The sequence below is a fragment of the Rubinisphaera margarita genome, assembly GCF_022267515.1.
Classification (GTDB): domain Bacteria; phylum Planctomycetota; class Planctomycetia; order Planctomycetales; family Planctomycetaceae; genus Rubinisphaera; species Rubinisphaera margarita.
Map to the genome: position 1 here is coordinate 1 of NZ_JAKFGB010000015.1, position 115,343 is coordinate 115,343.

91 protein-coding genes, 1 other RNA gene and 1 pseudogene (1 of these 93 running past the window's edge) are annotated in these 115,343 nt (G+C 58.2%); 44 read left to right on the forward strand and 49 right to left on the reverse strand.

Annotation, left to right across the window (positions count from 1 at the left end; translation table 11 throughout):
- Nucleotides 1–462: 462 nt before the first annotated feature.
- The 5 genes from L1A08_RS16315 to L1A08_RS16335 all read right to left on the reverse strand — a co-directional run bounded on the left by L1A08_RS16315 (nucleotide 463) and on the right by L1A08_RS16335 (nucleotide 4,633).
- Complete coding sequence (locus tag L1A08_RS16315) at nucleotides 463–606, reverse strand: hypothetical protein (RefSeq protein ID WP_238757520.1); 144 nt, start codon at nucleotides 604–606, stop codon at nucleotides 463–465.
- A 159-nt stretch (nucleotides 607–765) separates the two neighbouring features.
- A complete protein-coding gene (locus tag L1A08_RS16320) occupies nucleotides 766–1,344 on the reverse strand; it encodes an REP-associated tyrosine transposase (RefSeq protein ID WP_238757521.1) in 579 nt (192 codons plus the stop codon).
- Between the two features lie 580 nt (nucleotides 1,345–1,924).
- Nucleotides 1,925–2,743, reverse strand: a complete 819-nt coding sequence (locus tag L1A08_RS16325; RefSeq protein ID WP_238757522.1) for a 3-keto-disaccharide hydrolase — start codon at nucleotides 2,741–2,743, stop codon at nucleotides 1,925–1,927.
- A gap of 331 nt (nucleotides 2,744–3,074) precedes the next feature.
- Nucleotides 3,075–3,509, reverse strand: a complete 435-nt coding sequence (locus tag L1A08_RS16330) for a hypothetical protein (RefSeq protein WP_238757523.1) — start codon at nucleotides 3,507–3,509, stop codon at nucleotides 3,075–3,077.
- A gap of 125 nt (nucleotides 3,510–3,634) precedes the next feature.
- Nucleotides 3,635–4,633: a DUF1559 family PulG-like putative transporter gene (locus L1A08_RS16335; RefSeq protein WP_315860598.1), complete on the reverse strand. Its 999-nt coding sequence runs from the start codon at nucleotides 4,631–4,633 to the stop codon at nucleotides 3,635–3,637.
- 345 nt (nucleotides 4,634–4,978) lie between these two features.
- Between L1A08_RS16335 and L1A08_RS16345 the strand changes: the two genes are divergently transcribed.
- Nucleotides 4,979–6,304, forward strand: a complete 1,326-nt coding sequence (locus tag L1A08_RS16345) for a hypothetical protein (protein WP_238757524.1) — start codon at nucleotides 4,979–4,981, stop codon at nucleotides 6,302–6,304.
- On the opposite strand, the gene L1A08_RS16350 is transcribed toward L1A08_RS16345, so the two are convergent.
- Nucleotides 6,305–7,252, reverse strand: coding sequence for a DUF1559 domain-containing protein (locus L1A08_RS16350; protein ID WP_238757525.1), 948 nt, complete (start codon nucleotides 7,250–7,252; stop codon nucleotides 6,305–6,307). It abuts the gene before it with no gap.
- 243 nt (nucleotides 7,253–7,495) lie between these two features.
- Between L1A08_RS16350 and L1A08_RS16355 the strand changes: the two genes are divergently transcribed.
- The gene (locus tag L1A08_RS16355; protein WP_238757526.1) at nucleotides 7,496–8,095 is read left to right on the forward strand and encodes a hypothetical protein; all 600 of its coding nucleotides are present in this window, start codon (nucleotides 7,496–7,498) and stop codon (nucleotides 8,093–8,095) included.
- 18 nt (nucleotides 8,096–8,113) lie between these two features.
- Here the strand turns inward: L1A08_RS16355 and L1A08_RS16360 are convergent, their stop codons facing one another.
- Nucleotides 8,114–8,575, reverse strand: coding sequence for a hypothetical protein (locus tag L1A08_RS16360; RefSeq protein WP_238757527.1), 462 nt, complete (start codon nucleotides 8,573–8,575; stop codon nucleotides 8,114–8,116).
- Nucleotides 8,576–8,831: 256 nt separating this feature from the next.
- Between L1A08_RS16360 and L1A08_RS16365 the strand changes: the two genes are divergently transcribed.
- Complete coding sequence (locus L1A08_RS16365) at nucleotides 8,832–9,692, forward strand: hypothetical protein (protein ID WP_238757528.1); 861 nt, start codon at nucleotides 8,832–8,834, stop codon at nucleotides 9,690–9,692.
- Here the strand turns inward: L1A08_RS16365 and L1A08_RS16370 are convergent.
- Both L1A08_RS16370 and L1A08_RS16375 read right to left on the reverse strand, forming a co-directional pair.
- Nucleotides 9,661–10,293 (reverse strand): ATP-dependent Clp protease proteolytic subunit, encoded by a 633-nt coding sequence (locus L1A08_RS16370; protein WP_238757529.1) that lies wholly within the window; start codon nucleotides 10,291–10,293, stop codon nucleotides 9,661–9,663. The genes L1A08_RS16365 and L1A08_RS16370 overlap by 32 nt on opposite strands.
- The gene (locus tag L1A08_RS16375; protein WP_238757530.1) at nucleotides 10,290–10,937 is read right to left on the reverse strand and encodes a hypothetical protein; all 648 of its coding nucleotides are present in this window, start codon (nucleotides 10,935–10,937) and stop codon (nucleotides 10,290–10,292) included. Before L1A08_RS16375 ends, L1A08_RS16370 begins: the two co-directional genes overlap by 4 nt.
- A gap of 152 nt (nucleotides 10,938–11,089) precedes the next feature.
- Between L1A08_RS16375 and L1A08_RS16380 the strand changes: the two genes are divergently transcribed.
- Entirely contained in the window at nucleotides 11,090–12,106 is a 1,017-nt protein-coding gene (locus tag L1A08_RS16380) for a DHH family phosphoesterase (protein ID WP_238757531.1), read from the forward strand.
- 35 nt (nucleotides 12,107–12,141) lie between these two features.
- On the opposite strand, the gene L1A08_RS16385 is transcribed toward L1A08_RS16380, so the two are convergent.
- Entirely contained in the window at nucleotides 12,142–12,459 is a 318-nt protein-coding gene (locus L1A08_RS16385; RefSeq protein ID WP_238757533.1) for a hypothetical protein, read from the reverse strand.
- A gap of 222 nt (nucleotides 12,460–12,681) precedes the next feature.
- Between L1A08_RS16385 and L1A08_RS16390 the strand changes: the two genes are divergently transcribed.
- The 4 genes from L1A08_RS16390 to L1A08_RS16405 all read left to right on the forward strand — a co-directional run bounded on the left by L1A08_RS16390 (nucleotide 12,682) and on the right by L1A08_RS16405 (nucleotide 17,591).
- Nucleotides 12,682–14,262: a glycosyl hydrolase gene (locus tag L1A08_RS16390; RefSeq protein ID WP_238757534.1), complete on the forward strand. Its 1,581-nt coding sequence runs from the start codon at nucleotides 12,682–12,684 to the stop codon at nucleotides 14,260–14,262.
- 291 nt (nucleotides 14,263–14,553) lie between these two features.
- A non-coding RNA gene (gene ssrS, locus L1A08_RS16395) (6S RNA) lies at nucleotides 14,554–14,737 on the forward strand.
- A gap of 136 nt (nucleotides 14,738–14,873) precedes the next feature.
- Nucleotides 14,874–16,205, forward strand: coding sequence for a replication-associated recombination protein A (locus tag L1A08_RS16400; protein ID WP_238757535.1), 1,332 nt, complete (start codon nucleotides 14,874–14,876; stop codon nucleotides 16,203–16,205).
- 66 nt (nucleotides 16,206–16,271) lie between these two features.
- Nucleotides 16,272–17,591, forward strand: a complete 1,320-nt coding sequence (locus L1A08_RS16405; protein ID WP_238757537.1) for a hypothetical protein — start codon at nucleotides 16,272–16,274, stop codon at nucleotides 17,589–17,591.
- 622 nt (nucleotides 17,592–18,213) lie between these two features.
- Here L1A08_RS16405 and L1A08_RS16410 read toward each other — a convergent pair.
- The 3 genes from L1A08_RS16410 to L1A08_RS16420 all read right to left on the reverse strand — a co-directional run bounded on the left by L1A08_RS16410 (nucleotide 18,214) and on the right by L1A08_RS16420 (nucleotide 23,608).
- The gene (locus L1A08_RS16410) at nucleotides 18,214–20,502 is read right to left on the reverse strand and encodes an NfeD family protein (RefSeq protein WP_238757538.1); all 2,289 of its coding nucleotides are present in this window, start codon (nucleotides 20,500–20,502) and stop codon (nucleotides 18,214–18,216) included.
- A gap of 255 nt (nucleotides 20,503–20,757) precedes the next feature.
- Nucleotides 20,758–21,780, reverse strand: a complete 1,023-nt coding sequence (locus L1A08_RS16415) for a hypothetical protein (protein ID WP_238757539.1) — start codon at nucleotides 21,778–21,780, stop codon at nucleotides 20,758–20,760.
- A gap of 58 nt (nucleotides 21,781–21,838) precedes the next feature.
- Nucleotides 21,839–23,608, reverse strand: a complete 1,770-nt coding sequence (locus tag L1A08_RS16420; RefSeq protein ID WP_238757540.1) for an SLBB domain-containing protein — start codon at nucleotides 23,606–23,608, stop codon at nucleotides 21,839–21,841.
- Between the two features lie 252 nt (nucleotides 23,609–23,860).
- Here L1A08_RS16420 and L1A08_RS16425 point away from each other — a divergent pair, with 252 nt between their 5' ends.
- Nucleotides 23,861–24,154 carry a hypothetical protein gene (locus L1A08_RS16425; RefSeq protein ID WP_238757541.1) on the forward strand — a complete coding sequence of 98 codons (294 nt, stop codon included), beginning with the start codon at nucleotides 23,861–23,863 and terminating at the stop codon, nucleotides 24,152–24,154.
- A gap of 89 nt (nucleotides 24,155–24,243) precedes the next feature.
- Here the strand turns inward: L1A08_RS16425 and glgB are convergent, their stop codons facing one another.
- The gene (glgB, locus tag L1A08_RS16430; RefSeq protein WP_261362929.1) at nucleotides 24,244–26,202 is read right to left on the reverse strand and encodes a 1,4-alpha-glucan branching protein GlgB; all 1,959 of its coding nucleotides are present in this window, start codon (nucleotides 26,200–26,202) and stop codon (nucleotides 24,244–24,246) included.
- Nucleotides 26,203–26,284: 82 nt separating this feature from the next.
- Between glgB and L1A08_RS16435 the strand changes: the two genes are divergently transcribed.
- From L1A08_RS16435 to L1A08_RS16455, 6 genes are all read left to right on the forward strand, one after another.
- Nucleotides 26,285–26,650 carry a hypothetical protein gene (locus tag L1A08_RS16435; RefSeq protein ID WP_238757543.1) on the forward strand — a complete coding sequence of 122 codons (366 nt, stop codon included), beginning with the start codon at nucleotides 26,285–26,287 and terminating at the stop codon, nucleotides 26,648–26,650.
- Nucleotides 26,651–26,665: 15 nt separating this feature from the next.
- Nucleotides 26,666–28,711, forward strand: coding sequence for a sodium-translocating pyrophosphatase (locus L1A08_RS16440; RefSeq protein ID WP_238757545.1), 2,046 nt, complete (start codon nucleotides 26,666–26,668; stop codon nucleotides 28,709–28,711).
- Nucleotides 28,712–28,894: 183 nt separating this feature from the next.
- On the forward strand, nucleotides 28,895–29,077 hold the full coding sequence (locus L1A08_RS16445) for a hypothetical protein (protein WP_238757546.1): 183 nt from the start codon (nucleotides 28,895–28,897) through the stop codon (nucleotides 29,075–29,077).
- 209 nt (nucleotides 29,078–29,286) lie between these two features.
- The gene (locus L1A08_RS23020) at nucleotides 29,287–29,598 is read left to right on the forward strand and encodes a CPCC family cysteine-rich protein (RefSeq protein WP_390896909.1); all 312 of its coding nucleotides are present in this window, start codon (nucleotides 29,287–29,289) and stop codon (nucleotides 29,596–29,598) included.
- A gap of 256 nt (nucleotides 29,599–29,854) precedes the next feature.
- Nucleotides 29,855–30,112, forward strand: coding sequence for a hypothetical protein (locus tag L1A08_RS16450; RefSeq protein WP_238757547.1), 258 nt, complete (start codon nucleotides 29,855–29,857; stop codon nucleotides 30,110–30,112).
- Between the two features lie 3 nt (nucleotides 30,113–30,115).
- Nucleotides 30,116–30,529 carry an Imm70 family immunity protein gene (locus tag L1A08_RS16455; protein WP_238757548.1) on the forward strand — a complete coding sequence of 138 codons (414 nt, stop codon included), beginning with the start codon at nucleotides 30,116–30,118 and terminating at the stop codon, nucleotides 30,527–30,529.
- A gap of 13 nt (nucleotides 30,530–30,542) precedes the next feature.
- On the opposite strand, the gene L1A08_RS16460 is transcribed toward L1A08_RS16455, so the two are convergent.
- A complete protein-coding gene (locus tag L1A08_RS16460) occupies nucleotides 30,543–30,755 on the reverse strand; it encodes a hypothetical protein (RefSeq protein WP_238757549.1) in 213 nt (70 codons plus the stop codon).
- Between the two features lie 505 nt (nucleotides 30,756–31,260).
- On the opposite strand from L1A08_RS16460, the pseudogene L1A08_RS16465 reads away from it, so the two are divergent.
- From L1A08_RS16465 to L1A08_RS16480, 4 genes and pseudogenes are all read left to right on the forward strand, one after another.
- Nucleotides 31,261–31,422: pseudogene (locus L1A08_RS16465) on the forward strand (tyrosine-type recombinase/integrase); the annotation flags it as partial.
- Nucleotides 31,423–31,634: 212 nt separating this feature from the next.
- Complete coding sequence (locus L1A08_RS16470; RefSeq protein WP_238757550.1) at nucleotides 31,635–32,147, forward strand: hypothetical protein; 513 nt, start codon at nucleotides 31,635–31,637, stop codon at nucleotides 32,145–32,147.
- Nucleotides 32,148–33,197: 1,050 nt separating this feature from the next.
- Nucleotides 33,198–33,395, forward strand: a complete 198-nt coding sequence (locus tag L1A08_RS16475) for a hypothetical protein (RefSeq protein WP_238757551.1) — start codon at nucleotides 33,198–33,200, stop codon at nucleotides 33,393–33,395.
- A 362-nt stretch (nucleotides 33,396–33,757) separates the two neighbouring features.
- The gene (locus L1A08_RS16480; protein WP_238757553.1) at nucleotides 33,758–34,069 is read left to right on the forward strand and encodes a DUF7660 family protein; all 312 of its coding nucleotides are present in this window, start codon (nucleotides 33,758–33,760) and stop codon (nucleotides 34,067–34,069) included.
- Between the two features lie 164 nt (nucleotides 34,070–34,233).
- Here the strand turns inward: L1A08_RS16480 and L1A08_RS16485 are convergent, their stop codons facing one another.
- Nucleotides 34,234–34,470, reverse strand: coding sequence for a hypothetical protein (locus tag L1A08_RS16485; protein WP_238757555.1), 237 nt, complete (start codon nucleotides 34,468–34,470; stop codon nucleotides 34,234–34,236).
- 379 nt (nucleotides 34,471–34,849) lie between these two features.
- The gene (gene secA / locus L1A08_RS16490) at nucleotides 34,850–38,407 is read right to left on the reverse strand and encodes a preprotein translocase subunit SecA (RefSeq protein ID WP_238757556.1); all 3,558 of its coding nucleotides are present in this window, start codon (nucleotides 38,405–38,407) and stop codon (nucleotides 34,850–34,852) included.
- A 391-nt stretch (nucleotides 38,408–38,798) separates the two neighbouring features.
- Here secA and L1A08_RS16495 point away from each other — a divergent pair, with 391 nt between their 5' ends.
- Complete coding sequence (locus L1A08_RS16495; RefSeq protein WP_238757558.1) at nucleotides 38,799–40,355, forward strand: DUF1570 domain-containing protein; 1,557 nt, start codon at nucleotides 38,799–38,801, stop codon at nucleotides 40,353–40,355.
- A gap of 41 nt (nucleotides 40,356–40,396) precedes the next feature.
- Here L1A08_RS16495 and L1A08_RS16500 read toward each other — a convergent pair whose 3' ends face one another.
- The 5 genes from L1A08_RS16500 to L1A08_RS16520 form a co-directional block, all read right to left on the reverse strand.
- A complete protein-coding gene (locus L1A08_RS16500) occupies nucleotides 40,397–42,379 on the reverse strand; it encodes an AAA family ATPase (RefSeq protein WP_238757559.1) in 1,983 nt (660 codons plus the stop codon).
- 587 nt (nucleotides 42,380–42,966) lie between these two features.
- Nucleotides 42,967–43,467 carry a hypothetical protein gene (locus L1A08_RS16505; protein ID WP_238757560.1) on the reverse strand — a complete coding sequence of 167 codons (501 nt, stop codon included), beginning with the start codon at nucleotides 43,465–43,467 and terminating at the stop codon, nucleotides 42,967–42,969.
- Between the two features lie 51 nt (nucleotides 43,468–43,518).
- On the reverse strand, nucleotides 43,519–45,042 hold the full coding sequence (locus tag L1A08_RS16510; RefSeq protein WP_238757561.1) for a SpoVR family protein: 1,524 nt from the start codon (nucleotides 45,040–45,042) through the stop codon (nucleotides 43,519–43,521).
- A gap of 285 nt (nucleotides 45,043–45,327) precedes the next feature.
- Nucleotides 45,328–46,431 (reverse strand): DUF444 family protein, encoded by a 1,104-nt coding sequence (locus tag L1A08_RS16515; protein WP_238757562.1) that lies wholly within the window; start codon nucleotides 46,429–46,431, stop codon nucleotides 45,328–45,330.
- Nucleotides 46,432–46,742: 311 nt separating this feature from the next.
- Nucleotides 46,743–48,788, reverse strand: coding sequence for a PrkA family serine protein kinase (locus L1A08_RS16520; protein ID WP_238757563.1), 2,046 nt, complete (start codon nucleotides 48,786–48,788; stop codon nucleotides 46,743–46,745).
- A 758-nt stretch (nucleotides 48,789–49,546) separates the two neighbouring features.
- Here L1A08_RS16520 and aroB point away from each other — a divergent pair.
- Nucleotides 49,547–50,698 carry a 3-dehydroquinate synthase gene (gene aroB / locus L1A08_RS16525; RefSeq protein ID WP_238757565.1) on the forward strand — a complete coding sequence of 384 codons (1,152 nt, stop codon included), beginning with the start codon at nucleotides 49,547–49,549 and terminating at the stop codon, nucleotides 50,696–50,698.
- Between the two features lie 69 nt (nucleotides 50,699–50,767).
- Complete coding sequence (locus L1A08_RS16530) at nucleotides 50,768–52,360, forward strand: leucine-rich repeat domain-containing protein (protein ID WP_238757566.1); 1,593 nt, start codon at nucleotides 50,768–50,770, stop codon at nucleotides 52,358–52,360.
- Nucleotides 52,361–52,365: 5 nt separating this feature from the next.
- On the opposite strand, the gene L1A08_RS16535 is transcribed toward L1A08_RS16530, so the two are convergent.
- Nucleotides 52,366–53,514 carry an ATP-grasp domain-containing protein gene (locus L1A08_RS16535; protein WP_238757568.1) on the reverse strand — a complete coding sequence of 383 codons (1,149 nt, stop codon included), beginning with the start codon at nucleotides 53,512–53,514 and terminating at the stop codon, nucleotides 52,366–52,368.
- A gap of 276 nt (nucleotides 53,515–53,790) precedes the next feature.
- Here L1A08_RS16535 and fae point away from each other — a divergent pair, with 276 nt between their 5' ends.
- The 3 genes from fae to L1A08_RS16550 all read left to right on the forward strand — a co-directional run bounded on the left by fae (nucleotide 53,791) and on the right by L1A08_RS16550 (nucleotide 58,866).
- Nucleotides 53,791–54,288, forward strand: a complete 498-nt coding sequence (fae, locus tag L1A08_RS16540) for a formaldehyde-activating enzyme (protein WP_238757569.1) — start codon at nucleotides 53,791–53,793, stop codon at nucleotides 54,286–54,288.
- 165 nt (nucleotides 54,289–54,453) lie between these two features.
- Nucleotides 54,454–55,308, forward strand: a complete 855-nt coding sequence (locus L1A08_RS16545; RefSeq protein ID WP_238757570.1) for an NAD(P)-dependent methylenetetrahydromethanopterin dehydrogenase — start codon at nucleotides 54,454–54,456, stop codon at nucleotides 55,306–55,308.
- 264 nt (nucleotides 55,309–55,572) lie between these two features.
- Nucleotides 55,573–58,866, forward strand: a complete 3,294-nt coding sequence (locus L1A08_RS16550; protein WP_238757571.1) for a BamA/OMP85 family outer membrane protein — start codon at nucleotides 55,573–55,575, stop codon at nucleotides 58,864–58,866.
- 335 nt (nucleotides 58,867–59,201) lie between these two features.
- On the opposite strand, the gene L1A08_RS16555 is transcribed toward L1A08_RS16550, so the two are convergent.
- Together L1A08_RS16555 and ilvD are read right to left on the reverse strand one after the other, a co-directional pair.
- The gene (locus L1A08_RS16555) at nucleotides 59,202–60,248 is read right to left on the reverse strand and encodes a nucleoside hydrolase (protein ID WP_238757572.1); all 1,047 of its coding nucleotides are present in this window, start codon (nucleotides 60,246–60,248) and stop codon (nucleotides 59,202–59,204) included.
- Nucleotides 60,238–61,944 (reverse strand): dihydroxy-acid dehydratase, encoded by a 1,707-nt coding sequence (gene ilvD, locus L1A08_RS16560; protein WP_238757573.1) that lies wholly within the window; start codon nucleotides 61,942–61,944, stop codon nucleotides 60,238–60,240. The genes L1A08_RS16555 and ilvD overlap by 11 nt, the downstream gene beginning before the upstream one ends.
- Before the next feature lie 333 nt (nucleotides 61,945–62,277).
- Between ilvD and L1A08_RS16565 the strand changes: the two genes are divergently transcribed.
- Complete coding sequence (locus L1A08_RS16565; protein WP_238757574.1) at nucleotides 62,278–63,912, forward strand: SpoIIE family protein phosphatase; 1,635 nt, start codon at nucleotides 62,278–62,280, stop codon at nucleotides 63,910–63,912.
- A gap of 67 nt (nucleotides 63,913–63,979) precedes the next feature.
- On the opposite strand, the gene L1A08_RS16570 is transcribed toward L1A08_RS16565, so the two are convergent.
- The 4 genes from L1A08_RS16570 to mtaB form a co-directional block, all read right to left on the reverse strand.
- On the reverse strand, nucleotides 63,980–64,735 hold the full coding sequence (locus L1A08_RS16570) for a phosphatase PAP2 family protein (protein WP_238757576.1): 756 nt from the start codon (nucleotides 64,733–64,735) through the stop codon (nucleotides 63,980–63,982).
- 97 nt (nucleotides 64,736–64,832) lie between these two features.
- Nucleotides 64,833–65,528 carry a dTMP kinase gene (gene tmk / locus L1A08_RS16575; protein ID WP_238757577.1) on the reverse strand — a complete coding sequence of 232 codons (696 nt, stop codon included), beginning with the start codon at nucleotides 65,526–65,528 and terminating at the stop codon, nucleotides 64,833–64,835.
- A 299-nt stretch (nucleotides 65,529–65,827) separates the two neighbouring features.
- The gene (locus L1A08_RS16580) at nucleotides 65,828–66,211 is read right to left on the reverse strand and encodes an STAS domain-containing protein (RefSeq protein WP_238757579.1); all 384 of its coding nucleotides are present in this window, start codon (nucleotides 66,209–66,211) and stop codon (nucleotides 65,828–65,830) included.
- Nucleotides 66,204–67,592 carry a tRNA (N(6)-L-threonylcarbamoyladenosine(37)-C(2))-methylthiotransferase MtaB gene (gene mtaB, locus L1A08_RS16585; RefSeq protein WP_238757581.1) on the reverse strand — a complete coding sequence of 463 codons (1,389 nt, stop codon included), beginning with the start codon at nucleotides 67,590–67,592 and terminating at the stop codon, nucleotides 66,204–66,206. Before mtaB ends, L1A08_RS16580 begins: the two co-directional genes overlap by 8 nt.
- A gap of 302 nt (nucleotides 67,593–67,894) precedes the next feature.
- On the opposite strand from mtaB, the gene L1A08_RS16590 reads away from it, so the two are divergent.
- Nucleotides 67,895–69,802, forward strand: coding sequence for a GTPase (locus L1A08_RS16590; protein ID WP_238757582.1), 1,908 nt, complete (start codon nucleotides 67,895–67,897; stop codon nucleotides 69,800–69,802).
- Nucleotides 69,803–70,018: 216 nt separating this feature from the next.
- Here the strand turns inward: L1A08_RS16590 and L1A08_RS16595 are convergent, their stop codons facing one another.
- From L1A08_RS16595 to def, 5 genes are all read right to left on the reverse strand, one after another.
- The gene (locus tag L1A08_RS16595) at nucleotides 70,019–72,517 is read right to left on the reverse strand and encodes a DNA gyrase subunit B (protein WP_238757583.1); all 2,499 of its coding nucleotides are present in this window, start codon (nucleotides 72,515–72,517) and stop codon (nucleotides 70,019–70,021) included.
- Nucleotides 72,518–72,768: 251 nt separating this feature from the next.
- Nucleotides 72,769–73,173 (reverse strand): DUF721 domain-containing protein, encoded by a 405-nt coding sequence (locus tag L1A08_RS16600; protein WP_238757584.1) that lies wholly within the window; start codon nucleotides 73,171–73,173, stop codon nucleotides 72,769–72,771.
- A 61-nt stretch (nucleotides 73,174–73,234) separates the two neighbouring features.
- Complete coding sequence (dnaN, locus tag L1A08_RS16605) at nucleotides 73,235–74,344, reverse strand: DNA polymerase III subunit beta (protein ID WP_238757586.1); 1,110 nt, start codon at nucleotides 74,342–74,344, stop codon at nucleotides 73,235–73,237.
- 751 nt (nucleotides 74,345–75,095) lie between these two features.
- Nucleotides 75,096–76,052 (reverse strand): methionyl-tRNA formyltransferase, encoded by a 957-nt coding sequence (fmt, locus tag L1A08_RS16610; protein WP_238757588.1) that lies wholly within the window; start codon nucleotides 76,050–76,052, stop codon nucleotides 75,096–75,098.
- A gap of 293 nt (nucleotides 76,053–76,345) precedes the next feature.
- Entirely contained in the window at nucleotides 76,346–76,927 is a 582-nt protein-coding gene (gene def / locus L1A08_RS16615) for a peptide deformylase (RefSeq protein ID WP_238757589.1), read from the reverse strand.
- 215 nt (nucleotides 76,928–77,142) lie between these two features.
- Between def and L1A08_RS16620 the strand changes: the two genes are divergently transcribed.
- Both L1A08_RS16620 and L1A08_RS16625 read left to right on the forward strand, forming a co-directional pair.
- On the forward strand, nucleotides 77,143–78,804 hold the full coding sequence (locus L1A08_RS16620) for a glycine--tRNA ligase (protein ID WP_238757591.1): 1,662 nt from the start codon (nucleotides 77,143–77,145) through the stop codon (nucleotides 78,802–78,804).
- Nucleotides 78,805–79,105: 301 nt separating this feature from the next.
- Entirely contained in the window at nucleotides 79,106–80,053 is a 948-nt protein-coding gene (locus L1A08_RS16625; protein ID WP_261362930.1) for a DUF1559 domain-containing protein, read from the forward strand.
- A 76-nt stretch (nucleotides 80,054–80,129) separates the two neighbouring features.
- Here the strand turns inward: L1A08_RS16625 and L1A08_RS16630 are convergent, their stop codons facing one another.
- From L1A08_RS16630 to L1A08_RS16650, 5 genes are all read right to left on the reverse strand, one after another.
- Nucleotides 80,130–80,639 (reverse strand): shikimate kinase, encoded by a 510-nt coding sequence (locus tag L1A08_RS16630; protein WP_238757596.1) that lies wholly within the window; start codon nucleotides 80,637–80,639, stop codon nucleotides 80,130–80,132.
- Nucleotides 80,640–80,648: 9 nt separating this feature from the next.
- Complete coding sequence (locus L1A08_RS16635) at nucleotides 80,649–80,858, reverse strand: dodecin (protein ID WP_238757597.1); 210 nt, start codon at nucleotides 80,856–80,858, stop codon at nucleotides 80,649–80,651.
- 108 nt (nucleotides 80,859–80,966) lie between these two features.
- Entirely contained in the window at nucleotides 80,967–81,398 is a 432-nt protein-coding gene (locus L1A08_RS16640; RefSeq protein ID WP_238757598.1) for a protein-tyrosine phosphatase family protein, read from the reverse strand.
- Nucleotides 81,398–81,622 (reverse strand): helix-turn-helix transcriptional regulator, encoded by a 225-nt coding sequence (locus L1A08_RS16645; RefSeq protein ID WP_238757600.1) that lies wholly within the window; start codon nucleotides 81,620–81,622, stop codon nucleotides 81,398–81,400. Before L1A08_RS16645 ends, L1A08_RS16640 begins: the two co-directional genes overlap by 1 nt.
- Nucleotides 81,612–82,010 carry a hypothetical protein gene (locus L1A08_RS16650; protein WP_238757601.1) on the reverse strand — a complete coding sequence of 133 codons (399 nt, stop codon included), beginning with the start codon at nucleotides 82,008–82,010 and terminating at the stop codon, nucleotides 81,612–81,614. Before L1A08_RS16650 ends, L1A08_RS16645 begins: the two co-directional genes overlap by 11 nt.
- A 173-nt stretch (nucleotides 82,011–82,183) precedes the next feature.
- On the opposite strand from L1A08_RS16650, the gene L1A08_RS16655 reads away from it, so the two are divergent.
- From L1A08_RS16655 to L1A08_RS16675, 5 genes are all read left to right on the forward strand, one after another.
- Nucleotides 82,184–82,705: a DUF421 domain-containing protein gene (locus tag L1A08_RS16655; RefSeq protein ID WP_238757602.1), complete on the forward strand. Its 522-nt coding sequence runs from the start codon at nucleotides 82,184–82,186 to the stop codon at nucleotides 82,703–82,705.
- A 480-nt stretch (nucleotides 82,706–83,185) separates the two neighbouring features.
- Nucleotides 83,186–85,156, forward strand: coding sequence for a sulfatase (locus L1A08_RS16660; RefSeq protein ID WP_238757604.1), 1,971 nt, complete (start codon nucleotides 83,186–83,188; stop codon nucleotides 85,154–85,156).
- Nucleotides 85,157–85,238: 82 nt separating this feature from the next.
- The gene (locus tag L1A08_RS16665) at nucleotides 85,239–86,723 is read left to right on the forward strand and encodes an arylsulfatase (protein WP_238757606.1); all 1,485 of its coding nucleotides are present in this window, start codon (nucleotides 85,239–85,241) and stop codon (nucleotides 86,721–86,723) included.
- 54 nt (nucleotides 86,724–86,777) lie between these two features.
- Nucleotides 86,778–87,380 carry a hypothetical protein gene (locus L1A08_RS16670; RefSeq protein ID WP_238757607.1) on the forward strand — a complete coding sequence of 201 codons (603 nt, stop codon included), beginning with the start codon at nucleotides 86,778–86,780 and terminating at the stop codon, nucleotides 87,378–87,380.
- Nucleotides 87,381–87,431: 51 nt separating this feature from the next.
- Complete coding sequence (locus L1A08_RS16675; RefSeq protein ID WP_238757608.1) at nucleotides 87,432–88,472, forward strand: DUF1559 domain-containing protein; 1,041 nt, start codon at nucleotides 87,432–87,434, stop codon at nucleotides 88,470–88,472.
- 67 nt (nucleotides 88,473–88,539) lie between these two features.
- Here the strand turns inward: L1A08_RS16675 and L1A08_RS16680 are convergent, their stop codons facing one another.
- Together L1A08_RS16680 and L1A08_RS16685 are read right to left on the reverse strand one after the other, a co-directional pair.
- Nucleotides 88,540–88,941 (reverse strand): STAS domain-containing protein, encoded by a 402-nt coding sequence (locus L1A08_RS16680; protein WP_238757609.1) that lies wholly within the window; start codon nucleotides 88,939–88,941, stop codon nucleotides 88,540–88,542.
- Between the two features lie 367 nt (nucleotides 88,942–89,308).
- A complete protein-coding gene (locus L1A08_RS16685; protein WP_238757610.1) occupies nucleotides 89,309–90,490 on the reverse strand; it encodes a M28 family metallopeptidase in 1,182 nt (393 codons plus the stop codon).
- A 166-nt stretch (nucleotides 90,491–90,656) separates the two neighbouring features.
- On the opposite strand from L1A08_RS16685, the gene L1A08_RS16690 reads away from it, so the two are divergent.
- Nucleotides 90,657–92,660 (forward strand): prolyl oligopeptidase family serine peptidase, encoded by a 2,004-nt coding sequence (locus L1A08_RS16690; RefSeq protein WP_238757611.1) that lies wholly within the window; start codon nucleotides 90,657–90,659, stop codon nucleotides 92,658–92,660.
- A 163-nt stretch (nucleotides 92,661–92,823) separates the two neighbouring features.
- On the opposite strand, the gene L1A08_RS16695 is transcribed toward L1A08_RS16690, so the two are convergent.
- A complete protein-coding gene (locus tag L1A08_RS16695; protein WP_238757613.1) occupies nucleotides 92,824–95,478 on the reverse strand; it encodes a TolC family protein in 2,655 nt (884 codons plus the stop codon).
- A 548-nt stretch (nucleotides 95,479–96,026) separates the two neighbouring features.
- Between L1A08_RS16695 and L1A08_RS23025 the strand changes: the two genes are divergently transcribed.
- Nucleotides 96,027–96,128 carry a 50S ribosomal protein bL37 gene (locus tag L1A08_RS23025; protein ID WP_390896903.1) on the forward strand — a complete coding sequence of 34 codons (102 nt, stop codon included), beginning with the start codon at nucleotides 96,027–96,029 and terminating at the stop codon, nucleotides 96,126–96,128.
- A 243-nt stretch (nucleotides 96,129–96,371) separates the two neighbouring features.
- Nucleotides 96,372–97,703 (forward strand): hypothetical protein, encoded by a 1,332-nt coding sequence (locus tag L1A08_RS16700; RefSeq protein WP_238757614.1) that lies wholly within the window; start codon nucleotides 96,372–96,374, stop codon nucleotides 97,701–97,703.
- A gap of 15 nt (nucleotides 97,704–97,718) precedes the next feature.
- Here L1A08_RS16700 and L1A08_RS16705 read toward each other — a convergent pair whose 3' ends face one another.
- A complete protein-coding gene (locus L1A08_RS16705; protein WP_238757616.1) occupies nucleotides 97,719–97,997 on the reverse strand; it encodes a GlsB/YeaQ/YmgE family stress response membrane protein in 279 nt (92 codons plus the stop codon).
- 235 nt (nucleotides 97,998–98,232) lie between these two features.
- Here L1A08_RS16705 and L1A08_RS16710 point away from each other — a divergent pair, with 235 nt between their 5' ends.
- The gene (locus L1A08_RS16710; protein ID WP_238757617.1) at nucleotides 98,233–99,531 is read left to right on the forward strand and encodes an APC family permease; all 1,299 of its coding nucleotides are present in this window, start codon (nucleotides 98,233–98,235) and stop codon (nucleotides 99,529–99,531) included.
- Nucleotides 99,532–99,540: 9 nt separating this feature from the next.
- Here L1A08_RS16710 and L1A08_RS16715 read toward each other — a convergent pair whose 3' ends face one another.
- Together L1A08_RS16715 and L1A08_RS16720 are read right to left on the reverse strand one after the other, a co-directional pair.
- On the reverse strand, nucleotides 99,541–100,347 hold the full coding sequence (locus L1A08_RS16715) for an SDR family NAD(P)-dependent oxidoreductase (RefSeq protein WP_238757618.1): 807 nt from the start codon (nucleotides 100,345–100,347) through the stop codon (nucleotides 99,541–99,543).
- Between the two features lie 88 nt (nucleotides 100,348–100,435).
- Nucleotides 100,436–103,276 (reverse strand): PAS domain-containing sensor histidine kinase, encoded by a 2,841-nt coding sequence (locus tag L1A08_RS16720; RefSeq protein ID WP_238757619.1) that lies wholly within the window; start codon nucleotides 103,274–103,276, stop codon nucleotides 100,436–100,438.
- 168 nt (nucleotides 103,277–103,444) lie between these two features.
- Here L1A08_RS16720 and L1A08_RS16725 point away from each other — a divergent pair, with 168 nt between their 5' ends.
- Nucleotides 103,445–104,260, forward strand: coding sequence for a Nif3-like dinuclear metal center hexameric protein (locus tag L1A08_RS16725; protein ID WP_238757623.1), 816 nt, complete (start codon nucleotides 103,445–103,447; stop codon nucleotides 104,258–104,260).
- Between the two features lie 148 nt (nucleotides 104,261–104,408).
- On the opposite strand, the gene L1A08_RS16730 is transcribed toward L1A08_RS16725, so the two are convergent.
- Nucleotides 104,409–105,731 carry a hypothetical protein gene (locus L1A08_RS16730; protein ID WP_238757624.1) on the reverse strand — a complete coding sequence of 441 codons (1,323 nt, stop codon included), beginning with the start codon at nucleotides 105,729–105,731 and terminating at the stop codon, nucleotides 104,409–104,411.
- Nucleotides 105,732–105,853: 122 nt separating this feature from the next.
- On the reverse strand, nucleotides 105,854–106,621 hold the full coding sequence (locus L1A08_RS16735) for an ABC transporter permease (RefSeq protein ID WP_238757625.1): 768 nt from the start codon (nucleotides 106,619–106,621) through the stop codon (nucleotides 105,854–105,856).
- A gap of 197 nt (nucleotides 106,622–106,818) precedes the next feature.
- Between L1A08_RS16735 and L1A08_RS16740 the strand changes: the two genes are divergently transcribed.
- From L1A08_RS16740 to L1A08_RS16760, 5 genes are all read left to right on the forward strand, one after another.
- Nucleotides 106,819–109,578 carry a PSD1 and planctomycete cytochrome C domain-containing protein gene (locus L1A08_RS16740; protein WP_238757626.1) on the forward strand — a complete coding sequence of 920 codons (2,760 nt, stop codon included), beginning with the start codon at nucleotides 106,819–106,821 and terminating at the stop codon, nucleotides 109,576–109,578.
- A 77-nt stretch (nucleotides 109,579–109,655) separates the two neighbouring features.
- A complete protein-coding gene (locus tag L1A08_RS16745) occupies nucleotides 109,656–111,068 on the forward strand; it encodes a DUF1501 domain-containing protein (protein ID WP_238757628.1) in 1,413 nt (470 codons plus the stop codon).
- A gap of 289 nt (nucleotides 111,069–111,357) precedes the next feature.
- On the forward strand, nucleotides 111,358–112,353 hold the full coding sequence (locus L1A08_RS16750) for an endonuclease/exonuclease/phosphatase family protein (RefSeq protein WP_238757630.1): 996 nt from the start codon (nucleotides 111,358–111,360) through the stop codon (nucleotides 112,351–112,353).
- Nucleotides 112,354–112,423: 70 nt separating this feature from the next.
- Entirely contained in the window at nucleotides 112,424–113,218 is a 795-nt protein-coding gene (locus tag L1A08_RS16755; protein ID WP_238757631.1) for a Swt1 family HEPN domain-containing protein, read from the forward strand.
- Nucleotides 113,215–113,577 carry a cupin domain-containing protein gene (locus tag L1A08_RS16760; protein WP_238757632.1) on the forward strand — a complete coding sequence of 121 codons (363 nt, stop codon included), beginning with the start codon at nucleotides 113,215–113,217 and terminating at the stop codon, nucleotides 113,575–113,577. The genes L1A08_RS16755 and L1A08_RS16760 overlap by 4 nt, the downstream gene beginning before the upstream one ends.
- A 31-nt stretch (nucleotides 113,578–113,608) precedes the next feature.
- On the opposite strand, the gene L1A08_RS16765 is transcribed toward L1A08_RS16760, so the two are convergent.
- Both L1A08_RS16765 and L1A08_RS16770 read right to left on the reverse strand, forming a co-directional pair.
- Entirely contained in the window at nucleotides 113,609–114,682 is a 1,074-nt protein-coding gene (locus tag L1A08_RS16765; protein ID WP_238757634.1) for a bifunctional lysylphosphatidylglycerol flippase/synthetase MprF, read from the reverse strand.
- Nucleotides 114,683–114,850: 168 nt separating this feature from the next.
- Nucleotides 114,851–115,343, reverse strand: partial view of a GNAT family N-acetyltransferase gene (locus L1A08_RS16770; protein WP_238757636.1) — the 3' portion only. Its footprint extends 572 nt past the window's final position; only the last 493 of its 1,065 coding nucleotides appear in the window; the start codon falls outside the window, past its right edge — the gene reads right to left on this strand; the stop codon is at nucleotides 114,851–114,853.

The following is a 115,343-nucleotide window of genomic DNA, read 5'->3' on the forward strand; positions in this document are numbered from 1 at the left end:
GACTTGCCACACGATTAAGAGCCTCTAGGGTGAAAACCTTGGAGGCTCTTTTTTTGTTGCTTAAAAGGTTTTCTGAGACGACATGTTGCAAACTACCGTAATAGATGGTGCTGGAAGCTCAGCGAGAAATGTTCACTGTGTTGAACTATTCCATTGCATACGGTCATATGACCAGGGAAAATAAGTATATATCCCTGTAGTAGTTTGGAAGGTTAAGCCTCCGCAATAAGCCCGGATAGGATTCTTGAAATGCCTGCGATAACGGAATTTAATCTTTCAATTAAGAATTTTAAGTCAATTCGCGATGCATCGATTCGCCGGGTGCCACTGGCGTTTCGCCAGTGCTTTTATGTCACGATTGTGTGCCGCTGACAGCCCGGCGCCACTGGCAGAGCCAGTGGCACACCAGGGGTGCGTTTGGCGGGGCTTCGGGGTGGCACTGGCTCTGCCAGTGCGCGTGGATCAATCGAAGGCTCCGATGGGGAAGCCGTGGACGTGGGGCAGGTCGTTGTGTTGCTGATAAAGTGGAGTCGCTTCGTGATAGCTAGCTGAGGACCACTTCCAGTCGATGGCCCGTTCACACAATCCCCGTTTGACCGGGTTCATGTGAATATAATTCAGTGACGCCTCCAATGCGTCCCCGGAAAAGATGTTTCGCCATGTGCCGCTGATCGTCCCCCGTCCACTGGCAGAGCCAGTGGCACACGAGGGGTGGCGTTTGGTGAGGCTTTTGGGGGTGGCACTGGCTCTGCCAGTGCTCGCTGGTTAATCGAAGGCTCCGATGGGAAAGCCGTGGATGTGGGGCAGGTCGTCGTGTTGCCGATGGAACGGTGCTTCTTCGTGGTAGCGAGCTGAGGACCACTTCCAGTCGATGGCCCGTTCGCACAGACCTCGTTTGACTGGGTTCATGTGCAGGTAGTTGAGTGACGCTTCCAGGGCTTCCCGGGAAAAGATATTTCGGTCGAAGCCGGCTCCTTCCTGCCAGAACCGAAAGCAGGTTTTGCCCGGTCGCTCCTGCACGGTGAGCCGCTCCAGCAGCTCGGGGTTGTGCTGTTCAAGTTCGACTCTAATCTGCCGGGAGAAGGGCTGCTTAATGCGAGCCAGATAAAGTCCCAGATTCGGCTGCTCGTCGAGGGGGTACGTCAGAAGGTGAACGTGTTCCGGCATGAAGACAAAGGCCACGAGCTGAACGTTCATTTCGGCATTCGCTGCATCGACGCATTGGGCTAGCCGCAACATCCAGTCTTCCCGGGTCAACAGAGGTTGACGTTGATAGCACGAGAACGTGAACTCGTGAAGATGCCCCGGCTCATGAAAATGCTTCAACTTCTTTCGGTGGCTCATCACTTCCCCCTGTGAACTTAACGCCAGTAATGAAAGTATCGTCGATTTCCACTGGCAGAGCCAGTGGCACACTTGGGATGGCGATGGGTGATGCATCAGGGTTGGCACTGGCTCTGCCAGTGCTCGTGGATCAATCACAGGATGGTAGGAGGATTTCTCTCCCGGTTATGGAGCAACAAGCATGCGGCCCGTTCGAGAGTCTTTCCGACGGAACTTCAAGTGGAACCTTCGCAGCTTCCAGGTCGGCCGTCTACGGGCGGCGGCTGGTGACTTCGTTCCCCGGAAGTGAACTTCCGGGTCATCCCGCGGAGTGTTCGTTCAGAATTCTCGAGCCAACACTCCACTCACGCGTGGGGCTCTTCCCAGACCCCTGTTCCGGTCTCGGCGAAACCGCAGGCTTGCGGTTCCACCCCGGCAACGTATGCCTGATCAGTGCGGTACGAGTCACGCAACCGCGGTCGTGTTCATCACACGCGGTCCCAGGATGGAACACGCGTCAGTGAGCGGTGGCACGACCGCTCCATCGATCCTTGAGTTGCAATCGACACGATGATCGGCTGCGTTCGAGTCGGGTGCGGTCTCAGCGGGCAGGAGGTTCCTGCGCGACGTCGCTCGTGAATCGATGCGCGTGGTCATCAAGCGGACGAATCCAAACATTGCGAAAGCGAACGGGGTGGCCATGATCTTGAAGGAACAACGGTCCTGTTGTCGTCGCGATCTGCTTTTTCCAGATCCCTTTCAGGTAGTCGGTCGTCCCCGATCGGTAAGGATGATAGACGCTTCGCGGTTCGCCGAATTCGAAATTGTCTTGAACCTTCTCTCCGTTCAACCAGGCCGTAATGCTTCCCTTCTCGGTGATTTCGCCGTTTGAATCGCGGCGTGGTGCCCGGTATCGGATATCGTAGACTTGCCAGACGCCGCGATCTCGCCCGGCATTGACCAGCGGTTTGTTAAATCCATAAATCGCTCCCATGTCGGATTGGCCAAGTCTTTTCATGTCCAACGAGTGGAGGATCTGCATTTCGTAATTGCCATGGATATACAACCCGGAGTTGCCTGTTCCCGTTTCCGGAAGCAGGAACTCTGCGTGGATGTCCGCGTCACGAAAATGCCATGTGGAGACGATATGATTTGCCTTCTGACCTCCAGCACTTTCCAGTGTTCCGTCCACCAGGGGCCAGTCAATGGGTTCACCAAGTTTGCTGACAAACTCAACTGTGGCGCCCCCATCGAACAGTACAATCGCATCGGCTGGGGGTTTGACTGGTAACTGAGTCTGATCCGGTTTGAACTCCGTTACGTTCGATGGCTCGTCAGCAGTTGCTGTCTCGAAACCAAATTCAGTCGACACAAGAGCAATCAACAATAGTGGTAGTAATGATTTCATGGGTGGCAACACTGAGGACAGAGGTTTTCAGCAGGATCGACACGCTCGATCATAACATGTAGGGCAGGTCGCCACAGTGCTAATGGATTAGGGTCGCTTCGTAGTAGCAAGCTGAGGGCCACTTCCAGTCGATAGCCCGTTCGCACCTGCACGGTGAGCCGCTCCAGCTGCCCGGGGCAATCCTGAGTGAGACCGTCGCCGATCACTGTCATTCGAACGTCAACGCCCGACTGCTTGTGACTTCGTCACCCGGAAGTTTGAGCGGCTCAATGAAAAAAGGTCCGCCGGGGTGGCCGGGGACCTTTGGGGTTGGACGAATTTGTTGAGTCGTGTTTGGCGAGGGCTATTCGTCGTCGGTCAGGTCGAAGACGAAGTGGTTTTCGCCGTCGGCGGTGACGGTGGCGGTCAGGGTGGTGTCGTTGCCGCGGTATCGGGCCGGGATGGTTTCGGGTTCCATGCCGGCGACGCCGCCGAATTCGTCCTGGATTTCGCGTCGGGTGGAGATTTCCACGGTGTGCTCGCCGAGGGGCGCTCCCATGCAGGAGGCGTAGGCGAGCTCGAATTCGCCAGCTTCATTGGTTTGCCCGGAGGCGCCCCGCATGCCGCTGGTCGGCGAAAAGGCGACGCTGGCTTTGGGAACCGGTTTGCGGTCGAGTGTGACGACGCCGGTCACTTCGGCCAGCTCCGGACGATCATCCGGAGCACTGCTGCAACCGGCGACGAGCAATGCAGCCGTGGCCAGCAGAGCCAGACCGCAGCAGGGTCTCAGTCGGGACATGGTGTCAGAACTCCTGAAGACAATGTCGCGGCTCGAAACGTCCGCGACGCAAGGTCGAGTGAAAGAAAACGGGAGCCGCGACGAGCGAACCCCCGCTCCTGGTGAGTCAACGGCCGTGGATCGGCCTAGTATTCGCCGACGACCCGGCCGTCGTTTTCGTTCAGCAGGAAATCGTAGAGCGAGTCGCTGACGCGGCTGCGGTTGTGCTGAATGTTCTCGCTGAGGAAGCGAACCGAGCCATCGGCCAGCAGGAACTGAGCGCCCCCCTGGTGTCGGGACGAGGTGCCCATGGAGTTCTCCCAGCCATCGGTGCCGTTGATGTACTGACGGCCGCAGAAGGCGACATCGGCAATCCCGGCCCAGTTCACCGTGTAATGCGGGCCGCTCGACTGAGCGTAGCCATCGCCCTGGGTGAACCAGACGAGACCGGCTCGGCCGTATTCGTCGGCTCCGTCGCCGAGGGCCCCATTCGGGTCGTCGTAGATTCGCTCGCCGACGAGAATGGTGTTGGTGGTGCCGTCGGTGAAGTCGCGGAGCTTCGAATTGCTGTTCTGCCAGAACGGCCCCTGGATCTGCTGCCAGGGGTTGGAGCCGACATCGCGCGGATAGAACCAGTTGGAGCCATGGTTGACCACGTAATTAGCGAGAGCCGTCGCCCGAGCGGTGCCGCCGGCATCGACGGGACGTTTCCGCTCATTGAGTTCCGGCGCGGTATCCGACGGGCAGCGCCACATGGACATCGGCGTCTGAGCGGCAGCGAGCCCTTCGGGCGTTGAGAGAGCATCATCCCCGCGCAGCCGTCCGACCTGGAGAGCATCGTAGACGGTCGAGATCTCAAGGTAAGGGGCGATCATGGCTCCCCAGGACCAGTTGGCGTTCCGACGTCCGTTGGCATCGAGGTTCTGTGCAACCAGCCCGGGGGGAAAGCTGCGATGCGTGTCGTGATAGTTGTGCAGCGCCAGTCCGACCTGCTTCAGGTTGTTTTTGCAGCTCGAGCGTCGAGCCGCCTCGCGAGCCTGCTGGACGGCTGGCAGCAGCAGAGCCACCAGAATTGCGATGATCGCAATCACGACCAACAGTTCGATAAGCGTAAAGCCGGCTTTGCCAGCACTTTCCCGTTTCATGATTCGGACCTCCAACAGAATGTTGAAATGTGAGAATAAAAGGAATCCGACGCGGGGGCGTTGCTGAAGATCGACAGTGAAGTAAGACTGGAAACATCCCCGCGGAAAACCGCATTGGTCAGAAGCGCGATGAAAGAGTCGTCATCGATTCGTCGCTTCGACAGCCGACCCGTAGAACAACAGATCGACACTCATTGATTAGAATTATGTCTGATGTCAACGCAAACCGAATGGCTTTTGTTGACATTTGCATGTCGATATTTAACCTGACTGATATGTTCTGCGTCCACCTTGCGGAACATGTGTTATCTGCGGCGGCCTGCTGGACTCCCGAAAGGACCCCGAATGAGATGCTCTCCGTTCCGCCTGATCATTGGACTGATGCTCGTTTGTCTCTTGGTGTCGGACCGAATCCAGGCCGGGGACGGTTCGACGGGCGATTCAGCAGACTGGCGGGCCCGATCGGTGGACTATGCCCGGATCATGTCGCGGCTGAAATGGACACCGGTCACGGACGGTATGCCTCATCGAAAGGGGCACTTTTTGCCCGGGACTGAGTACACGGGTGTGCCGTACTCCAGCGTGAAGCACGTCGGCCGCGATATCGGCTACGACATCTTTCTGAAGACGTTTCTGGCCGCTGTCGAGAACCCCGAGAGTGTGCTTTATTCCGAGAGCCTTGAAGGCCGCGTTCCCAATGCCGAGTGTTACTACGGCAAGGTGTGCTCTTCGTATACGAGCTATGCTCTGCAGTGTGGCTTCTACTATGTGAGCAAGTTGCACGGCCCGGAGTTTCGAGAGGGGGTCAGTCTGGTGACGCCGGCGGTGGCAGAAGCGGCCATGCCGGGTGATGTCATTTACACGCCTCCGCGGACCAAAAACGGCGGTTCCCATGTGGAGCTGGTCACCGATGTTGTTCGTGATCGAAACGGACAGGTGACTCACGTCCGCGTCGAAGAGAGTCGGCCGCAAACGACGAGCAATACGCTGCGAAGCGCGGAAGACTTCAACGCGCATCTCGCGGCACGAAATCGCGAGCTTTATCGCATCCGTGATCTGGATGCCTGGCGGGGGGAGAACGCAGCCGAATCGTTTTTATTCCCGAACTACGCCGAAGACTCCGCCACGCCTCGCATCAATCGGGTGCTGCTCCTCGATCTGGGCGACTGGGTGCCGTATGACAAGGGACAGCCGGTGAAGATCAACCTGATGGATCGCGACCACCAGGGGATCGAGACACTGGTGATCAAGCGGGGCGATGTTGAGATCGAACGCGTTTCGCAGCCGGGGCTCGGCGTGTTTGAGCGAACATTCAACACCTGTGGCGACTACACCGCCTTCTGCGAAATGCAGGATGGCTCGCTCAGCCCGGCCTGTGAATTCTCGGTCAGCGAGATTGATTTCCGACTCCAGTCCGATCGTATTCAGCGGGGGACGCCCTGGTCGATCGATCTGGTCTCGGACAACATGAAGCCGATCATTGTTTACTTCAAGAATTCGGCCAGCGGTTACGACGAACACTACGTCTTTATCACCGAAGAAGACCGTGAGAAGGGGGCCGTGGAGATTCCGGCTCATATCACGCAGAAGGCGAACAAGCTGCAGGTGTGGCTCATCGGCGAGAACCGGTATGGGCGCCTGAAGAAGCGGCGGGATGTCCGCGTTGATTGATCAGAACTCGCCGATTGTTTCGTAGCCGTAGCGGGTGCAGAGGTTGCGATAGACGTCGGTGTCGATGGTTTTGCTGACTTTGCGAGTCGAGCCGTCGGCCATGCTGAAGTGAATGATGTTGCCGTGCCAGCTGCCGAAGCCGAACATGACTGCGGGGATGGCTTGAGTCTGTTCCCCTCTCCAGAAGGCGTCGAAATTCGGTTTGTCATCACGAACGCGGGCACAGCAGCTGTAGCCGTCCGGCCAGAGGCCGAGGAGTGATTCGCCGACAAGAAAGGTGGTCGAAGAGCCGTCGACGATGTCCCGCATTCGGATCGCCGAGTTTCCGTAGAAGATGCCGTTGTTCGGCGGCAGCGAAGTCGCGGTCGGGACTTCGGGCCACCATCCCATGTTGCCGCGATACTGAGTCATTCCCTGCGGCAGGCAACCGGTGTTAATCGGCGCCGAGGGACAGATGTAAGGTTTGACCGCCACTTTCCCGGCTTCGAAGTTGACGAGGCTGAAGCGGGCCAGATCGAAATCGATATGGATCGTCAGCTGTTCCATTTGCCGCAGCAGCAGAGCATGCCAGCTCCAGGCGCGTGCCATGCAGGCCCATTCATGCACAGCCTGAGCGATTGCGGGGATGGCGATGTCGCAGGAGAGACCTTCGGCCATGTCGTCGGAGTCGTTCGCGGGGATCATGTTTGGCGGCAAGGTGTTGTCGTAGCCTCGCGAGGCGAGCACATAGCCGCTGGGGAAGGAGGAGAAGGTGTCGTGATAGTTGTGCATCGCGATGGCAATCTGATGCAGATTGTTGCTGCAACTGATCCGTCGGGCGGACTCGCGTGCCTGCTGAACCGCGGGAAGAAGAAGAGCGATCAGAATCGCAATGATCGCGATCGACACGAGCAGTTCAATGAGAGTGAATCCCGGCGGGGACTTCTGCTGCGAACTCCGACTCAACATCGCGGCATCTCCTTACAGTCTTACTTCACTTTACGGCCCGCGAGGTCTCCCCTGCCACAGTTGGCGGGATGAAGCCGACTTCTCGACGTTTCCACGCGAACCACTCTCTGGCTCTTCTGAAGCGAAACGGTGTACAGTGTGATAATCTACACTGTTGTCCGATTTTCGTAGTAACGGCTTCGTAATCGCGTTGCGTGCTTCGCCGGACTTCGGGTGAGGAGACGAGAAGGAACCGGAACTGTGATGTCCGATGTATTAGCTGAGTGTGTTGCGAAGCTGGGGGACCCACCGCGGCGAGTCGCATTGTGGAGACGGCCTTATCTGCATGTCTCGAAGCCGGCCTGGCTCCGACAGAATCCCGGCGACAAACTGACGACCCTTTTCGATCACTTGCCGCAAGTCTATTCCGAGGGGCTGATCGTCTGGGGGCACATCATTCAGGCCAACGTATTGATGTTCAAACCTGGGGCTGACAACTGCCCGGGGGAACTCGTGTATTGCCTGGATCGAACGAGGCACGTGCAGCCGAAGTATCTGCAGGAGCTGGCTCACAGTCTGTTTCGCCTGAAAGGTACTCGGCCGGAGGATGCGGAACTGGCTCCAATCGCCGACTATCTGACCGACGAGTATATTCGCGTCTTCGGACTGAAAGTGCCGCGATCGATCAGCCACTCGGTTCCGTGCCGAATTTCGACGACATACTTCGTCCGCAAACACCTGCCTCAACGGCGTCTGTGTAAACCGCTGATGCCAATCGTGGTCCTTCCGGAGAAGCCTCACGTCGCGATGCCGCTCCCGGCCCGGTATTGGCCAAAGGAGCTGGTGACGTGGTGGAGCGAGTGAAACAGGGGCGGGGTTCACCTAACCCAACCCACACTGTTCTTTCAGCCGCTCGGTCAATGTGGTGAACTGAGCCAGAGCCGGGAGACGGGTGCGGTGGCAGTTTTCGTCCTCGAGCTGGATCTGTTTGCCGGTGTTCTCGGCGATCACGGCTTCGATGGACTGGGTGTCTCTGCGTTCTGCCGGGAGCGGAATCGAGACGAAGCCTTCGTGCATTTCCGGCTGCTGCGTGCCGGAGTATTCGTCGGGCGGCAGGTAGATGGCTCCCGAGTAGATGTCGACCGCGAAAGCGATGACACCGGGAATGAAAAACAGTAGCAGGCCAATGCCGTCGAGAGCGACGACCTTCCAGTCGATGCGACCGCCCTGTTGCCCGCGACGTTCCGGATAGAGAAACGTACCGCAACCCGACAGGCCTACCGAGAGGGCGGAGAGAGTCAGTGTCGACAGAAACGAACGGCGGGAACGCAAAGGAATCATCATTCGGCTTTCGATCGCGAAACAAACGCGCAGAAGAACGACACAGCAGGCCCGCCAGCGGAGAACCGTCGAGACGATCTCCGGAAGCCGCGTTTGTTACTACGGATCTGCCAATGATGTCAACGGCAGAGCATGGTCTGTAAGAATGACAATCGCACTCAGGGTCGATGGCGTCGGAAAACACATGAAGTGACCGCACACGGTCACTCATTCCGGAGGAGCTACCCGATTCTGACTCGGTTCTCTATGATCAAACGTGATGAATGTGCCACCTCCGCTTTCCCGCTTTCTGCTGCTGCTCAATGCGTTGAGTCTCGATGCGCCGCTGGCAGCCATCGCATGGCAGGATCTGGCGGCTCGGCACTTTGGCGTACACGTGCTGTGGACGGAGCGTCTGCTGCTGTTGCTGGGAACCTGGCTGGTCTACTGTGGTGATCGATTGCTTGATACGGTCTTCACAGACCAGAACCACGCCCTGATTGGACGGCACCTGTTCGTGCGACAAAAACGGGGACCGCTGCTCGTCGTCTGGTTGATTCTCGCTCTCGTTGCAGGCGTGTTGATTGAAGAGACCGTCAACGGAAATGACCTGCGGGCAGGGATTGCGCTCGTGTTTACGCTTGCCGCTTACTTTCTGATCTGTCTTCGCTGGCCTCAGTTCCGGTTCTATCTCCCTCGGGAACTGGTAGTGAGCGTGTACTTTCTGGCCGCGATCGTTTTCTTTCCAGCGATTCATGCCACGGGAGACTGGTTCGGCATCATTGCGACGCCGTTTTGCGGCGTCTGTCTCGTCCTGGCTTTTCTGAACTGCCTGGGCATCTCGTGCTGGGAAGCGATTGAGGACGGGCAGGCAGGCGAGTGGACGATGGCGACGCGCAATCCGTGGATCGTGGAGAAGTACCGTTATCTCGCTCTGTTCGCGGCCGGTGTGCTGGGAGGGATGCTGTTAGGCGGGCCGTTGCCGGCGGAGTTTGAAGCGGGGGCGATGCTGGCCGCTCTGCTGCTCGCGGCTCTGGATGTAGTGCCGGTTTCGAGAGAACTGAAACCGGTGCTGGCAGATCTCATCCTGATCGTGCCGTGGCTGATCGTCAGTGCGGTGTCGGCAGCCGGACTTGCGTGAGATCGCTTCCCGGTTCGATCAGCTCGGCAACACCGGCTCCAGCGAGTTCTGAGCCGGAGACGAAGCGTCCGGGGATTGACCAGGAAGTCAGCAGTTTCCGGTCGAGCGGGAACATCTCAGCCATGAGCCGCTCGCACGTTTCCTGTACGTCTTTGAAATGCCGCGTCCACTCAGCCGCTTCCTCAAGACGCACGTTCTCTTCGCTCTCCCATTTCATGGGATGGAACAGATGGGTCGAGAAGGGCATCACATACCGCCTGCGGCAGGCGGCGAATGGAAGCAGGGCTGCCGACGAGCATTCACCAAGCACGACTCCTGTCGCTTTCAGATTGCGAAGCTGAATGAGCGATAGCAGCGACAACGCCGTATAGACGCTGCCTCCATTGGAGTCGAAGTAGATGGTGCCGGAACTGTTGAGAGGCAATTCGACGATGGCTTCGAGGAGTTCGACGTGCCGATCGTTGAAGTCACCGGCGATCAGCAGTTCCCACGGTCCGCTGGTCTCTTTTCGAGAAGACTGGGCGGCCGGCGCGGGAGCAGAACGAAAGGTGGGGCGAAACGCCGGGGCGTCGGCGCGGGGGCGAGAATTCTTCCGACTCATTTGCTGAGCGTTGCCAGTACGTTTCGAGGAATTTCTTCGAGGTGTTTCCACAGGTGCTTCGTTTCGCCATCCAAGTCAACGAGATGCAGTTCGGATTTGGAGAGCTTTGCCACGATCTGCCGCTGCTCCGAGCCCCACATCTTCTTCACGTATTCCAGACTTTTCGCCGGCCCACCCCCGACGATCTTGAAGACGACATGCTGCCGGGCAGGTTCGTAAGACCAGTTGTATTCGATCTTCAGCTTCGAGCCAACGAACATGCTGGCGAATGCGTTGGCGTGAAAGTAGATCGTCGCCGTCCCGTCATCGCGAACAGTGAGATACCGGTCGCCGTAGTATTCCGACTTCCAGGCACCGACCACAATCTTCTCGATCTGTTCGGTGCTGAGTTCGTCCGGCGGCACGGCGGAATCGGGCAGGGTGAGCGACGTGGAATCGGTCGAGGTCTGATCCGGCGGCGGAAGCGGTGCATCCAGCGGATCCTGAGCGGGCACGCCTCGATCGGGCGGCAACTCTTCGACCGCTTCCTGTCGCATGGCGTTCCAGAAAATGAACCCCAGCATCGCCAGGATAACGAGGGGGATGCCCACGGTTCTAAGTTTTCGCCAGCGGGCGAGCGGCGGAGATGATTCGTTATCCGTCACAGATCACTTCCTCCAAATTGACGAGAACCCCGGATGGGGCGATTCTGGTAACCAGTCCAAAATTGTAGACTAATCCGGTGCGGGTGTCACTCCGGCTCCCCGAAGCGTCGCAGGGATCGCCCTGTATTGAGCTGAGTAAGAGAAGCGGCATTATGAGCATTGACTGGGCATCCTTAGAAGATCTCCTGAGAAATAATGAGTCCTTTGTCCTGACGAGCCATGTGCGACCCGACGCCGATGCGCTCGGTTCCGAACTGGCTCTGGCCGGGATGCTGGAGTCCTGGGGGAAACAGGTTCATATCATCAACCCCGGCGCAACGCCGGCTCATCTCCAGTTTCTGGATCCGGAGAGCAAGGTCTCCGCGCTACATACTCATCCTGACCGTGCAGAACTCATCCGCAAATGCGATGCCCATATCGTGCTCGATACCAGTGCCTGGATTCAGTTGGGCGAAGTCGGCAAGGTGATGAGTCGCAGCGATTCGACGAAAATCGTGATCGACCATCACGTCAGCTCCGACGATCTGCAGGCGGTCGAATTCAAGGATACCACCTCGCCGGCGACCGGATGTCTGGTCTACGAGCTGATGACATTCTGCGAGTATACTCCCACGATGCAGGAGGCCAGCAGTCTGTACTGTGCGATCGCAACCGATACGGGCTGGTTCCGCTTCCCGGCCACGAACCCGGTCACGATGCGTATCGGCGGGGAATTGATCGCAGCCGGGGCGAATCCGGCTCAGCTGTATAACAGGCTCTACGAACAGGGTTCCGTGGAACGTCTGAAGCTTTCCGGCCTGGCTTTACAGCGAGTCAGCCTCGCCTGCGACGACCTGCTGGTTTACACCTACGTGACCCAGGCAGACTTCGCAGCGACGAAAGCTCACCCGGCGGATACCGAGAATCTGGTCAACGAATGCATGCGGATCAAAGGGACCCAGGCCGCGTTTATTCTGGTTGAACAGCCGAACCGACAGCTGAAGGCCAGCCTGCGCAGCCGGGAGAGCGTCGATGTGACGCCGGTTGCTGAGCATTTCGGAGGCGGAGGACATCGTCAGGCCTCCGGAGCAATGCTGCCTGGCCCAATTGACCAGGCGATTGAGAAGCTGGTGGAGCTGTTTGCTGTTCAGCTGAAACTCGCGGGCGTGGAACCAACCGTCCAGAAATGAGCGATCGAAGCGCAATTTGACCGCTCGGAAAGCGGTCAGGCGCCGACCTTATCGCGGTAATCAGGCTGAGCCTGCAGCTCGGGGAAACGATCCCGGTACATCCAGCGATGCCACCAAGTCGCCTTTTTGAGACTCGGGTCATCCTCTAGAATCTCGCGAGTCTTGCCTCGGCGAGTCTGCACCACCAGCGTGCCATCATCGCGAATCTCGCGGATTACCCAGAACTTCTCGACGACGTAGTTGTACTGATCTCCATGGGCACTCGGGCTCACCTTCGTTGCGCGCAACGTCGGGTGGGATGACTGTTTGGTCATCAGATAAATCACGTGATCGCCCACCTGGAACTGATTCATCGCGGTATTTTCACCTCGCCGTTTTATTTCAAGAGACAGAAATCAGCAATCAGTCATTCTAGATGTCTTTCCCGGCCTTGAAAAGATGATGTTTGCCTCGATTATACGAAATTCCTGCGGAATACAGGATAAACATGAACTTAGCCATGGGTAAATCTACCCGTTTTACGCGGTCGCATCTCTCCCCTCCCTTTCTGAACTCTCTTCTTCGAGTCGACGGTCATGTACAACAGCTTCGTTAGTCACTTCAAAACCATGGGGGATGTCGACGTCCTCTGGCACGACGGCGTCTACCATTTGTTCCACCTCGTTTTGCCCAACCACGATTTCATTGCGCATGCAACCAGCAAAGACGGGCTGAACTGGAAGCGAATTGAAAACGCGCTGTTCATCGGCGACCCGGGAAACTGGGACGACTACATGCTCTGGACAATGCATGTCTCCCCCGATCCCCATGAGCGGGGCTGGTGGCGGATGTTTTACACCGGGTTGTCCCTGGATGATCAGGGTTCGCTGCAGCGCATCGGAATCGCCCGCAGTCGCGATCTGATTCACTGGGAGAAGTTCAAGGACTCCTCGAACAAGAGCTCGGCCGGCGTCCCCTGCGATGCAAACTATGTCCCTCTCTGTTCCAAACTCCCCTACTACGAGCAGAAGCCGGCGGCTGATCATGCCTGGGTCAGTTTCCGCGATCCCTACTATTTTCAGCACGAAGGCCAGGGCTACCTGGCCATGGCCGCCCGGGTTCCGTTCGGTCCCAGCATTCGACGAGGCTGTGTCGGCCTGGCCAGGGAGACCTCGCCGCATTGCTTCGAACTCGTGGAACCGCTGCATCACCCGGGCCAGTACGATGATATTGAGGTCCCGAATCTGCTGAAGTTCGACGGTCGGTATTACCTCATCGGCAGCATCCGCGAAGATGCCAAGATCCGCTACTGGTACTCGAACAGCCTGGACGGACCCTGGAGCAACTATTACGACAACGTTCTGCTCGCAGCCGGGAACTACGCGGGCCGTGTGAGCTGGGATGATCGCGGGCCACTGCTCTGGAATTTCTATACGCCGGATGCCGAAGTCCGAAATCGTAAGAATCTGATGCCGCCCCCGAAACGGATCGTCCAACTCGACGATGGTCGCCTCGCGGTTCGCTCCATCGAAGCCTTTGACGACATCGTGGAAAGCACGTTCACGCACCGGGAGCTCAACCCGATCGCGGCTCTTTACAGCAAGTTCGACAGCCAGGTCGCCTTCGATGATGGTTCCGAAAGCTACGAGGTCAACTGCAATGGAGGGTTCCAGGGCTTCCTGTTCTCCCCGATCTTCAAAGGCTTTCGGCTGAAGACGCGGTTGCGGCTTTCCGGGCTGGGCAAATGCGGGCTTCTGTTTCGTGTCGATCCGGAATCGAGCGACGGCTACCACCTGTCTCTCGATCTCATTAAAGGGGTCGCGCAGCTGCGGGCCTGGGGGCATCGGAACGAACCCGATTCCGAGCAGGCTTTCCAGTATCAGCGACTGCAGGCCGCCTACTGGCGGAATACGGACAAGCTGGAATTCGACATTACGCTATTGTGTCTGAACACCTACATCGAATTCGCGATCGATGACAACGTGCTGCTCAGTCTATCGGATGAAACGTTTAGCGAAGGGCATCTGGGCGTGTATGTCGAATCGGCGACCGTCGTGCTCGAGAATCCGACCGTCGAAATCCTGCACACGCCGGAACATCCTACGGACGATCTCCCGATGGGTTCGAAGGACGCGGCCCCGATCCCCCGTCCGAATGACCCGACGTCCGGGCAATGAGATAGCGGATCCCCAGAAACGCTCCGCCGGCAAACCCGAAAAAGCCTAAAATCCGAGTGTCGAAGTACTGGTCAAGAGCGTAGCCGATGCCGCCGCAGAGCAGCATGATGCAGACAGACGTCGTCACGTGAGAGACCGTTCGCATCGCTTCGCGGATGGAAGAAGCCATGCTGTCATCCCTCCGAGTCCGCGGCAGGGAATCGTGTTTGTTGTCAGTCATCAGACGGCATCCCATTTTGCGAGCGGGGACTTGTTTCGCGGTCTCCCGATTGTAACATGATGAGAGAGAACAAGTCTCTGCCCTGTTCGACACCGGACCTTAATTTGTTGGCCCTACAAGTTCTCCCGCGGGAACTTTTGTGTTCAGGCAATCGTGTCACCATCTGCGTGAACCACGGGACCCTGAGCCGGGATTCCCACCTTTTGAATGCGGGTTCAGAACAAATTTCGTCTGAACGGCAGCGGCGGAGACTTTCTTCTTTTTTACTCGAGAGCGAAGCGACGGAAGTCCGAAGCTCGCGGGTGAAAGCATCGGCTCAAACCGCCGTCACATCCGTTTTCCTGCCTGCAGATTTCCGGTCCGCCCGGTCCGCGAAACGACACCGTGAACTATGGCCGGACTGTTCGACAAGGCGGAGCAGAAACATCGCGATCAGGCTCGTCCCCTCGCGGCCCGCATGCGTCCGCAATCGCTCGACGAATTCGTCGGCCAGAAGCACATCCTCGGCGAAGGACGACTGCTCCGCCGACTGCTTCACGCCAACCGCATCAGCTCGCTGATCTTCTACGGCCCGCCCGGCACCGGAAAGACTACGCTCGCTCAGCTGGTCGCCAATCACACACAATCCCGCTGGTACTCGCTCAATGCCGCCTCGTGTGGGGTGAAGGACGTTCGAGCCGTGCTCGAAGAAGCCGGCGATGAACTGGCCGCGACCGGCCGCCGGACCATTCTCTTCGTCGATGAACTGCACCACTTCAGCAAGACGCAGCAGGATGTGCTTCTGCCGGATCTCGAACGGGGCACGGTGATTTTCATCGGAGCGACGACGGACAATCCGTACTTCGCGCTCGTATCGCCATTGCTGAGCAGAAGCCAGATCTTCGAGTTCGAACAGATCACCGCCGCCGACATCATCAGTCTGCTCCAACGCGCCCTCGTTGATCGGGAACGAGGACTGGGAACTTCCAACGTCGGCGCGACCGATGAAGCGCTGGAGTTCCTCGCCCAGGGAGCCGATGGCGATGCCCGACGGGCGTTGAATGCACTTGAAGTCGCCGTCCTGTCCGTCGCGGAGATGGAAGGGCAGGACCGGCTCGTGACGCTGGATGTCGCCGAAGAGTCGATGCAGCGAAAAGCGATTCGCTACGACGGCACGGGCGACGAGCACTACGATGTCGCCAGCGCGTTCATCAAGAGTATTCGCGGCTCCGATCCAGACGCCGCCATCTACTGGATGGCCCGCATGCTCGAAGCCGGAGAGCCGCCACGGTTTATCGCCCGACGATTGATGATCGCCGCCTCCGAAGACATCGGCAACGCCGATCCCCAGGGGCTGGTGATCGCCACGGCTGCGGCGCAGGCGACGGAAATGGTCGGCATGCCCGAGTGCCGGATCATCCTCGCGCAGGCCGCCACGTATCTCGCCTGTGCTCCCAAATCGAATGCCTCCTACGCGGCGGTTAACGCGGCGATCTCCGATGTTCAACATCGTGAGATTCTGCCCGTGCCGATGCAGCTCAAAGATCGTCACTATCAGGGGGCAAAACAGTTGGGACATGGCGAAGGATATCGGTATCCTCATGATGCCCCCTCCGGCTGGGTCGATCAGGATTATCTGGGGGCAGACCGGACGTACTACGAACCGGTCGATCGCGGCTACGAACGGCGAATTCGCCAGAGGATGCAGGAATTACGGGAGCACGGAGGTGAGCACCATGAGTAATTCAGAGATGTTTGGCCGAAGGTCACGGCCGGAACGGCAGTACGCTCTCCTCACGTCGAGACGAGCATGAATCAGCAGATCCTGGGCATTGAACTGGCTCTCCGGGATCTGTTGCCGAGCGTTGAGACCGTTTCGCGGCAGTTGTCGGAACGCGATTTTCGCAGACGCTACGCCATCCCCTATTATCACGGGCAGACCGCAGGCCGCTTTCACAGCGATCATCTCCTGCTGCTCTGGCTCCGTTACGGCGACCTTGTCTTCGTCATCGAAGCCCGGCGGGATACGCTGCCGTTCTCCCATGCCGAGCAGAAGCTTCTTCGCGGCTTCGAACGGGTCGTCGCCTCGCTGTATGTCACGCATCAGGCCCGTGTCACCCGCAGCGCGTTACGAATCGCAAGCTTCCATTCCTTCACCGAACTGATGGTTGCGCTCTACGTCTGGAACCGAAAAGCGCACACGTTCTGGACGCCAGTGCTGCTGATCAACCAGCTGCAGGAACTTGCGCTCGAACGGTATGAAGGGGCGCGGTGTACGTCGGGCTTCGTCTTCGTGGGCGACATCAATCCGTTCCTCGAAGACCTGGATGAGGATCTCTATGTCTTCGAGCGGTTCAATCAGAACGTGTTGCTTCGGACGCGGTACTTCTCCAAGCCGGGTTCCTACCGGTACGTCGATGGCCGCAATGCGTTTTATGTGGTCGACAACCAGCAGGTCGTCCATGGCGTGGTTCGCTGCATGCAGCCGCGGCATTACGATATGGCGGCTCGGGTGTCGAACAATCATCTTTCCGGGATGCTGAATAATACACGGACTCGAACCTGGGTCGGCTACGTCGGCAATAACGACGACGTGAATATCGCGTTACCGAACGGGAAACAGCTTCGCTGCCACAAACGGGCGTGGCATTTCATTGACCGGGATCTGCTGGTCAACGTGCTGCGAGAGCACGGGGCTTGTGAAGAACTGCTTCAAAGTCTGATTCCGACCCTGTTCGCCGTGTCCGACATGCGGAAAGGGACAGTCGTTCTGATTCCCGATGACGATGCCGCTCTCCCGCCCGAAGCCGGTCGGATCGACGACTCGCCACTGGGCCAGCAGCTCGCCGACAACGTCAATCAGACGAACTTCACAATTCTGGCCCGTCGCAATGCCGCCATCGGTTTGCTGACGTCAGACGGATTGACCGTCGTTTCGCGCGAAGGGAAAGTCCTTCGCTGCGGGTCCATCATTGCGATGGATGCCTACGAAGTCTCGTTCCTTTCCGGCGGCGGCCGCACCCACGCCGCCCGAGCCGCCTCCCGGTACGGATACGTGATCAAAGTGTCCGAAGACGGCCCGGTCTCCCTGTACCGCAACGGCGAGTGCCTGCTGACGTACCGCTTCTGAGCGATGATCAACAGTAGTAGACTCCGCTTGGCGGCGGCATCGTGCGAATAATAGGCCAGGGTGAAGGAGAAATGCATGTGGAGCGCTTCGCAGGCCGTTGCTTCCAATGCGACACCCCGTGTTGGCAACTGTCGACCTCCCCGCTCGCAGAGTCGACCTCTTAACCCGAAACGTCAGTGAGGGACGTCCGCCAAACGCCTTCGCTCACGCGTCGGGTTAGGACGCCCACGGACGCAGCGGATGGGGCAATGAAATCGCGACGCGGCATTCCGGGGGGAGCGTCTAATTGCTGGGGAACGGTTGCAATGATGAAGAGTTCACGGGTGGTTCGTCCGCCTTTGGCGGGCGGGTCGCGGAAGCGACAAGAGGCCGCGCCATCCGCGTTTTTTACGGGAATCGTTCGGTCCTCGTAGAGATCTCGCCCATGGCGCAGCCTCTTGTGACTTCGTCACCCGCCCGGGACGGACGGGCCACCCGTCGACGTTCTAACTCCTACTGGAAGCGTCGGCCTTAGAAGCATGCCACACGCATTTCCCCCTCACGCTAACCCTCTCCCCCAGGGGCGAGGGGACTTGCCTGCATCGAGCGTCTAATTGCTGGGAACGGTTGCGACGAGTTCGGGCTATGCGGTGGTGTCACTGGAGAGCTCACGGACGACAACGCGGGAGCCGCGCATTTCGATGATCTCGATCGGCGAGTTCTGCTGGATGTAGGGGCCCTGCGTCACGACATCGACAATCTCGTCGGCGAAGCGGGCCTTGCCGGACGGGCGGAGGATTGTGGTCGCTTTTCCTTTCTGGCCGACGTGCAGTCCCTGTTGCGGGTTTGCCAGGTCGGGCCTCAACTGCAGGGACTCGGTATCCCCGGCGTGCTTACGGACGGGGGGAATCAGGACCACGTGCCGCAGAAACGGGATTTGGGGCAGGTACTTACTGATGACCATCGACGTGGCTATCACCGCGACGATCGGCACGGTGAGCATCGTGACCACCTGCACGAATTTCTGCGAGTCGACTTCGGGTTCAATGTTGTTGAACGTCTCACTCGCGAGCACTAACGAAAGGACCATCATCAGTCCGCCGGAGACACCGAAGACGCCGAAGCCCGGCACGATGAAGATCTCCATCAGAATACAGGCTATACCCATTACGAACAGCACGATTTCAAGTCCGGTCGCCGTGCCGCCCAGGTACCGACTCCAGAAGAAGATTCCGAAGCAGAGCGCCGAGCAGATGCCGAAGATTCCGACCATGAAATGCAGTTCGATATAGATGCAGATGATCGCGACGAACAGCAGGAAACCGGTCACGAACGGGTCGTTTAGAATGTAAACCAGCGTGTCGACCCACGTGCGACCCACGGCGTCGAGTTTCACATCGGCCGGGATGTTGAGTCGGTCTTTGAGCTCATCGAGATCCTGCACGACGCCGGCCGCAATCTTCAGTTCAACCGCTCGATCGTCCTGTACTGTCAGCAGCTGATCCTTGGCCGACTCCGGAACGAGCGGCCCTTTGACCCATTCTCCGTTGGAGTCGTTGATCTCCGCTTCGCTCATGTACCAGACGCGTCCGGTATCGCGATGCGTCACCTGAAAGACTTCGAGATCCTTGAACGACATCGCTTCGAGTAGAGCCGAGGGCCGGTTCTTGCGCTCGGCGAGTGACTTCAGCGTCTGCCGAAGCGGGCTGAGCAGCTTCTCGGGAACGCGTTTGAACGCTCCGTCGAACTCCTGCTGAATCACGCCGGCATCGCCGATCTGACCATCCGGACCCATGTAGATTTCATCGCACCCCAGTGCGGTGATGGCAGCCGAGCTGATGGCATGATCGGGGACGTAAGCGATCGTCCGCACATCCTTGTCTTCGAGATCGGCAATCAGGTTCGCCAGATTGGTCCCGGACATCAGATACCCGCCGGGCGACTCAATCCGGAAGATCAGCACTTCGGCGTCTTCCACCAGGGCCCGTTCGATCTGCCGCTGGATGAAGGCTTCGAGCACGGGGTCGATGATGTCGGTCACTTCAATCAGTTTGACGACCGTCGATTCCCCCTGGCCGCGATGCTCCCGCAGGTTCTGCGGGTCGATGCCGTACAGGTCGGCCAGTTCGGCTCGGGTATTCAGCGTCTGCGAAACGAGGATTCCGAGCTCGCGAGCCGCTTGCCCGGAGAAAATCCCCCGCTGGCCTTTGTCCTTGATCACTTCGACGTCGGTGATGGCCAGTTCGTTGTCTCTAAGCACCTTGGCCTGCTGTTCGGTCACGACCCGCTTCTCGGAGACGCCATCGCGTTCAATCGTGGCGACGAGCAGAGTGACCTGTGGATTGAGCATCCCCTGAACCAGATCACCATTGAGCCGCAGATTGTGACGCTTATCAACCAGCGAGAGCACGAGCTGTTCTTCATCGGGCTCGACCGCTTTCCCACGGCCGACATCGCCCAACTCGGCGTCTGGCTGCATGACAATATCCTGGCAGCCGAGCGCGATAACGACGTTGTTACCGGTGACCGTTTCCGGCACCCAGGCAATGGTTTTCACGCGATCGATTTTGGACGACGTGAGGAACTTCGCCAAGCCGTGAACCTGATAGAACTCGCTTTGTCCTGGCTTGATTTCGAGGATGAGAAAGGCGGGCCGGTTCTCGGTGCGGGCCAGTTCCTGTAATTTCAGCGCGGTGTTGCGGACGGTTCGGAAGACACTGTCGTCGACCGGACTGTCGACGACAACGTAGCGAGCGACCGGCGTCTTTGCCGGGCCGGCGGCCTTTTCTTCAACTTTATCGACCACCGGCTCCAGGTCGGCTTCATCGGCATGCAGACTCGGCGAGGCGAGTGCGGCCCACAGGCAAACCGCAAAGGAGCAGAGCCAGAAAGGAATCAGGCTGCTCGGCCGGGGTCGTTCGTAACTGCGCATGTTCACGTATCTCCGATTCAGGTCGCAAGACGGACGCCGTCTCTCGAGCGACGCACCCCCGATCCCATTCTCACCGCTCAAGGTGCGAAAATCCAGTATCGCTGCCCGAACGACGGGTAACGATTGCACCACGGCAGGATCAACCGGCGCGACCACGTCCCAGTACAACGAGACCGGGAGCGTTTCGGATCAATGAAGCTCCCTCAATTCAGCGGAAGGCCCGGCTGAAGAGGGACAAGTCGCTATTACGCGGCGTCAGGCCGCGGCGAGCGTGGAACTTTGAGAGAGTTCGCTGAGCAGCAAGCCGCCCCGGAGGGACGCGAAGCGGAAATCTGTGACGCGATGCAACATCGAGATCTGCAACGGCAGTTCCACGTTGAGCAACGTCTGCGAGAAAATATGCTCCAGACCGGCCGGCTTGGCCAGCGGACCACCAAGGATCAATGGCAGTCGTCGCGGCAACTGATTCAGTAACCGTGGGGTCAGTTCCTGCTGCACACGGTACAGGATCAGATGAGCCAGTTCCCGATACTGATTTCGCAACGCCAGGGTTCGCGGATCGACGATGCGGTTGAGCGTCAACACACCTTCCCGCCATTCCTGAAGCGGGCGGGCATCGAGAGCTTCGCGGCCGTCCTGCAGTCGAACGTAGTTCTTCTCCGACAGGGCGATCTCACGATCCATCCGGGCTCCGCCGAACGGCAGCGTGAAAGCGGCCACCTGACGGGTCTGAAACACGATGGAAACATCGATCGAGCTGTGGTCGAGATGAATGGCGATTCCAGAATAGCCGAAGTCGGATCCCTCGCCGAAGATCAGCCCCAGGCTCGGCGAGATCGTTTCCGGAGCATAGCCCCGCAGCTTGACCAGATGGTTGAGGAAGTGAAGATCGTGCTCTTCAACGGCCGAGTCATCGCTCAGAGCCGCAATCACCAGACCGCGTGATCCAGCCGGAGGAGACGGTGGAAGCAGCCCTTCCACCAGGGCTCCGAGGAGCTGACGCGACACGGGATCGTTCTGGCGAAGCCGCCCGCCATCGAGCACCGACTGCAGCGGAATGGACAACAGCTCGGCCAGTTCCCGGGCCGCCATGCCATAGACAAGGAGTCCTTCATCGCAGACCGCGACACCTTCGCCGTGTCGCTCCAGCAGGCGACGCTGAGCTTCGAGAGAACTGACGACCACATATTCTGTGGGGACGCGACGGGCCAGCAGGCGGCCTCCCTCCCGTCGCAGCGACCGAAACTCGCCGCCACCGAACTCAATTGCGATCTGCATGGTCAATCCACTTCCTGCCTGGATGAGTCGTTACCGCCTGAAGAACTCTCAGGGCCGTCTAGGAGTTCGAACTGGTCGACTGCTGGAACAGGGAATACTCGGACTCGCAGAGGCCGGTCTGGCCCTGCCACTGGACGTCGTCTTTGGTAACCGAACGACGGAAATGAGGTCCGGCGGAGCGACTTTCGCGCTCGGCCCGGGCTCCGGTCGAAATATGAGGCCGGGGAACTTCGTGAGCCGCGTCGATCCGGAATTCATACTGCAGGTGCGGCTTGCCGAAGAACTTCATCTCACGCGGCAACAGCACCCGCTCTTCAATCACGGGCGTACGTTCATCCACCCCGGTTGACTGCTCCGTCGCGGCGACAGCTTCCTGAACTGGAGCGGCTCGTCGCACGGGCTTCTCGCGAACCGGTTGCGGAATCTCTTCGGAAAGTCCTCGCTGATTCAGATGCGCTCGAATGGAGGCAAAGATCACCGTCACGACGCCGATGACAACAATCGCGCCGGCGACAAAGCCAATCAGCGACGCCGTCGAGGAAGCGGGCGGTTCGAGCGGATTGGGCACGACTTCGCCGGCAGCAGCCATGTGAATCTCGCCCCGTTCAGAAGGCACGCCGTCATTGCGGGTCACCGTGTAGGAATCGGGGGCGGCCGACTGGAATTCTTCGAACAGGTCGCGTCCGCTGGCGTCGGTCACGGTGTCTTCCGTCCCCGGGATCATCAGAGCGGCTACGCGGGGATTGGACTCCTCCTCACGGTGGGTCATATCGGCTGCGGGAGCCGGTTCGGCTGTTGGATTCGGCAGTGCGGAGGGAACCGAAAGCCCCGGGACGCTCGACTCGGTCGCTGACGACGCGGTGACTGACGACTGGAAGAACGACCGCTGAGGTTTAGCTTCGACCGCAGCCGCAGGTGTTGCTGTTTCATTCATAGACTGCAGCGGCGGCACCGGCGCCAGATCCGAAGAGACATCACGGGGCGTTTGCTCCGCAGAGGACTCCTGCGACCAGCCTGGCACCGAATTAAACGGAGTTGTCGGACGCTTCAGCGGTTCATTGGTAACGGCCGGCGGAGTCGATTCCGCTGTAGCAAAGTCGAGAACCGAAGGAAGCCGTGGAAGGTCGTCCGTGCTGACCAGGCGGGGGGGAACCGAAAGAACCATCCCGCTGGAAAGCAGACCCGGTTCCGTACGGGATCGATCTCCCGCCACAACGACCGTGCCCGCCGCGACGCGAGCGGGCTGCTTGAGCCAGTAGGTCAGCAGACTGTCGACGGTGAGTCCAGATTCCCAGAGCGGCATCACGACCGGATGCGGCTGCAGACCGATGAGCACGACATGGCCCTGGTGCGCATCGGCATTCGCGGTCTTTTGTTGCTGGCTGCGAACAACGGACACTGAATCGCTCTTCGTGGAGTTGCTGAACGAAACCGTTCGAGCCCGCCCTGGAGCGGACTGTTCGATGATGACGACATCGCCCGGCCGAAGTTTGTAGTCAATCTCTGGCGTATAAAGCAGCACCACGCCGGCCCGACCGCCACGAACAATCTGAATTTTCCGGCCGGCGGAATCGAGGAGACCACCTGCCCGGGCGATGAGATCCTTCAAAGGAATCGACTCGGAGGTGAATTTGTACGTTCCCGGCGATTCGACCGCTCCCACCAGAGCGACAGCCGGAGCTTTCGCAGCCGCGTCCTTGGGGGACTCGAACTGAATCACCTTGGGAGCCAGCGCAAAGCACTGATGAGCAGGCGCGAGGACGATGACGGCCAGTCCCAGCCAGGCCATCCAGCGAACTCCCGAACGGGCGTGTTCTTTCGCGTTCATTCTGCTCTCCCGGCCCCGTCGTCCTGTCAAGTCTCGAAAGGGAATGGTTACGTGTGGTCGCGGTTCCTCGCCGTCCGATCGGCCTGAGTGAGCCGGTTCGATGCGGTAATGCCTGAGTCGTCAGGACCAGATGAGTGACGCTCGCCTCAGAGGCGCGAGAAACAATCCGCACGCGCAGGACGACCGTCGGGTGGGAAACCCGCTATAATCCTGATAATCGGCAAAACTGGTCGCGGACATTCACGCATTTCTATGCTCACGACCTCAGCAGCCAAACGAATCTGCAAAGCGGGTAATCTGGGAACTCAAGGCGAACTCCTCATGTGGCTCGGCGGCACTTTCTGGTGGGTGATCATCTTCGGGCCGATCGTCTTCGGACTCATTGTCCTGATGCTGATTTTCTTTTTGATGGGCGGCGGGACGACCTTTCTCGACTTCCTTTCCGTGCTCTTCAATACCGGCGCCAAGCTGACCTGCTGGCACTGCGGTCAGGAGACCCTGGCCGAACGCAAGCACTGCCGCCATTGCGGCAAAGAGTTGCAGTAAGAGTCTGTCAGGGATCGCGCATGAAAAAAGCCACACCGAAGTGTGGCTTGAATCACTTTGCTGGATCGCGATCCCAAAAACAGAACGCTCTAGCTGTCGTGACGCAGGACGAGCATGCCGAGCGGCGGGAGCACGACTTCGACACTGTTTTTCCGACCGTGCATCGGCGTGTTCGTTGATACCACCTTACCGGCATTGCCGACATCCGTGCCGCCGTAACGATGGGCGTCGCTGTTGAGAATTTCCTGATACGTTCCGGGCAACGGCACGCCAACACGGTATTTCTCACGGGGAACCGGCGTGAAGTTGAAGATGCAGACCAGCGTTTCGGTCACGTTCTTCGACATCCGGCAGAACGCGTAGGTACTGTTCTCGGCGTCGTCGGCATGAATCCAGGAGAAGCCCGCTTCACTGAAGTCGACTTCGTGCAGAGCCGGGTGCTCCCGCATTACGCGGTTCAGATCGCCAATAAAATTGCGGATGCCATCGTGCTGTGTGTTCCCGATGAGAGCCCAGTCGAGCTCGGCATCGTGATTCCACTCATGCCACTGAGCCATTTCGCAGCCCATGAACAGCAGTTTCTTACCCGGCATGCAGTACTGGTAACCATAGAGCAGCCGCAGGTTGGCGAACTGCTGCCAGTAATCGCCCGGCATCTGCGAGATGAGCGCTTTCTTCCCATGCACGACTTCGTCGTGCGAGAGGGGCAGGACAAAGTTCTCGGTGAAGGCGTAGATCATCCGGAACGACAGCTCGTTCTGGTGATGCTTGCGGTGCACGGGGTTGTGGCGGATGTAATGCAGCGTGTCATTCATCCAGCCCATGTCCCACTTCATGGTGAAGCCGAGTCCACCCTCGTAGACCGGACGGGAAACACCGCCCCAGGCGGTCGATTCTTCCGCCAGCGACAGCACGCCCGGGAACTCTCCATGCAGCATGACGTTCAGATCTTTGAGGAACTGAATTGCTTCCAGATTCTCGCGACCGCCGTGACGGTTCGGAATCCACTCGCCGTCCTTCCGGGAGTAATCGAGGTACAGCATCGAAGCGACCGCATCGACGCGGATACCGTCGATGTGATACTTGTCGAGCCAGAAGCGGGCACTCGACAGCAGGAAGTCGCGGACTTCGTTGCGGCCGAAGTTAAAGATGAACGTGTTCCAGTCCGGGTGGAAGCCCTGACGGGGATCGGCGTGTTCGTAGAGAGCCGTGCCGTCGAAGTTGCCGATCGAATGTCCGTCGGTCGGGAAGTGAGCCGGAACCCAGTCGATGATCACGCCAATGCCGGCCTGATGGAACTGGTCGATGAAGTACTTGAAGTCTTCTGGACTTCCGAAACGCGAGGTCGGGGCAAAGTAGCCGGTCGTCTGATAGCCCCAGGACCCATCGAACGGGTGTTCGGTGATCGGCATCAGCTCGATGTGCGTGTAGCCCATTTCCTGGACGTAGTTGAGCATTTCGTCAGCAAGTTCGCGGTACGTGAAATACTGGCGGCCATCTTTGGGACGCTTCCAGGAACCGAGATGGACCTCATAGATGGAGATCGGCTGCGACATCCATTCGGTCTTGCGGCGGTAATCCATCCACCCGCCGTCCTGCCACTGGTAGTCGTCCTGATAGACGATAGACGCCGTCTTCGGCGGCTGTTCGCTGTAGAATGCGTAGGGATCCGACTTCTCGAGGATCTGGCCGGTCGGGGATTCAATGGCGAACTTGTAGGTGTCGCCGACTTTGACGCCGGGAATGAATCCCGACCAGATTCCCGAATCACTGCCGAAGAGTTCGTTCTCACCGGGCGTCCAGGAATTGCGGTCGCAAATGACAGAAACGCGGCGTGCATTGGGGGCCCAGACCGCGAAGCGGGTACCAGAAACACCTTCGTGTTCGCCAGGGTGTGCTCCAAGATAGTCGTACATTTTGCAGTGCATTCCTCTCGCTAGGGCAACCAGATCGGCTGGGGACCAGACGATGCGACCCGTGGGGGCAGCGGCAGGACGTCGGTCCGGTTTGGACGTACGAAGTTGGGTCTGGGGAGATGTTGAACTCATGGTAATCGGTATCCATGCCGGTTACTAATCAGACTTCCCGGCGAAGACAGGCCCGGGAACCCGACAGCAACGGACTCCTGAGATGTCGGTCGCTTCCGAAGACTTCAAGGGGTCGACCGACAGCGTGAAGGTGGGACGAGCGGCAATGCTCAGGCCGACAGCAATTCAGCAGTTCTCGTACCACTCTTTTTCAACTCTAACAGCTGATTATCACGCTCACAAGACCGCTCTGCTACTGGAGTTGATGCTATCTTACGATTCCGATGTGTCCAGATTGAACCGAACTGGTCTCACCACTTCTCGTCCAAATCAGCCCCCCTTGCCAGAAGATTTGCACACTTCCCTTTCCGCCTCGGAGGGAATGAGTACACTCAGGCTTACATCAGCGCATGTTGACGCGTTCTCGTTTCTCGACGCTGATGACCTTTCCGACATCCTGATTGAATGACAGTAGACGAACACCATGGACGAAGAACTGTCTGTCTGGCTGAGTGGAGCCGCTGGTTGCCTGGCTCTTGGATTTGGGATCTATAAAGCTCGCTGGGTGATGAAATGCGATCCCGGCGATGCGCACTTGAAGGAGATCGGAGCAGCGGTCCGGGAAGGTGCTCATGCCTTCCTCTACCGCGAATACCGGGTACTCGCGATCTTCGTCATCGTGGTCGCGGTCATACTCAGTCTGACTTATCAGGCCGAGCAGCGTCTGGTCGCCTTATCGTTTGCTGTCGGGGCCATGTGTTCGGCGATCGCCGGCTACGTCGGGATGATCATCGCCACCGCGGCAAACATGCGAACCACTCAGGCGGCTCGCACGAGTCTGAATGAAGCCCTGCTGGTCGCCTTCTCCGGCGGCACCGTAATGGGAATGTCGGTGGTCGGGCTCGGACTGGTTGGCCTTTCCGGCCTGCTGCTGGCCTACACCGGTCAATTCGGATTCGACATCCCCGCTCTGACCGAAACCGTGCTCCCCGTGTTGAGCGGGTTTGCCATGGGGGCCAGCTCGATCGCACTGTTCGCTCGCGTTGGCGGCGGAATTTTCACCAAAGCCGCCGATGTGGGAGCCGACCTGGTCGGGAAAGTCGAAGCCGGCATTCCCGAAGACTCTCCGCGCAACCCGGCCACGATCGCCGATAACGTCGGGGATAATGTCGGGGATGTCGCTGGCATGGGCGCCGATCTGTTCGAGTCTTACGTGGGGTCTATCATCGGGGCGATGGTGCTCGGAGCAGCGGCCGGTTCGGTGGAACTGGTTCTCTTCCCACTGATTCTCGCAGGCACCGGGATTCTCTTCTCCATCATGGGGACCTTTCTGGTAAAGACGCGTGAAGGAGGCAACCCGCAGACGGCTCTGAATGCGGGAACGCTGGGAGCCGCCTTCGTGATGATTCTTTGCACGCTGCCTCTCGTGATGTTCCTCATTCCCGAGTCATTCACACTCGACGACACAAGCTATCAGCGATTCGGCGTCTTCGGGGCAGTTGTGGTTGGACTCGTCGCGGGCGTCTTCATTGGCCTGCTTACCGAATACTACACAGCGGAGAGCCGGGGACCCGCTCGGCGGATCGCCCAGCAGAGCCAGACAGGAGCCGCCACGAATATCATCGCTGGTCTCGGGGTCGGGATGGTGTCGACCTGCCTGCCGGTGGTCTGTCTGATCGGAGCCGTTCTGGCCGCATATCATTTCGCCGGACTTTATGGAATTGCCATCGCCGCGCTCGGCATGCTGGCCACAACCGGAATCCAACTGGCGGTCGACGCCTATGGGCCGATTGCTGACAACGCCGGCGGACTGGCCGAGATGTGCGAACTTCCCCCCGAAGTTCGCGGCCGAACCGACAAACTCGATTCCGTCGGCAACACCACGGCGGCCATCGGCAAGGGGTTCGCCATTGGCTCGGCTGCGTTGACGGCGCTGGCGCTGTTCGCCGCCTTCCGACAACAGACGAACCTGACCGGGATCGATGTCACGAAACCCTCGGTCACGGCCGGACTGTTTCTGGGCGCGATGTTGCCCTACCTGTTCTCCGCGTTCGCCATGGGAGCCGTGGGGCGAGCCGCGTTCAAGATGATCGAAGAAGTCCGCCGCCAGTTCCGTGAGATTCCCGGCATTCTCGAAGGGACCGGAAGACCCGACTATGCCCGCTGCGTCGACATCGCGACCAAAGCCGCGATCCGCGAAATGGCCGTGCCCGCTCTGCTCGGAATCCTCACGCCCATCGCCATTGGCCTGCTCGGAGGAGCGGAGATGCTGGGCGGTCTGCTGGTCGGCACGACGGCTTCCGGAGTGATGCTGGCTCTGTTCATGTCAAACGCCGGCGGCGCCTGGGACAATGCCAAGAAGCATATCGAAGCCGACAACTATGGCGGCAAGAACTCCGAAGCTCACAAAGCTGCCGTCATCGGCGACACCGTCGGCGACCCCTTCAAAGACACCGCCGGCCCCAGCCTGAACATCCTCATCAAACTGATGAGCGTCGTCGCCCTGGTCATCGCCCCATTGCTGGTCTGATTGAAGCATCCGCGATGCTCCCCCGGGTGCACCGAAAGATCGTGCCTGTTTGGCGGGGGCCGTTTTGCTCTCGGCGGCGAGGAATTTCGTTGGCATATTGAACGCTCCAGGGTAAAGAGCGTTTATGGCGGAACGCAAACGGACCTATGATGAATTCGCCGCGCTCGTTGAGCAGCAGACGGAGTGATCGAAAAACTGCGGCGGCGGACCACCGATCTCGTGCAGTTGATCGAAGAGATCCCGCCGCCGCGACCGATCTGCGTCAAACTCACGACCTGGACCGGCGTCTGCGAGGAATGCGGCCGGGAAGTGGAGAGCACTCATCCGCTGCAGACATCCACGGCTTGCGGTGTTGGCTTTCTTTGACCCGGCACACATGACGGCGGCGGCTTGGGCTTTTTGCTCAAGCTCGATCTCACACAGTGTGCTTCTCATTGAGACTGGACGCCTCATGGACCGAAGTCCGACAATGGGCAACTGCCTGTTGCTCCGCAACCCGGAGATAAGGATCTCGATTCATTTAAAGAGGCAATGCGTGAACGCTGGGAAGTCTTATGGAATATGAGCAACCTGCCATGAAACAAACATGCCCAATTTGTGGTTACAAGACCTTGGACGCCCGTTGTGGCTGGGATATTTGCCCGGTCTGTTTTTGGGAGGATGATGTGTTAATCATCGATACCGACAAGTCGAGCCCTGCTAACGGTGGATTAAAAGTGTCCGAAGCGCAAGCGAATTATATTGTCTTCCGCTGTTGTTCTAGAAAGCATGTGACAGATGTCCGAGAGCCACGGCCTGACGAAGAACGTGACCCGGTATGGCAACCATTGTCTGAAGCATTTTCCCTAGCAGAATCTTTGCGTTCGGATGGCAATTCCCGACATTGATCGACTGTGCCCGCTTGAAGGTTTGCAGCCTGGCCGGTCGAGCAGGTTTCCACGGCTTGCGGTGTTGGCTTCCTTTGGCGCGGCACGCCTGACGGCGGCGGCATTGGCTTTTTGCTCAAACGCGATTGCCCACAGTTTGCTTCGAATTGAGATTGGATGCATCATGGACGGAAGCTCGTCAATGGGCGACTGCCTGTTGCTCCGCAACCCGGAGATAAACCTCCGGGCTATCCCGCGTGAAGATCGAAAGGATTAAATGACCGTGGAGTATCGGTATACAAAACATCAAGTCGCACGAGGCACGAGAGCCGATGCCGAACGGAACGATGCGTTCTTCCTCTTGAAGAACGTGACTTCATTGCGGCTGACCTATCAGATTCGGCTGCTGACGTTTCGGGCAAAGGATACTGGACGCAAGTTGGTGATCCGCATTCCGTCGGTTTGCAAGCTCCATCCGGAGCTTCGAGCGTTTCAGAAGGAGCATTCCAAGACAATCCGCATTGAGAAGGTGTAGCCGATGGGACTTTACTTATGTGTGTTTAACGAAGACGAAGAGCTGGAAGGCGTTGAGGTTGGCAGCTATTCCGACTTCGAGTTCTTCCGAAGCAGCGTGACGGAGCTTTTAGAAGAGGGATCAGCAGGAAGCAGATTTCCTACCCTCATTAACCATGCTGATTCGGATGGTGAATGGTCGCCTGCCGAGTGCGAAACGCTCAAAGCTGAACTGCTGGCAATTTCAGAAGGGTTTCACCAGCTACCGGGAGTTCAGTTTCGGGCTGAATGGCAACAGGAGGTTGGCGACTCCCTTGGACTGAAACCATCGTCTCTCGACGAATCTTTCATCGATGTTGACGGTGAGCCACTTCTGGACCGGCTTGTTCACCTTTGTGATGTCGCAATTGATCGGCATTGCCCAATCCTCTTTCAATAGCAAGACATGAAGATCACGCCCCCGGCATTCGCCTCAACGCCTTGGCAGCTGGCTTCGCTTTGAGCATCATCACCGGCGATACCGTGGGCTTGGGCTTCTGTTTCACCTTCGACTGATCCAACGGGTTGACGTTGCTCATGCCGGGCTGAGCCCGCTTGTCATTGCCCAGCGACAAGCCTTCCCGCACTGCCCGTTGCTCCGCCAGCCATTTGTGAAACGTCTTCATGCTGGTATCTACGCCGCTGCGGTGTTCTTTCTACCGCTCTCAGCCTTGATCCTCCCTGATCGGTCGGCGGCTTCGGTTGCTTCCCGTGCGTGCGTGACGATTCGCCGTGCGATAAAGAACAGCACCGCACGGAGCTGCTGCAACAACGAGAGCGAGCACCTTGGCTGTCAGAATCAGGTGGCGAAGAATATTTGCACCCCGGACGTCAGCCAGTGCGCGACGAGTTTAGTGAGTGGAGCAGGGGACTGGGAGCGGGGGGTCTGCCATGCCAATTTGCGCTCTCAAAAATACGCGCGTCATTCGGAGAGTCTCGAAGATTCGCGTCTCGCTCGTTTTCAGGCGAGGAGCGTTCGTGGTTCCGTCCTGAACAGGAGAGACGGCAGGCACGGAGACCGGTAAGACGCAGCTTGTTTCTCACTGAGATTGGATGCATCATGGACGGAAGCTCGTCAATGGGCTACTGCTTGTTGCTGCGCAACCCGGAGATAAACCTCCGGGCCATCCCGCCACACACCTGCTGGCAGATGGTTACGACATTCGTACCGTCCAGGAACTCCTGGGTCACAAGGACGTTCGCACGACGATGATCTACACGCACGTCTTGAACCGAGGCGGACGCGGTGTCCGCAGCCCGGCTGACGGTCTGACTCGCGATCCAGGTGCGTGATATGATGAAACATCCTATCACGCAGCGAAAGTGTTGAAAAAGAAGCAACCAAAGAGTATCATTTGGCTTACGACAATTGGCGTCCTGCGCGTTAGGCTGACAAAGATGCAGCCTACAGGTGATACGTTGATCAATCTATAAACAAGTTCGCATCAATAGAAGCAATGGTAGTTCCAGCTCGATTTCGCGTCACAAAGCCTACCAAGAAATTGGTGCTCGAGATGACGGAGCTATGTAACTCTATCGAACGAGCATCGAGCGGTTCTACGGAACAGCATGAACTCATCGTAAAGTGGAATCAAAAGACGACACGTCCTTACGAACTCCATGAATTTGAAAACTACTGGCGCGCGGTCGATCAAAAGGTGTTCGTAAAGGAAGCTCTGTGTCCTTCTGCCAAATACGTCGCGGATCTCACTTACCCTGAAGCTCGTGCTATCCTCGAAGAGATCTGTACCGCCGCGTTGCCCGAGCATCTGATCTCGTATTACATTGACTTTCTCGACCGCCAATTCCCAAACTGCAGAGCGAGTGACTTGATATACTGGCCAGATTGTTGGTTCGATGACCCGTCCATGATCCGCGACGTCAATGGAGCATTCAAGTCGGAAGCCAACCTCACAACTGACCAAATTCTTCACTACTTAATGACAAAATCGGATCGCCGTCTTCCGGAAGCATTTGACGACGTCCAACTTCCATTTCCTATGCCAACGAAATGGTGATGCGAACAAGAAAATGCACCCGAGTTGCCGGTCGGGCGTTTCCTCAAATCAAAGTCACTTGGCGGCAACCGGGTGATTTTTGTCGTTCGCCCTCAACGTGACCATGCCGTCGAATTCCCCTGATTCACCGAGTGACCCCGCCTTGCTCGGGTCCTGGCGTGTAATGTCTACGGACATGATCGTGGGCAAGACCGTATCATTGATCGGAGGACTTCCGGGAGAGTACGTCGAATTTACACCTGACGGACGCTATCGAGTGGACCTATTGGATCGCAGGCCCAGCGAGAGTCGATATTCGACTGTCGTCGCGGAACCCAACAACTCGCTCGATGTGTGGTCTGACGGCCTTGAATCATTAGTTGCGCAATGCATCTATCAAATAGATCGTGATGAGCTGACCGTGTGTGTTGCAGGCAACCATCGCCAGCGGCCTACGGAAATTCGGCGGGACGATGACAAACTCTGGTGCGTCATCACATTTACACGTGCTGAACCGCCAAAGAGACGTAAGCGGGCAAAGTCCGAACCTCTGCTGAAGAATGGGTCGCTCATTCCTGCAGCTTTCATGAAAGACCCCAACGAAGAATCGAAGTGAACGAATCGAGGGCGAACAAGGCGGTCAACCCGAGCGGCGGATCGGGCGTTTTCTGAAATCAAAGGTTCTTGGCCGCCGCCGGGTTACCTTGGTCGTTCTGTCGCTTGAAGCATGGACTCGACGTGTCGAAAAATCCTCAAAGTCCCGTTCGACGCGCTGGTCAGCGTTTGCTGTCAATTGTGATTACAGTACCTGTTGCGGTGCTTGCCGGGCTGGCTGCCGTTTTCCTGCTTGACGCGGTACTTCCCCACGGCAAGGGTTGGCAGTTGCCTACCATATTCCTGGGTGGATTCATATCGGCAAGTGTGGCCGGTGTTGCTTGCTTGCGTGCCGTCGGAACAGGCCGCGTCTCGGTCCAGGAAATGGATGACGAACACCCGCTCGACAAGACTTGAAACTCGGCACTTTTACTCGAACCTGTGGCCGCGCGCTCGACGTAATGATAGACTGTATCTATGACGCTCCAAGAACTTGAAAACTCGATTTCCAAATTGCCACCTGAAGACCTCGCGAAGTTCCGCGAATGGTTTTGGAGATTTGACGCGAAAAACTGGGATACCCAGTTCGAGGCAGATGTTTCCGGCGGGAGGCTGGATAGCTTGGCGAACGCAGCAATTCGCGAACATCGAGCGGGCGAATCGACCGAACTATGAATCATTTTGCGAGCCCTGGGTTCTGGCACTGCTACAAGGCTTTGCCCGCCGAGGTCCGATCGCTTGCGGACAAGAACTTCCGACTATTACGTGAAGACCCTAGCCATCCGTCATTGCACTTCAAAAAGGTAGGGCGATATCGTTCCGCACGTGTTGGTCTCCAATACAGAGCATTGGCCGTCGAAGTCGAAGATGGGCTACTCTGGTTCTGGATTGGAAACCATTCCGAATACGATCGGCTGATCAGCTCGTAGCTCATCGGCGATCGCGAAAGAACAAAGCGTTGGACGCGGAGCCGCGGGTCGCGTCTTTTCTGGAGTCAACGTTGGTTGGCCGCGGCCCGGTCAACTCAATCGTCAGGCATGAAATCAAAGCTACATGATCTAGCTGCGAGTGTAGAAGACGAGGAGTCATTCATTCTGTTCGTGAAAGCACTGGTCGAGGATCGTGAGATCGCAGTAAAAAAGGAATCGATTTCACCCTCTCCTGGCACCGGACCAGAAACTGGTGGTTGGGAAAATGGGACCATCGAAGATTATTTAAAAGGCGCACTGGCTTGGGCAGAGGATTCTGAGTTTGGTCGCAGCATGGCATTCCCAGAGTTTGAAATGAAAGATGTTTCAGATTGGAAAAGATTCGCATCCTTCTTAATGGCTGGAAAGGTGCATGAGTGAAATGCCTTATAATACAAACTTCGTTACCAGGTCGAACGCTGCTTCGCCTGGATGACACACTTCCGCCGCCTTAACGTTCGCTGGGAGTACCACTGGCACCTCTTCGAAGGCTTCTGGCAACTCGCCTGCATGTTCACTATCCTCAAGCGGTTATGAAACTGGTTCTAGCGTTTCTTCACCTTTCGTGTGGGGTTCGGCTTGATACAGACTTTCGCTCTGAGCTGCTTGCCCCGTTGACGAATCGCATCCGAATCATAGGCCGCATGCGCCACATTCATCGCCACTTTGCCACGTTCAAATGTGCTCCGCAGGAACTCCCCTTGGGCAGCATCGCCCCGTTGACCAGCGGGGAGGATCAATCGACCGCTTTGACCCGTCACCGCGTGAATCTTTGTCGTCAAATCACCTCGGCTCCGGCAGGGAAGCTCCTTTGACAGTGCGTGCTGAGTTTATCGAGTGGAGCAGGGGACCGGGATCGGGGTTCCCGCCAGGCCGTAGCGAAACAGGTACGAAAGATCCTTTCGGGGCGGGGCCGCTGTGAGGAGAGGGGATTTGACTCTTGAGTTGCGTACGCTCGCAAGCACGTCGAGTTGAAAATCTTCCGGACCGTTCAACGACGGTCCGTCTGCATCTTCCCACGGCTGCACCGCCCTGCTAGCCGAGCGATCTGGCCCACCCGCTGAGAGAGTGTCTGTTGCCGAGCAACCCACGACCCTCCACCCCAGTGGCCCCGGAATCTCCCAAGGCCCTGCCGCCCAGCGCCTAAAACCCGGCACCTATCTACTCATTCGTTCCGCAGCATTTCTTGTACTTCTTCCCGCTGCCGCAGGGGCAGGGGTCGTTGCGGCCGACTTTGTCGCCGAAGTTGCGAATTGGATCGACAGTCTGTGGCGTGGAGCCCGGTTCGGCACCGGGAGACATCTCCGGAGGAGCCGAGCCATTGCTGGCAGTCTGCTCAACAGGAGTGGCATCCGGCACGGCGTGCGTGGCGGAGGAAATGTTCCACAGCGAGCCGACGAAGTCCGGGCTCTCGGTTTCGACGCGGAAGATGGCCGCAGTGACCTGTTCGCCCACACGTTGCCACATCTGGTCGAAGGCTTTCATCCCCTCGCGCTTGTACTCGACCTTGGGGTCTTTCTGAGCGTAGCTGACCAGGCCGATGCCGGACCGGAGATGGTCCATAAAGTACAGGTGCTCTTTCCAGGCGTGGTCAAGCACTTCAAGGAGGATCATCCGCTCGGCCTGCGAGAACTCCGGTCGATAGTGGCTGTCGTACTCGCGGAGCAACAGATTCGTGGCGACCTCGCGATCCGCGTTGGAGAACTCATCCTGCTTCAGGCTGGCCTGGAACTCCTGATTCGCCCAGGAAATGATCTCCTGCAGGGAACTCGGACTCGGCCGTTCCTGATCGCTGTCATCGTGACCGTTGTAGACACTGGCGACCTTGTTCTCGACTTCGTCAAAGACATCTTCACCCTTGAAGAACGACCGGCTGCGTTCCCGCAGCATCTCTTCGAGATCGTTCCGGGAGGTATTTTCGATGGCATCCGGATCGAGTTGTGTGCGGAAACGCGATTCGGCCCAGCGTGCCAGTCCCTGCCGATCGTACTGATCGCCACTGCGGGAACGACTCATGAAGCGAGCCATGCCAACTGAAACCGGGAATCCGATCTCGCGGTTCCGGTACTCGCTGAAGACACGCTCACGGATCATCGATTCAACGTCCGGCGGATCAAGATCTTTGAACTCGATCGGATCGATGAGAATGCCGTACTGCTGATGCACCCACCCGCTGGTCGTCCGGGCTCCCAGATCTTCGGCGAGCAGATGATCGACGTCCGAGAAGTCGAGCTTCTCAAGCATCGTGGTCGCTTTGTCGGTGATGAGAATCCGAGCGCCATCCCGATCAGCCGCGCGGAGTTCCTTATCGTTAGTATTCAGATTGAAGCGGTTGTTCGCCCACCGGGACAGACCCAGCCAGTTCCACTCTCGTTGAGTCTCGTCTTCTTCCGGCAGAAACTCCTCGACCTGTTCGGCGATTTCGTCTTCGGCCTGACGGACGGCCATCTCGTGCAGATACTTCTTGAGCTGATCGGCTTCCATCCCCCGGACGTCCGAAGGGTCCACGTCGATCATGAATCGCTGGTTCGCCCAGGCGGCGATCGTTTCCCAGCGGTAGTTCGGCGACATGAAGTGCTCAACGGCTCGTTCGACCTGACGTTCGATCATGCCGATGATCAGCTGGCGACAGTTGGCTCCGTCGAGAATCCGCTGCCGGTAGGTGTAAACGCGCTTCCGCTGCTCGTCCATCACTTCGTCGTATTCGAGCAGGTTCTTTCGCTGTTCGAAGTGGAACTCTTCGCGACGCTTCTGAGCTTTCTCGATCTGCCGCGTGACCATCGGGCTTTCGATCGCTTCGCCGTCTTTCATGCCCAGCGAGCCGAGCAGGTTGCGGACGAAGTCGCCGGCGAAGATTCGCATCAGATCGTCTTCGAGCGAGATGAAGAACCGGCTCGAACCGGGGTCCCCCTGACGGCCGGCTCGACCTCGCAGCTGCAGGTCGATGCGGCGGGCATCGTGACGCTCGGTACCGATCACATACAGACCGCCGATGTCCTTGATCTCTTTGCCTTCTTCCTTCATCCCGCCTTTCTCAGCGATCCGGGCGGAAGTGTCATCCCATTCCGATTTGGGAACATCGAGGCGAGAGCCATATCTTTCTTTGAGTTCTTCCCATGCCAGGTGCTCGGGGTTACCGCCAAGGATAATGTCGGTACCACGACCGGCCATGTTCGTCGAGATGGTGACCGCGCCTTTGCGACCGGCCTGCGAAATAATCTCGGCTTCACGCTCGTGATACTTGGCGTTCAGCACTTCGTGTTTGACGCCAAAACGGTTCAGTTTTTTGCTGAGCAGTTCGGAGTTCTCGATCGACGCGGTTCCGACGAGCACCGGGCGACCGGTCTTGGAAACGTCGCGGATCTCTTCGACGACCGCGTTCCACTTCTCGTTGGCGGTCTGGAAGATGACGTCCGGGAAGTTCTTTCGCTGCGACGGACGGTTGGTCGGAATGGCGATGACGTCGAGCTTGTAGATCTTGTAGAACTCGCTCGCTTCGGTCATGGCGGTACCGGTCATCCCGCCGAGCTTGTTGTAGAGTTTGAAGAAGTTCTGCAGCGTAATTGTGGCCAGAGTCTGCGTCGTTTCCTTGATTTTGACGCCTTCTTTGGCTTCGACCGCCTGATGCAGACCATCGCTCCACTGCCGCCCGTACATTTTGCGGCCGGTATGCTCATCAACAATCACGACCTCGCCATTTTCGACGACGTAGGTCACGTCCTTCTTGAACAGATGGATGGCGCGCAGCGAGTTATCGATCAGGTGCGGCCACTCCATGTTGCCAGCCGTGTAGAAGCTGTCGACGCCGGCCAGTTCCTCGGCGCGACGAATCCCTTCGTCAGTCAGGTGACAGGTGTGTTCCTTCTCTTTGACTTCGAAGTGCTCGTCTTTCACCAGCTGCATCGCGATGCGATGCGCCTTCGGATACTTGGTGATATCGTCGTGAGCAGGTCCGGAGATGATGAGCGGCGTACGCGCTTCATCGATCAGAATGTTGTCGATTTCGTCGACAATCGCGAAGTCGAGCGGCCCCTGCACCTGCATGTCGCGACGCGGCTTCATGTTGTCCCGCAGGTAGTCGAAGCCGAGTTCGTTGTTCGTTCCGTACGTGATATCGCAGGCATAGGCGGCCTGGCGTTCCAGATACGACATCTGCGATTGAATCGCCCCGACGGACAGTCCGAGTCCGATGTGCAGGGCTCCCATCCATTCCATATCGCGTTTGGCGAGATAGTCGTTCACTGTCACGACATGCACTTTGCCAGCGAGAGCGTTGAGATAGGCCGGCAGCGTCGAAACGAGCGTCTTACCTTCCCCGGTCACCATTTCGGCGATGTTGCCCTTGTGAAGGACGTAGCCCCCGACCATCTGCACGTCGTAATGACGCATCTTGAGGAATCGTTTGCCCGCTTCGCGGGTCGCGGCGAAGGCGTCGGGGAGAATATCGTCCAGGGTTTCGCCATCGGCGAGGCGTTTGCGGAATCTCGGCGTCAGCTCTTTGAGTTCGGTTTCCGTGAGCCGCTCGTACTCCGGTTCGAGCTGCTTGATGCGATCGAGCAGGCTGCCGGGAACAATGCTGTCGGTGCCATCCTTGTCGCGCACGAAACCGATCTTGCGAATCATGCGCTCGTTGTCGGAGCCGAAAAACCGCTTGACGAACGAGTCGACCCAGGCGGTCAATCCGGTAAACCAGTCTCCCAGACGTTCCAGAAATTCCATGACGTTCCGATCCTCAGAGGACTCCAGCTCGACGAACGAATCCTGTTCGTGCGGCGTCCATCTGGTCTATGCGTGCAAAGAGATATGAGGCAGAATAAGAGCGGATGCCAAACTGACAGCGGCTCACCCTGATTTTCGAGGCATTACGTCCTCAGGCAAACATCGCGCCGGACCGCCTGCGAAAAACAGCATGCGCCTCGTTCTGTGCCCTAAGTAATCACAATGCAAAATGTTATTGCGATTGTAAAATGGGGTCAATGGCGGGTTGCGTGGAAAAGAACACCGACTTTTCGTGCCCTTGGCAGATGGGAAGGGCCGGCCCGCCCCGGAACGTCCGAAAGGCGTGCCCCGCAAGCTAACGACGTCGTAAGAGGTTATTGTGAAGACAGTTATGCGAACCCTGCCTTTGTCCGCGCCCCGGGCCTTCTTTCTCGCTCTCTTCGCCGTTCTGCTGTCCGCGAGCTGGTCCCTGCCCAATCCTCTTTTTGCACAAACTCAGCACCTGCTGGAGAAAGCGTACGCGGATTATCAGCAGGAAACGGCGGAATTCGTGGAGAAACTGGAGGGCCTTCAGCACCAGGCCGCCCGTCTGGGAGACCGCGAGCTGGAGCAGAAGATCAGTGATCGACTGGAAATTCTGGCCAGCGACAGCGAGGCCATGAAGCCGCTCCCCCGCAAACTGCAGCCGGCCATTCCGTACGACATGCCGGCGGAACTTCGATCGGCGCATGTACAGTTTCGACAAGCCTGTCAGGACTACGCCGGCCAGCTCTACCTGCTCGCGCGCCGCAGTCAGCGACTGGCGCCGACCTTCGCGTTTGAGCTGATCAATCTCCTGCTGCAGTTCGATCCCGATCACGGCCAGGCCAGGCCCATGCGTGGCTACGTTCGCCAGGGGGACGAATGGATGACCGCCTTCGAGCGGGACAAACTTCGCAGTCGGGAAATCGATCACCCCCGCTTCGGCTGGATCCGCGAAGACGATCAGGCCCGATATGAAGCCGGCGAGCGACCGTATCACAACACATGGATCTCAGCGGAGAAAGAACAACTGCTGCGGCAGAACTTCACGCAGGGCTGGGATATCGAAACTGAACACTTTCAGATCAGAACCAACGTCGGGCTGGAGGAAGGGGTCGAACTCGGCCGCAAACTCGAAACGTTCTACGACTATTTCATCAGCACGTTCGCTCCGTTCTACAATTCGCCGGAACAGATTCGACAGCTGTTCGATTCGACCACCGGTCGGACCAAGAGCCGCAGCCAGCGGTACGAAGTCCACTTTCTTCGCAGCAAACAGGAATACGTCGATCGACTCATCCGTCGCATTCCCCAGATCGCGATGACGAACGGACTGTATCAGCTCGAAGACCGAGTTTCGTATTTCTACCACGACCCGGAAGCCAACAACGACGCCACGATTTTCCACGAAGCGACGCATCAGCTGATGTATGAAAGCCACCTCGCCCAACGGGAGGTCGGCCGGGGCGGACACTTCTGGATCGTCGAGGGGATCGCCTGTTACATGGAGTCGTTTCAGGTCACCGAGACTCCGGACGGGTTTGATTACTCGGTCGGCGACCCCCGGTTCATTCGCTTCTACTGGGCTCGCCATCGACTGCTGGAGGAAGACTACTATGTTCCGCTGCAGGTCTTTTCTCAGCTCGGAATGATTCCCTATCAGCAGGGCGATCAGAAAACCCTTCAACAGCGATACAGTCAGGCGTCCGGACTCGCCCACTTCTTTATGCACTACCAGAACGGCGTCTACCGCACGGCCCTGATGCAGCATCTGGCGCAGATTTATCACTCGAATCCGTCGATTCAGAGGAACGTCCACGGGCTCGACAAACTGACGGGAGTCTCCTACGGCACCCTCGATCGTCAGTACCGCGAGTACATCCAGGATCAGCAGACCATGGTCGGCGACCAGGTCCCGATTCAGTAGCGAGACAACATCCCCAGGCGCGTTCTCACCCGAAGCCCTCTTCAGACCGGCTTCTCTTCCTCGATGACGACAACGCTCCGCAATCGGCCGCTGCCTTGAGGCGGAGGCATGATGCGGAGTGAGACCGGGTACCAGACTTCCCGGGGCAGCCGTTTTTCACGCAGTTCGGGCAGACAGGGAACTTTGAGGATCTGCCCAATCTTGAGATACGCCTTGGCATCGATCGGGTTGAGGAAGATCCGTTTATTGTTGACGTAGCGGGCGATCGCTTCAGCGAGTTCGTGGTTGAGTCCCTGCCAGATATGGATGTTGGTGTCCGACTCCAAAGCGATCGCGCTCTGGCCGGTGACCGGCATATGCTTCTGAAACTCTTCGAGCAGTTTGGGGAACAGAATATTGTCGACCGCGCGGACGTACTCGAGCACCGCGCGGGAAAGATCTCCCGCCTTCAATGGAGCCATCCAGGGATCCGGGAAGTCATAATCTTCGTGCGTCAGTTCCCCCTTGCGGTGTTCGTCTTCGATCATCCGGAAGACTCGGCTGTCTGGAGTCGCTGGCCGACAACGTTCGCGAGCCCACTCGCGCAAATTGAAGATTTTCTCTTCCATGGTGATCGACAACGGCACGATCGCGTCGGCTGCGTCGAGAATATCTTTCTGAGTCGGCAATCGATCGCGGGTGAAGGCTTCGATGACCGCCGAATTGATGATCTGTTCGATCTCGGCTCCCGAGTAGCCTTCCGTTTTGTCGGAGATTTCCTCGAGGTTGTACTGCTCCGGATTGCAGCCCCGTTTGGCGAGGTGAATCCGGTAGATGTGATTCCGTTCGTGGAAGTTCGGCAGATCAATAAAAAACAGCTCATCGAAACGGCCACGCCGCAGCAGTTCCGGCGGCAGGCTCTCAATATTGTTCGCGGTCGCCACCACGAAGATCGGCGACTTGTGTTCCTGCATCCAGGTGAGGAACAGACCGAACATTCGCGAGACCGCGGCGTCGCCCTGTTCGTCGCCGCCGCCATCGAGACCGGAAAAGCCTTTGTCCAATTCCTCGATCCAGAGCACAGCCGGTGCGATCGAATCCATCATGCGGAGGACTTCCCGCAGATTCTGTTCGGAGGTGCCGCGTTCGCTCTGCAGCAGATTTCCGAAATCGAGCCGAATGAGAGGGAAACTGAGCTGACGCGCGATCACGCGAGCCGAAAGACTCTTCCCGCAACCCTGCACGCCGAGCAGCAGCACACCCTTCGGCTGGCCGACCTGTTTCTTCTGCGCTTCCGGACTGAAGGCCCGGGACCGGCGGGTGATCCAGTCCTTCAGCCCATCGAGGCCTCCGATGTCGTCGGCGGTTTCATCGAGGTCGTGAAACTCAAGCAGATCCGATCCCTGCAACAACTGCTTCTTTTCAGAGACGAGCTGCGTCATCACCTCTTCCCCCAGATCATTCCGTCCGGCGACAACCCGGTTGAAGGCCCGCCGGGCCTGAGCCAGCGACAGGCCAATCACGGCTTTGACCATTCGCTCTTTGAATTCCGGCGAAACGTCGAGCGACGGAGCACGTTCTTTCAGCGACTGTTCCAGACAGCCGGCGGTTTCCTCGAAGTCGGGCAGCGGCAGCCGGAGCAGGGTGGTTGCTTTCCGTAGACTGGTCGGCAGATCGAACTCCGGTCCCAGAGCCAGCACGGCTGCGGCGACGGTCTTCTGGGCCTGATCGAGCAGCAGCCGAATGCAGGTCGGATCATCCAGGAAGTAGGACAGGTCCTTGGCGATCACCAGTGCGTTCTCCGGCAGAGCGGCCAGCTGACTGAGAAATGCGACCGGTTGCCGGGACTCGGGCTGCTTCACGCCATCTGCGGAGATCAACCCCGTGCTCAGTGACCAGACGTAAAGAGGGCGATCATTCTCTTCGGCGAATGTCTGCAGCACATCGAGCCAGCGGGGTTCGTCATCGGTCTGGAGAAACATCAGCGTTTCTCCCGCCTGCAAACGATCTTCGATATCCGACAGCGTATTCTTCAGCAGTGACATCGCGATGAAACCTGGCAGCGTCCGCAGAACCACGGACAGGAGATTGGATGGCCCGGTCTGCCCGTTCACGAACAGCCGCTTCTGATGATAACGGAGCCGAAGGGGAGATTCATCGCGAGAGAAGGAAGAAACGACATGGACCGAGAGAAGGATGGCTCAGACGCGTGCGTCTGAGTGGCAGAGCCACAAGAGGTGGCTGACCGGGGTTCTCTGGCTTGATGGAGAGGAGGATCGGTTCTCACTCGCTTCCTGTGACTTCGTCACCCAGACGTGCACGTCTGGGCCATCCGTCAGGGGTGAGGCAGCAGGCTTGTTCAGATCGACGCCGAAGACAAGCCTCTTGTTGCATTGCAATGTCGAGCCACTCACGGTGAGCATTCAACACAGACATGAATCTCTGTGCCATCACGTCGCGCGAAACACTGATCGTGGAGTGAAGGATGGCTCAGACGCGTGCGTCTGAGTGGCGGAGCCACAAGAGGTCGCTGACCGGGGTTCTCTGACTTGATGGGGAGGGGAGCGGTTATCACCCGCTTCCTGTGACTTCGTCACCCAGACGTGCACGTCTGGGCCATTCCGGGGCGCGGTCAGGGGGTACCCGGGCTGGTGGCGATGAGGTCGTTGACGAGTTTCACGAGGACTTCGTGCGTCAGCTGCATGGCGACCTGGCTCCGGCCGGGGGTGCCTTTGACGGCCTGGAAGCGATTGAGCGTGACCGTGCTGCTGCCGGTCGCCTGGAGGATCAACTCGTAATAGACCGTTCCATCGGGAAGCTGTGTCGGCTGGGCGGAGCGGATGACGGCTGAAGAACTGACACTGTCGAACTCGAGCGGCGCGACCTGTTCGAGCAGATACGTGATGCGCGTCGAGATCGCTTCGGCCCATTTTTTGATGTCGTCGAACGAGCAGTTCTGCAGCCTGGCGAGCTGCAGTTGGAGTTCGAGCAGGGCGCAGCTCATCGAATCGAGTGCCTGCAGTTCGAGATCGAGTTGATCGGATCCCGAGGTCATGCTGAGAGAGCAGTGTCCCTGAGGACCGGCCGCAGCCGTGCTCTTCAGCTTCAGTTCAAGTTGACTGGTCAGACTCATGGTCATCACCTCAATGGAACCTCGTCTCGATGGAGATCGGAGCCGAAGCGGTCAGTTCTTGATCAGCGGAGCTCGCTGATGTTCGTGACCGTCGAACGTCAGCAGGCATTGAATGTCATCGACAACGGTTTCGAGATACACGCAGCGTCCCCAGATCTTCTGAATGTTCGACAGCGTGTCTTCGGCGTAATCAATCTTCAGCTCGTTACCTTCGTACTGATGCTGCAGGTACAGGTCACCCCGGTTGAGGTAGTTGCCGTCCATCACACGAATAACCGGCCGGCCGAAGTTGGTCAGGTTCTTCAGCAGATGTTTCTTCACCTCTTCGAACTCGCGCGATTCGATCTCGTACGTCTTGTTCTCATCGTTGTAAGCGAACGAGAACAGTTTGTGTCTCCGGCAGAAGTCTTCCGTGAGAAACGTATCGATGAACGTGATGTCGTTGTGGATGCGACGGACCTCGAAGATCTTCTCCCGCCCTAAACCGAGTTGTTTGTCCCAGCGTTCCCGTTCGTGGGCATCGTCGCAGGCGTCCCATTCCGGGCCGAACTGTCCTTTGTTCCAGCGTTCTTCAATGTCGCGGAACAGTTCAATGCCGAGCTTGTACGGATTGAGCCGCGTCGGGCTGGTCGCCATCGTGCCGGAGTGATGATCGGCGTAATCAATCACCTCAGCGTCGGTCAGGCCGTGGCCCGTCATAATGGTCGAGTGCCAGTAGCTGGCCCAGCCCTCGTTCATGATTTTGGTCTGCCCCTGCGGAGCGAAGTAGTAGGCTTCATCCCGAATGATCGAGAGGACGTCCCGCTGCCATTCGCGGAGCTGGGCATGATTGATGAGAAACTGAAGCACGTCGCGTTCGGGGCGATTGGGGAAGGAGCGGTTGACCTGCTGGCGTTCCAACAACTGCTGGTGTGCATGCTGTTCCTTTGCGATGACCTCAGGCGGATTGATGTAGGAATCCATGTACTCCTTGGCCTGAAACTTCCGTTCAGGCGCCTGAAGCGTCTCATCACCACGGATGGCCGATGTCCGTTCCTTCGCTTCGGCTCGTACGATATGCGGGGCATACGGGTCGATCAGGTCGTCGATCGACAGGCAGGCGTCGATGAATTCCTCGACGGTCTCGTGGCCGTACTTATCGATGTAACGATTAATGCGAGCCGCATGATTGGCCATCTGATCAAGCATGCGACGGTTCGTCGGCGCGAACCAGGCATTGTTCTTGAAGAAGTCGCAGTGCCCGTAAACGTGCGCGATGACGAGCTTCTGATCGGTGATCGAGTTGCAGCTGAGCAGATAGGCGTAACACGGATCGGTGTTGATGACCATTTCGTAGATCTTCTGCAGACCGTACGAATAGCCTTTCATCAGCTCATCGAACTCGGCTCCAAACCGCCAGTGCGGATACCGGATCGGGAAGCCGCCGTAAGCCGCGAACATGCTCAGCTCTTCGTAGTCGAGCATCTCGAAGATGGTCTCGTAGAAGTCGAGCCCGTAGCTGGCCGCGATGGCTTCCATCTCATCCTGAATCGCCCGAATCTCAGCGGGCAGCGGTCGATAGGTACTGATCGTCATTCTTCATTGCCTTCTGCAACAGAGGCATCGAGTCATCGGATGACACAGACAGGAATGCCTGCGTCACCCCGCCGGACCAAGGAGTTCCCCAAGGGTGGCCGTGATCGCTGTGCTATCAGGGCGGCGCAGCCGTGGGAGGATGCCGTTGGACGTCCGTTCTTCTTTCATGTTCGTTGTAAATTCGCAGCGGGCTTCAAGACCCGTTTCATCAAATCCCGTTCTCCGACTGCTGCGCCGCCCCGAAAAAATCTTTCGGGGCCACCCCTCGTGGTTCACGTTATTGGGTTACTTGCCGGTCCCGAGGAAATCTTTGATGCAGCCGTAGATGCCGTTCTTGTCTTCGATGAGCGAGGTCGTCACGTTGTCGAAAATCTCGGCAATGTGGCGGACTTCGCGGAGGTATTCCCCGGAGCCGTACGGGCTTTCGACCTGTCCGTAACAGAACAGATTGCTGACGGGGAGAATGTGATTCTTCAGGATCGACAGGCAGGCGTTGTTGTCATCGCCCCAGTTGTCGCCGTCGGAGAACTGGAAGACGTAGATGTTCCAGTCGGCGACCGGGTACCGTGATTCGATGATGTGGCTGATCTTCTCATAAGCCGACGAGATCCGTGTGCCGCCACTTTCGCGAATGCGAAAGAACGTATCCTCATCGACTTCATGAGCAGCCGCGTCGTGAACGACGTAACGCTTCTGCAGACCGCGATACTGCGACGACAGCCAGGTATCGATCCAGAAGGCCGCCGTGCGGACGATCTCTTTCTGCTCGTCGCCCATCGAGCCGGACACGTCCATCACATAGATGATGACCGCGTTCGCCCGTGGCTCGCTGACGGTCGTCCAGCTCTTGTAAACAGTGTCATCACGTGTCGGGATGACGATCGGGCGATCGGGATTGTACTGTCCGGTCGCGATCTGTCGTTTCAGGGCCTGCTTGTAGGTGCGCTTGAAGTGACGCAGGGAATCGGGACCGACCTGGGAAACCGAGTTGTATCGGTCTTTCACGGCATCCAGCGTTTCTGCGCCCTTGGGCACAATATTGGGAAGCTCGAGCTCTTCACCGAGCATCATGGCGAGTTCTTCGAGAGAGACTTCGACTTCCCGAACGTGACGTCCCGGCTCGCTGCCGGCTTCCCCTGTTCCCGGTTCCGGTTCGCCGGGTCCGAGTGACTGTCCGACTTCGCCTTCCCCCTGGCCGGCTCCGCCGGAGCCTTTTTTACCATGCCGGAAGTGAGGGATATCGATATTCGGCACCGGAATGCTGACGACCTCACGCCCTTTGCGGCCGAGCATTTCGCCGTGGGTGACGTACTTCCGGAGATTGCCACGGACCTTCCCCTTGACGATGTGCTTGAATCGCTGCAGATCCCGGTCAATGTTCTGGGTCATGGTCCCGCCTTACTCGTTACGCATAGCCTTGATAGCCGCTCTCAATTGATCAACGGGTGCCATGCCCACGCTTGCGTGGGCATGCTGTCTTTGACGGACTTCGCCTCGACGCTCTGGAAACTCGGAGCAGGGGCGTCCCCTTCTTCTTGGCTCGCAGGCCGGAATAGCCGAAGGCGTGTCCCAGCGCTTTGGACGTTCGATGCCAGGGTACGGCGTTGCCTGTCCCAGCCTGTTTTCAGTTCTGCGTTTTTGAGCGCATGCCCACGCGAGCGTGGGCATGGCACCCGGTACTGGTGGAGTCGGTGGGACTCTTACGATTCGTTTTTGGCGTCTCCTCGGGCGAAGATGCTGGCGACGTACTGGAGGACGTCGGTGGCAGATTCTTCGTCGTAGCCGTAGTTGCGGATGAGCCGGGATTTGACGATGTCGATCTTCTCCTGCGTCTCGGCATCGACAACGTTCGAGACCAGCGAGGTGAGCTTGATCGTGTCCTTTTGGTCTTCAAACAGTTTCATTTCGAGCGCCTTCTGCAGCCGCTCGTTGGTGCGGTAGTTGAAGGTCTTGCCGTCGAGTGCCAGGGCTCCGATGTAGTTCATGATCTCGCGGCGGAAATCGTCCTTCCGGGATTCCGGAATGTCGATCCGCTCTTCGATCGAACGCATCAGTCGTTCGTCCGGTTCTTCGTCCTGTCCGGTGAACTTGTTCTTCACCTTTTCCTTCTGCGTGTAGGCCTTCACATTGTCGATGTAATTCGAGCAGAGGCGAGTGAGGGCTTCTTCATCGGCTGCGATGGCCCGCTGGACTTCGTTCTTCACCAGATCGGTGTACTCCTCTTTGACCATCGAGATGAGATGCCTGTAGTACTCCCGCACTTCCTCGCTCGGGATGAGGGAGTGATGCTTGAGCCCTTCTTCCATTTCGTTCAGGACCATGAACGGGTTCAGGTTCGTGGATTGGGAATTCACGACCAGAGCGTTCGAGATTTTGTCCTGCACGAAGCGGGGCGAGATGCCGTGCATCCCTTCGCCTTTCGCATCGCGACGGAGTTGCTTCACGTTGTCAGCCGTGAAACCGGGCAGGGACTTACCGTTGTAGAGCTTGAGTTTCTGCAGCACGGTCAGCCCGTGATGCTTCGGTTCTTCCAGTCGGGTCAGCACAGCCCACATGGCCGCCGTTTCCAGCGTGTGCGGTGCAATGTGTTTGCCCCGCACGCGACGCTGGTTGTAATCCTTTTCGTAGATCCGAATTTCCTCGGACAGTTTGGTAACGTACGGGACATCGATTTTAATCGTGCGGTCCCGGAGCGCTTCCATGAACTCGTTCGACTGAAGTTTCCGGAACTCCGGCTCATTCGTGTGCCCGATGATCACGGTGTCGATATCGGTCTGAGCGAACTTCTTCGGCTTAATCTTGTGTTCCTGAGAAGCTCCCAGGAGATCGTACAGGAAGGCCACATCGAGCTTGAGGACTTCGATGAACTCGATCAGCCCGCGATTGGCGACGTTGAACTCCCCATCGAAGTTAAACGCGCGGGGATCGCTTTCGCTGCCGTATTCGGCGATCTTGCGGTAGTTGATGTCTCCCGTCAGCTCGGTGCTGTCCTGGTTCTTCTCGTCCTTCGGCTGGAACGTGCCGATGCCGACGCGATCCTGCTCGGAAAGGACGACGCGCCGAATGACGACGCTTTCGAGAACCTTGGTCCAGTCGCCGTTGTGCTCGCGCATTCGTTCCTGGAAGTAGAAGCGGCTGAGTGGGCAGATGTCGCCGACAATCTCGATTTCGTAATCGGGATCGCTGTGGGCGGCGTTCAGCTCTTCGCAGAGACCAGCGCGATGAGGGCCGGGAATCAATTGCAGGGGATCACCGTTCATCGGATCCCAGGTGACGGAGCCATCGGCCTCTTTCCAGCCGAAGCTGTACATGGCACCTTCCTCGGTGCGGCTGTAGCGTTCGAGGCCACGTTTGAGCAGGCGGGCGATTGTGCTCTTGGACGATCCGACAGGGCCATGCAGCAGGAGGACCCGGCGTTCTGCTCCGTATTTCAGAGCAGCAGACATGAAAACGTTGACAAGTTCCATCAGGGTGCGGGTCAGGCCGAAGATGGCATCCTGCCCGCCGTTGTGCGGATCATCGAAGAAGCGATAGCGAATCTGCTTCTCGCGAGTCCCCTCCAACTCGTAGGTCCCTTCCTGCATGATCATGTCGTAAAGACGCTGCCATGCGGAGCGGGTGACCTTGGGCGACGTTCGCACGATGTCGAGGTAATCGGCGAATGAGCCCTCCCAATGCTCCTGTCGGTATGAATCGTTCTCCGTTCGCGAGGCCAGTTTTTGCAGTAGTTGTTGTCCGCTCGTCACGGTTTTCCCCTTCCAGAAAGAGAACGCGTCGGCCGGAGCCGGCGCTACCCGCGCGTCGTGAGTGGCAATCGTCCCGTTGTCAGTTCAATAGACGCGTCTTTCAAATGAGTGCAGGAATCATCCCTGAGCGCAGCACTTTTTCGTTGTAAGTGGTCGACAGAGGACCGTTTCCCGCAGCCGTCCACGTGGATAACTCACCCGTCTCCGCCTCAGAAATTCTGAAAGCGCAGCATAAAAACCACGCGTTCAAACCCGTGTCATCAATGAACGAGTCTGGCGTGGTTGTTGGCGCGACCGTCCATGGTCTTAATCCAATTGTAAAATATGGAGATGTCGGGAACCGTTTGAAGCGTTCGCGGCCGTTGCCACTCTGCTTCGTTCCTGGAATGATGCGCCGGACCTTTGCGAACCGACGATCATGACCTCGGGGTGCTGTAGTCATCTCACAGGCGAGTCGCTACTATTATCAATTCGACTCAAGGGAGAGGCAAGAGCAATCTTTTTAATCTCATCGTCGCTAATTCCCGTCACGATCGAGCGAGCTGGTAAGTCCTCACGGTTCGGGTGATGTCGCGAAACGGAGCCGCGGGACGAACCGGATCCTTCCGAAACGGTCCTTGCTCGTGCGGCCGCTCTCCTGTTTCGAAGCCCCTGAGTTTTCCGCAGGTGACATCTCGTTCACAGCCGTCCTATCGGTCGGAGCGACGTCCGCCCGCTGCAATCCGAGCCCCGATGAACACCGTATTTCAGGTACTCTGATGGTCGATCAGATCCCGTCCTCTCCCGATCTCACTCGACAGTTGGTACATGTGAATCTGGCCGAACGGTCATACGACATCGTTGTCGATGCCGATGAGGTGTCCGCTCTCCCGCCGCTGATTCAGGACTGGCTCCGCAGCATCTCCTATCTGAAGTCCGACCAGCCAGCCGCGCTGGTGATTACAGATACCAACGTCGCCGACCTGTTCGGAAAGAAGCTGCACGAAGCGCTTCAGGAGCAGGGATGGAATGCCGAGCTGACGATCGTTCCGGCCGGTGAGAACTCCAAGTCCCAGGCGACGGCCGGACTGATCTACGATCAGCTCGTCTCCATGCGGGCCGATCGCAAGACCGTGGTCATCGCGGTCGGCGGCGGTGTGATTGGCGACCTGGGCGGGTTTGTCGCCGCGACGTACAACCGGGGTCTGCCGTTCGTTCAGGTGCCGACGACTCTTCTGGCGGATGTCGACAGCTCGGTGGGCGGCAAGGTCGGGATCAACCACGCGAAGGGCAAGAACCTGATCGGGGCCTTCCATCAGCCGCTCGGCGTCTGGATCAATACCCGGGCCCTGCAAACGCTGCCGGAACGTGATTACCGTTCGGGGCTGGCCGAAGTTGTGAAGTACGGCGTGATCCTCGATGAGGAGTTCTTCGCCTTTCTCGAAAACAATGTCGAAGCCCTCAACAGTCGCGATGCCGAAACGCTGGTTAAAGTCATTACCCGCAGCTGCAGGCTCAAAGCCGATGTCGTGGAACAGGATGAATACGAGCGGTCCGGCCTGAGAGCGATTCTCAATTACGGTCATACTTTCGCCCACGCCTACGAAGCCCTTTGCGGCTATGGCGAACTGATGCATGGCGAAGCCGTCAGCATCGGCATGATCGACGCCTCTCGACTGGCCGTGAAGCTCGGCCGGATTGACGAGAGCGTGACGCAGCGGCAACTCGAGCTGCTCTCTCAGCTCGGTTTGCCCACGAAACTTCCGACGCCGGTTTCATTCTCGGCTGATGAAGTCCTCGATCGCATGAAGATCGACAAGAAAACGGAAGCGGGCAAACTGCGGTTTGTTCTTCCGAGTCGTTTGGGCCACGTGGAGGTGGTCACGGGAGTTCCGGAATCGGATGTCCGCGATGTGTTACGTCTGAGCTAGCCAGTCCCCTCAGCTGCTCAGGACTGATCTCTCCGAATCAACTCAAGTGCCGACCGACGGGAACCTCTGGTGACAAATACATCTTCCTCTTCGAACATTGAACAATGGCTGTCTCTGGGCGCACACTGCAAACAGACCGACGAAGGCATTCAGATCGACCTCGCCCGATTCGACTGGAATCGTGGCGACGTGTCTCTGCTGCCGCTGCCGGCGGAGGTTTTTTCCTGGAAGCTCGAAGGAGCCAACAGTGAGAAAGCCGAAACGCTGCTCACCCGACTCAAAGGGAACGAGCAGATTCAGATTCTGGCTCTTCGGGATATGCATCTCTCGCCATCGCTCTGTCAGCGGTTTCTCGATTTTCCGAAGATTGTCGAGTTCGATTTTTCGGGCACCAATTTCTCGGATCAGGATCTCGATCGAGTGACTCAGCTCGAACATCTGAGTTCCTTAAGCCTCGCGGAAACCGGAGTGACCGATCAGGGACTGATGGCCCTCAAGAAGCTCCGCGGTCTGAAAACACTCAACCTGAACAAGGTCGGCGTGACCGAAGCGGGTCTGCATCATCTCGAAGGACTGGTCTCGCTGCGTGAATTGAGCCTGGGTGGCTCGCCGCTGACTGGCGGAGCCCTCAAATGGCTGCAGCGGCTCGTCCTGCTCGAAAAGCTCGATCTCCGGCATACGCATCTGACGCATCATGGCTTGAACGCTCTGACATTCTTTCGCCGCCTGCAAACCCTGAAACTGGGCGGCAATCGCATCGAAGACGACGGAGTCCTTCCGCTACTCCAGTTCGCCCGGCTCGAATCGCTGGAGCTGGGCGGGACCCCGATTACGGATCGAGCCGTCGAAGTGATCTCCCGGCTGCCACGACTGCGGCGGCTCTACGTGGCCGGCACGGCTGTCGGCGATCAAGGGTTGAAGCTGCTCTCCCGTGTCAGTTCGCTGGTCGCGCTGGATGTCCGCAAGTCAGCCGTCTCGGCGAAGGGGATCGAACACTTTCAGGATGTCCGACCGCACGTCAACCTGAAGACCGATGCCGGTCAGCAACCGGAAAGCACTGTGGTTCGCAATATCGATCGACTTGAGTTGAGCGGCATTCAGGTCAAGAAGAATCAGGTCGGCGAGGCGATCGCCCTGAAAGCGGACGAGACAACCGCGCCCGCCGTGCACTGGTTCGATGCTCTGGTCACGCTGCGGACGCTCAAAAATGTCGAACTTCAGGATCTCCATCTGGACGCCGATCAGTTCCGCAATATTCGCAACCTGCACTCCCTGCAGGCGCTGGCGATTAAACGTTGCAGCCTGCCGGAAGAATCGCTTTCCGCTCTTACGGTTCTTCGCAATCTTGCCTGGCTCGATCTGCGGGATACGTCGGTTACGGATGCCGGCGTGAAATCGCTCGTACGGATTCCCTCGTTGACCAACCTCTGTCTCTCACGAACAGCCGTGACCGATGGCTGCCTGGGACACCTGAAGAACGCGCTGCTGCTGAAGGATCTTGTGCTCAAGCAGTGTGAGAACATCACCGATGCCGGTCTCGAAACGCTGTCCCAGCTCGATCAGCTCAAGCACATCGATCTGCGGGGCACGAGCATCACCGCAGCCGGCGCGGCTCAACTGGCCGAAAAGCTGCCGGGCTGCAAAGTCCGCGGCGATGACTGAGAGCGTCATTGGAGAAGAGCTCGCAGCAGTTCGCTCCGTCGGTTCGCCAGTGCGATGAGACACTGCTCAACGGAATCAGCCGTCTGCCAGACCGTACAGACTGGATCGCCTGCGCTGAATTGCGTTCCCGGCCGAGCCAGATCGGAACAGGAAGGCACTTCCCAGCAGTCATACGGGACGACTCCGACGTCGGACCAGTCCCAGTCGGGCAGAAGTTGAAAGGGGAGGGGAGCGTAAACGGTTGCTTTCCCCACGATGCCTTCGAGCGGCCGGACGACGTTCTTCTTCTGGAAGTCGCTGCATGTCTGGAGAATGGATTTGCCAGTGGCCAGTTCGAGGACTTCCATCGCCGCGGTGTAACGAGGGTTAAGTTCGAGAACATAAAGACCGCTCGCATTCCGGCAGAAATCGATTCCCCACGGGCCGACCAGCGAGAACGCTTTTCCCAGCAGGTCGCCGATGCTTTGAATCCGTTGCTCTACGGCTGCGGACTCTTCACGCGAACAGCTGACGTTCCCGACGTACGCGAACGGACGAGCCGGCAGTTCCGGCGATCCGACCAGGATACGGGTGATCCCCAGAAGTTTGTGTACCGATCCCGTGCTGAAAAACTGAGCCGAGAGAAGCGGCCCTTCCACGTACTGCTGATCGAATTCGTTCGTTCCCGGCACCAATGGAGCACAGCTGTGCACTCGATGCACTGCCATTCCTCCGGTGGAACGTTGATCCTTCCGGATCCATTCTCGAGGGAGTTCCTTTCCCGGTGGAACCCACAGGGCGTCCCGAGTCCGGATAGCCAGAGCATCGAATCCGGCTCGGCCCAGACGCTGCTGCAGCGGAAGCGGATCGCGGGCCTGTTGCATGGCGGCGGGCGAAGGACTCCACAACGGTCGAATCGTCGCCAGTTGACTCAGCTCATCCAGCCGGTTTTCCCATCCGCCTGTGGGGAGAAAAGGAATGTCCTCGGAAAAAGCCCCGAGTGTCGCCGCGGGAGGTGGGCTGGAACCGGCCGGAAGATCGAGATCCTGACATTCGTCGATGACGATTGGCTCGAATCCGGCGCGTACCACCGACCAGGCGGCCGCTCGGCCCGAATATCCGGAGATCAGAACCTGCATCGCTGCAGAGGACTCGGTATCGGCCGTGGATTCCATCGATATTTCACCGAGACCGAAGGTTCGTTGGGAAACCGGGGGCGCGCCGGCGAACTGGCAATACAAACGGAAACCTGATATTCAACATATAAGCGTGCCGGAATCTTATCGGTGCGGTCGACTTCCGTTATGATCTCGGCATCCATGCGATCAGCAATTGGTCGACATCAGCGAGTCCACTGCAGTGGCACCAGGTGCCAGTTTCAGCGAACTCGCCCGATTTCACTCTAATCATTACGAACTCAGTACAGCAAGCACCAGCGAAGGAGATGAGAGATGGGAATGCGTATAGGCGAAGCACTTGTCGGAGATGGCAATGAGATTGCTCACATTGACCTGATTATCGGCGAAAAAGACGGCCCCGCAGGCGTTGCTTTCGCCAACGCCCTGGCTCAGCAGTCGGCCGGTCACAGCAATCTGCTGGCCGTGCTTGAACCAAACCTGGCCGTCAAACCTTCGACGGTCATGATCACCAAGGTCACCATCAAAGGGGCCAAGCAGGCTGTCCAGATGTTCGGTCCGGCTCAGTACGCTGTCGCCAAAGCCGTCGCTGATTGCGTCGAAGCAGGCACGATTCCCAAGGATCAGGCCGAAAACCTCGTCATCGTCTGCGGTGTCTTCATCCACTGGGATGCCGCCGATGACAAGAAAATCTACGAATACAACTACGAAGCGACCAAGCTGTCCATCGAACGCGCGATGAAGAACGAGCCTTCGGCCGACGAAATGGTCGCGAAGAAGGACTCGGCGAAGCATCCGTTCTCCGGCGTCTAAGTCATTCGGACAAAGCCAAGGAACTCCGCCTAGGCATATTTCCGTAAAGTCAGAAACAACTCTTCAGATTCCGGTTTGAAGAGTTGTTTTCTCATTAGGGGCTTCAATAATCTGGGTTCGCAACCTCTCTGTTGACTCCTGTTGACTTCACTGAAAAGCGGCCTGATGAAGCGCATTCTTCTCCACCTCGATACCGATCCTCAGCCGAGCAGCTTTGACGCGATCTCTGCGATTGACGGAGGAGTCGAACAACTGCTTTCTTACGGCAACGTGACCCCGGTCAACGTCGTGTCGCTGGTTCAGGGAGCGATCTTCACTCGTTCCCCCAACGACCTGCAGAACACCGCCATCTTCATCGGGGGCAGCGATATCGATGCCGCTCAGACCCTGCTGGAACGTGTCCGCGAGACATTCTTCGGTCCGATGCGGGTTTCGGTGATGATGGATGCCAGCGGCTGCAATACGACCGCCTCCGCAGCTGTCGTGTGCGCCGGTCGCCATCTGAAACTGTCCGAGAGTTCGGCAGCCGTGTTTGGTGGAACTGGTCCGGTTGGCCGCCGTGTCGCCCGAATTCTGATGTCATCGGGTTGCCGAGTGAAAGTTGTCTCCCGTTCGCTGGATCGGGCTCGGGCAGCCTGTGCCGCCATCGACAGCGGCAGCAAGCTTCTCCAACCGGTGGCGATGAGTTCCCCGGAAGATCTCCACACAGTGGCCGAGGGAGTCGACGTCGTCGTGGCCGCCGGGGCTGCTGGAGTGAAGTTCTGTTCGCTCAAGGCTCTGCAGGCGTCTTCCAGTGTCAAAGTCGCCATCGACCTGAACGCCGTTCCACCTTTGGGGATCGAAGGGATCGAATCTGGCGACAAAGCCCGCGAAGTTGGGAGAATTGTCTGCTACGGTGCTCTGGGTGTGGGCGGTCTCAAGATGCGATTACACCATCATGTCATCGATCAGCTCTTTGAAACCAACGAGCAGGTCTTCGATGCCGAGACCACATTCGCCGCTGCTGGAAACTTGCGGTAAATAGAGACCCTGGGTATTCGCTGCGGCTCTTGAAAAAATCTGGTCGAATGCAAACTTTGCTTCAAGTCGGCCAAAAACAGCCGCTCTAAAGCCAGAAACAAACTCGCCTTGCCTCTTTTCAGGCCTATCGGGTAATTCTACCCGCTATTCACTTCGTAAAGCCTCACCTCTCCAGTTTCCGGCCGGCGTTGTGACCAGTCTCAACATCCATTCCACCTCCACCGGTTCGGCATCTCTCAACGTGTATCAGCGTCAGGTCTTCTCATGATCATACCCAGCTGGTCTTCGAAAGATCTCGGTCACCAGGGACGCCCCTCGTCTCTGGTCAGCGGACTCCTTTCCCGCCTGCAGTCCGCGCTCGCGACCTTGAATCATTCGACCCACAATCATTTCCGCCCCCTGGGCCTTCTGTTTCTGGCTGGTCTCGCACTGGTCGGGAGCGGCTGCGCGTCGCCCTGGGCGATTCCTGTCGCCGTTTCCGACGAGCCGATCCAGATTCGAGGTCAGTCTCCGGACGACGTGGATCCGGCCTTCGGCGGCGCATACTCCTCGAGGCCGCAGGCTCCGGACGATAATCCGTTCCAGCCGGTCTCCACCGGGTCCGAACCGAAACTCGAAGTCCCCGAAACCGATGACAACGGCTACCTGAAGGAAATCCTTCAGACGTCAGCATTGCCATCGAGCGTGATGTCGGAGACACCGAACCCAGTCAAACCGCAGAATGGCGAAGAAGTCGTCGACGTTCAGATCGAAGGAACGACCACGATTCCCGTCGCCGCGCTGGCTGGATACATCAAATCTCGACCCGGTCGACCGATTACCGAAGACCAGGTCCGTGAAGACGTCCGCTCTCTGTACAACACCAAATGGTTCTTCAGCATCACTCCGGTGTACCGTCGCACGGAAGCCGGACTCGTGCTCGTCTACAAAGTTTCGGAACGTCCGATTCTGCGAAGCGTGACCTATGTCGGGAATGAAAAGCTCAAAGAGAAAGAACTCGCCGGAATCACCGGCCTGAAGCCCCTTCATGCGTTCTCAGTCGCCACGAACCGCGAGGCGGCACGGCGAATTCATGAACACTATAAGCAGAAGGGCTATCTCTTCGCGGAAGTCGAACTTCAGGAAGGGGGCGAACCCAACGATCGCGCCGTCATTTTCGCGATCAAGGAAGGTCCAAAAGTCCGCGTCGCTACTGTTCAGTTCACCGGCAACGAAGATGTCAGCTCGGAAGTTCTCAAACTCCGATTGACCACCAAAAAACGCATCCTCTGGACGTTCGGCGGGCAATACGACCCCACGACGATTTCCGACGATGTGATGCTGCTCAAGAAGTACTACCACAACATTGGCTACTTCGATGTCCAGATCGAAAGCGACGTGCAGTTCTCTGAAGACCAGTCGACTGTTACGGTCACCTATAACGTGAATGAAGGTCCGCGATACCGGATTCGAAATCTCTCGATCGAAGGCAACGAGATCTACAGCAACGAAGAGCTGTTGAAAGATTTCGACGTCGCCACCGGACAGTATTTCAGTGCCCGCGATCTCGCCGAAGATGTCTCCGAGGTCCAGGACAAATACGGCGAACTCGGTCGACTCTTCGCCAAAGTCAACACGCAGACGGTTTTCACCAAGGAACCAGGCGTCGTCGATTTGAAGCTGAGCATCGATGAAGACCGCGTTTACCGAATCGGCATGATTCACGTCCACCTGCGTGGACAACATACGCATACCAAGGAAACCGTCGCTCTCAACCAGATGCTCGTCGCCCCCGGCGAGCTGGCGAATCCCGAAAAGATCCGTCGTTCACGGGCCCGCTTCGCTGGAGCCGCCATCTGGGAAGGCGGCGGACCGGTGGCCCCGGAAATCAACATCCGTCCGATCTCCGATCCGAGCTACCTCAGCAAGATCGAAACGAAACCGGAAAATGTCTATCGCGGCTCCGACGATTACTTCGGCCAGTCGCCGCTTGCAACAATGAATGCACTTCCGGAAACCTCCCGGACATTGCATTCCGCGACCAATCCCGCGCAAACGGTCTCGGCGACTCCCCAGGTGCCGCCCAATTACACGGAGTTTCTGCCGACCAGCTATCACGCCGAACAGGCCGAACCGGGTCGGGTTCAGATTGATCGCATGGTCCCGGGTTCGGGACACACGCTCGAGACGGAGACCATTCCCGAAGTTCCCTCGAATCGTTACCTGCGAGAGCAGCGGATCGAACGCGAGACCTCCATGGTGCCGGCTCTGTACGTGCCGATGGATCTGGAACGGGAAACCGTCTTCTTTGAACCGGGCGAACCGTTTCTGGCTCCCATGACCACAGCCGGAACGACCGGCAAAGAAACTCCGGTTGTTCGTGGACAGAACTACGACAACTACCACGATCCCCCGAATCTGATCTACAGCCAGACGCCTCAAGGTGACCTGCTCGGACCTCAATTCCAGAATCCTCAGCTGCCGCCGGGATATGTCGATCTCGATGTGTATCTCTCGGAAGCCCGCACCGGTCGTTTCATGGTCGGAGCCGGGGTGAACTCGGACTCCGGGGTGGTCGGTAATATCGTGCTCGAAGAACAGAACTTCGATATCACCCGCTTCCCAACCAGCTGGCGCGACGTGACTGATGGCTACGCCTTCCGCGGCGGCGGACAGCAGTTCCGACTCGAAGCCACTCCCGGTAGCCAGGTCAGCCGTTATCTGGCGAGCTGGACCGACCCGTACTTCCTGAACACCGACTACAGCCTCGGTGTGAGCGGCTTCTATTACGAACGCTTCTTCCGCGACTACGACGAAACCCGTCTCGGCGGTCGTGTGAATGTCGGGAAACTGCTCACTCGAGAACTGTCGGTCAACGCGGCTCTGCGAATGGAACAAGTCGATATTGGGGATCCCCGTCTCGCTCCGGGCATGGCTCCGTCGATCGATGAGATCCTCGGCTCCAACTTCCTGGGAACCGGCCGCTTCACCATGGCATACGATACCCGAGATTCGTCCTACATGGCGACCGAGGGCTTCAATGTGTCCTCAAGCGTCGAACAGGCCTTTGCTGACTTCGACTTCACGAAACTCGATCTCAACGCCAGTGAGTACTTCACGGTTTATCAGCGCCCAGACGGAGCCGGTAAGCATGTGGTCTCGCTGCGAGGAAACGTCGGCTGGACCACGGAAGACACACCAGCCTTCGAACGGTTCTATGCCGGGGGTTTCCAGACGTTCCGCGGTTTCGAGTTCCGTTCGGTCACGCCACTGGAGCCGGATAACATCGGCACCAACGGAGCCGCCGTCGGGGGCTTCTTCCAGACACTCGGCACGGTGGAGTACATGATGCCGGTGACCGCCAACGAAGCCGTCCGCGTCGTCGCCTTCTCCGACTTCGGTACTGTCGACCGAGCGGTCTCGTTCGAAGAATTCCGCGTGTCGGTCGGTGCCGGTCTGCGAATCACCGTGCCTCAAATGGGTCCGGTTCCGATCGCTCTCGACTGGGCCTTCCCGGTTGTGAAGCAGGAAACCGATATCCGCCAGATCTTCTCGTTCTACATCGGCCTGACTCGTTAGAGCGGACTACTTAATTGTGTAGCCGTTCCGTCCGTATAAGTTGCCGCGTTTCAGGCGAAAACTCGATTCTATGCGGACATACGGTAGAGCGATCCGCTTTAGTCACCCCGCGTAGAGTCTACCATCCGGTGCCATGCCCACGCCTGTCGTGGGCATGCTTCGTTTCACAGTGACACGTCGCAATCGCATCCATCGAGAAGATGCCGCGTCTCCATGGCCCAGTGGGCAGAGGCCGGGGATGCAGAGCTTCATCCTCACCCGAAGCGCGAGCGGGAGCTAGTTAGCGATGCCTCCCTTCTCGCTGATGATTCGGGTTGCGATTAAAGGTGGTGTCCTTAGGGTTCGTCGCCGTTTTCGAGGGCGCTCCAGAGGACTCCGGTGATGTAGTCGAAGGCGGCTGCGCGGTCGATTTCGGTCAGGACTTCGACGTTCGCGTTCTTCTGGCGGAGGCTGCGCCGGTCGACGACGGTCATGCCACGGGTCAGTTCTCCGGTCGTTTCGACATCGACCGCCATCAACTTGCGGGTAAACAGCTGCGGACGAGCCACGGCTGTGAGCGCGGCCAGTGCCGGCAGGGAGACGCCTTCCTGTCCCAGATGCCGCCGTGCCGATCGCAGCGCAAAGGGCAGCAGCAGATTGATGAACTCGGTAATGTGCGACTTCCCATCCTGAGGCAACCGGTTCAGTTCGCCAAAGGTCAACCGCAGTTGATGAGAAACATCGAGCGGGACGAGGATCTTGTTGCAGTCCGTTTGCAGAACGTATCGAGCCGAATCGGGATCGGCGTAGATATTTCCTTCCGCAGCTGCGGTGGTGTCGCCCCCTTCGTTGATCGATCCCCCCAGACAGACAAGCGTCTTCACTTCCTGCAGGAAGTCGGGGTGAATCTCACAGGCGAGCACGATGTTCGTCAACGGGCCGAGCGTGAGGATCGTCACTTCGTGCGGATTCGTCCGAACCAGTTCCGCCATTACCTTGGCCGAGACATGAGGACTGGCGAGGCTGACGGCGCTGGTGGGACAGTCGCCCAGTCCGGTTTCGCCGAGCAGCAGTGGGCAGGGGACTTCCCGGATCGCCGAGATCGAAGCAGGCAGTTGTTCGTCGCAGCAGCCGAGGCGGGGATATTTCTGCGGATCGATCCGGTTCACGATCGTCTGCAAATTATGGTTGGCCTGGGAGCCTGTCACCATACCGGCGGTCGCCGTGAGAGCGAGCACGTCCATCTGAGGGTCGAGAATGGCGACGAGAATCGCCAGGGCGTCGCCGATCCCGGGATCGGCATCGATGACAACTTTGGTCTTGCGGTTCGGCGTGCTCGAGCTGGTCACCTGGGATTGAGTGAGTGGCTCCAGTTCCTCTTCGAACATTTCCTCAGGACTCATCGGTGACACATCCTTCCGAAGCCGATTTGACCGTCATGATATATCGATGCAGGACACCCCGCTCGGCTTTATAGGGCGGCATGGTCCAGGTCGCCTGTCGCACGGCCAGTTCTTCCGGGGTCACATCGAACGAGATCTCGTTTGACTCTGCATCGATCGTAATCAGGTCCCCATCTTTGACCAGTGCAATCGGTCCCCCATCCTGGGCTTCGGGGCAGATATGTCCCACGATGAACCCGTGAGACGCTCCGGAGAAGCGTCCGTCGGTGATCAGAGCCACGTCCTTGCCCATGCCCGTTCCCATCAGAGCAGCGGTGGGAGAGAGCATTTCCGGCATGCCCGGTCCGCCCTTGGGACCTTCATAACGAATGACGACGACATCGCCTTTCTGAATCTGCCGCTCTTCCACGGCGAGAATCATGTCTTCTTCGCAGTCGAACACCCGAGCAGGTCCGGAAAAGCGAACGCCTTCCTTCCCTGTAATTTTCGCAACGGCTCCGTCCGGGGCAAGATTGCCGCGAAGGATCCGCAGATGTCCGGTCGGTTTGATGGCGTGGGGAATGTCGTGCACGACGTCCTGCCCGGCGACCAGATCCGGGATCTCGGCCAGGTTTTCCGCCAGCGTCTTCCCGGTCACGGTGATGCAGTCTCCTTTGAGATAGCCTTCGGCCAGCATGTACTTCATCACGGCTGGTGTTCCGCCCGCTTTGTGCAGGTCCACCATGGAGTACTTGCCGCTGGGACGCATGTTGGCCAGCAACGGTGTCTTATCGCTGATCCGCTGGAAGTCTTCGATCGACAACGGCACATCGACCGATCGGGCGACGGCCAGGAGATGCAGGACTCCGTTGGTAGACCCGCCCAGAGCGACGATCATCGTGATGGCGTTCTCGAAGGCTTCGCGCGTCATGATGTCGCGGGGCTTCAGGTCCATTTCCAGAAGCGTGCGGACGATCTTTCCGATCGAGCGACACTCTTCAATCTTCCGGTCATCGACGGCGGGAATGGACGAGCTGTAAGGCACGGTCATGCCCATCGCTTCCATCGCGACCGACATCGTATTGGCCGTGAACATGCCTCCGCAGGCACCCGCTCCGGGGCAGCTGTTACGAACGACGTTATGCCGTTCTTCATCGGTAATGCGGCCGGCCAGATACTCGCCGTAGACTTCGTTCGCCGAGCCGACATCGATCATCTTGTCGTTCCAGCAACCAGGCTGAATGGTACCGCCATAAATCATGACCGCCGGTCGATTGAGTCGACCTGCGGCGATCAGGCAACCCGGCATGTTCTTATCACAACCGGGGAGAGCAACCAGAGCATCGTACCAGAAGGCGGACATCACCGTTTCGATCGAGTCGGCAATCAGATCGCGCGACTGCAGCGAGAACGACATCCCTTCGGTCCCCATCGAGATGCCGTCACTGACGCCAATCGTATTGAATCGCATGCCGATGAGCGCTTCCTGCTGCACGCTTTCACGGACCGCGGTGGCCAGCTTGTCGAGGTGCATGTTGCAGGGATTGCCGTCATACCAGAGGCTGGCGATGCCGACCTGCGGCTTGTTCATGTCCTCTTCGGTCATACCCGTCGCATAGAGCATCGACTGAGAGACACCCTGCTTGCGCGGCTGCGTGATGCGGGAGCTGTAGCGGTTCAAACCTGAGGAAGAAACGGGGCTGTCGAACTGGCTCATCAATGATTCCAAAACTACCGGAGAGGCTGGCTGCAAGAATTCGCGACCGGGCGGCGCGACGATGCGTCTGAAAGCTTCGAGTATACTGGAAAGAACCGACGATCCCCAGCGATCCCGCCAACGAGAGCCGGTGTCCATACCGGTACAAGTCTTGCGTGGATGTTTTTTCAGATCAGAAATCGTTTGTCGAAAAACCCGTAGCGATTCGACGTAGTAGTGTTAGGATGTAGCATAGGGTAATTTACCAGCCACGGAGTTGTGGAGATCCCGAGCTGTGTCACCCCCGTTTGCACAACACGCTTTCCACGCGAGTTGTAGGAGGAGTCACGGGCCATGGCGAGACTGGAGGTCATTTCAGGTCCCCATTCCGGGACGACGTACTCACTCCGATCTAACGGAGTGACCGCCGTCGGTCGAGACGGCACATCGGACATTGTTCTTCCGGTGCGAAGCATTTCCCGCCATCACGCGCAGATCTTCTGCGATGGCGATCATTATTTCATCGAAGATCTCGGGAGTGTTAACGGAACCTGCGTCGACGGGAAACGAATCAAGAGTCGACAACAACTGCATGAAGGCAGCCGGATCAACTTTTACGAGATCCATCTGGTTTTCCATAAAAACGAATCGTCCGGCGAAATACCGACGTTTACCCCCGAGCCGTTCGACAGGGCTCAAGAGCAAGCCGTGAACAATCACACGGTCAGCGTCCCCGCAGAGAATAACGTCTGGGGGACGAAGCGGTTCCAGTACCTGCTCGATATCAACTCGAAGCTCGCCGGCTCGTTGAATCTGGATGAGATTCTTCCCAAAGTCCTCGACATTCTCTTCGAGATCTTTCCTCAATCGACCAATGGGCGAATCCTCCTGGTCGAGGAAGACGGCGAGCTGGTCCCTTACGCCTGCAAAGCCGGCCGCGACGACAACAGCAGCATCCTGACCCAGGTTCCGCTCGGAAGCGAACTGGCTTCGACGGTGCTCGAATCCGGCAAGGACATGCTCTCGAACTCCGACGCCTTCAGTGAGTCGGTGCTCGATGAAGACGTCTGCTCGACGATGTGCGTCAGACTGCTCAATCCCGATCGCGCTCCGCTGGGGGTGATCGAAGTCGAAACGACCGACGACCAGTCGATGTTTCACGATGATGACCTGCATGTCCTTCGCAGTGTCGCCGACATGACCGGGCTGGCGATCGCCTATGCGCGAGCCCACGCCCAGCAGATGGCTCGAGCCCGGCATCAGCAGCAGTTGGAAATGGCTCACGAGGTTCAGATGCGGATGTTGCCCCGCGACCGGCCAGAAGTGACCGGTTACACCTTCAGCGACTTCTACGCCGCGGCCGGGCAGGTTGGAGGAGACTTCTTCTACTATCGCTGGTTGAAAGCTAATCAGCTGGTCGTCGCGATCGGAGATATCTGCGGGAAAGGGATGCCGGCCGCTTTGAAAATGGCTCACATGAATACGCACCTGCATCACGTCATGGGAACGGCCCGGAGCTTGAAGGTCGCCATGCACCGCCTGAACCAGGGAGCCTTCAATGACCCGACCGATATCTCCCTGATCACATTCGTGCTCTGCATCTTCAATGTCCAGAAGCACGAGCTGACCATTGCCAACGCGGGGCATATTCCTCCGCTCCGTCGACGGGCCGGATCAACCGCAGTGGAGTACATGCAGCACGAAAAAGATGGATTGCCTCTAGGGGTAGAGAAAGATTTTGAGTATCACCCGATGACATACAAGTTCGATCCGGGCGACCTGGTCGTGCTCTGCACGGACGGGATTACCGAAGCGATGGATGGGCAGTCGAACCTGTTCGGCATGGATGGTCTGGAGAACTCCATCCTTAAATCTCGACCAAACGCCGACCAAGCTGTGTCTACTCTGGTTGAGGATGTCCGGATACACACCCGCGGCAAGCGGCAACAGGACGATATGTGCATCGTGAGCGTGAGTCGCGATCTGTGAACGCCTTCGGGGAGACACTCTCGGAGACGCCGCACTGATTTCACAGTTGCCGGACCGGGGGGGAAGGTCAGGTCTTCGCCGCCGCAGAGGCGTCGTCCGGGTTTTCCATTTCCGAGTTATGCCGCTGGAGCCAGCGAAAGACGAGCCAGCAGCCAGCAGCCCAGGTGGCGCCCATGGTCCAGCCAGCCAGCACGTCCGTGGGCCAGTGCACTCCGAGATACACGCGACTGATGCCGATCAGTATCGTCAGAAAGAAGGCCAGGAGCAGAAAGTAAGCCTTGATACGGTGTCGCGTTTGCACGCGAGCCAGCAACGCTCCCAGTGTCAGGTAAACCACGGCTGAGATTGCGGAATGTCCACTCGGGAAACTGCGGGTGTAGACATATTGTCCGTGAGGGACGAGGTCGGGACGGGGCCGGTCGAAGAAATACTTCAGACCCGTACTCAGCAGCATCCCACTGACGACGGCCAGGACAAGGAAGAGAGCTTCGGTTCGTTTTCCCTGCAGGAACAGGAAGCCGGCGACGCCGATCGTCAGAAAGGTCACAATCACCGTTCCTCCGAGGGCAGTCACATCCCGGGCGGTTTCTTCCACCCAGTGCGGCCCGAGCGGATCGGTCACGTCGTCCGCCTGTCGCATGCTGAGCAGTACGGTGCGGTCGAACTTCTCGCTCTCGCCCTCGCGAACTTCATCGGCCAGTTCCACGAAGCCCCACGTTCCCGCCGCGACCAGCCCCACGAGGACTAACGTCGCAAGCTCATGGCTGCCCAGCCACGTCATGAACTTCTGAATGGGATGAGGAATCTTCCGCAAGAACTGCATAAGTCGCGATCCAGAACTGCCGGGCGCCCAGGAAACGTTTCGTTTCAGTCTATGACGGATCCGGCGGGCGACAACATGGATTTGAGCGATTCAGCGTTCAGTTTGCGGCGTCCGTCGTCAGATCGAACTGAGCCGTGATCAGGCTGCGAAGTTCGTTCTGAATTTCCTCGATCGAACGCCCTTCGCCAGATTCTGTCAGGCAGTTCACGACATGCCAGTGTTCGTTCTCTCTGCACAACTGCAGATAGACGTCTCTCACGCCGATGAGGTAATCGCAGTCGGACTCGTGCAGATCCGTTACCTGACGGGTGTAATCGCGGGCATTCTTTCGAGCCACCCGTTCGGCAGAGACTTCTGCGGGCAGATCGAGAACGATCACCAGATCGGGACGAGGCACCTTGAAGATCCCGTATTCGACCTGCTCGATCCACTGCAGAAATTCCTGCCGCTCAGCGCCCAGCAATCGGGCTCCCTGATGAGCGAAGTTCGAGCCGACGTAACGATCGGCGATGAGCAGATCGTGGTCGTCGAGTTTCTGGCAGATGACATCCCGCGATTCAAACCGCTCAGTGGCATACATCAGCGAGATCGGAATGGGATGCAGATTCTCGAGCGTGCCGAACTGACCATCGAGAAAGCGGCCGATCTGTTTGCCGGTCAGCGTTTCGCTGTAACGGGGAAAGGTGATCGTGCCGGTGCTCAACCCGGACGTCTGAAAGAAGTCGACCAGAGCCGCGGTCTGCGTCCCTTTGCCGGACCCATCGATTCCTTCGATCGCAACGAAATAAGACAAACCAGTTCCTTCACGCCACACGGCGACTCAAGCGGCCGGGCAACTTCGTGTTGTGTTGGACAAAGACCGTTCTTTTTCAAGAGCGGTTCCCTCGCCCCCCGGGGGGAAAGGGTTAGGGTGAGAGGGAAATGCAGGGTCCATGTTTATTGGGCCGTAGTCTCGCAACTGTGAGGAGCGCCGCTGGTTGATCGCCCCCTCCTCGTCCTTCGGGCTTTCCGCATATGGCGGAGAAAGTAAGCCGCTCCCCGTGAAGGGGGCGAAGGAACATCCGAAGGCGATGCCCTCGAATCCGGCGGCTGTTACACCTGCGTCTGGAACTGCTGCACAGCGGTGTCCACGTCAGGATGGACGAGAAAATAGGTATGCAGCCGACTTGTTTCCATCACTTCCTGCACGGCCGGAGCCAAGTCGCAGATTGCCATCTCGCCTTCCAGACGACGGAGATGGCGGTGCAGATGAATGAGCTTGCCGAGAATGGACGAGGTCACCCAGTCGACTCCCTTCAGGGAGAGGACGACCCGATTGTAGCCGAGCTGATCGACAATTTGCATCAACTCGAAGCCGAGTTGCTCGACATTGTCTTCTTCGGACAACGTCGATTTGCGGATCCGGATTACAGCTACTTCACCGGTCCGTTCCAGCGTGAAAAACGACGGCTGGAAGTCGTGGGAATCGCTAGTCATGGTGTTGCCCGCTTTGAATCGCTGAAAGATGATCTCGAAAGGCTTCGACGCCTTCTGCCTGAAGGAACGATCCGATGTCCGATTTCTTCCCCGGCAACTCAACCGGGACGTACCGTTCGTCCGTTCCCTGTAGCCAGCCTGGTCGCCGCTGCGATTCCCGCTCGACCAGAACCTGACTGGCTTGGCCGATTCGCTCGCGATAAAACTCCATGGCCAGTTCACGTTCCAGCTCTCCGAGCCGGGCGACCCGTTCCTTGATCACCGGCGGCGGAAGCTGATTGGCGAACTCGGCCGCTTTCGTCCCTTTACGCACACTGTACGGAAAGACGTGGACCTTCATGAATCGGGCGTCGCGGCAGGATTGCAGCGTCTCCTCGAATTCTTCGTCGGTCTCCCCGGGGAATCCCACAATCACATCCGTCGTAAAGGCCGGATGTTCGAGCCTTTCTCGCATCTTCTCAAGTTTTTCGAGGAATCTCGCCATGCTGTAGCGGCGACGCATCCGCCGCAACACCGTTTCCGAGCCGCTCTGCAGGGCCGGATGAAACTGCGGGCAGAGATGTTCACAATTCGCGGCTGCCGAGATGAAATCGTCGTTCACTTCAACCGCTTCAATACTGGAGAGCCGCATTCGCCAGTTGCCCGGAATCTTGTCGAGCTTCTCGAACAGATGCCACAACCGGAACGGGGGCTTGCCCGACTTCCCGCGGGTCGTGTCGACGCCGTAATGTCCGACGTGGACACCAGTAATGACGATTTCCAGATACCCGTTGTCGATCAGCCGGCGGACTTCGTCTTCAATATCCTGCGGCGAGCGGCTCTGCAGCCCCGGTCGTACCTGCGGGATGATGCAGTAGGTACATTTCAGGATGCAGCCGTCCTGGACCTTCACATACGCCCGGCGACGCCCTTCGAACTGACTGATGCCGTTCGGCATGTCGTGGATGCCGTGTCGCTGCAGGATGTCCGGCAGTTCCCGTTTGTCGGTCACAACCTCGAACACCCCCGGAAGCTCCGCCAGTTCCTGCGGATCGCGGGTCGCGTAGCAGCCCATCACCAGCGTACGCGTGCCGGGATTCTTCCGGGCCAGCTGGCGAATCACCTGTCGCGACTTGGAATCGCCGGTATGTGTGACCGTACAAGTATTTACGACGCAAAGATCGGCGGTTTCGCCATCCCCGGCTTCCCGAAAACCGTTCTTCTGCAGCGTTTCGTAGACGAGCTGGGTTTCGTACTGATTGACCTTACAGCCCAGAGTCACCAGCCGGCAGGTCTTGTCGATTCCTTCAAACTGTTGCGACAGACCGGTCGCGAAGGGAACGATCTCAGTCGATTCGTTCTCGTTGAGGATCGGCAACGACAGGGAAGAAGTTGAACTCATGGCAGGCACGGAAAAAACGTGAAATCTCTCAATCGACGCGGGAAGCAGCGAGCAATAGTATAAACCTCGGTAGACTACCCCACAAACCGCCATTTGGATTTCTGGGGAAATCGGCGTGAGGGAATGGCCGTCAGGCGTCAGAGTCGAAGCAAAACACGGAGCGGCGGCCCCCTGCCGCCGAATGCAGACTGCCCGACTCATGGACTCCTGGTGCCATTTTCAGCCTCAATAGACGTCTCGAATTCCGATTTGGGGAATCAGGTCATCTTCCTCATGATCGCGGCGGCAAAACGTCGGCGTTCATGGATATCGAGACCTTCGACACTTTTTCGACGCAGAAAGTTCCCGTGCAATCGCTGCAGGAAGTTGGAAACGCGATCATTTCGCTCAGGGAGCGAGTCGATGCTCTTTCCGGGGCCGCCGCTCCGCTCGATATTGCCCCGGTGACCTCCACCGAGTGGTATCAGCTCATCACACAGAAGCTGCTGCCGCAGCTCTCTGACAGTACTTACCTTGTCGTGGCGGTCGTTGGCGGGACGAATATCGGCAAGAGTGTGATTTTTAACCATCTTTGCGGCAGCAAGGTTTCCGCGACCAGCCCTCTGGCTTCGGGAACGAAGCATCCGACCTGCCTCACGCCGACGCGGCTCGCTTCTGATGAACTTCTGACCCCCGTTTTCAGCGAATTCGAGCTCCGCCATTCCGATGACGCCGAAGATGCCCTCCAGGGTTCGGACGACGACTTCCTCTTCTGGCGGGAGTCGCCCGAGGCACCCGAGAATCTGCTGCTGCTCGATACGCCCGACATCGACAGCGACGCCCAGGTGAACTGGAGCCGGGCCGACAAAGTCCGCCGAGCCGCCGATGTGCTCATCGCCGTGCTCACGCAGCAGAAGTACAACGACGCGGCTGTGAAGAAGTTTTTCCGAGCCGCAGCCGAGGAAGACAAATCGATTCTCGTCGTCTTCAACCAGCTGCTTCTTCCGGAAGACGAAGAATACTGGCCGATCTGGCTGCAGACCTTCTGCGAGGAGACGGGGATTTCGCCGGAGTACGTGTATCTCGCCCCGCACGATCGCCGGGCTGCCGAGCAGAATCAGCTGCCGTTCTACAACAGAGACTGGCCGCAAACCGACGAGTCGACGAGCAACGAACAGCCGCGAAACCTGATGGAGGATCTGTCTCAGCTGCGGTTTGAAGAGATCAAACTCAAATCGCTGGCCGGGGCTCTCGATACGCTGTGCGATAAGACCTTCGGCGTGCCGACCTATCTGGACGAGATCCGTCGCCGCAGCGGAATTCATGGCGATGCCTGGAAGCGACTCACCGAACGGATGCAGGAGATCTCGGTCACCTGGCCGGTGGTGCCGAATCGCGTCGTCATTCAGGAAGTGCGCAACTGGTGGGGAGAACAGAGGACCGGCTGGGAAGCCAATGTGCACGGCTTCTACGACGCGATCGGCCGAGGTCTGATGTGGCCGGTCCGTCAGTTCCAGGGACGTTCCGCCGATGACGAGCCGCAATGGATCAAGACGTATCGCCAGGAAGAATGGCGGACGATCCAGGTGCAGCTGGTTGGCATCTACGATCGCCTCGAATCGTTGAGCGAGCATGGTCATCCCGTGTTGCGAACGCGGCTCGAACAACTGATGGCCGGCCAGTCCCGCGAGGAAACGCTGGCCAAACTCAAGCAGCTGCACAAGGAGTCGCCATTTGAGGAAGAGCTGCAGGCGCTCGTTAAAGTGCAGATGCAGAAGTTCCGCGACGATCAGAAAGACTGGTTCAAGATGTTCAAGCGGCTCGACACAGCCGCCGCCGCTGCCCGGCCAGCCGTAACCGTCGCGCTCTTCGCGACCGGCGTCGGACCAGTAGGCAATGCAATGATGCCGATGGTGACCGACACGGCTCTTCAGGCAGCTTTGCATGTCGCCGGAGATGTGACCGCGGGAACCGTCACCGCAGCGGTGGGCGACACGGCAATTTCCTCAGGCACCTCGACGGGAGTCCGATACCTCGAAGCCTGGTTCCATCAGTTCCATCAGAACTTCGTGCAGATCCGCAAACTCTGGCTGCTCAAGCAACTGCAGGAGCACCTCTGGGGCACCCTGCTCGACGACCTCCAGACAGCATCAGACCTCCCCCGCTCCGAAGAGTTCCGAGCCGTCGAACAGGAACTCACCACCCTCCGCAAACTCGATTTGCGAACGTGAACGGCAGCGCCCATGCAGTGGCGATGCTGAGTCTTCAACGGACGTTGAGTGTGGACCGATTGCGAACAGACTCCTTGCACCTTCTTCGAGGCACGTCGCTTCGGCGGCAGGATGCTCCAGTACGGTTGGGTGCTTCCGAGTGAGAAACCGAACGACTGGTGAGTGCGGTGTGCGAACGGCTCGAGGGTCTCGTCCGCACACCAGCTTCACTTCGTCTTAAACGTCCAGTTCTCTCACGTCCAGCGCGTGCTTCTCGATGAACTCTCGACGTGGTTCGACATGGTCGCCCATCAGGACGCGAAAGATTTCATCGGCGGCAGCCGCGTCTTCCATCGTCACCTGCAACAGGTTGCGGGTTTCCGGGTCCATCGTCGTGAGCCACAGTTCCTCGGCATCCATTTCACCCAGTCCTTTGAAGCGGGTGATACGGCCCTGGATCAGGTCTTCGCCGAGTTTGCGGAGATCCTGAAGCAGATCGCGAAGGCTGGGGAGCGGGATCGTTTTCTTCTCGGTTTCGAGTCGATACGGGAAGAAGACTTCGCCATCCTTCAAGCCAGCCGGGATAAGATCCTGGAGCTGAATGCCGTAATCCTTGAGCTGCGGCAGGAGCACGTTAATCTTGCGGACTTCGTGCATGTCGATCATGTACAACTGACTGCGAAGATCTTCGCTTTCTTCCTCTTCGGAATCATCAGACGACTTGCTGTCAGCAGTCTGGGTGTCGTCGGCCGCCACTTCGAACTCGGTGCCGCGACGCTCCGTTTCTTCCTGCAGAAAGGTCTCCATTTCGCTCTTGTCGTAGAACCAGTGGACCTCTTTGCCAATGAAGACCTGGTAGCGAGGCAGTTTGCCATCTTTGTAGAGATCATTCTGCTGCATGAATCGCAGCGTGATGCCGCGACGTTCGAGCGTTTCGAGCGGTTCGGACAGTTCCCGCATCAGGTCGATCAGCTTGCGGAAATGGTCGCCCTCGAAGACGGCTCCATCGACTTTGCAGATCAGCTGAGAATTCGACAACGCCAGGTCGATCAGCTCCCGCATCATCGTTTCGTGCGTCTGAATGTAACGGACATCCTTGTTGCTCTTCGGCGTCACCTTGTAGAGCGGCGGCTGAGCAATGTAGACGCAGCCTTCCTGGACAAGCAGACGCATGTGACGGAACAGGAAGGTCAACAGCAGTGTGCGAATGTGGCTACCGTCGACGTCGGCATCGGTCATCAGAATGATCTTGCCGTAACGTCGTTTGCTCACATCTTCCAGCTCGGCTCCCGGCGGGACACCGATCGCCTTGAACATGTTGGAAATTTCGGCGTTGTCGAGCACCTTGACGAGCTGAGCTTTCTCGACGTTCAGAATCTTACCGCGAAGCGGCAGAATCGCCTGCGTGTTCGAGTCACGTCCGGTATCAGCCGATCCGCCGGCCGAGTCCCCTTCGACGAGGTACACTTCGGTGATGTCGAGTTCACGGCTGCGACAGTCGCGGAGTTTTTCCGGCAGGCCCCCCGTTGTCAGGGCTCCCTTGCGACGCACCATTTCCCGCTGCTTGCGAGCCGCCTCACGGGCTTCTGCTGCCAGGATTCCCTTCTGCAGGATTTTCTTGGCCAGGGGCGGATTCTCTTCCAGGAACTTCGTCAGCTGTTCGGCAACGACCGTCCCGACGGCTCCATCGACTTCGGAGTTCGTCAGTTTGATTTTCGTCTGCGATTCAAACTGCGGGTTTGGAATGCGGACGGTAATCACCGCGGCCAGACCTTCTCGGAAATCCTCGCCGGACATGGTCACATCTTTGAAGATGTTTTCCTTCTTCCCGTAGTTGTTGAGCGATCGCGTCAACGCGCCACGGAAGCCGCTAAGGTGCGTTCCCCCTTCCGGGTTGTAGATCCCGTTGGCGTAGCAGCGGATGTTTTCGGAATAGCCGTCGTTGTACTGCATCGCGATATCAACAACGACATCCCCCTCCTTACCCTGAATCTTGATGACGTCGGGATGAAGGGCGTTGTCCGTGCGATTCAGATGCTTGACGAACTCGACCAGGCCGTCTTCATAGTAAAACTCATCGGACTGGCTGGTTCGCTCGTCCATCAGGCGAATGCGAACACCGGCATTCAGGAACGCGGCGTCCTGCAACCGTTTCTTAATCGTATCGTAGACGAAGACGGTATCCGGGAAGATCGTCGGATCCGGCTTGAATGTGACCCGGGTGCCGGTCTTGTCGCTCGTGCCGAGTTTGGTCAGGCCACTGGTCACTTCGCCCTTGGAGAACTCCATCATCCAGACATGGCCTTCGCGGCGGACCTCGGCTTCGAGCCATTCGCTACAGGCATTCACCGCCGTGATCCCGACGCCGTGCAGACCGCCCGTCCCGGTGGCATAACCACTCTCGCGGTCGAATTTTCCGCCGGCGTGGATCTTCGTGAACACGATCTCCAGGGCGGACTTGTTGCCCTGAGCGGCCATGTTCCCGACAGGAATCCCACGGCCATCGTCGGTCACTGTGACGGAGTTATCGGCGTTGATCTTCACCGTCATTGATGCGGCGTGACCGTTGACGTACTCGTCGAGCACGTTGTCGGTCAGCTCGAACACCAGGTGATGCAGACCGACCAGATCGGTTCCGCCGATGTACATCGCCGGACGCAACCGAATCCCCTCGATCCCTTCCAGGGCCCGGATGTTGGCTTCGCTGTAGTTGCTCGGTTTGTTCGTTTCTTCCATCGTTGTTCCTGATCCGTGTCGGATGTGTTGAAAACGTTGTATTTCGCCGGACAGTCCTTCGCCCGCGCCAATGGTCTCTGGATTCCGATTTCCTCATCCGGCTGGCGGCTGAGGATCTGTCTGAATAAGGGGAAATGTGGGTTCCCTCGTATTGAACCCGCATCGTCAATCTCCCCATTTCCGCTGTTCTTGTCTTCTTCCGTCTGAAGAGAGAGCACGCTTGCTATCCCTGAAGGACGACGGAGCTTCTCTCAGTGACCTCGACTCAGTCCCGCGTTCAGACGGAACTTGAGGTTTGTGATCTGCATATCGGGCCGGGCTTTCTTCAGAGCCGCCAGAATCGGACGGCGATGAAAGTTCGACAGTTCGCTCATCAGAACGGAGTCGGTCACTTCGACAAGCAGAACCCGGTTTCGCAGCGAAACGACCCGGGTGTTCGGTTCGATGGCTTCGTCGACACAACTCTTCCAGAGTAGACTCAGCTCTCGCGACTCCATCACGCGGCCGATCTTCCGAGCCGCAATCACTTCCCGTAACGAGCCGGCCAGCGATTGCGGACCGCCACCTCGAACCTGCAGCTCCTGACGACGCTGCTGCATCACGTGCTGAATCAACTCCCGTTGATCTTCATCGAGTTCTTTCTGAGGCTCCGTCACAGACTCGATCCCTGCTCGACAACTCCCGACCCGTTGAAACGTCCACTCCGTGGGAACAGTTTCACGCATCCCGGGCCAGCGGCATGATGACATACTTGTATTCTTCTTCGCAGCGGAACACGGCCGGATCTTCGCCGCCGATCAGACCCAGCTGAATCGTCGTTTCCGGCTCCAGTACCCGCAGAAACTCGGCGACGAACCGCGGATCGAACATGATCGCCAGCTCGTCTCCGTCGTAATCGATCGGCATTTCGACCTTCGACTGCCCGACATCGGCTGCCTGGGATTTCAAAGTTACGGTGCCCGGCGTGAAGACGAAATCGACGCCGCGGCTCTCATCGCTGGTCACAATCTGGGACTGCCGCACGAGGTTATGGAAGGGGCCTGCGACCAGATCGACTGAAATCGGAACATCACTCGGCAGCACATCGCGGAAGTTCGGGAAACGTCCTTCCACCAGGCGGGAATAGATCATGCAGTTGCCGCTGCGAACGGTGATTTCATTATCGCCCGGGGCGAGCAGGATTTCCGCGTCATCCCCTTCGATGCTGCGTTCAATCAGCGTCATGGCCTTACGGGGCACCACGATCGAACGGGTCTCGGAAACTTCTCCCTGGGTGCCGGACACGGCTTCCATGACTGCCAGACGACGGCTGTCGGTGGCGGCCAGGACCATCTGAGTCGGAGCCATCTCGACGAAAATCCCGCCGAGGGCGTAACGCGTGCTTTCATCATCAGCCGCAAAAATCACGCGGCGAATTGCCTGTCGCAGTGCTTGACCCGAAATCGCGTAACAGGCTTCGGCTGAGAATGGAGCCACATCGGGAAACTCGCGGGGATCTTCCACCGGCAGCCGGAACTCGCTCTGTCCAGCCTGCACTTCGAGCAGGTCCTCGTTGACGTTCAGCACGATCTCATCGACGGTCACTTCGCGGAGGATCTGCATCAGACGGGCGGTCGGCAGCAGAACTTCGCCGGTCGATCCGGTTTCGACTTCCGGAATCTGGTATCGCATGCCGATTTCGAGATCGGTCGCCATCAGCATCGCCGAACCCGATTCAATCACGAGCTTCGTGTTCTTCAGAATGTCTTTCGGAGTTCGCGACGGAACAACTCCGGCGACGGTCTGCAGAGCGCCAGCCAGGACATCCCGTTTGAATTTCAGTTGCATAGCGACGTCGTCTCGTACTGGGGAAATTTTCGGCCTATCATTTACTTCAACAAGGCCTGTTATCTTAGCGAAATCGGCCTGAAAACGGAATCGTGGCCCGCCTGTTGCAAGTGGGAAGGAGACGGAGATTCCAGAGCGTCTCCCGGAAGACGTCGCATGAAATTCTCAACGATGGTTTTCCACACCGGAGAGGACCGCAGGTCCCCTCCTTCTCTTTAAAGATTCTTAATTCAGTAACATTATTAAAAGGGGCGGCCAGAATTGTGGATAACCGGCATCCAATATTTCGTAAGGCATGAATGGTCATTGTGTTACGAAAATTATAGACAGCGGAAATGGCGTTGAAAAGGTGTTGCCGGGTCGTGGAGTTCCGGTGTGAAGCCGTGGATAACTGGGGCGGTTATCCACAGCAGAGAATTTCGCCGCATAACCCACAATCGAGCCCGGGATGAAGTGACGACCGATCCACAAGTTTTCGACATGTCTTGAAGTCGATCGGGAAGCGATGTTCATCGCAGCTTCTTTGCGGCCAACGGTTCCCCACTGATCGATTTGAGTGCAGCAGTCGCAACAAATTCTTCCACCAACGGAGTGGCCGATCCGATTTCAGACGGGTCGTAACGCCACAGGAGGCGGTGTCCTCCGTGATTTTAACGATCACAACGGCCCGCTCAGCTTACCCTGCACATGGCGCAGAATGGTGTGGCTTCGTCATGCACCCTCTCCGACGGATGAGCCGCCCGGATTGTGGTTATTCTTCTGGGCTGAAGAACTCGCCGCCGGTCAGCGGACGGCCTCGCAGATAATCAGCCGTTGCCATCGCTTTCTTCCCGGCCGGCTGCAGGCGGTCGACTGCGATCACACCATTTCCAGTACTCACAAGCATCCGGGAATCGCTTTGGACGACTTCGCCGGGTTTACCGGAGACCTCCAGCGAATGATCGGGCGTGATCTGGAGGATCAGCATGCGTTCCGAGGAGCCATCGAGACGATGGAGAAACGTGAACGGATTCGGCCAGGGCTGCATGGCGCGGATATGACAGTCGAGTTCAGCGGGCGACTGAGACCAGTCGATCAGTCCCTGTTCCTTGCGGATTTTCGGCGATTGTGTGACCTCGGTTTCATCCTGAACCAACGGTTTGGCTTCGCCGGCTTCGAGTAACCGAACCGTTTCGAGCAGAGCCTCGGCTCCGATTTCCGCCAGACGGTCGTGCAGTTCTCCGGAAGTTTCGCGGGGCTGGATCTCCGTTTCCATGCGAACGATCATGGGGCCGGCGTCGAGCTTTGGCTCGATCCGGAAGATCGTCACGCCTGACTTTTTGTCTCCCTTCCAGACGGCGTACTGCACCGGGGCGGCGCCACGATGCCGAGGCAGCAGCGATCCGTGGAGGTTGTACATCCCAAGCCGCGGAATGTTGATGACCTCCGCCTTGAGGATCTGTCCGTAAGCGGCAACAAGAACAACGTCGGGCCGCAGAGACTGCAGTTTGCGGATCGACTCCTGCGTGTTGATCGATTCCGGCTGGAGCACCGGGATGCCGTTGGCTTCCGCGAACTCTTTCAACGGATGCGGATGCGGCTTCCCCCGAGGGTTGAGCCGGTCCGGCTGCGTGATCAGCGCGGTGACATTGTGTCCGGATCCGACCAGAGCCTTGAATCCCGGCAACGCAAAGGCGCCGGTTGCCATCATGACCACGTTGAGTGCCATTGTTGTCCTGCTTCCGTTTCAGCAGTAGAGCGTGAGACTTCGAAAGGGCGGCACAAACAGGGATTGCTGTGCGTCTTCGACGAGATTCTTTCATCATCAGGGATGGCACAGCGATTGATCTCTGTGTTGAACGCTCACCGTTCACGGTTCGACGTTATGCAGCAGCAAGAGGCTGCACCACCCGGAATTGAAAGTCCGGACCATTCTTTGTTATCCGAGTTTACTGCCGTTGCTACGGTTTTTCGTCCACAGACAGGAATGTCTGTCCCACTGGCTTCTGATGACGAAGTGGGTTACGCGTTGCCGGCGGCCAGCTGTTTCAGGGTTTTGGTCAGTTCATCGTCGCTGGGGATTTTGTCTTTGCCCTGAGCATCGCGGAACTGGGCTTCGAAGTCATCGACCACAGCCGCCACTTTGGCCCGTTCGACTTCGGTCATGCGATCGATGAAGAGAATACCGTCAATATGGTCGTTCTCGTGCTGGACAGCCCGGGCGGCGAGATCGTTGAGGTCGTAGCTCATCAGTTCGCCCTTGAGGTTATAGGCTTCGACGGTGATTTCCGCCGAGCGTTCGACCGGACCATACAGTTCCGGGAAGCTGAGGCAGCCTTCTTCACCAACTTCCTGGCCACGGCGTTTTTTGATCACCGGGTTGATGAAGACGATCTCTTCATCCTTTTCTTCCGGTTCAGCCGTCAGGTTAATGATGAACAACCGGTAGGGAAGGGCGACCTGATTGGCGGCCAGACCGATTCCCCTGGCGTCATACATCAGTTCGAACATCTCAGCCACGGTCTTCCGCAGTGAGGCATCGATTGCGCGGACGGGAGCCGACTTGAAGTGCAGAGCGGGATGAGGATAAAGGACGATTTCCATGAAGAAAGCCTGTTTGTAGCGGCGTTTGGTCTGTTTTTCCGCAGTATAGTGCGACCGGGAAGTGAATTGAAACGTCGTCTCCGGCCCCGGGAAGTTCAATAGTCACGGCCGGCGGTCGTATGCTATTCTTGAACTTTGCTGTCCGGTTCGTGTCAGTCCCGACAGTCGCAGATTTCAGACCAGAACGCTCCTCCGATACTTGAGAAAACGAACGAATGAGTCAGACCGAAAACACGATGGACCAGATCGTCGCGCTGTGCAAACGCCGCGGATTTCTGTTTCAGTCTTCTGAAATCTACGGGGGCATCAACGGGTTCTGGGATTACGGCCCGCTGGGCACTGAGCTCAAGCGGAATGTCCGGAACTCGTGGTGGGCCGACATGATCGGTCGTCACGATGAAATCAACTGCCCCGAGGGGGCTCCCTCTGCTTATTCTATGGTCGGGATCGAGTCGTCAATCATCATGCACCCGCAGGTCTGGAAATGTTCCGGGCACTACGACCTGTTCCACGACTTCATGGTCGACTGCACCGAATCGAAAAAGCGATACCGGTTCGACCACGTGAAGGGTCGCTGGGCCGAAGCCGAGAAGAAGACACGGGGCGTCGACGGACAGCCCGGCACGTCGGAGCAGATGAAAGTCTTCATCACCACGATGGACGCCGGCGAAGAGACCGAGCAGCAGCTCGTTGAAAAGGCGCTGAAGTTCTTCGGCCTCAAGGCGAAGTACAAAGATCAGATCGACTGGCAGGGCGAAATTATGCCGCTCGAAAAGCTGGATGATCTGAGCCAGGCGGTTGCTCCCGATGCCAGCCGCGTCGGCACGATGACCGAACCGCGCGAGTTCAACCTGATGTTCAAGACGACGCTCGGAGCGCTCGGCGGGGCGGAAGACGCGGCGTTTCTGCGTCCTGAAACCGCTCAGGGGATGTTCGTCAACTTCAAGAACGTGGTCGACAGCAGCCGCGTGAAGCTGCCGTTCGGAATCTGTCAGATCGGCAAGAGCTTCCGCAACGAGATCACGCCGAGAAACTTCACCTTCCGTTCGCGTGAGTTCGAGCAGATGGAGATCGAGTTCTTCTGTCGTCCGGATGAAAGCGCGAAGTGGTACGAATACTGGCGGAACCGTCGTTTCGCCTGGTACACCAGCCTGGGCATCGGCTCGGACAAACTGCAGCTGCGGGAACATCACAAAGAAGAGCTGGCTCACTACTCGGTCGGAACGGCTGACATCGAGTACGCCTTCCCGTTCCTGACGCCGGGCGAGTTCGGCGAGCTCGAAGGGGTTGCTCATCGCGGCGATTTCGACCTGCGTTCGCACATGGAAGGTAAGCTCGATGGTAATCTGAAGCTGCAGCTCGACGAGAACGGCCAGCCGAAGCATCGCGGCAGTGGCAAGGATCTGAGCTACTTCGACGATCAGGCCCGCGAACGCTTCGTGCCTCACGTGATCGAACCATCGGCTGGAGCCGACCGGGCGACACTCGCGTTTCTGTGTGAAGCCTACACCGTCGACGAAGCACCGGACGACAAGGGCGAGATGCAGACACGAACGCTGCTGAAGTTCCACCCGCGGCTTGCTCCGGTGAAAGCGGCAATCTTTCCTCTTATCAAGAAGGAAGGCATGCCGGAAACGGCGGCAAAAATTTACGCCGAGTTCCGCGAAGCCGGTCTGAACGTCGATTACGATCAGCAGGGAGCCATCGGACGTCGGTACCGTCGACACGACGAGATCGGCACGCCGTACTGCATCACCGTTGATGGACAGACGGCTGACGATCAGACGGTGACGGTTCGCGATCGTGATACGCTGGAACAGGTCCGCGTTCCGATCAATAAGCTGACTGAAGAGATCCTCACCCGCCTCAAGGGGTAGAGTCGAGCATCCGCAAGGGGCTGCGGTCCCTGCAGCCGCAGCTACGAAATTCACAAGACCCAGCCCCGTTTGGCTGGGTCTTGTCGATTCGGCTCTGGATCGCTGAATTCCGGGGCTCTGGAGCGAATTGCCGATTGCCAGAAGAATTCCCGCAGGATAACATTTGCGCACCTCGTCGAAACTTCCGATACTCATCGGGGTTCCATCGACTGAGATGTTGCTTCTGGCGTGCCTGCTGCCGCACGTCCCGACGCTACTGAGCGGTTTCTCGTCCTTTCCTTTCATCTCTCTGGAGATTCGTATGCGCACTTCCTCCGTAGTAGCCCGAGATCGGTCTGCTTTCACACTGATCGAACTTCTCGTGGTTATTGCAATTATTGCGATCCTCGTGGCCCTGCTGCTGCCTGCTGTCCAACAGGCTCGCGAAGCGGCTCGACGATCGAGCTGCAAGAATCAGCTCAAGCAGATCGGCCTGGCTCTCCACAACTACCACGACACCCACCGCGTCTTCCCTTATGGGGCGATGGGCCGACCAAACTCGGCGACCGCTCCGGCGAACAACATGGGCTGGCAGGTCATGATTCTGCCCTTCGTCGAAGAAAGCGCCCTGTATGACCTCGTCGATTTCAACCTGAACTACACGGCTGCTGCCAACGTGGCCGTCAGTCAGAACAAGGTCGACTCGTACTTCTGTCCCAGTGCCCGCAGTACCGATATCTTCTCCACCACGGCTGCCGTGTTCACGAACCACTACGTGGGCGTTGCCGGAGCCAAAGGACCGCGACCGGCTCCATTGACGGGCAGTTATGGCCACTTCGGCAATACGACGACCGATCATGGCGGGGTCGCGAACAACGGTCTGCTCGGGCGGAATACCTGCTTCGGATTTGCTGACAACACAGATGGAACTTCCAACACGATTATTGTCGGCGAAGTATCGGGCCGGCCGGAAACGGGGTTCACCAACGCCCTTCGTCCGTGGACTCAGGGATTGAGCAACGACACAGGCGGTGCGGCGATGTATTCCAGTAAGAACGTTCAGAGAACGATTAACCAGCTTCCGAACGTTTACACCGGCGGCACGGCGACACGGCTGTTCAACGATGTCGCATTCAGCAGCCAGCACACCGGGGGAGCTCAGTTCTGCCTGGCCGATGGATCCGTCCGTTTCCTCTCGGAAAACATCAGCTTCCAGACCTATCAGGGTCTTGCGACCCGTGATGAAGGCGAAGTGATCGGCGAGTTCTAAACGAAACCGTTGGACGGGAATCTGATCGACAAAGAACCGGATCGCACCAGGTGTGGTCCGGTTCTTTTCTTTTGTCCTATGTCTGTTCGGCGATGACGGCGGCGATCTGATCCGGGGTCAGCCCGGCGCATTCGACGGTCACCTCGGCGTACTGCTCATACAGGCGGCAGCGTTCGCGATACATCGCGGCGAACGACTGCCCTTCCGGCCGGGCCAGTCCCCGTTGCGCTTCGTTGTTCACGCGGTTCTGCAACTCGTTGAGTTCGACCTTGAGATAGACGATCGGCCCCAGAGTTCGCAGATGCTCCATGGCCGAGTCGCTGTAGACCGCACTCCCACCGGTGGCGATGACGGTGTTCTGCAGATCGAGTGACCCGAGCACCCCGGCTTCGATCTCGCGCAGTTCGAGATAGCCCCGACGGTCGACGATCTCCTGCAGTGTCGTTTCTTCCTGCAACTGGATGAGCACATCGGTATCGACAAAATCACGAGCCGTCAGCTTGGCCAGCAGCACACCAATCGTACTCTTGCCAGCGCCCGGCATTCCGATGAGAACCAGATTGCGTTTCCGCGTGAACTCGTTCATACGCGGGGATCAGTCGTTGATCCGGAAGCCGAACTTCACGGTCACCTGAAAGTGGGCGATCTTGCCATCGACGATATGGCCTCGATGTTCAACAACTTCGTACCAGGAAATATCGCTCACGCTCGAACTCGCCTTGGCCAGCGCATTGCGGATCGCATCATCCGAGGACGTCGTGGAACTGCCGACGATCTCAATCTTCTTATAAACGTGGTCACTCATCACAGAGGTCTTTCTTCAGAGTCGGTACGCATTCATTTCGCCTGTTGTCCAGGCGAAGAGTTTCTTCACCCCAGTGTAGTGCAAGCCCGGCGTCCGCCTAGAGCATTTTCAGGCTTCTCCTGCAGTCGCCCGTGCGCGGTCCTGGATCTCTTTGAACAGGATCGGAGAAAAATCACAAGGGCCCGTCGATGTCACCACATGGAGGGCTTCTGAGAAACTCGTCCCTTGCGTTCGGGCGAGCGCAGCTGCCGTAATTAATGGAGAACGACTCATTCCTCCGCTGCAGGCAATGAGAACTTTGAGTTTCGAGTGGATCAGTTCCACGACCGTATCAATTGCAAAATCCAATAACCGGCCATCGTTGTCGCCTCCATCAATGAGAGGGATTCGGCAGTAGATCAGTTCCCGGCTGAGTGTCGCCGGAGGTTCTTCCATCGCGACGTCGACCACGGCTGCGAACTCGGCACTCATCAGGGTGCGCAGATCCCGGGCGTCCCCGGCATGACCTGTGTAGACGCGATGAGCCAGTACTTCTCGCATCAGGTACTCCCCTCAAACCAGAAGATGTCGTCGACGGCTGTCTCGAACAGTTGAGCGATGCGTAGAGCCAGTGCCAGTGACGGTGTGTACCCCCCGCGTTCCAATGCGACGATGGTCTGCCGCGTGATCCCCAGCTGGTCAGCGATTTCCTGCTGAGTCATGCCCGTGTCGGTTCGCAGTTCGCGAACACGGTTGAGTAGCCGAGGTTCTAATTTACGCGGCATGATCAGCTCGATACTGCACAACCGCAACCAGTCCCTTCACCAGACAGGAGAGGGTAAAAGCGGTCCAGACCATCCAGACCAGGGTCGATTTAGGCACGGACGGTTCGTCGCCGAATGCAACCAGGACCGACAGGCCGCAGATGAGAACGATCATTGCCACGGCGACACCCGTATGACGTGCACCAATTTCGATCGCCTGATCCCGCTCGTCAATAATCCGACCTTTGGCTCCTTGTGTGAGAAAGACTCGACCGAACGCGATCAGGGCGAGAAATGCAAACCCGGCCGGGGCGACTTCGGGCACAACGAGGAGAAGAATCAGAACGACCGAGAGACTGAGCAGCGAAACTCCCAGTTCCCACCAGCAGGCTTTTTCCATCGACGTCATACCGCGTCCCCTGAATGCTCGAGAATGAGACCGTGAATGTATAATAAACTTTTCTTTATTCGCGCCAAGTTTATTAGTCTTTCCTGTTCTCGATCCGAAGGATCCTTGCATCGCAGTGATTATGCACGAGCATGAAAAGGGAACAGCCGCCGCATCCATGGGAGAAACGAACGATGGACCACTCGGCCTGGTTTGAATCCTGGGACAGTCTTTTCAAGATCACGGTCAGCACGGTCTTCGGCTACTTCATGCTGATTCTCTTCGTCCGCACGGCCGGGAAACGGTCGACGTCGAAGATGAATAACTTCGACTGGATCGTCACGGTGGCCGTTGGTTCGGTGCTCGCGTCGATGGCCGTGCTGAAGGATGTGACAGTCGCCGACGGACTTCTTGCGATGGCACTGCTCTTGGGACTGCAGTATGTACTTACGATTTCTACCTCTCGCTGGGAATGGGCCCGCCGGCTGTTTCTAGCCGCTCCCAGTGTGCTGTTTTCGGACGGCGAATTCGATCACGTCGCCATGCGGAAGGAGCGCGTCTCCCGGGACGAAATCCTTCAGACCATCCGTGATAAAGGAATCGCCTCGCTCGATGATGTTCGGATGGTCACACTCGAAGCGAACGCGGAACTTTCCGTTGTCAGCCGGGAAAGCGGGCCTGCCGATTCCGAACCGTGGCCGCAACCGAAGGATTAAAAGGCGATCTACAAGCTTTTGAGCCTCCACTGCAGAGGAACATCCCGGTTGCTCTCGATCAGTTTTCGGGCTGAATAATCGACGAATTTGGGAAATCGAGCTCCCTGCCGGCAAAAAACGGGTGAGATTTGCCCCCGCCCGCAGGTGATTAATAGAGACGTTCCAGACATCTCTTCTGCCCATCGATCGAGATCGGGTCGATGTCATGGTGATCACTGTTCCGACGGCCAGTGCACTGGGCAGCGGGCATTGCGGGGGCATGTGCGGGCCTTTCGCAGTGCTCGCTGTCCGCAATGGCTTCCCGCACCGCTGTCACGACCGCCGAAGCCTTGTTTTTCCTTCGGTATAGTCCGAACTCCGATAGCGCGACATCTCCCGCCCGACCCGTGAAATCGGGGGCGAAGTTGAGATCGCTGCAGCTTGCCCGGTATGCTTCCTATCGGAATGCGCTGATCTTTGAATCGCTCAGGAGACCGCCCGATGCCGCCTCGCCCGTTGACGATCCTCTCTTCGTTGCTTGTCCTGCTACTGGCCAGTTCCCTTTCGGCGGCCGACCAGCCGACGAATGTCATTCTATTTCTGGTCGATGACATGGGCTGGGTTGACTCCGAACCTTATGGTTCCCAGTACTACGACACACCCAACATGCAGCGGCTGGCTGAGCAGTCGATGCGATTCACCGATGCCTACGCGGTGCCGCTCTGCTCGCCGACGCGGGCTTCGATTCTGACCGGTCAGTACTCCTCCCGTCACGGCGTGACGAGTGCTTCAGGTCATCAAAAGCCGCAGCCAGAAGGTTTTGACTTTCTGCCCGACACCGCTCCGCCGAATCGTCCCCTGATCATGCCGATCAGCAGGAACTATCTGGAGCCGTCGCAGTACACGCTGGCGGAAGCGCTGAAAGACGCCGGCTATCGGACGGGGCATTTCGGCAAATGGCATCTCGGGTTGACCGAACCACACTGGCCGGAAACGCAGGGCTTCGATGTCGCCTGGCATAGCGAACCGAGCCCGGGACCACCGGGATATTACTTCTCCCCTTATGGGGTCGTTCCTCCGGATGCGCCGCCTGAGATCGCCCGCAAAGCCAAGCATCGCGGCACCATCACCGATGGCCCCGATGGCGAGTACATCACCGATCGACTGACCGATGAAGTGGTCGCGTTTCTGGAAGCGAACAAAGATCGTCCTTTCTTCGCGAACGTCTGGCAGTTTGGTGTGCATGGTCCGTGGGGACACAAGGAAAGCTACACGGCTCAGTTTGCGAAAAAGACGGATCCGACCGGCCGGCAGTCGAACCCGGTCATGGCCTCGATGCTGAAGAGTGTCGACGACAGCCTCGGGCGCATTATGGACAAGCTCGATGAACTCGAACTGGCTGACAATACGCTGCTGATCTTCTATTCCGACAACGGCGGCAACGTGCACAGCAATACCGAAGATGACGCCAAAGCGATGCGCAGAGCGAAGGCCAATCCGGCTCTCGAAAGTTATCAGAAATGGGCCGGCTTCAAACCCCCGACGAACAATGCCCCGTTGCGTGAAGGCAAAAGTCGCATTTATGAAGGGGGACAGCGTGTGCCGCTGATGGTCCGCTGGCCGGGACATATCGAACCGGGCACAACGAGTGATGCTGTCGTCGGTCCGATCGATCTGTATCCGACAATTCTCGACGCCCTCAATATGGAACGAGCCGAGTCGCAGACCATCGATGGCGAATCAATTCTTCCCGTGCTCAAGCAGACGGGCGAACTGCAGCGAACGGCCTACTTCACCTGGTTCCCGCATATTGTTCCAGCCGTTTCTGTGCGGCAGGGAGACTGGAAACTGATCCGCCGGTTCGAGCCCCATCCGAAGTATCCCGACGTCCGCGAGCTCTACAACCTCAAGAAAGACATTGGCGAGACGAACAACCTCGCCGAGAAGATGCCGGAGAAAGTGAAGGAACTCGATGACCTGATCGACGAGTTCGTCGAACGAACCGGTGCGCTTTATCCGCAGCCGAATCCGAACTACCAGCCGTCGCGAAACACGAGTCCCGGACGAGATGCCGCCCTCGGGCTGGTGCCCAAGTTCAGCACGCTGACGAAAATCGATGGTGCTTATCGGATGGAAGCCGAGAGGCGTGCGCCGTTTCTCGGCTCCGCCCAGGTGAAACACAACGGCCCGATGACCCTCACGCTGAAGGTTCGCAGTGAAGCGGGCGGCTCGGGGAAGGTCTGGTGGAAGTCGGTGAATCAGGAACAATTTCCCGAGGGGGAGCAGACGGTCGCATTCAACATCGCCGGCGGGAACGAATGGCAAACAGTGAAAGTCGATCTGCCGGTGAAGAGTCCGACTCAGATTGTCCGCCTCTATCTTCCGGCTGACGAAAGCCCCGTCGAGATCCAGTCGATCGAGTACACCGACGCCAAAACCGGCGACCCCATCCGCGTCTGGAAGCTGAACTGATCCCGTCACTGGGAAATTGTGCTGGGACAATGTTTCCGGTAACGTGACACGAGACTTCTACGCCCATTCAGAGAGGTATTGCATGCGCCTGACTCATCTCCTGTTGTTGACTGTTCTCGTTCACGCTCTGGCTCCGTTCGCGACGGCGGCGGAACCGAAGAAGCCGAACATCGTGCTGATCATGACCGACGATCAGGGCTACGCGCAGCTCGGGCGGCACGGACATCCGTGGCTCGACACGCCTCACATGGACGACCTTTACGATCACAGCACGCGATTCACCCGGTTTCTGGTCAGCCCGACCTGTGCTCCGACACGCTCGGCGATGATGACCGGCCGGCATCCGCTGCAGAACGGCGTCACGCATACCATTCTCGAACGCGAACGGATGACACTCGACGCGACGATTCTGCCGCAGGTGTTGAAGACGGCCGGCTATACCTCGGGCATCTTCGGCAAATGGCATCTGGGCGATGAAGATCCTTACCAGCCGCACAATCGTGGATTCGATGAAGCCTTCATTCACGGCGGCGGAGGAATCGGCCAGTCGTATGAATGCAGCTGTGCCGACGCCCCGGACAACGAGTACTTCGACCCGGCGATCAAGCACAACGGCTCGTTCGTCAAAACGGACGGATACTGCACCGACCTGTTCTTCACGGCTGCTCTCGGCTTCATGAAGAAGCAGTCGGAAAAGCAGGAGCCGTTCTTCGCATACATCGCGACCAACGCTCCGCACGGCCCGTTTATTGCTCCAGAGAAGAACACGAAGAAGTTCACGGACCTCGGCTTTAGCGACAAACACGCCGGGTACTACGGGATGATTGAGAACATCGACGAGAACCTCGGCCGGCTGGTTTCGCATCTGGGAAAGTGGGATCTGCTTGATGACACGATGATCATCTTCATGTCCGACAACGGCACCACCGGAGGAGGCAGCGGTCGACCGGGACATGTGGTCGGGACGAAGCCGGACGGCACCGAACTGCGGGCTTACAACGGCGACATGAAAGGTCTCAAAGGGAGTGCCGACGAAGGGGGCGTTCGTGTGCCGTTTTTTGTTCGCTGGGATGGCGTCGTGAAGCCGGGACAGGAAATCGATCGCATCGCGGCTCATATCGATCTCCTGCCGACATTGGCCGACATCGCCGGAGCCGAACTGCCGAATGGCCAGGTCGCCGGCCGCAGTTTGTGGCCGCTGATTCAGAATCCGGAAGCCGACTGGAAAGGCCGATTGCTGTTTACGCACGTCGGACGCTGGCCGACGGGAGCGAATCCGGACGACTTCCAGTGGAAGAAGTTCGCCGTGCGAAATCAGCGGTATCGACTGGTCGAGGATCAGCTGTATGACATGCGGAACGATCCGGGGCAGACGAAGGATATCGCCGATGAGCACCCCGAAGTTGTGCAGCGACTCCGCCGGGCGTACGATCAGTTCTGGCAGAAGTCCCGCCCGTTGATGGTCAACGAATCCGCCCCGATGTCGCCCGTGCGACCCTTCCACGTTCAGTTCGAGCAGCAGCAGGCCGCCGGCGGTATTCCGCAGTGGCAGGTTCCCGAGCTGTAGAGCAGATCGGCTTGCACGAAGTAAACGCTCTCAGTTGATAAGCGTCCCTGGTTCATGTCCCGCTTCACGATCAAACTTGGCGTTGGTGCACTGGCACTGTTGATCGTGGGGATCAGTCTCTCCTCGCCGGTCTGGTATCACACGCACTCCGGCGGCGAGGGGCCGCACCAGCATACGCATCGTGGCCACACGCATTCCCACGGGCACAATCACCATCATGATCATGGCCACTCGCATTCGCATGGCCACGGGCATTCGCACACCCACCGTCCTCCGGGGAACCAGGAGATCGTGCAGGAGCATGCTCACGTCACGATTCTCGGATTCACGCTGACTCTGCCGACAACATCGCGACCCCGCCCCGCCGCTCAACCGGTAAAGAAGCCGCGTGAAGGATCGCAACCTCAGACCTCAGCCGAGGCGGTCGCGACGGCGATTCCCGTTTCGAACGGTGCTTTTGAAGTCGACCTGCCGCCGAGCCGCGTCCTGCTGTTGCGGTTCGATCTGCCTGCAGGTCCCGAGCGTGTCGAGCTGAATGCCGTGTCGCCGGAAACCGGTCTTGTGGAAGCGGCTGATCTGCTTGTCACCCCGTTCGCGGACGCTCCGCCGACGCCTCCTCCCGAGTCGAATGAAACGCTCCCGAACGTCGTTGTCTGACGTTCGAAACTCGTTTCATTTTCATTCCTTTGAGGAACTCTGGAGGAAACCATGCTCCAACGTAAAGCCTTTACGTTGATCGAACTTCTTGTTGTCATCGCAATCATTGCCATCCTGGTCGCTCTGTTGTTGCCAGCCGTCCAGCAGGCTCGGGAGGCGGCTCGACGATCGAGCTGCAAGAACAACCTCAAGCAAATCGGGCTGGCGATTCACAATTACGAATCGACCCACGGCGTGATGCCTCCTGGCTACCTGTGGCAGGACGGAACGCGGTTCACGACCATCAGCAATCCGGGCTACCCGATGAGCAACGACCCGGTGGACAACCACATGGGTCTGGCGTGGGGAACGATGATTCTGCCGTTCATCGAACAGCCGGCTCTGTACGATCGGTTCAACTTTGGTTTGCCCTGCTTCGACTCGGCGAATCGGGCGGCTCGGGAAACGCCGATCAGCACTTATCTCTGTCCCTCCGATGCGTATTCGGAAGGCAAGTTTGTCGAGCGGGACGTGAACTTTGCGGCGTCCTCGTACGCCGGCAACTGGGGACCAGCCAGCGGGCGGGTCAACACTCCGGGAAACACGTCTGACGATGTGAATCTCGACGACACACCCGCTCTGGGATCCGCTCCGGCTGGAGCTGCCTTCCGGGCCTGCGAGGGAGTTCTCTATCGCAACAGCAAAACCGGCTTTCGGGATATTACCGATGGGCTGTCGAACACGCTGCTGATCGGCGAGCGGACCAATGGGCTGATCTACGATTCCAATGGGAATCCGATTGCCGGAGCCGGAGGCGGTCACGAGATCTTCGAGAATGCCTGGGCCGCTGCCTGCCGCGATGAAACCGATGCCGGCGACGATCACGGCCACATGGTGCTGTTCGATACCGAATTCGGGCCGAACCGAGCCGAGCAGGATGGATCGGGGACCTACAACTTCGGTCCGGATCGTGGCGTGTCGGCTCCGCATCAGGGGCAGGCTCAGTTCACTCTCTGCGATGGTTCCGTGCGGAGTATCAGCGAGAATGTGGATCTCGGCGTTTATCGCGGACTGAGTTCACGCGATGGCGGCGAAGTTCCCGGCGAGTTCTGATATCCGGCGGCAACGGAAGCGCGAATGACTCCGGGAGTTCTCGGGGTCATTCCGTTTCTTTGCGGGGTTACCAGGGAAAGGCGGCTTTGGCTTCGGAAACGGTGTCGAACATCCTCCAGGTCGCCCGTTGCTTATCAGCCTGAAGCAGCATCAGACTTTCGAACGATTCCTGAATGTTGGGAGCCACACAGGCGACCACGGCGGTGCCTCTCCGTTGCCTGCAGAGAGTCGTCAGCTTCACCAGAATGCCGATCGTGATCGAATCCATCACGACGCACCGGCTCAGGTCGAACAGGACGCACGGATTGTCGCGCATGTAGAGGGTCCGGTACAGCCGATTGTATTCGTGCTGCTTGGACTCGTAATTGTGATCGACCGGTCGTTCGGAGATGTGGAGGATCAGGTAACCGCTCTCGTCGGTTATCTCGAAGATGGGATCATCTCCACGGAAAAGATATGTACCTGCCATGTCAGACTTCCTGGATCTCAGACGTTAAATGTGAGCGCTCAATGAAGTCGTACTCGGTTCAAGGTCTGTCGCAGTACCAGATGCACCTCATCTGCTGAGTAAAGCTGCGTCGAAACTTGTTCGTTTTTCACAATCGCCCCATTGCCCTCCAGACCTGCGGAAACAGACACGAAGTGTTTGGGAGCGTGAAAAAAAATGCAGGGACTCCTAAGTAAAACGCTCGAGCCTGTCGAATTCTCTCGCGAGATCGCAGCCGGGCGGAGCATTTCGACGGAATTTCTTTCCGCGTCCGGACCCTTGCTCTTCACTGGGACTGCGGAAACTGGAAGCACGCAATCTGGCTTGTCATCGCGAGGAAGAGGACAGCTTAGAATACGGAAAAGAGGAGTAGCTGGGTGGTCCGGGTAAGCCATGCCTGGTCGGCCGGAGTGATCTCGTCCTGGCGAAGAATCTTCGCAGCGTGGGTCGAGGCCTGGTCGACGAAAAATCGCTGCACGGGAGTCAGCTTCCAGTCTTCCGCTTTGCGGCGGATCTGTGCGCAGATTTCTTCAATCGCGGCGACTTCTTCCATTTCGACCGGCGGGTCGAGAATCCAGCGCGGCGGTTCGGAGCGACCGGCCACCTCGATCAGCAGTTTCGTCAGTCCCGTGCTGATTGTGGCCACCTGTTCGAAGTCGATCTTGTCAGCCGTGTCCTGAGGGGTGTGGTAGTCTCTGGACTGACCAGTGGAAGCGAAGACGAAGGGAATTTCTCGATCCCGGAAGGGACCATAGTCACTCCGCAACCCGACGAAATCATCACTGAGCAGTGTCGGTTTCGCGGCTGGTCCGAAGTCGATTTTTCGAATCGATTCACGGATCCCGGCCCCGTGCTCGGCTCCAAACAGAAAAACCGTCTCCAGAGGTAGATCGCCCAGCGACCGACCGAGCATGTCGGCGACGATGATGAACTTCACCTGCTCCAGCGGCACAGGGGCATGGGCAGTCCACCACCGGGATCCGAATAGAAGATGTTCTTCCAGGTCGAAGCTTACGAACAGCACCGAGCGGTCGAGGACCTGATCGGAGGACGAAATCAGTCGGGCGGCTTCCAGAAGCATCGCCACGCCGGAGGCATTGTCGTCGGCTCCGAAATAGATGTCCGACTTCGTGCGACCAAGGTGATCGTGATGGGCAGCAATGATCACATACTCGTGCGGGAAGCGGGCCTCGGGATGCGTGTATCGTGCCGTGACATTCCAACCTGCGGTCGTCGATTCTCCCTCTTCACCAGGCGGACCGGGGACGGGCTGCAGGAACGACTCGTGCGCGAAAACCGGCTTGAGATCGAGGTCCTCAAACTCCCGCGCCAGGTACTCCGCCGCACGTCGAGCATCGACGCCCCGGCGACCGGCGAAGTCCTCGCTCGCCAGATGTTCGATGATCTCCTGAACGCGAGTTGCTTCGGCTTTCGGTGCATCGGTCGGCCCGGCATAAGTCGACGCAAGCGGACTCGCTGCAGGCAGGATGAACAGGATCGCGATCAGACAGAAGCGCAGTTGAGATCGCAAGGGCATCTCCGATTCAATCGATAGTCTCGAACACCAGGGGGTCCCGTTCATCGTACTCCGACATCAGGGAGCCTGCCATTCCGGATCGGGGATGGTTTCGAACTTGAAGGCGGGTGTCTAAACTGAAAGGCGAACCGATTCACACTTTCCCGTCACAGGTGACACCATGATTCGCTTTGTACTCTCCCTGTTTCTCCTCACTCTGCTGATGACGTCGCAGGCGACCGTCGCAGTCGCTCAGAAACCGAGCGAGGACGAGCTCAACAAGCTCAAGGAACAGGTCTCGGCCATGCGGCGGAAGCTGGATGAGATCCGCACCGAATGGGCCGATGACCGCCAGAAGCACGGGCGTTCGTACTACATCGGCGAGCAGCAGGTGTGGACTGACTATGCCGATCTGTCGGTGCACATCAAGGCAGCCGAGTGGATTATCCGTCACAACGACTTCGATAAGAAATCGACCTATCAACAGACGATGACCGCTCTGCAGGACGCCGATACCCTGCTGCGGGAACTGCAGTCCCGGAAGAGCCGCAATTACAACGCGGGAAGCCAGATTTGCGGATACGTTTCCAAAGTCGATCATTCGGTACAGCCGTACGCCCTGTCGCTGCCATCGAACTTCGATCCTTCCCGATCCAGCCGGATGCCGCTGTATGTGGTCCTGCACGGTCGCGGCGGGCGAAATGAAGTCGGATTCATTGCACAGCATCGGGAGAAGAAACCCGGCGAGAAGCAGACGTGGATTCAGATCGATGTCTTCGGACGAATCGACAACGCTTACCGCTGGGCGGGCGAGACGGATGTCTTCGAAGCGATTGCCGATGTCTCCCGTCGCTTCGCGATCGACGATCGTCACATCACCCTCTGGGGTTTCTCGATGGGAGGAGCAGGGGCGTGGCATCTCGGAATGCATCATCCGTCGCAGTGGGCTTCAGTCGGGGCGGGGGCTGGATTTGTCGACTTTTACAACTACCAGAAGAAGACCGAACAGTTGCCGGACTATCAGCACAAACCGCTGCGGATCTACGACACCATCAACTACGGTCTCAACCTGGCGAATGTTCACTTCGTGACTTACGGCGGCGATCAGGACAGCCAGCTCAAGACGAGTCTGTTGATGCAGGAGCAGGCCGAGAAGCACGACGTTCCCCTCGAGTTGATTATCGGCAAGGACATCGGCCACAAGTTCACGCCGGAAGCCGAGGCGGAGTTTCAGCAGTTTCTGGGTCGTAACAATCGTCAGGGGCTCCCGAAGTACCCCGGGCCGAAGCAGATTCGGTTTGTGACCTACACGCCGAAGTACAATCAGTGCTTCTGGTGCACGATCGAAGAGCTCGACGAGATGTACGAAGAAACGACCGTCGAATCGAAGTACGACGAGAGCTCGGGACTGCTGTCGCTGGAAACGAAGAACTGCCGGCTGCTCAGCATCAGTCGCGATATCGCCGATGAAATTTCGATCGACGATGAACCGCCGCTGCCGTTGCGGGATGCGGCTGACGGACTGCTGCCGTCGGTGTACTTCGAGAAGCTCGACGCCGGTTGGGAAGTGTTCAACTACGATGAATCGCGGGCTTACCAGGAACTCGGCAGCGGTCGGAAGCGGCACGATCTTCAGGGGCCGATCGATGATGCGTTCATGAGTTCGTTCCTCTGTGTTCGCGGTACCGGAACGCCCTGGTCCGACGAGCATCAGGCCTGGACCGACTGGACGCTGGAACGATTTGGCCGCGAGTTCGACAAGTGGATGCGGGGAGAGATTCGCATCGTCAACGACAGCGAAGTGACCCTCGAGATGATGAAGGATTCGCACCTGATTCTGTTCGGCGATCCCGGTTCCAACAAACTGCTGAACGGGATGCTGGAGAAGTTGCCGATTGAATGGAACCGGCAGGAGATCACCGTCGGCGGGAAGTCGTACCCAGTCGAGAAGCACGGCCTGGCGATGATCTACCCGAACCCGCTGAATCCGCACAAGTACATCGTCATCAATTCCGGCATGACGACGCACGAACCGGACTTCAAAGCCAGCAACTCGTGGTTGTTCCCCAAGCTGGGAGATATCGCCGTGTTGAACTACAGCAAGACCGATAAGGGCTACGAAGAAACGACCACCTGGGCCGATCTGTTCAACGGCGACTGGCAGCTCAACGAGAGTGAAGAGTAGTCGAGCAGGTCGTCGGCTGGAATAGCCGCAGGTAATCCCCTACGCACGACGCGAAGTGATCATCGAGAAGGGTGGCCTGTCTGTGATAGACGGGCCACCCTTCGTTGATTCCAGAAGCTTCTTTCATCTGCGTGCAACCGGGCGATCCCCCTCGGTTCCGAGCTTACTTGTTGTAAGACGGAATCGCGTTCCCGATTTCCCGAGCGACGGGAGTCGCCTGCGGCGTCGTCGCCGGAGTCGATTCGCTGTCCTGAACTGGAGTCGAGTTCACTTCGGGCATCGGAAAGTTCGGAGCCTGAGCAGGTTCCGAAGTGTTGGAGTCGACCGCTTTCCAGGGCGAACCGGCTGCTGGGAACTGATCTCCCGAAACCGGGAACTGATTCTTCAGGTCAGCCGGACCTGCCGGCTGCTGAACCGGATTCTGAATCAGTTCCGGCAGTCGGGCACTGCCGGCTGCTGGTACGTAACCGGCCGGGCTCACGCCACCCCCGGTTCGTGGGACGGTGTCCGGGTTCTGCACCGGGAACGCCGTTCCTGTTTTCGTTGGGAACGATCCGGTCGGTGTTGCTTCTGCGGTCGGGAAGGCCGGAGCGGCGGAGCCATTCCGAACCTCGCGTCCGTCGGTCGGCACCGGCTCGATGAGCTGTGGCGTTCCGTTCTTCTTTTCGAAGTACGGTGGCGGACTCGGCTCGGAATCCGGAGCTCCGGGAACCTGCGGGACATCGCTTCCCTTCTCGTTCGACTTGTCCATCTGGTCCGGGGCGAACGGCAGCGGGAGGCGTTCCGGATAAGGGGCCAGTTCCGTTTCCTGATCGAGTTGATCCTGGGTCGAAAGGCCCTGGGCTTCCGGAGCCGAGAAACCGTACTTCTGAATGTGACCATCAGCAGCGAAGGCTGGCGGCACGGTTCGTTTGTGTGGAGCAGGAATCGCGTGAGCCCGTGATTTGGCTCGGGCGTAGGCCTGCTGGTAAGCCGCCGGATCCCATTTCCCTTCGGCGAGCTGGATGCTATCGTGCTGAAGCAGCGTTCCCTGACGGAAGTGCAGGTTCACGATGGCTTTGTTGTAGTCGACGAGCGACTGATGGTAAGCGTTCTCCGCTGCGGCGAGCGATTCCTGAGCACGCAGGTAACGGTCGAGCGTATTGGACCCGGAGCCGACTTCGAGTTCCTGTCCGATCATCCGCACGCGTTCGAGAGCGGCGTTGCGGCGGCTGAAGTTGGACACGGCTGTGGCGTAAGAAGTTTCCAGCTGCTGGAAGGCGACGGCGAGTTCGTGGCCGACTTCGAGTTCCTGAGCAGCCAGCACTTTGCGAGCCTTGGCGAGCCGCAACTCGATGTTCTGGATCTGTGTTTTCGCCAGTCGCAGACCGAATGGCATGTTGAATTCGAGACCGAGGTCGTATCCGGTTTCTTCCCCTTCGGCCACTTTGCCGTAGAAGGAGTTCAGGTCTCCGCCGAAGCGGTCATCGTCGCTGTTGGCGAGCAGATGGTCCCCGAAGCCGTTCACGCGGTAACGAGCAACGACATCGAGCCGCGGACGGGCGAAGTTTCTGGCCGCACCCAACTGCAGTTCAAGACTCTTGATGTTCCACTTCTGACGACGCAGTTCGACGCGTTCGGTCAGAGCTTCGGCGAGGCTGTGATACCATTCGGCATGCAATCGGGCGGCGACGGGATCGTCGGCCGGACGAATGACTTTGCAGTCATTGATTGGCAGAGCGAGCAGTTCCCGCAGCCGCTGTTCGGTCACGTAGAGATTGCCGAGCGCGTTCTCCGCCTGAGCGCGGGTTTCGAAGTAACGGTCCCGAGCCTGTGCTTCTTCAGAGTTGCTGAATCCACGGACCCCACCCAGATCACGTTTCGCCTTGGCGACTCGCCACGTATCCAGAGCCGTGTTTCGGGCGGTGACTGAGGTATCGAAGTTGCGATAAGCCAGATAGAGATCCCAATAGGTGTCTTCAACATCCTTCACCAGGTTCCGCACATTGGCTTCGAATTCGGTGATCGAGATATCGGCGTTAATACGGGCAATGAGCACCCCGTTCGATACCCCGGTAATGTTCGTAAAACCGGTACTCAGAGGACCGGCGACACGAACGAACTCGGCTCCCGAACCGGAGAGCAACTGCTGACGGTACTCGGCCTGCACGTTGCCCGAATAAGACGAGGGGAACAGCACGGCGGTTGAGTTGGTATCGAGGTAGTTGACCTGGTGACTCAACGTGAACTGAGCCCCGTAGGCCATTTGCTTATTGATGGCGGCGTTAAACTGTCCCGTTTCCTGTTCCAGCACCCGTCCGGTTTGCGTTCCGGTAAAGGCACTGTTGGAGACCGTTTCTTCACGGCTGAAGAACAGGCTGCTGGAGAGGGTGGCATCGAATTCGGCCAGAGCCGCTTCGGTACCGACTCCGCCGAAGAGCACGCCCGAGTCCTGAATCGCCGGGTCGAACGTACTGGCGACTTGCAGCGGGTTGGCGAGCAGGCTGTTCCCTGGCGAAAGGAATTGCCCAGCCGAACGGATGACATCACTGTTGGCCAGCGCGATATGGACAGATTCTTCGAGCGAGAGATCCCAGATCTCATCGCGCTTGATGGTCGCGACCGTCCGGGGGGGCGAAGTCGTTTCCAATTGGAGCGGCATCGCCTGAGCGACGCCGGGATGGTCTTCCTCCATCGCATTCTCGCGGTACTGTTCGAGCTGCGGGTTCGGCTTACCCAGGTAGAAATAACGGGTGTAACCGTGCTGGCAACCGGACGAAAGCGGCAACAGGAGAGCCAGGCAGATTTTGAGGCTCTTCGAAGCTCGAACTCGATTCATAGCAGTCATTTCCCCACCCCGTCCTGAACGTTCTCGGCCAGATCTTTGAACCATCCGACCGAGTTTCCGGTGCCTGCAGCGGGTGCCGACCGCAGAGAATCCTGCCGTCAGCGGCGCATGCACCAGCCATAATGTCGTTAGAGACGGAATCCGCGCACGAATTCCTATATCCGTTATCGGCCTCAGCACCCGCAAAGTTTGACATTGCCCGATCCTGCTTTTCGATTTTCTCGAACAAGCGTTTGAATCTGGTCATCTCCGGCGTTGATACTTCTGTTCAGAGTGCGTCGCCGTCGCAGGCGGTGCGAGATTGAGCAGAATGAATCGGATATGGCGAACGGGCGATCTGGCCCTCGCAATTCCAGCTGCTCTCTAACCGGAGGTGCTTCGTGGGCAGGTTCGCGGGCAATCGCTGCCGATAATGGGGATGTCTTGCGAGAACGTGGGAATGCGGTATAATGGTCGGCTCGTTTGAAGCGGATCGGCATGCGCAGCGGGAAGAAACGCCCAGGGCTGCCAGGAATTGATACATATCGGGAGTGATGACGGTGGCTAAGACACAGCGAAAACTGAAGAAAGCAAATCACGGTAAGCGGCCCGCCAGTGCCAAGGCACGGCGTTCCAAGCGGAAGCACATTCGCCTTTCCTAAGGCCGGCCTCTGCTGCTGACAGAAGATTCACCCGTTCGAAGTCGAGCGGGTTTTTTGCTGCGCGGTGGCTTCGGCACGGCCCGAGTCGCTGAAAATCGCGAGTAAACCCCGAATATTTCAGCACTTACAATCATTCGACGGGGTTGGTTTTTAGAAGAGAGCCCGTACAATAAGCCCTGACCGGCAATCGGATGTCCAGATTGTGGTCGACTCTGTACCTTTCAGTTGGCGGCTGCGTCCTCGATGGCTGTTGTAATAGACCGCTTAACGCCGTTCGAAAACTTTCTGTTTTCCAGCGATTGGCCTCATCAGCCGATGGTCATCTATGGTCGCCTGCTTCTCGATGGTCCGCTCGACCTCGAGCGTCTGCAGCGATCGCTGAGTCTGGCCGTGGCCCGGCACCCGCTTCTCAATGCCCGCATCATTTATCGAGGCATTATTCCGTGCTGGGAGACGCTGCCTCGGACGCCACTCCGTTTCGCACCCACGACGCTCCGCGACCTGTTCAATCAGCCGCCGATCGATATCCGCAAGGAGCGGGGGATCCGCGTCTGGACGATTCCCGCGGCTCAGGGCGATCAGACAGAGATCTGGCTTGAAATTCACCATTGCTGTGCCGATGGGCTGGCGATCCTGCAATTGATCAAGGAATGGCGGGACATTGATGCCGGCTCGCCAGAAGAGGTCAAGGAAGCCCAGCTCGATCAGCAGGAGTTCGTCAAGGCCGAGCTTCGTCGGTTACGGCTTCGCGGCGAGCACAAGATCGGCTGGATCAGCAAGAGACAGATTCAGCGAATCTTCCGCTTCTACCGAACGCGAAACGTTGTCCAGTTGCAGAATCAGGAACAACGCACGCAGTACAACCGCAAGGGGTTCATCGAGCGAATTCCGGATGTGGTCGAGCAACTGAAGGATCGCCCTCCCGTGGACGGGATCCGCTGGACGCTGAACGACGTCCTGGTTTGTGCGGCCTATTTCGCAATGTTCCGGATGGCGGCCGCCGAGGATGTGCAGCCCGGAAAAATGTACCGGCTTGGCGTGCCGGTCAGCACGCGGGACGCCTCAAGAGAACGCGAACTGGTCGCTAACTGTGTCTCCATGACGTTTCTCGATCGTCCGGCCATCGCCGAGCCGACCGATGAAAACCGGCTGGAGCTGCTCAAGTCGATCGCCACCGAAACCGGGACGCTGCGCGAACATCGGCTGCACATGTCGATGTTGCACACTCTGCGGGCGATCTATCCCTGGCACTGGCTCCCGAAATCGATCACCGGATCGAGCATGATCCTGAGCAACATCGGCCGCGTCGGCGTCGAAATGAACAACGACTTCTCCTGGGGTGAGAATCAACTCGCCAGTGCGGTGCTCTTTCCGCCGCTGCGGGAAGGCGTCAACCTCGCGGTCGGCGTCCTGGGCAATGGTCCGGAACTGCACCTCGGCGTGATCTATAACAACGACTATCTCTCCGATGAGTACGTCAGTCGCCTGGTCCAGCTGATGCAGGACGAAATTCATCGGATGATCGCTCTCGTCAGACCGTCCGGCGGAACAGCAGACGGACTCAACGCGAATTGAGACCGTTCGGTTGATTCAGCGAACGCGACGACGGGTAAACAGGCTGAGTACGGCGACAAAGATCGCCGAGCCGGCGATGGACCAGATGATCGGGAAGTTCATGTCTCCAAAGCGGACATTGAGAACTTCCGGCAAGCCGATCGCTTTGGAGATCCAGGCTCCGAACAGGGCGCCGATGAAGCCGAGCGCAATCGAACCGAGGCAGCCCGTTCGAGAATACCCCGCGATTCCCTGTCCGATGCTTCCGCAAATCCCGGCGACAATCAACAGCAGAATCAGTTCCGTCACACTCATGGGAAGACTTTCTGAGATGTCGGGCGATATGATGCGACGATCGTTAGCATGGACTTTCGAGGGAATGGTCCGGTCTGGACCATTTTCATGCTTCTCCTGCTGTCGCTTGAGCGACAACCTCCTGCATGCTGAATCTGCTCTAGGCTAAAGGACGGTCAGGACAAGTCAACAGGATTCCGTGCGGCCGCGAGACTCTTACTGAACATCAGACTGCGGAACTCAGAAGAATCGGTTCATGACTTCAGAGGCCCCTCCAGCGAATTCACTCGGACTCTTTTCCGCCATCGCCATCGTGGTTTCGAGCATGGTCGGCGCCGGGCTTTACACCACGAGTGGATTTGCTCTGGCCGATCTGGGGAATCCGACTCTGGTGATGCTCGCCTGGCTTGTGGGCGGTGTGGTCGCCCTCTGCGGCGCAACCTCGTACGGCGTTCTGGCGGCTCACTTTCAGGAGTCGGGCGGCGAGTATCTGTTTCTGGCGAGAGGCGTGCATCCGGCTCTGGGAGTTCTCGCCGGCCTCGTCTCAATGATCGCCGGCTTCACTGGCGCGATCGCCTTCGCCGCTTCGGCTCTCGAATCGCTCGTTCGCGATCTGATTCCCGCCGGAACCGGGCTCCCGGGAGGAACATTTGCGCTCCTCGCCGTCGGCCTGGCGACGGTGCAGCATCTGTTTCGCGTTCGACTGGGCGCATCCATTCAGAATGGGATGGTCGCTTTGAATCTGTTGCTGCTGACACTGTTCGTGGCGGTGGCGGCAAGCCAGTTCCCCGGCGGCTGGGAGGGACTCAATGAAGGTTTCGCCGGAAAGTCAGCGTCAGTGGACCCAGCCGTGTTTGCCACGAGTCTGATGTGGATTTCGCTGAGCTATTGCGGATTCAATGCGGCGATTTATTGTTCGGGCGAGTTCGTAGAACGGGGGCGAACGGTTCGACGAGCATTGCTGCTGGGGACGGCTCTGGTGACTCTTTTCTACATTGCCGTGAATGCGGTCTTCGTCTACTCCGTGGCGATGGACAAAGTCGCCGGTCAGGAGCAGGTGGCGACAATCGTCGCGGGAGAACTGGCCGGTCGCGGCTTCGCCTGGGTGATGGGGCTGACGATCTGCGTTTCGCTCTACACATCCGTTTCGGCCCTGATCATGACCGGGCCTCGGATTTATGCGCAGATGGCCGCCGACGGAGTCCTGCCCCGTATGTTCGCCTTTCAGGGGACGACGCCCCGGTTCAGCATTCTGGTCCAGGCCGCCGCGGCAATGCTGATGATCGCGATCACGTCGCTACAGGATCTGCTGACCTACCTGAGCTTCACGCTTTCCCTCAGTTCGGCCATTACGGTGGCCAGTCTGTTCTGGATTGAGCGGGACGAGAAGCTCTCGTGGTCGCAGAGCATCGCGGCCGGATTTTTTGTGGTGGCCACGACCGGAATCGCGCTACTGAGTGCGTCTCGTCATCCGCTGGAAAGTATCTCCGGCCTGGCGACCCTGTTCGGGGGGCTGGTGATCTATCTGCTGGCGAGTCGCTGGAAGTCGAATTGAGCGAACTGATCAGGGACGCCGACGCTCGGCCGGGCAGTGCATATGTTTGCCGGCATCGACCGGAAGACAGACCCCCGTCATGAAGACATTGTTCACGAGGGCCTCAACCGCCTGAGCAACCATGTCCGGGCGGTCGGCGGTCTTGAGCAGCGTCAGCTCACGGATGCGAGCGGCTTTGTCATCGTCGGTATCGGGCGGCAACATCACCGGGCCCGGGTGAATGCAGTTGACCCGCACGTTGGGGTTCCGATCGGCTAACTCCACAGCCAGGACCTGCGTCAAGGTGGGGATCGCCCCCTTGGAGATGAAGTAAGGCGCGAAGTCGAGATAAGGCCGATTGATAGAGGAATCGCCAAAGGTCACGATCGCGCCGCCAGTTGGCTGCTGGATCATCACTTCGCCCACGGCCTTCGCGCACAGAAACGTTCCCAACGTATTGACGTCGAAGTTCTTCCGCAGGTCATCTGCGGTGACCTTCGCCCACGGCCTGGGCGACCAGATCGATGCGGTGGTCACGAGCGCATCAATGCGGCCGAACTTCTTGTAGACCGCTTCAACCATCCGCGAGACGTCCGCTTCGGAGGTGACATCCGCCTTGAAGATTTCGCATCGCGTGCCGTCCTTCCGAAGCTCTTCGCGGCCTTCCTGTGCTTCCTCTTCAGACGAATGATAATGCAGGGCCAGCGCGTAGCTCCGGGCGGCGAAGTATCTGGCAATGACGCTGCCAACACGATGGCGGCCGCCGCCGGTAACCAGCATCACAGGCTCATCAACATCGAACGGATGGTTGGTCGTCCACGGTGCTTGATTATTCATCAGGGAAACCCAGGCCAGTCAGAGCGGTCACAGATGGGGGGAAAACGTCAATGCTGATCGTAGCTCAAGCCAGGCAGGAACCAAGCCCCTATTTTTCCGAAGAATCGCTCCCGCCCCGGTCTTTCTGAACCGTGTCGTGAATCTTTTCCATGAGTTGATCGAGGCTGATTGGCTTGGGGAGATAATCGCTGCAGCCCGCGTCGAGGCAACGTTCCCGATCCTCCGCCATCGCCCCAGCCGTGAGGGCGATGATGGGCCTCGAAAATCCTGTGGATCGCAACTGACGCGTCGCTTCGTAGCCAGTCATCACAGGCATCTGCATGTCCATGAGAATCAGGTCGTACGGCGTGCGTGCCTCCTCGGCTCGAGTCACGGCGTCAACAGCCTGTTGTCCGTTATCGACCACTTCGACCGTCCGCACCTTGTCGGCGAGAATCCGTTTCAGCAGGAACTGGATGCCAGGGGTATCTTCAGCGACCAGAACGCGACACTCGAACAGTTGATCGGATTGCGTGCCGCCGTCGAACTGTCCGTTGTCTTCGATGTGTGGCTGCTTAGCGGAGCGGACCTCGTCGGAGACATCGTGAATTGGAACCCTCAGCGTGAAGCGACTTCCCTGGTTGACTTCACTTTCGACCAGCAGTTCTCCGTCCATCATCTCGGCCAGCTTCTGACTGATCGTCAGCCCGAGCCCGGTTCCCCCGCTGGCCCGTTTGACCTTGGTGTCCTGCGTGAAGGCTTCGAAGATCGCCTGCAGATTCTCTGGATCGATTCCCACGCCCGTGTCGACCACGCTCACGTGCAGCAGTGTCGCTGGAGTGGAGTCCTGGCACGAGACTTCGATGGTCACGCGGCCTGCTTCGGTGAACTTGAGAGCGTTACTGACCAGGTTGAGCACAATCTGACGGATTCGCAGCGGATCGAACGTGGCGGCTCGTGGGACCGGCGTGAGATATTTCAACTCAAGTTCGAGTCCCCGTTCCACAGCGACCGGATGCATCAGCGAGTGCACCGTTTCGAGTGTCGCGCACACATCGTTCGGTTCGGGGTGAATGTCGAGTTTGCCGGCCTCGATCTTCGACAGATCGAGAATGTCATTGAGGATCCCGAGCAACATCTGCCCCTGATCGCGGATCATTCGGGCCAGATCCTTGGCGTCAGGCTCCTGAATCTGACGGTGCAGCATGTCCGCACAGCCGAGCAGCGAGGTCATCGGGGTTCGGATCTCGTGGCTCATATTGGCCAGGAACTGCGACTTGGCCTGACTGGCCTGATCAGCCGCCCGGCGGGCTTCGATGAGTCGCTGTTCGTACCGAATCCGCTCGCTGACGTCGGACTGCACGCCGACAAAGTGAGTAACTTCGCCGTTCACGTCTTCGACCGGCGAGATATGCAGATCGTTCCAGAAGGGCGTGCCGTCTTTCCGGTAGTTGAGGATGGTGACCCGGCATTCCGTCTGCGTCGCCACGGCGTCGTGCACGATCCTGACGGTTTTGGGATCCGTCTCCGGCCCCTGAAGCATCCGGCAATTCTTTCCCAGCAACTCTTCGAGCGAATAGCCCGTGAGCGTTTCCATCGCGGAATTGCAGTAAATCAGCGGCTGGTCGTTCTGGGCGTGAGCGATCACGATTCCGTTCTGAGCAAACTCGATGGCCCGGGTGTGAAGTCGAAGTGTTTCTTCGGCATTCTTCCGGGTCGTGATGTCGATGCCCGAGGGGATCATCCACTCCAGTTGACCATTGTTGTCGTAGAGGGGCGTGATGGTGAAGTCGAGGATAATCCGCTCGCCGTTGGCGATTTCCGTTTCGAGATCGAAGCGGCCGCTGATGCCGGACTTGCATTCAAGCACGGCCTGCCGCACCTGTTCGCGAACGTCGTTGTCGTAGTTCCACCAGGGGCATTCCCACAGGGGTTTGCCGAGTGCTTCGTCGACTCGGGTTCGGCTGAGTTCAGCCGCATACCGGTTCATGTCGAGCAGGTTGCCTTCTTCATCGAGCACACAGACGAAGCTCGACAGACTACCGAGAACCCGCTTGAGTTTCCGTTCGTTCTCGCGGGTCGATTCTTCGGCTCGTTTGCGATCGGTGATGTCGTAGTTCAGTCCCCGCATACGGATCGGTTTTCCGGAATCGTCGTAAATGACGGCACCCCGTCCGACCAGCCATTTGTAGCCGAAGCCGGGAACGTGAAAGCGAAACTCGTGATCGTAACCGACGCCTTCTTTGATGGCATGATCGAGGGCCTGTTTGATCGAGTCGCGGTCGTCGGGGTGAACGGCCTTAAAGAAGTTTTCTACCGGGTCCGCCTGTTGATCCAGTGTGAAGCCAATCAGGTCCTGTTCGAGCGGGTCGTACTTTACCTCATTGGTTCTCAGGTCCCAGTCCCACGTTCCCATTCGGCCGGCTGCCAGGGCGAGCTGGAGCGTTTCCTTCTGCTCGCTCAACTCGCGCGAGGTCCGTTCATGATCACGAATCTGCTCCTGTAACTCTTCCGTCAGTTTCTGGAGTTCGATCGTTCGACGCGAAATGACTTCCTCAAGATGAACCGGACTGCGGAAGGAGAGGACAACCGGAATCAGCGGGACGAGGGTGAATACTGTCGCCCAGGAGACCGTCGCGGTCACCATTTTCATTACGGCTGAGAAGCGGTAGATCGGCCATTCGAAGATCAGCGCGTCGATCAGGTGCGTCAGGCCGCAGCAGAAAATGAAGGCGCCGAAAAGCCAGAGGACTCCGGGCAGCGGGAGATCCTTGCGCTGTCGAAGAAAGTAGAACAGAACTGCGGGGATGCCCATGTAGGCACCCCAGATGGCCGTGTCGGCGATGATGTGCGACCATCCCCAGAACGGCTCCTGCGCCCACGTGGTGCCACAATACCACCGCGGTGGGAAGCCGGCGGTATCAAAGAGCTTAAAAATTGCGTCAAACATCGGACTGTGTTAGCTTTCCGAAGAGCTTGCGAACGGCCATCCTGTCAGCAAACAGAATTCGATTCATTGTAGACCCCGGACACCGCTCCGCCATCCTTCTCCACCTTTCGCATCGACTTTGCTCCCAGGCGGCCGGCCCGGCGGCGGAGCGGACAAAGGACAGCACAAATGAGCAGCCAATCCGATCTCACTGTCGTGGAGTACCTGCAACAGTTTGCACCGCTGGACCTGTCCGAATCCTGGGATAACGTGGGTGTGCTGCTGGGGGACCCAGCCGTCCGTCCGTCACGGTTGATGACCTGTCTGACTCTGACGCCGGATGTCGCCACAGAGGCCATCGAGAAACAGGTCGGCCTGATCGTCACGCATCATCCGGTTCTGTTCCGTGCCGTCCAGCGACTGACAACCGAATCCGCAGAAGGACGCATGCTGCTCGATCTGATCCGGAACGAGGTTTCGGTCTACTCACCTCACACCGCGTTCGACAGTGCCGCCGAGGGCATTAATCAGCAGTGGTGCGAGCGCCTTCAACTGCGAAACTGCAAACCTCTGCGTCCGCTTGAAGAAATCGAAGCCAGGCCGGCTCGCGGTGCCGGACGACACGGCGATCTTCCGGAGCCGCTGACGTTCGCCGCTCTGCTGGAACAGATTCGCCGCGACTGGACGCTCGATTATCTGCAGTTCGTGGGGAATCGGGAGCAGACGGTCAGCCGCATCGGAGTCGCCTGTGGAGCAGCCGCGGAGTTCATGAAAGAAGCGGCGGCAGCCGAGTGCCAGGTGCTGATCACCGGTGAAGCCCGCTTTCACGCCTGTCTGGAAGCCCGCCAGCGAAATATTGGGCTGATCCTCGTTGGACACTTCGCCTCAGAGCGATTTGCCTGCGAAAAGCTGGCGACGATTCTTGGTCATCAGTTCCCGAACATCGAATGCTTCGCCAGCGAAGTCGAGTCCGACCCGGTCAGTATCGACCTGCCGAACTCGTAAGGGACACACAATTAAGTGCCGCTGGCTCCGCCCGTGCGGAGTGCGAACGTCGGTCAGCAACTTCGTGTGCCGTTGCTACTCAGACGCACGCGTCTGAGCGAGCCATTATTCTGCACGGAGCAGCCACCGGGCCTTTGCTGCGGAAACACTACTCGGCGGGGAGAAACTCGACCGATTCCACGATCGACAGGTCGCGTCCGTTGAGCGCCTCGAGATTATTGGATTCGACAGCATACACGAAGGACAGCTGGCGACCGTTCTGGGCAGCACACAGGTAATAGATCCACGCCATCTCCAGACCATTGGCTGAGCCTGCGGCGACCACGCGGTTAATATACAGACCGCTTTCGGTCGTCATTTCCTGCTGGTCGACGATCTGCGAGAACTGGTCGCCGAGAGAGACTTTGATATCGCTCTCGAACTTCTCGGGAGCAACATGCTCGCCGGGCTGAACGTCGCCGATGCGGGCGATGTTGCACTGGCTGATCAGGCTGCCATTCTCGACCATTCGCAGCACAACCACTTCAGGCGTTTCCTGAAAAACGTACCAGGTGCGGTCGTGAATGAAGCTCACATCCCAGTGCTTCGACTGGAACAGCAGCAGACTGGCGATCGTCGGCGGATCGAACGGGATTCCTTCGATTTCACTGTCGCCAATTTTCGTGCCCGAACTGACTCCCCGCTTCCACTGCACGGTGGCGGTGACCTTGATGCCAGGGGAGACCGTGCTGATCGAACGCTCTTCCTGTTGGATCAACTTCAGTGAGGTGAGCATCGTTTGAGCCAGATCGAAGGTCGCGGTGCCATTGATGATGATCTTTGACGTCGCACCCGCGGTGGCCCCGGAAACCTCTCCAGTGAACTGCATCGTGGCGATGTCGTTCTCGACCGACAGCAGTTTGCCGGTGATGTCGGTACTGGTCGCCGCTTCGATGGCGACGAACATCTGAGCGGCCCATTGGGGGACCGACCAGGTATCGCCGACTTCCACTTCCTGAGCCGGCAGCATGGAGAGCAGAGCCAGCGGATCGCCCGGCGTGGTGAGCAGGTCGAGATCGACCCGGCGCATCGGCATGTCGGCGGTGTAATACTGAATGCCTTCCCGGCGTCCTTCGCAGATCACATCGCGGACCGTGGAAGAGAGTTTCAGATTGGTGACCTGATTTCGCACCTTGATATCGGAGCGGGCGTTGTCGTACTTCCGCAGCGATCGCCAGGCCCGTTCATCCCGCCCGGCTGAGGGGAGACGCCGTTCGTAGAAGGCGGCGGACGCCTGCACTTCGAGCGGCATTTCGAGTGCCGTCTTTTCCTGCGTCGGCGTTTCGAGTGTGCCTTTGCCCTGCACGCTGACCTGAACCTGATAAGTCCGGCCGTCGCTGAGCGGTTCCTTGAGCGAATACGACTCCGCCGCGGCTGAAGAGACCATCGGACCGGCCGAGAGAATCGACGCAACCAGGAACATAAATCGCATGACGTTCATCCTTGACGTAAAGCTGAGCAGAGCAGTCACCGTTGACGGTTTGTACCCCGTCTGGACCAGATCGACAAGTCGCATTCCCCGGACAGGGCACATCTTACGTTGTTGGATGAACATCAGGACGTCATCCAGCGCCGGAGAGCCGTCTTCGCGAACAGGGTCACGGCGGCGAACAGGCCGATGCCCTGAAGTGTTGAGATGAGGATCGCGGCAATCAGAATGTCGATGCGGAACTGCCCCTGAGCGGTGAACATGTAATAGCCGAGACCGTATCGCCCCGCTTCATGTCCGGCAAAGAACTCGCCGACAATCGCCCCGACGATGGCCATGCCGGAGGCCGTCTGAGCCCCGCTGACAATCTGCGGGATGGCCGACGGAAACCGGAGCTTGAGCAGCCGTTGCAGTCGGCTGGCGTCGTACAGATCGAACAGTTCCCGCAATTCCTCAGGGGCTTCGAGGAAGCCGTTTGTGGCCGAAGTGATTATCGGGAACAGGCTGATAATGAAGGTAATGACGATCACGCTGGTGGCGCCGTAGCCGAACCAGGTGATGATCAGCGGGGAAATCGCCACGATCGGGACCGTGTGCAGGAAGATTGCATACGGATAGCAGCTGATCCGCAGCCAGCGAAATTCGGCGAAGAACACAGCCGTAATTAAACCGACGATCAGGCTCGCCAGAAAGCCGACCACGGCGGAAAACAGGGTAATCTGAGCCGCCGCGAACAGATCCGCCGAGCGGGTTACGAAGACCTTCGCCACGGCTGCCGGCGAGGGCAGCAGGTACGGTCCGATTCCGCCAAGCCGAACCAGCAGATCCCAGCTCAACAGGAACATCGCCAGGAACAGCAGTGGCGGAACGACGGTTCTCAGGAGTTTTCGCATGCCAGCAGCCTACCTGAACAGCCAGAAATCAACGGCTTGAGGCAATCCGTCCCACCCCTCAGAGGCGGCTGAATTGCCCGATATCCTTTTGATCTGCAGGGAAAAGACGATAGAATACATGAAGCGATTGCGATGTTTTCCCGAAGACACCGATTGCTCTCCCTCCTCCAAGACTGCCCGCCTCGGAATACAGCTGCATGAAATATTCAGTCACATTATCGATGGTCTTTGCCTTCGTGCTGACGTTTGGTTCGCTTTCAGCAGCCGAACCGTCAGATGCGGACAGGGAACATTTCTTCGAGACGAAGATCCGCCCGATTCTCGCACAGCATTGTCAGGAATGCCATGGTGCTAAAGAACAGTGGGCCGAACTCCGTCTCGACAGCCACGCCTTTCTGATGAAGGGGGGCGAAAGCGGCCCTGCTGTGGTGCCCGGCAATCCCGATGAGAGCCGCCTGATTCAGGTGATCCGCTACTCCGAAGACGATTCTCAGATGCCGCCGGATGGCAAACTGACCGACGAACAGATCGCCAGCCTGACCGAATGGGTTTCGCAGGGCGCCTACTGGCCGGAATCGGCCGATGATGCCGTCGTGGTCGACTACTTTGAACAGGCCAAGACACACTGGGCGTTCCAGCCCGTTCAGCTCCCGGAAGTGCCCCAGGTCAACCCGGAAGCGCGCGTCGCCAACCCTGTCGACGCCTTTATCGTGAAAAAACTGGAAGAAGCCGGTCTGAAGCAGTCGCCGCAGGCTGAGCCACGTCAACAACTGCGTCGACTGGCCTTCGACCTGGCCGGACTGCCGGCTTCGTACGAAGACATTCAGAAGTTCGCGGCTGATCCGAATGCCGCGGCCTGGCAGGGTTCTATTGATCGCTATCTCGGCTCGACGGACTTCGGTCAGAAGTGGGCCCGTTACTGGCTCGATCTGGCCCGGTACGCGGACACCAAAGGCTACGTGTTCACCGAAGAGCGACGCTATCCGTTCGCGTATACCTATCGCGATTATGTGATCGATGCTCTCAATCGCGATCTGCCCTACGATCAGTTCGTTACCGAGCAGCTGGCAGCCGATCTGATGCCGAATCGCCGCAGTGATGAAGCACTCGCCGGGATGGGGTTCCTGACGGTCGGAAACCGATTCCTGAATCGCACTCCGGATATCTTCGACGATCGGATCGATGTGACGATGCGCGGCCTGATGGGGCTCACCCTGGCCTGTGCCCGCTGTCACGATCACAAGTTCGATCCCCTCGAAGCGGCCGACTACTACGCCCTGTACGGCGTCTTCGACAGCTGCATCGAGCCGGAGAAACTGCCGCAGATCGGCGAACCGACGGACAAGAAGGCCTACGAGGAATACAAAGTCGAACTCGCGAAGCGCGAGCAGGCTGTGGACGATTTCGAGAACAAAGAAGCCGAGAAGATCAACGCCGAGCTGAAAGCGAATATCGAGCGGTATCTGCATGAGATTGCCAGCCGGCAGGGTCTGCAGTCGGGCCGTTACGAGCTGGAAGGCAAGTATGAAATCCGCAACCGGGCCCGGGATGTCCTCAACAGTTTCCTGCGGGACCGGGATGTGAAGGATCCGCTGTTCGGCGTCTACCGACGGATCATGTTCTTAAATGAAGAGCAGTACAACGAGCAGGCTCCTCAGCGAATCGAGCAGCTTTACGCTCAGATGGCTAAAGGGGAATTCGAGCCGCACCCGTTGTTGAAGAAGCGGCTCGAAGAAAAGCGTCCGGTGCATTCGTACGATCTCATCAAGATCTATGCCGACTTGCTCGCTTATGCGTTCAAAGCCGAAGCCGAAGTTCCGGAAGCCGAGCGGGAACAGTGGAAAGACCTCCACCAGGCCGTGCTGACCTCGGGGTTTCCGGTCAACTACAGCGGACCAGATTCCGTTTCGCTCTATAACCGGGACGAACGCAATCGACATCGCAACCTCGAGAAGAAGGTTGATGAACTGGTCGTCACCTCTGCCGGGGCTCCGCCTCGGGCGATGGTCGTAAACGATAAAGACAAACCAGCGAGCCCGGTGATCTTCAAGCGAGGCAACCCGGGCAGCCGTGGCGATAAGGTCGATCGCCGATTTCTGAAGGTCCTGGATTTCGTTCGTAAGGAGCCGTTCAGCGACTCTTCCAGCGGACGGCTCGAACTGGCTCAGGCCATTGTGTCCAAGGACAACCCGCTGACCGCGCGGGTTCTCGTCAACCGCGTCTGGATGCTGCTGATCGGACAGCCGCTCGTCAGTGAAACCAGTGACTTTGGCTTGCGGACGGCTCCCCCGACGCATCCGGAACTGCTCGACTATCTGTCGTACAAGTTCATGGAGAATAACTGGTCCGTCAAATGGCTGATCCGCGAGATCGTCACTTCCGAGACGTACCGTCAGAGTTCTTTCAGTACGCCGGAAGGGGCAAAGGCCGATCTGGAAAATCGTCTCGTCTGGCGGATGAATCGAAAGCGTCTGACCTTTGAACAGATGCGGGATTCGATCCTCGACTGTGCCGGCGTGCTCGACAAAACCCATGGCGGCCGGTCGGTTCAACTTGAAGGCGAGAAGCCCTCGACGCGACGGGCGATTTATGGCTATATCGATCGCAACAACGTCTCGCAGCTTCTCGCCAGCTTCGACGTCGCCAGCCCGAATACGAGTACCTCGGCCCGCAGTCGCACCACCGTGCCTCAACAGGCTCTGTACGTGATGAACTCACCGTTCGTGCAGGAACTCTGCCAGAAGATGGCCGGGCAGACGATTGAAGAAACGGGTGCGGAAGCCCCGGCTGACAAATACGTGACCGAACTCTACCAGCGACTGCTCCAGCGAGACCCGTCGAGTGAAGAACTCACCTGGTGCGTGGGTTATCTCAACGGGGCTGCCGATCAGAGCGCGGCCCGGAAAGAACTGGCTCAGACGCTGATGATGTCCAACGAGTTCATGTTCGTGGATTGAACCAGCCGTTCCGACGTTCACGGGCTCTGCCAGAGACACACCAATACGAACACAACTCCTGTTTCAGGATGACTGATATGTACGAAACACTTTACTCTCGACGTGAAATGCTTCGCCGCTGTGGGATGGGTTTCGGGGCCATGACTTTCGCCACGATGCTCGCCGATCAGGCGAAGGGCAGCGTGGAAAATCCGATGCTGGCTCATCCGACGCATTTCCCGGCTCAGGCCAAGCACGTCATTCACATCTTCCTCAACGGTGGCGCCTCTCAGGTCGATACCTTCGATCCGAAGCCCGAGCTCGAGAAGTGGGCCGGCAAAACCCTCGAAGGGGGAAACCTTCGGACCGAGCGGAAGACCGGCGGCGTGATGCCTTCGCCTTACAAGTTCAAGAAGTACGGCCAGTCCGGCATCGAAGTCAGCGAGATCTTCCAGAACCTCGGCGAGTGCGTCGACGACATGACGTTCATTCACTCGATGCACGCCGATGTCCCGAACCACGAACCGTCGCTCATGCTGATGAACTGCGGCGAATCGCGGCTCGTTCGTCCCTGTCTGGGCTCCTGGGTCACCTACGGAATGGGAACGGAAAACCAGAACCTCCCCGGTTTCGTCGTCCTCTGTCCCGGCGGCTATCCGATTAAGGAATCGGAGAACTGGCGCTCGGCCTTCCTGCCTGGCGTTTTTCAGGGAACGCACATCGATCCGACTTCGAAAAATGTTGAAGAGCTGATCGCCAACGTTAAGAACAACCAGCTGCCTTACCAGCGGCAACGGTCTCAAATCGATCTGCTCCAGAAGCTCAACGAGCGGCATCTCGAGAAACGGTCGGGAGACGGTCAACTCGAAGCCCGCATTCAGTCGTTCGAGCTGGCTTACCGCATGCAGATGGAAGCGACGGATGCATTTGATGTGAACCGGGAACCGAAGCACGTTCTCGACATGTACGGCGAAGGCGTGCACGCCCGCCAGTGCCTGATTGCCCGTCGACTCGTGGAACGGGGCGTCCGCTTCGTCCAGCTGTGGCATGGGAACGGGCAGCCGTGGGACAACCACGATGATCTCGAAAAAGGTCATCGCCGACTCGCCGGACAATGTGATCAACCGATCGCTGCGCTGATCAAGGACCTCAAGCAGCGAGGGCTGCTCAACGAAACGCTGATCGTCTGTAGCGGCGAATTCGGCCGAACCCCGGTGGTCGAACTCCCGACCCCGGGAGCGAACGCCGGGAAGGTGAACGGTCGCGACCATAACCACTACGGCTTCACTGCGTGGATGGCCGGGGGTGGTGTGAAGGGCGGTTACCGCTACGGAGCGACCGACGAACTCGGCTTCAAGGCGGTCGAGAAACCGGTTCATGTCCACGACCTGCACGCGACCATTCTGCACCTGCTCGGCTTCGACCACGAGAAGCTGACCTATCGGTATTCGGGCCGGGATTTCCGGCTAACGGATGTGCATGGAAATATCGTGCACGACGTCATCGCCTGATCGTGGAATCGGTTTCTTGAGGCGTTTTTTCTCAAGGTGCACGCAGGCATCGTCCGATGAGGACTACAGGGAAAACTCTCCAGGCCGCTCAGATTGTGCGCGCAGCGGGGAGAGTTTCCCGGTAAGATCTGAGTGCGGCAGCCGTTAATGGCTGGACCGTATGCATTTACGCAGCGACATCGGACGTCGACTACGATTCTGTCACCGTAGTGTCCGGAACGACCTTGCTTCATCGGCAGGAATGCCTCGATGAGCGATCCAGGTTGTCCGACCAACGACGTTCGACTCCATGAAAGCTTTTCTGTCTGCTGTTTCAGTTCCGAAGCCATCGGATCGTCCGGCGATCCAGGTCCGCAATCTGTTGATTGCTCTGTATGCCTGGATGACGCTGGGGTGGACTGTCGCCGCGGTGCTTCGCCTGACCATTCGCGATCTCGGGCCGATTCCTCTGGTCTCCGGGTTCTATTACGCCTCTCCCGGACCACTGTTGTTCCTGCTGGCCCTGTTCCTCGGAATGCTCTGTCTGATTCTCGGTCGTCCGCGACGCATGGCCTGCTGGGGCGTTCTTGCTCTGGTCGTCGCTCAAAGCGCGGGGTCGCATCGCGTGGTGACGCCGGCGTTGCCGGACGTGGTCACGACTTCGTCTCAACGGCTGCTGCTGTGGAATGTCTGCCACGGGCGGCATGGCTGGCAGCAGGTGGTGACTGAGATTCAGAAGTATGATCCGGACATCATCACCCTGGTCGAAGCCGGCCCGCCGACCGAAGAGATGCGGCAAATTTGGGAGTCGGGATTTCCGGAACACGAAGTCACTCTGCTCGGCGGCGAGATGGTTCTGCTGATTCGCGGCGGAACCGCTCACGATGTCGCGGCGGGCGATCTGGGGATCGACGGGCATTACCGTCAGGTCGAAGTGTCGCTGGGCGACCGGGATCTGTCGGTGCTGTTTGTCGACATTCACGGACGTCCCGATTACGACAGGGCACCGGCGATGAACAGGCTGGCCGAATTGATTGATCAGACCGGCAACCAACCGCTGCTGATCGCCGGCGACTTCAACACGCCCCGCGAGTCCCCGCTGTTTCAGCCTATTGATGAACGCACAAGCAACGCCTACGATAGCTCTGGTAGAGGTTTCCAGCCCACGTGGCCCTGGCCACTCCCGCTGCTGACGCTGGACCAGGTCTGGTCGAACGCCGGACTCAGTTTTGACGACTGCTTCGCCGGATGGAGTTCCGCATCCGACCATCGCCCCGTGATTGCGGACTTCCGTCTCCTTGAATGACCTTTCTTTGAATACGTTGATACGGCTGTCGAATGCAGATCGCTGAGACAGCCCCGGAGCAGATGCGGTTATGACGACTGTTGCCCCCAATAATGAGACTGCGGACATCCCGCACTCGGAGGAGCAGCAGGGGGAACTCCACTGGGATTACGTGGGCGACGCTCTGGATGTGCTGACCGCGGGTCTGGCTCCGTATGTCGAGAGCCAGCTGAAGACCGTGTTTGGCGATCAGTGGATTCGTCAAGCTCGCGCCAGTTTTCGCCGCCCTCGTGAGCAAAGCGGCTCGGGACGGCAGGAAGAGTTCACTTGGGACGCTCACTCGACGCTGACCGTGATGTGGGATCAGTGGAACGCCGTCTTCCGTCAGCACCTCGGGCACTACGAACGTTCGCTTGTCAGCGAGCTACGTGAGTTTCGCAATCGCTGGGCTCATCAACGCCAGTTGAACTTCGACGATACTTATCGCGTGCTCGACAGCATCGAGCGGCTGCTCAGTGCGATTGGTTGCGACACCGAAGCCCGGATGATCTACGAGCGGAAGCAGGAACTGCTCGAACGCGAGTTTTCCGACAAGATCAACGAACGGCAGATGCAGGCCCACAACAACCGCAACAAATGGTGGACGGTCGGGATTTACATCGTCTGTTGTGCGGCGATTGTGCTGCAGATGATGCTCGCCTGGAGTTCGAGCGGCTACCTGATCGCCGGCTTCGTGGTCCTCGTTTTTATCTACCTGATTTATCAGCGACTGCAGTACGAGCCGGTCGTCTATGGTCCCCGGGAGTGTCGCAAATGCTTCCGGATTATCTACACCCCTGATTGTCCGTATTGCGGCCGGACCCGCCGCGGAGAGGTATCTGCATGAGTTCGGAAATCTCGCTGGAGCCGAAGATCGTCGACCTGGCCAGTCTGCCGGGAGTCCCGTGCCCCTGTGGCACCGCACGCCGAGCCTTTGCCGATGTGCCGGAGTATCCCGCGACGATTCATCTCACGGAAATCTCTGACGAAGCCGAGACCCACTACCATCGCACACTCACCGAGACCTATTACATTCTCGAATGCGATGAGAACGCCGGGATCGAACTGAATGGCACGATCACGCCCATCAAAGCCGGGATGTGCATCATGATTCCCCCCGGAACGCGACACCGAGCCGTCGGCTGCATGAAGATTCTGAATATCGTCATTCCGAAGTTCGATCCGGCTGACGAGCACTTCGACTGAGCAGCAGACCGAAGTCCGTTTCTGATCGACCTCAGTCCTGTTCCGCCCGCTTTTTTCTCGACTTCAGCAGGCGGAAGAAATTGCTCCAGTGCATCTGGAACACGCCGCAGCACTTCAGGAATGAAAACGTCGAACCGTTCGTGATTCGCGGTTTCACGCACAGGTAAACCGGCTCGAACTCCGGTCGGAATCGACTTTTGAAGTGGTACAGGCCCTGCACATTGAACAGGAAGTTGAGCCGCTTCTCCCAGAGAGTGAGGAAGTACCGCGTCTTCCAGGAATCACCGGGAGTCTTCTGCCCGCAGTTCACAGCCGGGACCATGCAGAGCGAGACAAACTCGACGCCTTCCTTCTTCATCGTGTCGATGAGTTGGACGAACAGAAACGGCGTGATCCCACGGACAGCGTCCTTCTGACTGCGATACATTTCCGTCGCCCAACCCCGACCGTTTTCCATCGGCGTACAGGCGACGAATGCCTGCCAGTTGTCCGGCTCGTTCTCCGGATGGGCCACGAAGAGGCGGCGGCGATAGAAGTGATCGGGATAAAGCCGCCCTTCGAGCAGACCGATTTCATGCGGAAGCACACGCTCCGAGAGTTGTTCCTCGTTCATCCGCTGCAGCCGGGCGAACGCGTCGTGTCGATCCTGTTCGGAAAGCTGTTCGAGGCCGATCTCCCGCGCGACGATTCCCTGCCGTTGCACGAAACTGACCTGACGGCGAATCCACGAATACGGCTTGCCACCCCAGCTGTGTCCCTTCAGATCGATCGTGGCGTTCTCGCCGAACTTGGTCGCTTCGTAGCCGTACTTCTGAAAGAGCGGTCGATCCGCTTCGGCAATGTTGAAGAACGACGCGAGATAGCGATTCTGATCGACGTACTCGGTGAACTGCCGGAGCAGTTCTTCCCGTTCATTGTCCGGTGCGATCAACCCGCCAATCAGGTGCAGGTATTTTCGGTCCTGCAGATAGCCGATGTAGCCTGTCCGGCTCTCGTTCCAGAACTGACGATACTCCGGCTCGGTGGTGAGATACGAGTCGGGATACGGACTGTGGGCGAACGCTGTCCGTTCGAGATGGTCACGATCGACAGCAGATTCAGACATCGACGGAGCAGTCGAATCAACGGTGGGACAGGAATTCAAAGTCGTCTCAAAATCAGGTCACGGGAACGAACGTGGCCGGGACTCGCGCAGACGGTCCCGTCTCTTCAGTAAAGCATCCCGCAACTCAAATGCAAGACGAGCTGACGGCTCCCGGATGGAATGTCCGTATTATCGCCACAACACATGGATTTTGCGAATCCTGCCGAGATCGACCTGACTTTCCGGGTCGGGTGTGGAAAATAACAGGTCGGAATCGACGAACTGAGGAATGAAGCGTGTCCGCAGCAGCGACCCGGTCGGCTGCCCGTGAAACTCCCGCATCAGCATCATCTTTACGCCCTCATCGCGAAGTCGCAGGCAGAGTGCATTCAGCAGACTGCGCGTTTCCCGGGGGCTCAGGTCCTGGCAGGCAAGCAGATCGATAATGGCCGCCGGGATTCTCGTTTTGAGATGCATGCCGATCTTGTGATAGTTCACGAACCCGACAACCTGTCCGTCCCGTTCGACGACCATTGTATTGACGAAGTCGCTGTAGTGGAGCTGGCGGGCGAGCCGGGATTCTTCCCAGAGCACGGCCAGATCAGCCTTCCGGGCCTGCGTATTGATCAGTTCGCAACAGCGGCTGACGTCTTCGGGCTGAAAGTCGCGAATCGTTACCCGG

Coding starts and splice junctions, on each gene's coding strand:
- L1A08_RS16315 (WP_238757520.1), bottom strand. CDS start 606: ATGAACCCGGTCAAACGGGGATTGTGTGAACGGGCCATCGACTGGAAG.
- L1A08_RS16320 (WP_238757521.1), bottom strand. CDS start 1,344: ATGAGCCACCGAAAGAAGTTGAAGCATTTTCATGAGCCGGGGCATCTT.
- L1A08_RS16330 (WP_238757523.1), bottom strand. CDS start 3,509: ATGTCCCGACTGAGACCCTGCTGCGGTCTGGCTCTGCTGGCCACGGCT.
- L1A08_RS16335 (WP_315860598.1), bottom strand. CDS start 4,633: ATGAAACGGGAAAGTGCTGGCAAAGCCGGCTTTACGCTTATCGAACTG.
- L1A08_RS16345 (WP_238757524.1), top strand. CDS start 4,979: ATGAGATGCTCTCCGTTCCGCCTGATCATTGGACTGATGCTCGTTTGT.
- L1A08_RS16350 (WP_238757525.1), bottom strand. CDS start 7,252: ATGTTGAGTCGGAGTTCGCAGCAGAAGTCCCCGCCGGGATTCACTCTC.
- L1A08_RS16355 (WP_238757526.1), top strand. CDS start 7,496: ATGTCCGATGTATTAGCTGAGTGTGTTGCGAAGCTGGGGGACCCACCG.
- L1A08_RS16360 (WP_238757527.1), bottom strand. CDS start 8,575: ATGATGATTCCTTTGCGTTCCCGCCGTTCGTTTCTGTCGACACTGACT.
- L1A08_RS16365 (WP_238757528.1), top strand. CDS start 8,832: ATGAATGTGCCACCTCCGCTTTCCCGCTTTCTGCTGCTGCTCAATGCG.
- L1A08_RS16370 (WP_238757529.1), bottom strand. CDS start 10,293: ATGAGTCGGAAGAATTCTCGCCCCCGCGCCGACGCCCCGGCGTTTCGC.
- L1A08_RS16380 (WP_238757531.1), top strand. CDS start 11,090: ATGAGCATTGACTGGGCATCCTTAGAAGATCTCCTGAGAAATAATGAG.
- L1A08_RS16385 (WP_238757533.1), bottom strand. CDS start 12,459: ATGAATCAGTTCCAGGTGGGCGATCACGTGATTTATCTGATGACCAAA.
- L1A08_RS16390 (WP_238757534.1), top strand. CDS start 12,682: ATGTACAACAGCTTCGTTAGTCACTTCAAAACCATGGGGGATGTCGAC.
- L1A08_RS16400 (WP_238757535.1), top strand. CDS start 14,874: ATGGCCGGACTGTTCGACAAGGCGGAGCAGAAACATCGCGATCAGGCT.
- L1A08_RS16405 (WP_238757537.1), top strand. CDS start 16,272: ATGAATCAGCAGATCCTGGGCATTGAACTGGCTCTCCGGGATCTGTTG.
- L1A08_RS16410 (WP_238757538.1), bottom strand. CDS start 20,502: ATGCGCAGTTACGAACGACCCCGGCCGAGCAGCCTGATTCCTTTCTGG.
- L1A08_RS16415 (WP_238757539.1), bottom strand. CDS start 21,780: ATGCAGATCGCAATTGAGTTCGGTGGCGGCGAGTTTCGGTCGCTGCGA.
- L1A08_RS16420 (WP_238757540.1), bottom strand. CDS start 23,608: ATGAACGCGAAAGAACACGCCCGTTCGGGAGTTCGCTGGATGGCCTGG.
- L1A08_RS16425 (WP_238757541.1), top strand. CDS start 23,861: ATGCTCACGACCTCAGCAGCCAAACGAATCTGCAAAGCGGGTAATCTG.
- glgB (WP_261362929.1), bottom strand. CDS start 26,202: ATGAGTTCAACATCTCCCCAGACCCAACTTCGTACGTCCAAACCGGAC.
- L1A08_RS16435 (WP_238757543.1), top strand. CDS start 26,285: ATGTCGGTCGCTTCCGAAGACTTCAAGGGGTCGACCGACAGCGTGAAG.
- L1A08_RS16440 (WP_238757545.1), top strand. CDS start 26,666: ATGGACGAAGAACTGTCTGTCTGGCTGAGTGGAGCCGCTGGTTGCCTG.
- L1A08_RS23020 (WP_390896909.1), top strand. CDS start 29,287: ATGAAACAAACATGCCCAATTTGTGGTTACAAGACCTTGGACGCCCGT.
- L1A08_RS16450 (WP_238757547.1), top strand. CDS start 29,855: ATGACCGTGGAGTATCGGTATACAAAACATCAAGTCGCACGAGGCACG.
- L1A08_RS16455 (WP_238757548.1), top strand. CDS start 30,116: ATGGGACTTTACTTATGTGTGTTTAACGAAGACGAAGAGCTGGAAGGC.
- L1A08_RS16460 (WP_238757549.1), bottom strand. CDS start 30,755: ATGAAGACGTTTCACAAATGGCTGGCGGAGCAACGGGCAGTGCGGGAA.
- L1A08_RS16475 (WP_238757551.1), top strand. CDS start 33,198: ATGACGCTCCAAGAACTTGAAAACTCGATTTCCAAATTGCCACCTGAA.
- L1A08_RS16480 (WP_238757553.1), top strand. CDS start 33,758: ATGAAATCAAAGCTACATGATCTAGCTGCGAGTGTAGAAGACGAGGAG.
- secA (WP_238757556.1), bottom strand. CDS start 38,407: ATGGAATTTCTGGAACGTCTGGGAGACTGGTTTACCGGATTGACCGCC.
- L1A08_RS16495 (WP_238757558.1), top strand. CDS start 38,799: ATGCGAACCCTGCCTTTGTCCGCGCCCCGGGCCTTCTTTCTCGCTCTC.
- L1A08_RS16500 (WP_238757559.1), bottom strand. CDS start 42,379: ATGTCACTGCTGAAGAATACGCTGTCGGATATCGAAGATCGTTTGCAG.
- L1A08_RS16505 (WP_238757560.1), bottom strand. CDS start 43,467: ATGAGTCTGACCAGTCAACTTGAACTGAAGCTGAAGAGCACGGCTGCG.
- L1A08_RS16510 (WP_238757561.1), bottom strand. CDS start 45,042: ATGACGATCAGTACCTATCGACCGCTGCCCGCTGAGATTCGGGCGATT.
- L1A08_RS16515 (WP_238757562.1), bottom strand. CDS start 46,431: ATGACCCAGAACATTGACCGGGATCTGCAGCGATTCAAGCACATCGTC.
- aroB (WP_238757565.1), top strand. CDS start 49,547: ATGGTCGATCAGATCCCGTCCTCTCCCGATCTCACTCGACAGTTGGTA.
- L1A08_RS16535 (WP_238757568.1), bottom strand. CDS start 53,514: ATGGAATCCACGGCCGATACCGAGTCCTCTGCAGCGATGCAGGTTCTG.
- fae (WP_238757569.1), top strand. CDS start 53,791: ATGGGAATGCGTATAGGCGAAGCACTTGTCGGAGATGGCAATGAGATT.
- L1A08_RS16545 (WP_238757570.1), top strand. CDS start 54,454: ATGAAGCGCATTCTTCTCCACCTCGATACCGATCCTCAGCCGAGCAGC.
- L1A08_RS16550 (WP_238757571.1), top strand. CDS start 55,573: ATGATCATACCCAGCTGGTCTTCGAAAGATCTCGGTCACCAGGGACGC.
- L1A08_RS16555 (WP_238757572.1), bottom strand. CDS start 60,248: ATGAGTCCTGAGGAAATGTTCGAAGAGGAACTGGAGCCACTCACTCAA.
- ilvD (WP_238757573.1), bottom strand. CDS start 61,944: ATGAGCCAGTTCGACAGCCCCGTTTCTTCCTCAGGTTTGAACCGCTAC.
- L1A08_RS16565 (WP_238757574.1), top strand. CDS start 62,278: ATGGCGAGACTGGAGGTCATTTCAGGTCCCCATTCCGGGACGACGTAC.
- L1A08_RS16570 (WP_238757576.1), bottom strand. CDS start 64,735: ATGCAGTTCTTGCGGAAGATTCCTCATCCCATTCAGAAGTTCATGACG.
- L1A08_RS16580 (WP_238757579.1), bottom strand. CDS start 66,211: ATGACTAGCGATTCCCACGACTTCCAGCCGTCGTTTTTCACGCTGGAA.
- mtaB (WP_238757581.1), bottom strand. CDS start 67,592: ATGAGTTCAACTTCTTCCCTGTCGTTGCCGATCCTCAACGAGAACGAA.
- L1A08_RS16590 (WP_238757582.1), top strand. CDS start 67,895: ATGGATATCGAGACCTTCGACACTTTTTCGACGCAGAAAGTTCCCGTG.
- L1A08_RS16595 (WP_238757583.1), bottom strand. CDS start 72,517: ATGGAAGAAACGAACAAACCGAGCAACTACAGCGAAGCCAACATCCGG.
- dnaN (WP_238757586.1), bottom strand. CDS start 74,344: ATGCAACTGAAATTCAAACGGGATGTCCTGGCTGGCGCTCTGCAGACC.
- fmt (WP_238757588.1), bottom strand. CDS start 76,052: ATGGCACTCAACGTGGTCATGATGGCAACCGGCGCCTTTGCGTTGCCG.
- def (WP_238757589.1), bottom strand. CDS start 76,927: ATGGAAATCGTCCTTTATCCTCATCCCGCTCTGCACTTCAAGTCGGCT.
- L1A08_RS16620 (WP_238757591.1), top strand. CDS start 77,143: ATGAGTCAGACCGAAAACACGATGGACCAGATCGTCGCGCTGTGCAAA.
- L1A08_RS16625 (WP_261362930.1), top strand. CDS start 79,106: ATGCGCACTTCCTCCGTAGTAGCCCGAGATCGGTCTGCTTTCACACTG.
- L1A08_RS16630 (WP_238757596.1), bottom strand. CDS start 80,639: ATGAACGAGTTCACGCGGAAACGCAATCTGGTTCTCATCGGAATGCCG.
- L1A08_RS16635 (WP_238757597.1), bottom strand. CDS start 80,858: ATGAGTGACCACGTTTATAAGAAGATTGAGATCGTCGGCAGTTCCACG.
- L1A08_RS16640 (WP_238757598.1), bottom strand. CDS start 81,398: ATGCGAGAAGTACTGGCTCATCGCGTCTACACAGGTCATGCCGGGGAC.
- L1A08_RS16645 (WP_238757600.1), bottom strand. CDS start 81,622: ATGCCGCGTAAATTAGAACCTCGGCTACTCAACCGTGTTCGCGAACTG.
- L1A08_RS16650 (WP_238757601.1), bottom strand. CDS start 82,010: ATGACGTCGATGGAAAAAGCCTGCTGGTGGGAACTGGGAGTTTCGCTG.
- L1A08_RS16655 (WP_238757602.1), top strand. CDS start 82,184: ATGGACCACTCGGCCTGGTTTGAATCCTGGGACAGTCTTTTCAAGATC.
- L1A08_RS16660 (WP_238757604.1), top strand. CDS start 83,186: ATGCCGCCTCGCCCGTTGACGATCCTCTCTTCGTTGCTTGTCCTGCTA.
- L1A08_RS16665 (WP_238757606.1), top strand. CDS start 85,239: ATGCGCCTGACTCATCTCCTGTTGTTGACTGTTCTCGTTCACGCTCTG.
- L1A08_RS16670 (WP_238757607.1), top strand. CDS start 86,778: ATGTCCCGCTTCACGATCAAACTTGGCGTTGGTGCACTGGCACTGTTG.
- L1A08_RS16675 (WP_238757608.1), top strand. CDS start 87,432: ATGCTCCAACGTAAAGCCTTTACGTTGATCGAACTTCTTGTTGTCATC.
- L1A08_RS16680 (WP_238757609.1), bottom strand. CDS start 88,941: ATGGCAGGTACATATCTTTTCCGTGGAGATGATCCCATCTTCGAGATA.
- L1A08_RS16690 (WP_238757611.1), top strand. CDS start 90,657: ATGATTCGCTTTGTACTCTCCCTGTTTCTCCTCACTCTGCTGATGACG.
- L1A08_RS16695 (WP_238757613.1), bottom strand. CDS start 95,478: ATGAATCGAGTTCGAGCTTCGAAGAGCCTCAAAATCTGCCTGGCTCTC.
- L1A08_RS16700 (WP_238757614.1), top strand. CDS start 96,372: ATGGCTGTTGTAATAGACCGCTTAACGCCGTTCGAAAACTTTCTGTTT.
- L1A08_RS16705 (WP_238757616.1), bottom strand. CDS start 97,997: ATGAGTGTGACGGAACTGATTCTGCTGTTGATTGTCGCCGGGATTTGC.
- L1A08_RS16710 (WP_238757617.1), top strand. CDS start 98,233: ATGACTTCAGAGGCCCCTCCAGCGAATTCACTCGGACTCTTTTCCGCC.
- L1A08_RS16715 (WP_238757618.1), bottom strand. CDS start 100,347: ATGAATAATCAAGCACCGTGGACGACCAACCATCCGTTCGATGTTGAT.
- L1A08_RS16720 (WP_238757619.1), bottom strand. CDS start 103,276: ATGTTTGACGCAATTTTTAAGCTCTTTGATACCGCCGGCTTCCCACCG.
- L1A08_RS16725 (WP_238757623.1), top strand. CDS start 103,445: ATGAGCAGCCAATCCGATCTCACTGTCGTGGAGTACCTGCAACAGTTT.
- L1A08_RS16730 (WP_238757624.1), bottom strand. CDS start 105,731: ATGCGATTTATGTTCCTGGTTGCGTCGATTCTCTCGGCCGGTCCGATG.
- L1A08_RS16735 (WP_238757625.1), bottom strand. CDS start 106,621: ATGCGAAAACTCCTGAGAACCGTCGTTCCGCCACTGCTGTTCCTGGCG.
- L1A08_RS16740 (WP_238757626.1), top strand. CDS start 106,819: ATGAAATATTCAGTCACATTATCGATGGTCTTTGCCTTCGTGCTGACG.
- L1A08_RS16745 (WP_238757628.1), top strand. CDS start 109,656: ATGTACGAAACACTTTACTCTCGACGTGAAATGCTTCGCCGCTGTGGG.
- L1A08_RS16750 (WP_238757630.1), top strand. CDS start 111,358: ATGAAAGCTTTTCTGTCTGCTGTTTCAGTTCCGAAGCCATCGGATCGT.
- L1A08_RS16755 (WP_238757631.1), top strand. CDS start 112,424: ATGACGACTGTTGCCCCCAATAATGAGACTGCGGACATCCCGCACTCG.
- L1A08_RS16760 (WP_238757632.1), top strand. CDS start 113,215: ATGAGTTCGGAAATCTCGCTGGAGCCGAAGATCGTCGACCTGGCCAGT.
- L1A08_RS16765 (WP_238757634.1), bottom strand. CDS start 114,682: ATGTCTGAATCTGCTGTCGATCGTGACCATCTCGAACGGACAGCGTTC.